The 115,343-nt window shown below is 38.5% G+C and carries 116 protein-coding genes, 3 pseudogenes, 1 riboswitch and 1 other annotated feature (1 of these 121 cut by a window edge); of the genes and pseudogenes, 90 read left to right on the top strand and 29 right to left on the bottom strand.

The annotated features are described in order from the left end of the window. The first annotated feature begins 820 nt into the window (after positions 1-820). The 4 genes from QSJ37_RS12055 to QSJ37_RS12070 all read left to right on the top strand — a co-directional run bounded on the left by QSJ37_RS12055 (position 821) and on the right by QSJ37_RS12070 (position 9,214). Positions 821-1,267: a helix-turn-helix domain-containing protein gene (locus tag QSJ37_RS12055; RefSeq protein WP_285755358.1), complete on the top strand. Its 447-nt coding sequence runs from the start codon at positions 821-823 to the stop codon at positions 1,265-1,267. 59 nt (positions 1,268-1,326) lie between these two features. Continuing rightward, the gene (locus tag QSJ37_RS12060; RefSeq protein WP_285755360.1) at positions 1,327-2,307 is read left to right on the top strand and encodes a hypothetical protein; all 981 of its coding nucleotides are present in this window, start codon (positions 1,327-1,329) and stop codon (positions 2,305-2,307) included. Positions 2,308-2,950: 643 nt separating this feature from the next. Next, positions 2,951-6,013: a site-specific DNA-methyltransferase gene (locus tag QSJ37_RS12065; protein ID WP_285755361.1), complete on the top strand. Its 3,063-nt coding sequence runs from the start codon at positions 2,951-2,953 to the stop codon at positions 6,011-6,013. Positions 6,014-6,025: 12 nt separating this feature from the next. Then, positions 6,026-9,214 carry a DEAD/DEAH box helicase family protein gene (locus tag QSJ37_RS12070; RefSeq protein ID WP_285755362.1) on the top strand — a complete coding sequence of 1,063 codons (3,189 nt, stop codon included), beginning with the start codon at positions 6,026-6,028 and terminating at the stop codon, positions 9,212-9,214. 752 nt (positions 9,215-9,966) lie between these two features. Here the strand turns inward: QSJ37_RS12070 and QSJ37_RS12075 are convergent. Together QSJ37_RS12075 and QSJ37_RS12080 are read right to left on the bottom strand one after the other, a co-directional pair. Then, the gene (locus QSJ37_RS12075; protein ID WP_285755363.1) at positions 9,967-10,242 is read right to left on the bottom strand and encodes a hypothetical protein; all 276 of its coding nucleotides are present in this window, start codon (positions 10,240-10,242) and stop codon (positions 9,967-9,969) included. Continuing rightward, a complete protein-coding gene (locus QSJ37_RS12080; protein WP_285755364.1) occupies positions 10,235-11,215 on the bottom strand; it encodes a ParM/StbA family protein in 981 nt (326 codons plus the stop codon). The genes QSJ37_RS12075 and QSJ37_RS12080 overlap by 8 nt, the downstream gene beginning before the upstream one ends. 312 nt (positions 11,216-11,527) lie before the next feature. On the opposite strand from QSJ37_RS12080, the gene QSJ37_RS12085 reads away from it, so the two are divergent. From QSJ37_RS12085 to QSJ37_RS12115, 7 genes are all read left to right on the top strand, one after another. Further along, positions 11,528-13,222, top strand: a complete 1,695-nt coding sequence (locus tag QSJ37_RS12085; protein ID WP_285755365.1) for a hypothetical protein — start codon at positions 11,528-11,530, stop codon at positions 13,220-13,222. Positions 13,223-14,069: 847 nt separating this feature from the next. Further along, positions 14,070-14,366, top strand: coding sequence for a hypothetical protein (locus QSJ37_RS12090; RefSeq protein ID WP_285755366.1), 297 nt, complete (start codon positions 14,070-14,072; stop codon positions 14,364-14,366). Positions 14,367-14,384: 18 nt separating this feature from the next. Further along, positions 14,385-14,780 carry a four helix bundle protein gene (locus QSJ37_RS12095; RefSeq protein ID WP_285755368.1) on the top strand — a complete coding sequence of 132 codons (396 nt, stop codon included), beginning with the start codon at positions 14,385-14,387 and terminating at the stop codon, positions 14,778-14,780. 691 nt (positions 14,781-15,471) lie between these two features. After that, positions 15,472-15,990, top strand: a complete 519-nt coding sequence (locus QSJ37_RS12100) for a hypothetical protein (protein ID WP_285755369.1) — start codon at positions 15,472-15,474, stop codon at positions 15,988-15,990. 336 nt (positions 15,991-16,326) lie between these two features. Then, positions 16,327-16,767: a hypothetical protein gene (locus QSJ37_RS12105; RefSeq protein WP_285755370.1), complete on the top strand. Its 441-nt coding sequence runs from the start codon at positions 16,327-16,329 to the stop codon at positions 16,765-16,767. 390 nt (positions 16,768-17,157) lie between these two features. Then, entirely contained in the window at positions 17,158-17,430 is a 273-nt protein-coding gene (locus QSJ37_RS12110) for a hypothetical protein (protein WP_285755371.1), read from the top strand. Between the two features lie 324 nt (positions 17,431-17,754). After that, positions 17,755-18,612, top strand: coding sequence for a tyrosine-type recombinase/integrase (locus QSJ37_RS12115; protein WP_285755372.1), 858 nt, complete (start codon positions 17,755-17,757; stop codon positions 18,610-18,612). A 273-nt stretch (positions 18,613-18,885) separates the two neighbouring features. On the opposite strand, the gene QSJ37_RS12120 is transcribed toward QSJ37_RS12115, so the two are convergent. Beyond that, positions 18,886-19,137 carry a CPCC family cysteine-rich protein gene (locus tag QSJ37_RS12120; protein WP_285755374.1) on the bottom strand — a complete coding sequence of 84 codons (252 nt, stop codon included), beginning with the start codon at positions 19,135-19,137 and terminating at the stop codon, positions 18,886-18,888. Positions 19,138-19,375: 238 nt separating this feature from the next. Here QSJ37_RS12120 and QSJ37_RS12125 point away from each other — a divergent pair, with 238 nt between their 5' ends. From QSJ37_RS12125 to QSJ37_RS12150, 6 genes are all read left to right on the top strand, one after another. Then, positions 19,376-20,203, top strand: a complete 828-nt coding sequence (locus QSJ37_RS12125; RefSeq protein WP_285755375.1) for a hypothetical protein — start codon at positions 19,376-19,378, stop codon at positions 20,201-20,203. Between the two features lie 142 nt (positions 20,204-20,345). Continuing rightward, positions 20,346-21,191, top strand: coding sequence for an Nmad3 family putative nucleotide modification protein (locus QSJ37_RS12130; RefSeq protein ID WP_285755376.1), 846 nt, complete (start codon positions 20,346-20,348; stop codon positions 21,189-21,191). Between the two features lie 204 nt (positions 21,192-21,395). Continuing rightward, positions 21,396-21,581, top strand: a complete 186-nt coding sequence (locus QSJ37_RS12135) for a hypothetical protein (protein ID WP_285755377.1) — start codon at positions 21,396-21,398, stop codon at positions 21,579-21,581. Positions 21,582-21,793: 212 nt separating this feature from the next. After that, positions 21,794-22,069, top strand: a complete 276-nt coding sequence (locus QSJ37_RS12140; protein WP_285755378.1) for a hypothetical protein — start codon at positions 21,794-21,796, stop codon at positions 22,067-22,069. Next, positions 22,056-22,214 carry a hypothetical protein gene (locus QSJ37_RS12145; protein ID WP_285755379.1) on the top strand — a complete coding sequence of 53 codons (159 nt, stop codon included), beginning with the start codon at positions 22,056-22,058 and terminating at the stop codon, positions 22,212-22,214. The genes QSJ37_RS12140 and QSJ37_RS12145 overlap by 14 nt, the downstream gene beginning before the upstream one ends. Positions 22,215-22,526: 312 nt before the next feature. Next, complete coding sequence (locus QSJ37_RS12150) at positions 22,527-22,712, top strand: hypothetical protein (protein ID WP_285755380.1); 186 nt, start codon at positions 22,527-22,529, stop codon at positions 22,710-22,712. 292 nt (positions 22,713-23,004) lie between these two features. On the opposite strand, the gene QSJ37_RS12155 is transcribed toward QSJ37_RS12150, so the two are convergent. After that, positions 23,005-23,502 (bottom strand): DUF4365 domain-containing protein, encoded by a 498-nt coding sequence (locus QSJ37_RS12155; RefSeq protein WP_285755382.1) that lies wholly within the window; start codon positions 23,500-23,502, stop codon positions 23,005-23,007. 156 nt (positions 23,503-23,658) lie between these two features. Between QSJ37_RS12155 and QSJ37_RS12160 the strand changes: the two genes are divergently transcribed. The 8 genes and pseudogenes from QSJ37_RS12160 to QSJ37_RS12195 all read left to right on the top strand — a co-directional run bounded on the left by QSJ37_RS12160 (position 23,659) and on the right by QSJ37_RS12195 (position 31,117). Then, entirely contained in the window at positions 23,659-24,258 is a 600-nt protein-coding gene (locus QSJ37_RS12160; protein ID WP_285755384.1) for a hypothetical protein, read from the top strand. Positions 24,259-24,261: 3 nt separating this feature from the next. Further along, positions 24,262-24,978, top strand: a complete 717-nt coding sequence (locus QSJ37_RS12165; RefSeq protein ID WP_285755386.1) for a hypothetical protein — start codon at positions 24,262-24,264, stop codon at positions 24,976-24,978. Positions 24,979-25,421: 443 nt separating this feature from the next. Then, the gene (locus tag QSJ37_RS12170; RefSeq protein WP_285755387.1) at positions 25,422-26,402 is read left to right on the top strand and encodes a GGDEF domain-containing protein; all 981 of its coding nucleotides are present in this window, start codon (positions 25,422-25,424) and stop codon (positions 26,400-26,402) included. 337 nt (positions 26,403-26,739) lie between these two features. Further along, on the top strand, positions 26,740-27,321 hold the full coding sequence (locus QSJ37_RS12175) for a nucleotidyltransferase family protein (RefSeq protein ID WP_285755388.1): 582 nt from the start codon (positions 26,740-26,742) through the stop codon (positions 27,319-27,321). Positions 27,322-27,474: 153 nt separating this feature from the next. Continuing rightward, positions 27,475-28,028, top strand: a pseudogene (locus tag QSJ37_RS12180) (GNAT family N-acetyltransferase). A 359-nt stretch (positions 28,029-28,387) separates the two neighbouring features. After that, positions 28,388-30,358, top strand: a complete 1,971-nt coding sequence (locus tag QSJ37_RS12185) for an AAA family ATPase (RefSeq protein WP_285755389.1) — start codon at positions 28,388-28,390, stop codon at positions 30,356-30,358. Positions 30,359-30,424: 66 nt separating this feature from the next. Further along, a complete protein-coding gene (locus QSJ37_RS12190; protein WP_190304852.1) occupies positions 30,425-30,667 on the top strand; it encodes a hypothetical protein in 243 nt (80 codons plus the stop codon). Positions 30,668-30,676: 9 nt separating this feature from the next. Then, the gene (locus QSJ37_RS12195) at positions 30,677-31,117 is read left to right on the top strand and encodes a hypothetical protein (RefSeq protein WP_205424475.1); all 441 of its coding nucleotides are present in this window, start codon (positions 30,677-30,679) and stop codon (positions 31,115-31,117) included. Positions 31,118-31,486: 369 nt separating this feature from the next. On the opposite strand, the gene QSJ37_RS12200 is transcribed toward QSJ37_RS12195, so the two are convergent. Continuing rightward, entirely contained in the window at positions 31,487-31,846 is a 360-nt protein-coding gene (locus QSJ37_RS12200; RefSeq protein WP_285755391.1) for a DUF5680 domain-containing protein, read from the bottom strand. A gap of 258 nt (positions 31,847-32,104) precedes the next feature. Here QSJ37_RS12200 and QSJ37_RS12205 point away from each other — a divergent pair, with 258 nt between their 5' ends. The 6 genes and pseudogenes from QSJ37_RS12205 to QSJ37_RS12230 all read left to right on the top strand — a co-directional run. Beyond that, positions 32,105-32,371: a hypothetical protein gene (locus QSJ37_RS12205; RefSeq protein WP_285755392.1), complete on the top strand. Its 267-nt coding sequence runs from the start codon at positions 32,105-32,107 to the stop codon at positions 32,369-32,371. Then, the gene (locus QSJ37_RS12210; protein ID WP_285756117.1) at positions 32,337-32,585 is read left to right on the top strand and encodes a GNAT family N-acetyltransferase; all 249 of its coding nucleotides are present in this window, start codon (positions 32,337-32,339) and stop codon (positions 32,583-32,585) included. Before QSJ37_RS12205 ends, QSJ37_RS12210 begins: the two co-directional genes overlap by 35 nt. A 90-nt stretch (positions 32,586-32,675) precedes the next feature. Beyond that, positions 32,676-32,936 (top strand): hypothetical protein, encoded by a 261-nt coding sequence (locus tag QSJ37_RS12215; protein ID WP_285755393.1) that lies wholly within the window; start codon positions 32,676-32,678, stop codon positions 32,934-32,936. A 116-nt stretch (positions 32,937-33,052) separates the two neighbouring features. Further along, a complete protein-coding gene (locus tag QSJ37_RS12220; protein ID WP_223812580.1) occupies positions 33,053-33,385 on the top strand; it encodes a DUF6572 domain-containing protein in 333 nt (110 codons plus the stop codon). A gap of 212 nt (positions 33,386-33,597) precedes the next feature. Beyond that, the gene (gene tsaA, locus QSJ37_RS12225; protein ID WP_285756118.1) at positions 33,598-34,059 is read left to right on the top strand and encodes a tRNA (N6-threonylcarbamoyladenosine(37)-N6)-methyltransferase TrmO; all 462 of its coding nucleotides are present in this window, start codon (positions 33,598-33,600) and stop codon (positions 34,057-34,059) included. 393 nt (positions 34,060-34,452) lie between these two features. Next, positions 34,453-34,551: pseudogene (locus QSJ37_RS12230) on the top strand (sporulation initiation factor Spo0A C-terminal domain-containing protein); the annotation flags it as partial. Positions 34,552-35,167: 616 nt separating this feature from the next. Here QSJ37_RS12230 and QSJ37_RS12235 read toward each other — a convergent pair. Beyond that, positions 35,168-36,886, bottom strand: coding sequence for a GMC family oxidoreductase (locus tag QSJ37_RS12235; protein WP_285755395.1), 1,719 nt, complete (start codon positions 36,884-36,886; stop codon positions 35,168-35,170). Positions 36,887-37,423: 537 nt separating this feature from the next. On the opposite strand from QSJ37_RS12235, the gene QSJ37_RS12240 reads away from it, so the two are divergent. The 10 genes and pseudogenes from QSJ37_RS12240 (at position 37,424) to QSJ37_RS12285 (ending at position 45,761) form a co-directional block, all read left to right on the top strand. Beyond that, a complete protein-coding gene (locus tag QSJ37_RS12240; protein ID WP_033024993.1) occupies positions 37,424-37,834 on the top strand; it encodes an RrF2 family transcriptional regulator in 411 nt (136 codons plus the stop codon). A 115-nt stretch (positions 37,835-37,949) separates the two neighbouring features. Continuing rightward, positions 37,950-39,062 (top strand): tRNA 2-thiouridine(34) synthase MnmA, encoded by a 1,113-nt coding sequence (mnmA, locus tag QSJ37_RS12245; RefSeq protein WP_285755396.1) that lies wholly within the window; start codon positions 37,950-37,952, stop codon positions 39,060-39,062. Positions 39,063-39,293: 231 nt separating this feature from the next. Then, the gene (locus tag QSJ37_RS12250; protein WP_069304104.1) at positions 39,294-40,238 is read left to right on the top strand and encodes an LLM class oxidoreductase; all 945 of its coding nucleotides are present in this window, start codon (positions 39,294-39,296) and stop codon (positions 40,236-40,238) included. 62 nt (positions 40,239-40,300) lie between these two features. Continuing rightward, positions 40,301-40,945 carry an SDR family oxidoreductase gene (locus QSJ37_RS12255; protein ID WP_069304105.1) on the top strand — a complete coding sequence of 215 codons (645 nt, stop codon included), beginning with the start codon at positions 40,301-40,303 and terminating at the stop codon, positions 40,943-40,945. A gap of 33 nt (positions 40,946-40,978) precedes the next feature. Beyond that, a complete protein-coding gene (locus tag QSJ37_RS12260) occupies positions 40,979-41,827 on the top strand; it encodes a sugar phosphate isomerase/epimerase family protein (RefSeq protein ID WP_285755397.1) in 849 nt (282 codons plus the stop codon). Between the two features lie 559 nt (positions 41,828-42,386). Further along, positions 42,387-43,622 (top strand): MFS transporter, encoded by a 1,236-nt coding sequence (locus QSJ37_RS12265; protein ID WP_285755398.1) that lies wholly within the window; start codon positions 42,387-42,389, stop codon positions 43,620-43,622. Positions 43,623-43,815: 193 nt separating this feature from the next. After that, the gene (locus QSJ37_RS12270; protein WP_285755399.1) at positions 43,816-44,460 is read left to right on the top strand and encodes an FMN-binding negative transcriptional regulator; all 645 of its coding nucleotides are present in this window, start codon (positions 43,816-43,818) and stop codon (positions 44,458-44,460) included. A gap of 42 nt (positions 44,461-44,502) precedes the next feature. Then, positions 44,503-44,703 (top strand): annotated as a pseudogene (locus tag QSJ37_RS12275) (antibiotic biosynthesis monooxygenase family protein); the annotation flags it as partial. Positions 44,704-45,078: 375 nt separating this feature from the next. Beyond that, positions 45,079-45,288 (top strand): hypothetical protein, encoded by a 210-nt coding sequence (locus tag QSJ37_RS12280; protein ID WP_285755401.1) that lies wholly within the window; start codon positions 45,079-45,081, stop codon positions 45,286-45,288. After that, positions 45,285-45,761 (top strand): hypothetical protein, encoded by a 477-nt coding sequence (locus QSJ37_RS12285; protein WP_285755403.1) that lies wholly within the window; start codon positions 45,285-45,287, stop codon positions 45,759-45,761. The genes QSJ37_RS12280 and QSJ37_RS12285 overlap by 4 nt, the downstream gene beginning before the upstream one ends. A 46-nt stretch (positions 45,762-45,807) precedes the next feature. On the opposite strand, the gene QSJ37_RS12290 is transcribed toward QSJ37_RS12285, so the two are convergent. Together QSJ37_RS12290 and QSJ37_RS12295 are read right to left on the bottom strand one after the other, a co-directional pair. After that, the gene (locus QSJ37_RS12290; RefSeq protein WP_285755405.1) at positions 45,808-46,491 is read right to left on the bottom strand and encodes a cell wall hydrolase; all 684 of its coding nucleotides are present in this window, start codon (positions 46,489-46,491) and stop codon (positions 45,808-45,810) included. A 427-nt stretch (positions 46,492-46,918) separates the two neighbouring features. Then, entirely contained in the window at positions 46,919-47,566 is a 648-nt protein-coding gene (locus QSJ37_RS12295; RefSeq protein ID WP_285755406.1) for a cupin domain-containing protein, read from the bottom strand. 510 nt (positions 47,567-48,076) lie between these two features. Between QSJ37_RS12295 and QSJ37_RS12300 the strand changes: the two genes are divergently transcribed. The 4 genes from QSJ37_RS12300 (at position 48,077) to QSJ37_RS12315 (ending at position 50,839) form a co-directional block, all read left to right on the top strand. Beyond that, positions 48,077-48,211, top strand: a complete 135-nt coding sequence (locus tag QSJ37_RS12300) for a hypothetical protein (protein WP_285755407.1) — start codon at positions 48,077-48,079, stop codon at positions 48,209-48,211. 115 nt (positions 48,212-48,326) lie between these two features. Beyond that, a complete protein-coding gene (locus tag QSJ37_RS12305; protein ID WP_015864897.1) occupies positions 48,327-48,491 on the top strand; it encodes a hypothetical protein in 165 nt (54 codons plus the stop codon). Positions 48,492-48,916: 425 nt separating this feature from the next. Continuing rightward, positions 48,917-50,245, top strand: coding sequence for a processed acidic surface protein (locus QSJ37_RS12310; RefSeq protein ID WP_285755409.1), 1,329 nt, complete (start codon positions 48,917-48,919; stop codon positions 50,243-50,245). Next, the gene (locus QSJ37_RS12315) at positions 50,246-50,839 is read left to right on the top strand and encodes a class D sortase (RefSeq protein ID WP_285755411.1); all 594 of its coding nucleotides are present in this window, start codon (positions 50,246-50,248) and stop codon (positions 50,837-50,839) included. A gap of 118 nt (positions 50,840-50,957) precedes the next feature. Here QSJ37_RS12315 and QSJ37_RS12320 read toward each other — a convergent pair whose 3' ends face one another. Then, positions 50,958-51,911, bottom strand: coding sequence for a cation diffusion facilitator family transporter (locus QSJ37_RS12320; protein ID WP_285755412.1), 954 nt, complete (start codon positions 51,909-51,911; stop codon positions 50,958-50,960). Positions 51,912-52,108: 197 nt separating this feature from the next. Between QSJ37_RS12320 and glgB the strand changes: the two genes are divergently transcribed. The 5 genes from glgB to QSJ37_RS12345 are packed head-to-tail and all read left to right on the top strand — an operon-like array spanning position 52,109 to position 60,020. Beyond that, positions 52,109-54,040 (top strand): 1,4-alpha-glucan branching enzyme, encoded by a 1,932-nt coding sequence (gene glgB, locus QSJ37_RS12325; RefSeq protein ID WP_285755413.1) that lies wholly within the window; start codon positions 52,109-52,111, stop codon positions 54,038-54,040. Further along, positions 53,991-55,142, top strand: a complete 1,152-nt coding sequence (locus QSJ37_RS12330) for a glucose-1-phosphate adenylyltransferase (RefSeq protein ID WP_285755415.1) — start codon at positions 53,991-53,993, stop codon at positions 55,140-55,142. Before glgB ends, QSJ37_RS12330 begins: the two co-directional genes overlap by 50 nt. A 6-nt stretch (positions 55,143-55,148) precedes the next feature. Continuing rightward, positions 55,149-56,180: a glucose-1-phosphate adenylyltransferase subunit GlgD gene (gene glgD, locus QSJ37_RS12335; protein WP_285755416.1), complete on the top strand. Its 1,032-nt coding sequence runs from the start codon at positions 55,149-55,151 to the stop codon at positions 56,178-56,180. After that, the gene (gene glgA / locus QSJ37_RS12340; RefSeq protein WP_285755417.1) at positions 56,177-57,631 is read left to right on the top strand and encodes a glycogen synthase GlgA; all 1,455 of its coding nucleotides are present in this window, start codon (positions 56,177-56,179) and stop codon (positions 57,629-57,631) included. The genes glgD and glgA overlap by 4 nt, the downstream gene beginning before the upstream one ends. Beyond that, positions 57,618-60,020: a glycogen/starch/alpha-glucan phosphorylase gene (locus QSJ37_RS12345; protein WP_285755418.1), complete on the top strand. Its 2,403-nt coding sequence runs from the start codon at positions 57,618-57,620 to the stop codon at positions 60,018-60,020. The genes glgA and QSJ37_RS12345 overlap by 14 nt, the downstream gene beginning before the upstream one ends. A gap of 26 nt (positions 60,021-60,046) precedes the next feature. Here QSJ37_RS12345 and QSJ37_RS12350 read toward each other — a convergent pair whose 3' ends face one another. From QSJ37_RS12350 to QSJ37_RS12360, 3 genes are all read right to left on the bottom strand, one after another. Next, positions 60,047-60,841, bottom strand: a complete 795-nt coding sequence (locus tag QSJ37_RS12350) for a TIGR00266 family protein (protein ID WP_285755419.1) — start codon at positions 60,839-60,841, stop codon at positions 60,047-60,049. An 84-nt stretch (positions 60,842-60,925) separates the two neighbouring features. Further along, entirely contained in the window at positions 60,926-61,690 is a 765-nt protein-coding gene (locus QSJ37_RS12355; protein WP_285755420.1) for a yteA family sporulation protein, read from the bottom strand. Positions 61,691-61,775: 85 nt separating this feature from the next. Then, positions 61,776-62,714 (bottom strand): 1,4-dihydroxy-2-naphthoate polyprenyltransferase, encoded by a 939-nt coding sequence (locus QSJ37_RS12360; protein ID WP_285755421.1) that lies wholly within the window; start codon positions 62,712-62,714, stop codon positions 61,776-61,778. Positions 62,715-62,885: 171 nt separating this feature from the next. On the opposite strand from QSJ37_RS12360, the gene QSJ37_RS12365 reads away from it, so the two are divergent. From QSJ37_RS12365 to QSJ37_RS12385, 5 genes are all read left to right on the top strand, one after another. After that, positions 62,886-64,268, top strand: coding sequence for an isochorismate synthase (locus QSJ37_RS12365; RefSeq protein WP_285755422.1), 1,383 nt, complete (start codon positions 62,886-62,888; stop codon positions 64,266-64,268). Beyond that, complete coding sequence (gene menD / locus QSJ37_RS12370) at positions 64,261-66,015, top strand: 2-succinyl-5-enolpyruvyl-6-hydroxy-3-cyclohexene-1-carboxylic-acid synthase (protein WP_285755423.1); 1,755 nt, start codon at positions 64,261-64,263, stop codon at positions 66,013-66,015. The genes QSJ37_RS12365 and menD overlap by 8 nt, the downstream gene beginning before the upstream one ends. Continuing rightward, positions 66,012-66,824, top strand: coding sequence for a 2-succinyl-6-hydroxy-2,4-cyclohexadiene-1-carboxylate synthase (menH, locus tag QSJ37_RS12375; RefSeq protein WP_285755424.1), 813 nt, complete (start codon positions 66,012-66,014; stop codon positions 66,822-66,824). The genes menD and menH overlap by 4 nt, the downstream gene beginning before the upstream one ends. Beyond that, positions 66,824-67,642 (top strand): 1,4-dihydroxy-2-naphthoyl-CoA synthase, encoded by an 819-nt coding sequence (gene menB / locus QSJ37_RS12380; RefSeq protein WP_015864889.1) that lies wholly within the window; start codon positions 66,824-66,826, stop codon positions 67,640-67,642. The genes menH and menB overlap by 1 nt, the downstream gene beginning before the upstream one ends. Positions 67,643-67,726: 84 nt before the next feature. Further along, positions 67,727-69,205, top strand: a complete 1,479-nt coding sequence (locus QSJ37_RS12385; protein WP_285755425.1) for an o-succinylbenzoate--CoA ligase — start codon at positions 67,727-67,729, stop codon at positions 69,203-69,205. Between the two features lie 14 nt (positions 69,206-69,219). Here the strand turns inward: QSJ37_RS12385 and QSJ37_RS12390 are convergent, their stop codons facing one another. Beyond that, positions 69,220-69,420, bottom strand: a complete 201-nt coding sequence (locus tag QSJ37_RS12390) for a hypothetical protein (protein ID WP_285755427.1) — start codon at positions 69,418-69,420, stop codon at positions 69,220-69,222. A gap of 73 nt (positions 69,421-69,493) precedes the next feature. After that, positions 69,494-69,655, bottom strand: coding sequence for a DUF1540 domain-containing protein (locus QSJ37_RS12395; RefSeq protein ID WP_285755428.1), 162 nt, complete (start codon positions 69,653-69,655; stop codon positions 69,494-69,496). Between the two features lie 170 nt (positions 69,656-69,825). Here QSJ37_RS12395 and QSJ37_RS12400 point away from each other — a divergent pair, with 170 nt between their 5' ends. The 4 genes from QSJ37_RS12400 (at position 69,826) to QSJ37_RS12415 (ending at position 74,894) form a co-directional block, all read left to right on the top strand. After that, on the top strand, positions 69,826-70,116 hold the full coding sequence (locus QSJ37_RS12400; protein WP_062755071.1) for a DUF2325 domain-containing protein: 291 nt from the start codon (positions 69,826-69,828) through the stop codon (positions 70,114-70,116). A gap of 15 nt (positions 70,117-70,131) precedes the next feature. Continuing rightward, positions 70,132-70,680, top strand: coding sequence for a hypothetical protein (locus QSJ37_RS12405; RefSeq protein WP_285755429.1), 549 nt, complete (start codon positions 70,132-70,134; stop codon positions 70,678-70,680). A gap of 76 nt (positions 70,681-70,756) precedes the next feature. Continuing rightward, positions 70,757-72,829: a hypothetical protein gene (locus QSJ37_RS12410; protein WP_285755430.1), complete on the top strand. Its 2,073-nt coding sequence runs from the start codon at positions 70,757-70,759 to the stop codon at positions 72,827-72,829. A gap of 100 nt (positions 72,830-72,929) precedes the next feature. Continuing rightward, positions 72,930-74,894, top strand: coding sequence for a beta-propeller fold lactonase family protein (locus tag QSJ37_RS12415; RefSeq protein WP_285755431.1), 1,965 nt, complete (start codon positions 72,930-72,932; stop codon positions 74,892-74,894). Between the two features lie 190 nt (positions 74,895-75,084). Here the strand turns inward: QSJ37_RS12415 and QSJ37_RS12420 are convergent, their stop codons facing one another. Both QSJ37_RS12420 and yidD read right to left on the bottom strand, forming a co-directional pair. Then, a complete protein-coding gene (locus QSJ37_RS12420; protein ID WP_285755432.1) occupies positions 75,085-76,029 on the bottom strand; it encodes a metal ABC transporter solute-binding protein, Zn/Mn family in 945 nt (314 codons plus the stop codon). Positions 76,030-76,370: 341 nt separating this feature from the next. Next, the gene (gene yidD, locus QSJ37_RS12425) at positions 76,371-76,607 is read right to left on the bottom strand and encodes a membrane protein insertion efficiency factor YidD (protein WP_285755433.1); all 237 of its coding nucleotides are present in this window, start codon (positions 76,605-76,607) and stop codon (positions 76,371-76,373) included. Between the two features lie 158 nt (positions 76,608-76,765). Here yidD and QSJ37_RS12430 point away from each other — a divergent pair, with 158 nt between their 5' ends. Then, the gene (locus tag QSJ37_RS12430) at positions 76,766-77,239 is read left to right on the top strand and encodes an S-ribosylhomocysteine lyase (RefSeq protein ID WP_062755068.1); all 474 of its coding nucleotides are present in this window, start codon (positions 76,766-76,768) and stop codon (positions 77,237-77,239) included. Between the two features lie 33 nt (positions 77,240-77,272). Here the strand turns inward: QSJ37_RS12430 and ytzI are convergent, their stop codons facing one another. Further along, on the bottom strand, positions 77,273-77,410 hold the full coding sequence (ytzI, locus tag QSJ37_RS12435; RefSeq protein ID WP_285755434.1) for a YtzI protein: 138 nt from the start codon (positions 77,408-77,410) through the stop codon (positions 77,273-77,275). A 209-nt stretch (positions 77,411-77,619) separates the two neighbouring features. Between ytzI and QSJ37_RS12440 the strand changes: the two genes are divergently transcribed. The 4 genes from QSJ37_RS12440 (at position 77,620) to ytkD (ending at position 79,521) form a co-directional block, all read left to right on the top strand. Beyond that, entirely contained in the window at positions 77,620-78,060 is a 441-nt protein-coding gene (locus tag QSJ37_RS12440) for a Dps family protein (protein WP_285755435.1), read from the top strand. A 111-nt stretch (positions 78,061-78,171) separates the two neighbouring features. After that, positions 78,172-78,567, top strand: a complete 396-nt coding sequence (locus QSJ37_RS12445; RefSeq protein ID WP_285755436.1) for a phage holin family protein — start codon at positions 78,172-78,174, stop codon at positions 78,565-78,567. Between the two features lie 70 nt (positions 78,568-78,637). Then, a complete protein-coding gene (locus tag QSJ37_RS12450; RefSeq protein WP_062755062.1) occupies positions 78,638-78,973 on the top strand; it encodes a hypothetical protein in 336 nt (111 codons plus the stop codon). An 86-nt stretch (positions 78,974-79,059) separates the two neighbouring features. Further along, the gene (ytkD, locus tag QSJ37_RS12455) at positions 79,060-79,521 is read left to right on the top strand and encodes an RNA deprotection pyrophosphohydrolase (RefSeq protein WP_285755437.1); all 462 of its coding nucleotides are present in this window, start codon (positions 79,060-79,062) and stop codon (positions 79,519-79,521) included. Positions 79,522-79,535: 14 nt separating this feature from the next. On the opposite strand, the gene QSJ37_RS12460 is transcribed toward ytkD, so the two are convergent. Genes QSJ37_RS12460 through QSJ37_RS12470 form a run of 3 tightly spaced genes read right to left on the bottom strand, consistent with a single transcriptional unit; the run spans position 79,536 to position 82,118 of the window. Continuing rightward, positions 79,536-80,345, bottom strand: a complete 810-nt coding sequence (locus QSJ37_RS12460; RefSeq protein ID WP_081188753.1) for an ABC transporter permease — start codon at positions 80,343-80,345, stop codon at positions 79,536-79,538. Beyond that, positions 80,329-81,102 (bottom strand): ABC transporter ATP-binding protein, encoded by a 774-nt coding sequence (locus QSJ37_RS12465; RefSeq protein ID WP_285755438.1) that lies wholly within the window; start codon positions 81,100-81,102, stop codon positions 80,329-80,331. The genes QSJ37_RS12460 and QSJ37_RS12465 overlap by 17 nt, the downstream gene beginning before the upstream one ends. Positions 81,103-81,119: 17 nt before the next feature. Next, positions 81,120-82,118 carry an ABC transporter substrate-binding protein gene (locus QSJ37_RS12470; RefSeq protein ID WP_015864874.1) on the bottom strand — a complete coding sequence of 333 codons (999 nt, stop codon included), beginning with the start codon at positions 82,116-82,118 and terminating at the stop codon, positions 81,120-81,122. A gap of 104 nt (positions 82,119-82,222) precedes the next feature. Here QSJ37_RS12470 and QSJ37_RS12475 point away from each other — a divergent pair, with 104 nt between their 5' ends. After that, complete coding sequence (locus tag QSJ37_RS12475; protein WP_062755103.1) at positions 82,223-83,011, top strand: alpha/beta hydrolase family protein; 789 nt, start codon at positions 82,223-82,225, stop codon at positions 83,009-83,011. A gap of 29 nt (positions 83,012-83,040) precedes the next feature. After that, positions 83,041-83,283: a DUF2584 domain-containing protein gene (locus tag QSJ37_RS12480; RefSeq protein ID WP_062755058.1), complete on the top strand. Its 243-nt coding sequence runs from the start codon at positions 83,041-83,043 to the stop codon at positions 83,281-83,283. A 30-nt stretch (positions 83,284-83,313) separates the two neighbouring features. Here QSJ37_RS12480 and pckA read toward each other — a convergent pair whose 3' ends face one another. After that, entirely contained in the window at positions 83,314-84,900 is a 1,587-nt protein-coding gene (gene pckA, locus QSJ37_RS12485) for a phosphoenolpyruvate carboxykinase (ATP) (RefSeq protein WP_285755439.1), read from the bottom strand. Positions 84,901-85,085: 185 nt separating this feature from the next. Continuing rightward, positions 85,086-85,200: riboswitch (SAM riboswitch) on the top strand. 180 nt (positions 85,201-85,380) lie between these two features. On the opposite strand from pckA, the gene metK reads away from it, so the two are divergent. Beyond that, on the top strand, positions 85,381-86,592 hold the full coding sequence (gene metK / locus QSJ37_RS12490) for a methionine adenosyltransferase (protein ID WP_285755441.1): 1,212 nt from the start codon (positions 85,381-85,383) through the stop codon (positions 86,590-86,592). A gap of 533 nt (positions 86,593-87,125) precedes the next feature. Here metK and QSJ37_RS12495 read toward each other — a convergent pair. Beyond that, on the bottom strand, positions 87,126-87,644 hold the full coding sequence (locus QSJ37_RS12495; RefSeq protein ID WP_285755442.1) for a gamma carbonic anhydrase: 519 nt from the start codon (positions 87,642-87,644) through the stop codon (positions 87,126-87,128). Positions 87,645-87,734: 90 nt separating this feature from the next. Between QSJ37_RS12495 and QSJ37_RS12500 the strand changes: the two genes are divergently transcribed. Together QSJ37_RS12500 and QSJ37_RS12505 are read left to right on the top strand one after the other, a co-directional pair. Continuing rightward, positions 87,735-88,526: an alpha/beta hydrolase gene (locus QSJ37_RS12500; RefSeq protein WP_062755050.1), complete on the top strand. Its 792-nt coding sequence runs from the start codon at positions 87,735-87,737 to the stop codon at positions 88,524-88,526. 29 nt (positions 88,527-88,555) lie between these two features. After that, positions 88,556-89,656, top strand: a complete 1,101-nt coding sequence (locus QSJ37_RS12505) for a tetraprenyl-beta-curcumene synthase family protein (protein ID WP_285755443.1) — start codon at positions 88,556-88,558, stop codon at positions 89,654-89,656. Positions 89,657-89,669: 13 nt separating this feature from the next. On the opposite strand, the gene mnmM is transcribed toward QSJ37_RS12505, so the two are convergent. Continuing rightward, positions 89,670-90,242 (bottom strand): tRNA 5-(aminomethyl)-2-thiouridylate-methyltransferase MnmM, encoded by a 573-nt coding sequence (mnmM, locus tag QSJ37_RS12510; protein ID WP_089098031.1) that lies wholly within the window; start codon positions 90,240-90,242, stop codon positions 89,670-89,672. After that, entirely contained in the window at positions 90,239-91,201 is a 963-nt protein-coding gene (gene mnmL, locus QSJ37_RS12515) for a tRNA modification radical SAM protein MnmL/YtqA (RefSeq protein WP_285755444.1), read from the bottom strand. Before mnmL ends, mnmM begins: the two co-directional genes overlap by 4 nt. Positions 91,202-91,362: 161 nt before the next feature. Here mnmL and QSJ37_RS12520 point away from each other — a divergent pair, with 161 nt between their 5' ends. From QSJ37_RS12520 to QSJ37_RS12560, 9 genes are all read left to right on the top strand, one after another. Further along, complete coding sequence (locus tag QSJ37_RS12520) at positions 91,363-91,626, top strand: YtzC family protein (protein ID WP_062755042.1); 264 nt, start codon at positions 91,363-91,365, stop codon at positions 91,624-91,626. A 14-nt stretch (positions 91,627-91,640) separates the two neighbouring features. Beyond that, positions 91,641-91,808 carry a hypothetical protein gene (locus QSJ37_RS12525; protein WP_062755040.1) on the top strand — a complete coding sequence of 56 codons (168 nt, stop codon included), beginning with the start codon at positions 91,641-91,643 and terminating at the stop codon, positions 91,806-91,808. Positions 91,809-91,908: 100 nt separating this feature from the next. Further along, entirely contained in the window at positions 91,909-93,102 is a 1,194-nt protein-coding gene (locus tag QSJ37_RS12530) for an MDR family MFS transporter (protein WP_285755445.1), read from the top strand. 107 nt (positions 93,103-93,209) lie between these two features. After that, positions 93,210-93,794 carry a DUF2087 domain-containing protein gene (locus QSJ37_RS12535; protein WP_285755446.1) on the top strand — a complete coding sequence of 195 codons (585 nt, stop codon included), beginning with the start codon at positions 93,210-93,212 and terminating at the stop codon, positions 93,792-93,794. Between the two features lie 92 nt (positions 93,795-93,886). After that, positions 93,887-94,119: a binding site (T-box leader), on the top strand. A gap of 72 nt (positions 94,120-94,191) precedes the next feature. Next, a complete protein-coding gene (leuS, locus tag QSJ37_RS12540) occupies positions 94,192-96,609 on the top strand; it encodes a leucine--tRNA ligase (RefSeq protein ID WP_285755447.1) in 2,418 nt (805 codons plus the stop codon). Positions 96,610-96,662: 53 nt separating this feature from the next. Then, on the top strand, positions 96,663-96,977 hold the full coding sequence (locus QSJ37_RS12545) for a rhodanese-like domain-containing protein (RefSeq protein WP_285755448.1): 315 nt from the start codon (positions 96,663-96,665) through the stop codon (positions 96,975-96,977). Between the two features lie 368 nt (positions 96,978-97,345). Then, positions 97,346-98,620 (top strand): helix-turn-helix domain-containing protein, encoded by a 1,275-nt coding sequence (locus QSJ37_RS12550; protein WP_285755449.1) that lies wholly within the window; start codon positions 97,346-97,348, stop codon positions 98,618-98,620. 8 nt (positions 98,621-98,628) lie between these two features. Beyond that, positions 98,629-98,760 carry a hypothetical protein gene (locus QSJ37_RS12555; protein WP_285755450.1) on the top strand — a complete coding sequence of 44 codons (132 nt, stop codon included), beginning with the start codon at positions 98,629-98,631 and terminating at the stop codon, positions 98,758-98,760. 199 nt (positions 98,761-98,959) lie between these two features. After that, positions 98,960-99,139 (top strand): sporulation protein Cse60, encoded by a 180-nt coding sequence (locus tag QSJ37_RS12560; RefSeq protein WP_017434907.1) that lies wholly within the window; start codon positions 98,960-98,962, stop codon positions 99,137-99,139. 9 nt (positions 99,140-99,148) lie between these two features. Here the strand turns inward: QSJ37_RS12560 and QSJ37_RS12565 are convergent, their stop codons facing one another. Then, positions 99,149-100,423 carry a BaiN/RdsA family NAD(P)/FAD-dependent oxidoreductase gene (locus QSJ37_RS12565; protein ID WP_285756119.1) on the bottom strand — a complete coding sequence of 425 codons (1,275 nt, stop codon included), beginning with the start codon at positions 100,421-100,423 and terminating at the stop codon, positions 99,149-99,151. Between the two features lie 124 nt (positions 100,424-100,547). Here QSJ37_RS12565 and QSJ37_RS12570 point away from each other — a divergent pair, with 124 nt between their 5' ends. Continuing rightward, positions 100,548-102,176 carry a putative polysaccharide biosynthesis protein gene (locus QSJ37_RS12570; RefSeq protein WP_285755451.1) on the top strand — a complete coding sequence of 543 codons (1,629 nt, stop codon included), beginning with the start codon at positions 100,548-100,550 and terminating at the stop codon, positions 102,174-102,176. Positions 102,177-102,196: 20 nt separating this feature from the next. On the opposite strand, the gene QSJ37_RS12575 is transcribed toward QSJ37_RS12570, so the two are convergent. Further along, positions 102,197-102,409, bottom strand: a complete 213-nt coding sequence (locus tag QSJ37_RS12575; protein ID WP_015864854.1) for a hypothetical protein — start codon at positions 102,407-102,409, stop codon at positions 102,197-102,199. A 111-nt stretch (positions 102,410-102,520) separates the two neighbouring features. Here QSJ37_RS12575 and QSJ37_RS12580 point away from each other — a divergent pair, with 111 nt between their 5' ends. Beyond that, positions 102,521-103,243, top strand: coding sequence for a pseudouridine synthase (locus tag QSJ37_RS12580; protein ID WP_062755030.1), 723 nt, complete (start codon positions 102,521-102,523; stop codon positions 103,241-103,243). Positions 103,244-103,423: 180 nt separating this feature from the next. Here QSJ37_RS12580 and QSJ37_RS12585 read toward each other — a convergent pair whose 3' ends face one another. Then, positions 103,424-103,645: a DeoR family transcriptional regulator gene (locus QSJ37_RS12585; protein WP_015864852.1), complete on the bottom strand. Its 222-nt coding sequence runs from the start codon at positions 103,643-103,645 to the stop codon at positions 103,424-103,426. 263 nt (positions 103,646-103,908) lie between these two features. Between QSJ37_RS12585 and pepV the strand changes: the two genes are divergently transcribed. The 6 genes from pepV to QSJ37_RS12615 all read left to right on the top strand — a co-directional run bounded on the left by pepV (position 103,909) and on the right by QSJ37_RS12615 (position 111,476). Further along, a complete protein-coding gene (pepV, locus tag QSJ37_RS12590) occupies positions 103,909-105,321 on the top strand; it encodes a dipeptidase PepV (RefSeq protein WP_285755452.1) in 1,413 nt (470 codons plus the stop codon). An 83-nt stretch (positions 105,322-105,404) separates the two neighbouring features. Beyond that, positions 105,405-106,583 carry an MFS transporter gene (locus tag QSJ37_RS12595; RefSeq protein WP_285755453.1) on the top strand — a complete coding sequence of 393 codons (1,179 nt, stop codon included), beginning with the start codon at positions 105,405-105,407 and terminating at the stop codon, positions 106,581-106,583. A gap of 16 nt (positions 106,584-106,599) precedes the next feature. Beyond that, positions 106,600-107,154: an RNA 2',3'-cyclic phosphodiesterase gene (thpR, locus tag QSJ37_RS12600; RefSeq protein WP_081188743.1), complete on the top strand. Its 555-nt coding sequence runs from the start codon at positions 106,600-106,602 to the stop codon at positions 107,152-107,154. A gap of 35 nt (positions 107,155-107,189) precedes the next feature. Continuing rightward, the gene (locus QSJ37_RS12605) at positions 107,190-108,143 is read left to right on the top strand and encodes a nuclease-related domain-containing protein (protein WP_285756120.1); all 954 of its coding nucleotides are present in this window, start codon (positions 107,190-107,192) and stop codon (positions 108,141-108,143) included. A 155-nt stretch (positions 108,144-108,298) separates the two neighbouring features. After that, a complete protein-coding gene (gene pulA / locus QSJ37_RS12610; protein ID WP_285755454.1) occupies positions 108,299-110,443 on the top strand; it encodes a type I pullulanase in 2,145 nt (714 codons plus the stop codon). Positions 110,444-110,690: 247 nt separating this feature from the next. Beyond that, complete coding sequence (locus tag QSJ37_RS12615; protein ID WP_285755455.1) at positions 110,691-111,476, top strand: phosphotransferase family protein; 786 nt, start codon at positions 110,691-110,693, stop codon at positions 111,474-111,476. Here QSJ37_RS12615 and QSJ37_RS12620 read toward each other — a convergent pair. Beyond that, entirely contained in the window at positions 111,447-111,716 is a 270-nt protein-coding gene (locus QSJ37_RS12620) for a YtzH-like family protein (protein ID WP_285756121.1), read from the bottom strand. The two genes, QSJ37_RS12615 and QSJ37_RS12620, sit on opposite strands and share 30 nt — an antisense overlap. Before the next feature lie 210 nt (positions 111,717-111,926). Between QSJ37_RS12620 and trmB the strand changes: the two genes are divergently transcribed. Beyond that, positions 111,927-112,589 (top strand): tRNA (guanosine(46)-N7)-methyltransferase TrmB, encoded by a 663-nt coding sequence (gene trmB, locus QSJ37_RS12625; protein WP_285755456.1) that lies wholly within the window; start codon positions 111,927-111,929, stop codon positions 112,587-112,589. A 77-nt stretch (positions 112,590-112,666) separates the two neighbouring features. Next, on the top strand, positions 112,667-113,512 hold the full coding sequence (locus QSJ37_RS12630) for a YtnP family quorum-quenching lactonase (protein WP_285755457.1): 846 nt from the start codon (positions 112,667-112,669) through the stop codon (positions 113,510-113,512). 44 nt (positions 113,513-113,556) lie between these two features. Here QSJ37_RS12630 and QSJ37_RS12635 read toward each other — a convergent pair whose 3' ends face one another. Then, positions 113,557-113,853, bottom strand: a complete 297-nt coding sequence (locus QSJ37_RS12635) for a PepSY domain-containing protein (protein WP_285755458.1) — start codon at positions 113,851-113,853, stop codon at positions 113,557-113,559. A 130-nt stretch (positions 113,854-113,983) separates the two neighbouring features. Between QSJ37_RS12635 and QSJ37_RS12640 the strand changes: the two genes are divergently transcribed. Both QSJ37_RS12640 and QSJ37_RS12645 read left to right on the top strand, forming a co-directional pair. After that, positions 113,984-115,060 (top strand): M42 family metallopeptidase, encoded by a 1,077-nt coding sequence (locus QSJ37_RS12640; protein ID WP_097354877.1) that lies wholly within the window; start codon positions 113,984-113,986, stop codon positions 115,058-115,060. Between the two features lie 61 nt (positions 115,061-115,121). Then, positions 115,122-115,343: the 5' end (the start) of a DUF84 family protein gene (locus QSJ37_RS12645; RefSeq protein WP_285755459.1), read on the top strand. The gene runs 297 nt beyond the window's last position; only the first 222 of its 519 coding nucleotides appear in the window; its start codon is at positions 115,122-115,124; the stop codon falls past the right edge of the window.

Here is a 115,343-nt window from a genome sequence, read left to right on the forward strand (position 1 = left end):
AAAATGTGGAGAGGATTATGAGCACTATACGAAATACTCACATTATACGTTCTGTATTTCGCTGCATTTTCATTATCAGTGTTTTTTAAGACTACAATATAAGTTCGGTAAGATGGCAACCAATTCTTTCAAAAAATCAATCGTTTCCTCATGATTAATCGTCTCAGAATGCTTTTTAGGCAGTTCTTAGCCAATCGCAATCTCCTTTTTTTACGACCTTAACAAAGGATACCGATTAAGTAAATCCTGAAAATCTATTGAATAAGGGATTTTTATAGAAGATGAGAGCAGGAAAGGTTATTAACCATACCTTATAAAGAAAAGATTGAAAAGTTTATAAAGCGGGGAAAAGGAAATAGGATTTAGGGGATAAGGTGCAATGATTCATACATATTGAATAATTTTTATTAATCCTTTCAGCATTTCATCATAACTGTTTATGAACATTTCATAATTCTTCATACCCCTTTAAAATTTCAATCCTTCATAACTTTTTCGTAATTCTTCATAATTTATCCATCATTTTTACTAACTCATTCATAACAATTCATCTATTTATTCACTGACACGCTCCCTTTCAACTTCACACAGCACACGAATAATTTCCCATCATACGTTTCCAAATAAAACAAGTTGTTTTTAGTGTACAAAAATATTCTTAATCAAGTGTTGTAGCCCGCCTATTACTGAATATTTCAGATTAAAAAATCTATAATATAAAGTCCTTATCCTAAAACAAGGATTTCTATTACAGAAAAATTTAAACAGGTTGCTCTAATTCTTCAGAATTAGACAGATGAAAAAGGAGGAGAAATTCATTATGAGAAAAAGTGACCGGGCAGTATCTAACAATTTTGGGTCGACCTTGCGTTACTGGCGCGAAAAAAGGGGCTACTCTTTACAACAGCTTTATGAAAAAACAGGAGTTAGCACTGGCTATCTTCATCGACTTGAGAAGGGAGAACGTAAAGCCCCATCCATCCCGATTGCTTCTAAAATTGCTAATGCTCTTGAAATTCCGCTTTCTTTGTTGTTGGACATTTCAACAACAGAAACTCCTGTACAAGAAGCTCCTACGATATCAGAGTTAATCTTGTACAATGATTTTAAGATTGAAAAACATAACTTGATTAGTAAAGATGCGAAAGAAGCTCTTGTGCAGATAATTGAGTTCATCATTGAAGCGTCTTGGGATGAGGATAATAAAATTAAGGAGTTGTTTGACCTATCAGAATTGATAGATGACTTTAAAGAGGTAAGCAAGTAATTAAGGGGAGGGGGCCTATTTAGGGTCTCCTTTTCTTATCACAAGGGAGGGCTATAGGAATGAGCTTAAATGGAAGCGAAAAGGAATTCTTATTTACCTTATTCTTGAAGCAAAATAAGCAAATTCTCGAAAAAGAACTTCAGCTTAATATAGAAGATATAGCATTGGAGAAACCTTTTAATAGAATGAAAATCGATATGTATGGAATAGATTATAATTCGGGGGTGGAAATATTTGTTGAAAATCTTTTATACAAATCTAACGATTCACATCAGAGTAAAATATTAAAGATGGTGGAAATGATTGACCAAGGAATTATCGTATACCAGGCTCTGGACTTCCAGCAAAAGCATATCGTTGAGCTTCACGAGGCGGTAAAGAGCTCCAGCAAGCCGATAAATCTTTATTTGTCAAGAATAAATGCCGATATATTAATACCGCTTGAAATGCTAAATAGAATGCACAAACTAAAGGTTTATGAGAATCTAAACTTGTTGGCAATAGAGAATCCTATCCAGTTCTTAGAGAAGGAAAGTATTGTACAGCCTATAAAGGGTGATAAGGTTTTTGTAAGAAAAAAGGGATTTGATTTTAGCAAAAGGGAAGATAGGAATGCATATCTTTTAAAAAGTCTTAGAGAAAAAATTCCGTATTTTCTTCCTTTCCATCGTGAAAAAGCAAATTTAGATACTATTCGTGTACTGTCCTTCGGAGCTGGTCGGAGTGATTGCAACTATTTTGTTTCCATCAGTGATAGGAGAAACATGGCTTTTGTAGAACTGCGTTTTTCAGAAAACAACAGCCCAATATACAATGCGATTAAGAAAAAAGAGGACATTGTAAGGGGAAAAATTGGAAAAGATGTGGCGTTCAGGGATAACTCGATAGCGTTAGAGTTCAAACATCATGGAGATGTGGAGGAAACAGTTAATCGGCTGGCAGATATATTTGAGAAAATGATTTTAGCGTTCGCAAATTACATTTATTACTTTGATGAAGATAAGAGAGAAATGTGGAAGTACCATAAAGAAGGGATATAAAATTAATAGCAATGTAAAAGTTACAAAGGCGTTGGACTATCCAATGCCTTTGTTTTTGCTTTGTCTTCGCAAAAACTGCCAATATCATTATTAAAATATTAAATGACAATGAAAAAAGTTTATTTTGTATAATTAAAGTAAAGACAAAGGAGGATTTATATGAAAGAAAAAATTATGTTGTTAAAAATACATAATGCTCTTAAAAAAAGAAAAAATTTATATGAAGCTGTTCGTGGGAATTGAAAATATGGATAAAAGACGATTTGATTACATTCATATGTGGTTAGGATTAATCAAGGCAAAGTAGTGTGTGTTCCTGTCTTTCAAATGGAACATTGTAGCAGAAGACCCTGAAAAAAGGGGGAAATACTTTGAAGACAGTGAAGCTCCAGAAGAAATGTTATCAAAATTGCAACGTGTCGAAGAGCGATTGCTAAAAAAGTTTGAACTTGGAAGTTCGGTTGCTTATATTTCTCTTTCTGAATTGAATAATACTCTATAGTCAACTATACTCTTATTTTATTTTTATTAAGAGATGAAATAAATCGGAAAAAAGAGCTTAAACTCATCGTGTATCAGCATACAAGAAAGAATATTTATTTATGATAAAATGAGAAGCTGTATGGTTAAAGGAGGAAATACAGTGTACGAAAGTTACGAAAAACTTAAGTCTATATTAAAAGAAATGTTTCAACTCGACCAATCCGAATTGGATTTTGGTATATACAGAATTATGAATTACAAAAGACAAGAAATTGAGAAATTTTTAAATGAGGACCTATTACCTCAAGTAAGAAAAGAACTGGAGAAATATGTTTCTGTAGAACGAAAAGGTATAGAAAAAGAATTAAAAGAACTGATAAAAAGGTTAGAAGAAGACGGTGTGCCATTGGAAAGTAGCACCAAATATTTAACTCTAAAATCTAAGCTTGATAATGGATTAAATATTGCTTCAGCAGAAAATGAAGTCTATTCTCATCTCGCAAATTTCTTTAGACGCTATTACAATAACGGGGATTTTATTTCTTTAAGACGTTATAAAAAAGATGTGTACGCCCTTCCTTACGAGGGAGAAGAAGTTAAGTTACATTGGGCAAATGCTGACCAATATTACATAAAAACAGCTGAATATTTTAGAGATTATAGTTTTACCACTCCTGATGGAAAAAAAGTTCATTTTAAGTTGGTAGAAGCTGAAACAGAAAGAGACAATAATAAGGTTCAGAAAGGCAAAGAAAGACGTTTTGTTCTTTATAAAGATGAGCCATTAGTTGAAGAAAACGGGGAGCTTATTATCAAATTTGAATATGTAATACATGAGAAAAAACAAAAAGAATTAATTGATGAAGCTATAGAATTTATTTCTAAAAAAATTAATACTGACGCATTCTTATCTAAATATCAAACTTTGTTTGTACTGCAGCCAACTGAAAAAAACCCAAAAAGAACGTTACTCGAAAAATATCTGAATGACTATACCTCCAGAAATACTTTTGATTATTTTATACACAAAGATTTGGGAGGATTTTTAAGAAGAGAGTTAGATTTTTATATTAAGAATGAAGTGATGTTCTTAGATGATTTAGACACAGAAAATGAAGTGAAAATTGAACAGTATATCACAAAGATTAAGGTTATTAAGAAAATAGGAGACAAAATTATTACTTTTCTTGAACAGATTGAAAATTTTCAAAAAAAACTGTGGTTAAAAAAGAAGTTTGTAACAGAGACGAATTATTGTATTACGTTAGATAGAATTCCAGAAGAGCTTTATCCCGAAATTATTAGCAATAAAGAACAAATTAATGAATGGAAAAGACTTTTTGCTATTGATGAATTAGAAGGATATAAAGAACCTTTAACAGTCGACTTCTTAAAACAAAATCCTTATCTTGTTTTGGATACAAGATTTTTCAATGAAAAATTCAAGGAATATATTATAGATTCTATTGAAAATTTAGATAACGAAATAGATGGATTATTAGTTCAAGCTGATAATTTCCAAGCGTTGAATTTATTACAAACTAAGTATAGTGGACAGATAAAATGTATCTATATTGACCCGCCTTATAATACTGGTTCAGATGGGTTTTTGTATAAAGATAATTACAAACACTCAAGTTGGATGTCTTTTATTGCGGATAGGGTTAAGTTAAGTAGGAATTTTCTTGGTGAAGAATCGTTATTCTTTTCAAGCATCGGAGACCAAGATGATGAAAATAGAGAGAGTATTCGTCTAACCTATATACTCGATGAAATATTCGGTAGCAATAACTATATTGAAAATATTGTTTGGAAGAAAAAGTATGGTGGAGGAGCTAAGACCAAATATTTTGTAGGATTACATGAGTATATCTTGTGCTATGCAAAAAATAAAAGAGAAATTAAGAATATACAAACACCACCAGATACAGAATCACTAAAGTACTACAAATATAAAGACGAGAAATATGAAAAAAGAGGACCATATAGATTGCAACCCCTGGCTACAAATAGTATGGATGAAAGGCCAAATCTAAGATATCCGATTATGTTTAATGGGGAAGAAATTTGGCCAGAAAAACAATGGCAATGGTCAAAAGAGAGAACTGAGTTGGCGTTAAGGAACAATGAAATTGTTATTAACAAAAAAGCCGATGGAAATTATACTGTTAACTTTAAGCAATATTTAAAAGATGAAAATGGAGAAATAAGGAAAAGCAAGCCTTTTTCAATTATTGACGGGGTTTACACTCAACATGGGACAATTGAAATTAAAAACATGTTTGGAGATGGTCAAACATTTTCTTTTCCTAAACCAAGTAAATTAATTGAGGGTTTAATTAGCATATTTGATACGGATATAACTGTTTTAGATTATTTTGCAGGTTCAGGTACTACTGCTCACGCAGTTATAAATCTCAATAGGCAGGATGGAAAGAAGAGAAAATATATTTTAATTGAAATGGGGGACTATTTCGACTCAGTTTTAATACCGAGAATACAAAAAATAATATATTCCAAGGACTGGAAAGGTGGAAAGCCAGTTTCACGTGAAGGTTCAAGTCATATATTCAAATATATTCGGTTAGAATCGTATGAAGATACTTTGAACAATCTTGTAATCCAGAGAAAAGATGAGCAAATTTCATTACTTGAGCAGTATCCTGAACTTAGAGAGCAATATATGCTTTCGTATATGCTCAATAATGAAACAGAGAATAGCATGTCCTTACTCAATATAGACCAGTTTAAAAATCCTTTTAACTATAAACTTAAAATCGCCAAAGGATTAGAAACAAAAGTGACAACAATTGATTTGGTTGAAACTTTTAATTATCTCTTAGGACTTGAAGTGGTAAGAAATACAAAAAAAGAACGTTATAATGCTGTCGAAGATAAGAATAGCAATGTTCCTGGGGCAGTCAAATTAAATTCTGCAGATGATGGAGAGTATATTTTTAAACAAATTGAAGGAAGAACATTGTCTGGAGAAAAAATTCTCTTGATTTGGAGAACTCTAACAGATGATATTGTAAAAGACAATGCAGTGTTAGATGCTTACTTTTTAAAGAAAAGACACCATATAAAAGATTTTGACTTCGACAAAATTTATGTAAATGGAGATAATAACCTTCAAAATCTGAAACTGGATAATGAAAAATGGAAGGTATTTCTTATTGAAGAAGAATTCAAAAAACTCATGTTTGATGTACAAGATGTGTAAGGAGGTGTAGTGATGGCAAAGACAGCAAAAAGAGGAAAAAAAGTTAAAACACCTCAATTGAAATTTAATAAACGCTTAGTTTTGAATCAATACTTTTTAAGGCTCTTCGGGGTAAATAATTTTGAAGAAATTGCAAAAGAAATGAAGAAACCCAAATATGAGGGATTTGCTGAAGATAATAATACAAACTTTTATCATTTCCTTATAAACGAATGGAAAGATAAGTGTAAAATTAGTGCGGATAAGCTTCTCCAATATGATAATAATATAGTCGCACACACACAGCGTATTTCCGAAAAAAGAGAGTTGGGGGTTACATGGAAGTATTTCCAGTACCTCTCTCTCCTCTTTACAGAGATTTACTTAGATAAATATACAAATGAACCTGAAGAGTTGCTTTCAGAACTCAATAATTATGTAGAACAGTTTAATGCGGATAAGGAAGATAGCGATAAGATAGATTTGTATCAACTAAATGATTTGAAGAAATTAGCTTTTTGGAACGCCACAGGTTCGGGAAAAACTCTTATCATGCACGTTAATATTCTTCAGTATCTTCACTACATGAGGTTGTCGGGAAGAGAGAAAGAAATTAATAGAATAATACTCTTAACACCAAACGAAGGACTTTCGAATCAACATCTTGAAGAATTTAAATTGTCTGGACTAAAAGCCGAATTATTTGATAAAAATGTAGGTGGATTACTAAGGTTAGCAGAGAGAACAATTGAGATTATTGATATTTATAAAATTGAAGAAGAAGAAGGAGAAAAAACCGTTGCTATTGATTCCTTTGAAGGAAACAACCTTGTCCTGGTCGATGAAGGTCACAGAGGTACGTCTGGTACAGATTGGATAAGAAAAAGGGATAGATTGTGCGAAAATGGTTTTTCGTTTGAGTACTCTGCTACTTTTGGTCAAGCTATGAGAGCCTCAGGGAAAAATGACTTAATACAAGAATATGCCAAGTGTATCCTATTTGATTATTCATATAGATACTTTCATATGGATGGGTACGGAAAAGACTATCATATATTAAATCTTAAAGATGATAGCAATGAAGATATACGTCAACTTTATCTTACGGCTTGTTTACTCACGTTTTATCAACAAAAAAGGTTATTTGAAGACCGTAAAAAAGAATTCTCTGCTTTCATGCTGGACAATCCACTACTTATTTTTGTTGGAGCAAGTGTCTTAAAAGGAAAGAAAAACACAGAGGCTTCTGACGTGGTGGATATCTTAAAATTCTTCTCTGATTTTGTCAAAAATGAAGCGAAAAGTGTGAAACGAATAGAAAGATTGCTTGGAGGAAATTCAGGATTACTCGATAATAAAGGTAGGGAAATATTTAGAAATACATTTAAATATTTACATAGTAAAGCTATTAGTTCTGCAGATATATATAGGGATGTATTAAAAACGGTATTTAATTCAAATACTCCTGAAGCAGAACTTCATGTAGAGAACTTAAAAGGTGTGACTGGGGAAATTGGCATCAGGGTAGGAGAAAATGATTATTTTGGGGTCATTAATGTTGGAAATGATAAAAAGCTCTTAAAACTTTGTGATGAAAATGGTTTAATAACTGGTGAAAGAGAATTTTCTGATTCATTGTTTAAAAAGATTAATGAAAGCGACTCAACTGTGAATGTACTTATAGGTTCAAAGAAGTTTGCTGAAGGTTGGAGTAGTTGGCGTGTTAGCACGATGGGACTAATGAATGTAGGACAATCAGAAGGCTCTGAAATTATTCAACTTTTTGGAAGAGGCGTTAGACTTAAAGGTTATCAGTTTAGTTTAAAACGTAGCAAATTCATTAAAAAGGAAAATCCAGAATTGAAAATCCCAAAGTATTTAGATATTCTTGAAACGCTTAATATTTTTGGTATAAGAGCCGATTATATGAAGCAGTTTGAAGAGTATCTAAAAGAGGAAGAAATTAATACTGAAACTGAATCCTTATATATTGAGCTTCCAGTTATACGGAATAAAAATGTGAATTTAGGGAAGCTAAAAACACTCAAGATTAAGAGTGGATTAGACTTCAAAAAACAAGGACCTAAACTAAAGCTATCTATAATAAACGGAGAAACAATTAATAATAAGATTGTGGTTGATTGGTATCCTAAAATCCAAGTTCAAACATCTTTCGCAAACTCTAATGACAGTAGTGTTTTGAATACAGAAAAATTAAGCAAAGAACACCTTGCGTTTATCAATATGGATGATGTTTTCTTTAAAATCCAGCAATATAAAAACTTGAAGGGTTGGTACAATCTTATTATCACCAAGGAGAGTTTGGAAGAACTGCTTTTAAATCCTAATTGGTACACATTATATATTCCAAAAGCAGAGCTTGAATTCAACGATTTTAAAAATTTTAAGAAATGGCAAGAGATTGCCATTGTGCTTCTTAAAAAGTATTGTGATTTCTTTTATAAGCACAAAAAAGCTGAGTGGGAATTTCCACATCTTCAATATGAAGAGCTTAAAGAAGACGATGCAAATTTTATAAAAGAAGATAAGTATGTATTTACTATCAACAAACCAGAAGAAAACGATTCGTTGATTAGCAAATTGACTCAATTAAAAGAAATGATTGAGTCGGGACAACTAAAGGATATAGAATTTAAGAATTTCTCGTATGGAAATTTTGAACCATTAGAATTTGAAAAACATCTGTACAATCCTTTAATTTATATTAAAAAGAATGCAACTGAGATAGAAGTTAGCCCAGTTAACTTAAATGAAGGGGAACGTAACTTTGTTTCTGATTTAAAAGGTTTTTATGAGGCGAATACCTCCTTCTTTAGCGATAAAGAACTTTATCTCTTAAGAAATAAAAGTAAAGCTGGAATTGGCTTTTTTGAAGCAAATAACTTCTATCCAGATTTTATTATGTGGCTCATTTATAGGGACAAGCAATATATTACATTTATTGACCCTAAAGGTATTAGAAATTTACGAGGTAAAACCGATGCAAAGATTCAGTTATCAAAGACCATTAAAGATATTCAAAACACCCTGAAAGAACAAGATAAAAATATCATTCTTAACTCATTTATCATTTCCGGTACTCCCTATAGTGAAATATCACATTGGGGAAGCAGAGAAGAGTTAGAAGCCCTTAATGTTTTATTTCAGAAAGAAGACGATGCTTATATTGAAAAGATATTTGCAAATATCTTAGACGAATAAGCGTTATGAGCTGCTGGTGAAAAGTACCAGCAGTTTTTCAATTTTAATATAAAATGTTAATTATAAAAAGAGAAGAATGAATGGGTAAATAAAATTTTTGTGGAATAAAATGTTATTTATCGAATCAATTAGGATTGTAATCATGGAAAAAGAAAAATAAATAAAGGTGAAGGGAAAAATTTTGAAAAAATGAGGCTAAGGGAGAAATTTGCAAATCTAATGATTAAAGCTGAAATAGCAAGAATAGAAAACGAATTGAAAGAATTGAAGAGATAAAAAATCAAATCTCAACATTATTGAAGGTTAGAGTTTAATGACGTTTTTCAGAGAAAAGACCTTACAAACCTTGATATATCAATGGCTTCAGCATCTTGCAACTTTCGGAAAACATAAACCTATATATATGGCATTAAAAATATATGGTTTAAAATTCCAACAAAAAATATGAAGACTTAAGGTAAATAACAAATTTCTTGATTTGTTATCAATCCGCAGGAAAAAACATCACAGAATTTTTTACAAAAAAATCAAAAGTTAGCTAAAAGATGTTTTTTCCTGCGTAGGGAACGATAATCAACGCATGGAACAGGATTTCCTTTTATTAATAAATATAAAGGATATATTTCAAAAGGACATAACATCAGAAAAAACGTATATACGCAATAAAATTTTTGCAAATACACATCATTAAAGGTGAAAAGAAATAATGAGAGCCAATTTTAAAGCATTGGCTCTTATAACGTTACATGCATTTAAAATAGCTGATTAATTAAATCTATATCTTCCGTAGAAAGTTTATTTTCATCTGAATTATGAAAAGGCATATTTTCAAACATATGGTTATTTTGAAGTATTTTTAAGAGGATTTTTTCAACAGTTTTTTCTAAATCCGTTGAATGTTGTTCTTTATACATATCAGCTTCCACGAGTTTACAAATATAACTGCTGATATTATCTTTTGTTTTCAAGTATTCATAAATATGAGAGCAGTTTTGCTTAAAACTGATGCTGATTTTTTTCTTAGACAAGTCCTTTTGCCTCCATTATCTTTTTGTAGCTAAGAACGTTTGCGAATTGGCCATCATTTTCAATGCTTGCTGAAGGATATTGCCTTAGTATAGCTTCTCTCAATAAAACAGAACCTCCACCGCAAAAGACTACATTCGTATTATTAAATGTGATTCCACGGCTTTTTGCGTAGTTGAATATTTCTGACACATGAGCAGAAATGAGGTTTTCAACGATTTCTCTGCTATCCTCCTGCTTAATGCCGTTTGCGTACAAATACCCATCTTTTAAAATTTGTTCAATGTCTTCATTGGAAACCAATATTCCAAATTTAGAAGTTAAGGTTTCCGCCATTTTAGAACGCAAAATATTGATGCCCAAGTTACCCATAATCATTGTATCCAGCTGTGGAACAAGGTCATTGAATAGACAATAACTAATGTTTAATGAACCAATATCTATTACCAAAGCTCTTTTTCCTCTAAAATCTGAAATCCTTGAATAGACAGGGCCTATTGCCTCAGGAAGAAGGAGAACAGATTGAATCCTGAAAATATACGGTTTATGGTTTACTCGCAGAGAGACCGCTTTTTGATTATTTAATATAAATTGTTCATATTTTCTTTTTAGAGTGTTGTTTTTATATATGCTGAGCGGTACATTAACAGCCAATCGGATGTTCGGTATTCCGAATTTTGCTGACTCAGATTTTTCAATGAATCTGGTGATTGCAAGGTAAATACATAATAAGTGTTCCATTGAATGTTTGCTGATATCATAGTTTGTTTTATCTTCTGCGACCATATCCCCGATAAGATATGCTTTTCCTTCGTATTCAATGAGATAACTGTTCGCTGCAATTTCCACTCCTAAATCCCGAACCTCCATCACTTTCGTTCTAAATCGTATTTTCTGTACAGTTTGATTGACTGCCGCAACGGCCTTCGTGCTATGTTTCCCAGTGTCGATAGCTATAGACAAATGGTTTGTCATTGGTTTTAATACCTCCTTTAAACTTAGTTTTTATATCATAAGCACTTGTGGGAGGAAAATTCCTATTTATCGTACTGACTATGTTTGATAAGGAGCGAAGAGGTCGCATAATGGGGTATTAACTGTTCAGTAAAGATTCATAACCATTTATCCATTGTTCATAAGAAATGAAAAAATGATACCGGAAGATTCTCGCGGATTTTTTCTTTAGAAGAACGATGCTCGAAAGTGGTCGAACCATGTATTTTATAGTCAACAAAAATTTATTATTCTTTTATATGTGGCAACATATAGAAAAGGAGGCAGCAATGATTGAACAACATTATTCAGCAAGATTATTTCAAAGAACTGCGGGAGCAAATACTCGATACAAATAAATGGGATAAGAAGCATTTCATCATTTTTAACCACGAAGCGGGAACAGGAAAAAGCCGTGAGGCGCGGCGCATCTTGGGGGAAATGACAAAAACGCATGACCACAGGGTCTTATATGTACAATTATTTGAACGAAATCAGGAATTGGATAATACGGTTCGTTCTATCAATGAACACGCAGGAAGAATAGTTGCGGAACGGTTTGCAAAAGATGATATAAAAAGCAGAAAAAAAAGGGAGCAGGCAATAGAAGCACAAATACTTTGCATCACACACCGCATGTACAAACAAATATGTTCAGGGACACACCGTGATTTATTAGAGGGAAGAGGCATTTTAATCATTGACGAGTATCCCGATTTACTTGAAAAAATCACAGTTTCTCGCGACGATATCATGCATTTGTGGGCAGATTATTGTGACTACAGGCATAAAGAAATAGAAGACTTAGCTTATATTCTAAGGGATAAACTAAACGAATATGAAAAAAAATACTATGCGATTCAACATAAAAAAATGATTCCTCTTTCCTTTGAATCAGAAAAATACGATAAGTACAAAAAAGCAATCCGTCAGCTTTTAAAGATGCGAATGGATAAAGAGAAAAAAGAATTATTGAGAAAGTTCCAGCAAATACTTGAAAATGGTGCACTGTTTTTTGAAAAAAAGTTTCATACTTACGATGCTTCATATGATTTTGTACTGTTAGATAATAACATCATTTTAGATGCAAATGCTAATTTTGATTACAGATATCGTTTATCTGACAAATTTATCTTGAAAAATCAAGAGAAAGTTCATGACTACGCTCATTCGGTATTTTATCAATACAACGTTAATACGAGCAAAAAGGGATTATCCAAGTATTTAAATTTCATGCAAACGGTCCTTGGTGAAATATCAATCGAAGGCAGGAAAGGCATTCTGTTTGTAACGGACAAAGACAACAAAAAAAATGTAGAAAAAAGCATTGAATACTATTTTGCTTCTTACGGGGATAATTTATCAGAAATAGAAGAACGCTTAAATTGCAAAATAGCAGTCGACTACTTCGGAAATCTGGTGGGTGTTAATACCTACAAGGACTTCGATACTGTTGTGATACTGAAAACCCCATTTTTTGACTATTTGACATATTCCCTTACCTATTTTTATTTTCAAAAAAAGCTTCCTTCTGAAAATATCGAGATATTTAAAGATGAAGAAGTAGAAAACATTCGAAAAAATGCAGTCGCGGGTGAGATATATCAAGCGATAAAAAGAATTAGCCGCGACAATTCCCATTCTGCAAAAATGTATGTTTTCTGCGACAATCAAGATATTGTTGACATTGTCCTTCAACAATTCAAAAACATCCAATATGTAAAGCGAGAAATATATGTAACGAAAAAGAAAGAAGAACAAGATAACTCAAAGAGAAAAGAAACGTTGTACGAGCAAAAAATAACGGAGTTGCGAGAACTACTTTTGGAGTATAAAGAAGCAGGCGTTCCAAGCGTGAGAAAAAAAGAACTGCGGGAAAAGTTAGGCATTAAAGACAAATCTAACTTTGCCAAGATTTTGAGGTCACAACATTCTTTTTTGCAAACCCATTATATCGTGAATAAAGGTCAGAAGCTTATTTTCAAATAAAGCAGAAAGGATGTCGAAAGGGACATCCTTTTCTATTTGTGGGAGTGGTAATTGACTGGGTGAAGCTAAAGTTCATAGGTAATTGTGGTGTATAAATCATATTATTGTATAAACTTTTACAGAAAATAGCTGCACCGTTCGGAAGAATTGAGTTTTAGAAGAAATCAAGCAAAATTTCCATTATTAAATTGCCACTATTAAAGTGATTGATGAATTTAATGCATTACTGCTTCCATTAAAAAATTAGAGTGGAGGCGATATTAGGTTATTTGCACACTATATAGTGCAGAAGACAGCTTAAGTGAAATGCACAAAGCAACGGCTTTGATTATAGTTCTCCCTCCTTTCAGAGGTAGAGATGTTTCTGTGTAAAAAGTCTCTTTCTGGAGTATAGTTTTTCCCATAATGCGCCTTGGGCGTGATTATAGTTCTCAGTTTTGTATTTAAAATGCAACTGGTTATTAGAAGGGAATTTTTTAATTTATCAATGCAACTTTATTTTTTGATTTTCTTCTCTACAAGAGCAGTTGTTTTTTATTAGGTATGTAGATTCTAATATAATTGTGTCTTCTTTCCATAGAAGATTTGAAATTATGAGGAAATGTCAAAAAAGTTGTATTAAATTATTAAGTTTCTCTATACAAATAATAGATTTAAATACAACTTTTTTGAGGAATTTTTGAATCATAAATCTATTCTTCTTCGAAGTCAATAATCGAACAGACAATACCACTTTATATGTTGCTTTATTGGACTAAAGCTAAAACAAGGTCGAACTGTTTTGCTGATTACAATACTGGACAAATTAGATAAGATTAGTCTGTAGGCAAGAAATGGAGGTGACAAATTGACAATTATACAACTCAAACAAGAAATCGAAAAAATGGAAAGAGAAATTTTCACTTACTCTTTATACAGAAATAAAGATGTCCAGAAACTGATGAATTTGAAAAGCAAATTAATGGACTTGAAGGAAATGTTCTTGCAGAGTTCTTTTATCAGCAGTAATGTGGAGGAACTTGAGGATATCCGCTTCCGATTGATGGAAGCCAGAATCCACCTTGAAATTAGTACAAAAGAAGCGCTGGGGGAAGATGCATTAGACGAAATAAAACAACTGGAAAATTTATGTGAAACCGTATAAAAATAGGGAGGTAAGACTGTGAAGAACGCTGTTAAAAAAGACGAAATCGTTATAAAGAACTTTAAACAATTAAAGGTCTGGGAACGAGCGGTTAATTTTGCTGTTTCTCTTTATGGGATTGCAAGAAAATTTCCGAAGTTTGAGGAGTATAATTTGAAATCCCAGTTGTTGAGAGCAGCCACTTCGGTATCGGCCAATTTAGCAGAAGGGAACGGAACCATCTTTCCAAAAAAAGAACTCAGTTTTTATGACAATGCAAAATGTTCACTGGATGAGGTTAGGGGTTGGCTGGAAATTGCAAAACGGCTCGGCTATATTGATGAACAAAAATTCGCCGAACTCGATAATGAGGCTATAGAAATCAGTAAAATCATAATCCGGCTGATGAGGAAAATTTTAAAAGAAAGCACATAAGTCTAAATCATAAAATCACTTTGCGCTCCTAAGGCTAATTAGCTTCTTTTACTATATAAAAAAGGGGGTTACAATGAATTGATAAGATGTACATCCTCTTTTGTGGAATACGGATAAAGACATAATATTAGTCCCGTATTGTCCTCAGAACTTCTTAGTGTGATAGTTGGCAAAAAATTTTAAAATAACTATTGACAAATTTTCTTAGACATATTAATTTAAAAATATGTTTTATATAATTTTCCTATAGTCGATATTTAAATATTTTTCGTTTAATGTGTTTTTGATATGTAGAGTTTTTATATAGATTAAGTAACCAGAGATAGGGCTGGGTTACTTAGTAGTGTGGTTTTATATAGGTCAATTCTATAGTCATGCTTTGTTTTGTATCGAAGGGATTATTGTACCCTTTGAGCAATTATTGACCTATATTTTCACACTATTAAGTAATCCAGCCCTTTTTGCATTGTTTTTGCACATTGAAAACAAGATATAGCAACATTAATTTCTTATCCTTTGTTTTACTCTATTGCTTAATTGATTTGGCGAGATGGGGATTAAAGTGTCTATCTCGCAGAACCTTATACATAGACTTTTCATAAGGAGGGAATAAAATGAGCCAATTCTCGATTTCAACAAAAATCTAATACTTTTAAAAATAATTTAAAACAGTATCAGAAAGGAGATAAGGATGTTTTATAAATTTGAAGTTGGAGAAGTTGTTCCATTGCCAGGTAAATTTCTTAAGAGAGAAGGAACTACGCTAAATTACACGCAAGACGGTTCCTTGTTTATGTTGATTAACTGGAAAAATATTTCATCAAAAGAGAAGAGGGAAATAAAAAATGGAGCTATCCAATTCCGCTATATACAGGAAAATGACTATATCTTGATGTTAATGAGAATAGGAACATTGCCGCCAATGGAGTTTCCATTCGACCCAACGATTTATACAAAAAACGGTATAAAATTTATAATCCGTTCCAACGCTTTAATTATTTATGCAATTGAATATACTAATCAAAAACTTGTAGTTGCAAGGCTGATAGGACTTAGCCAAGATTTTCTAAATCATTTTTGCAGTATATGGGAAGCAAACATTAAAAATGAACAGTTTACTACTAATTATAATAGATGGATAGACAAGCTGTTTTATAACTTTACGACTAATGAATTGTGGAACAAAGGGACTTTTATTGATTGGAAATAATTGTTGTTTAAAACTAAGCAAAAAGCCAAAAATATGAAACTTGAATCCGTAGCCATCGGTAATAATCATTGAAAAAGTTAGCATATTTAATATCTTGTTTCATTTCGTCTTTTCGCCCAATAGGTGAAAAGATGAAATGATAAATTTGACAAAAATAATCACAAATGGGGGTGGTGTCCTTTATAGAAAGAAGGGCATCTCCTCTTAAGTGAAACTAAACTTCTGTTATCAAGACGACTATTTGATAAAGAGCGTATTAGTAATATCGATACTAATGGTTTTGAGAACTCGGGATTCTTATAAAGTAGAAATAAATTATATCGAGGAGGATGTAAATTGATTATTAATCTAAGTGATTTCATGAAGAAATATGGTGCTGATTTTTACAATGGGGGATGGGTAAAGAAGTTAACGGAAATTGACGATACAAAGAGTAAAGGCTACAAATATGTGGGTGATTTTGTTTCAAAGGCATGTTTAAAAGGATTATATGAATTTGAGCCTGGTTATTATATTGTGTGTTCTGTTGAAGGCTCTCGTAAAAATCGAGTAAATCATGTATGGTTAGTGAAAATTGATAATGATGGAATCAAAGTAATTAACAAAAGTCCATTTATAGGCGAAGACTGGGCGTTGCAACTGCTTCCCCTTGCTAAAAAAGTATTAGAAGTAAAAGAGAGTACTACCGAAAACCCACTGTCGAGATTTAGCGATGAAGAATTAATAAAAGAAGTTTACCGAAGAAAATTAAATGAGCTGATATTGAATACTAAATAAACAAACTGGGGTGAAGAGAAGAATAAATTAGTTTTTCTCTTCATCCCAATACGATTTTCTAATTTTTAAGAGTTCTTATTGTAATTCTATGAAATCAGAGGTATTCTTTAGATAAGACTCCTTATAAGGAGAAAATCTCTAAGTAAGTGTAAAGTTATTTATTTGGAAAAGTATTTTTAAAATATGCCATGTAATAAGAAAGCCCAAGTTGATTTAAAAAAAGTTTTTTTATCGACTTTGGGCTTTCTTTTTTTATTGTTGACAAAAAAGTATGGGGAGGTGATTAGTGGCGGGTTCCATCAGATTAGAGGGAGGTAAGAGAACTCGAAAGAATAGATTGGTACAAATTTATCTATAGTAAATCAAGATGATAAAAAAGGAGGCATATGAATGAATGCTAAGTGTGGATGGAATAAATTTTTGAATAAAAGTATGGAAGATGATAGCACAAAGCTAAAAATATTAAAAAGTTATAGAACGAAATTATTTGTTCTAATCATTCTTACTATAGTTATTGACATTAGTGACTTTGTAACCAAGGATGCATCATTTTTGAGTGGGCTACTAACGGGAATAGTTTTAGTCTTTTGCACAGTTGCATTTAGTATTAGTTACAAACTAAGTAAAAGAATTGAAAACAGAATAAGAATGAATAAAAAGTGACCAATGGATGGGGGCTCTATGAATCCCCATTCCTTAGCAGCCATTAGAAAGGGTTCATTACCATATTTTGTGGTTAACATGAAAAACATTGATAAACGTCTGCAGTCACGCAAGGATTAGGCAAACGAAAAAACTGAAAATCATGGAAAATGGTGAAGAACCAAAATTATTAGATGTTTGCATTAAATGCAACATAATGAGATTTGTGTTGCACTTAGCTGGTTCTGAAGTTATGGTAAAATTCACCAGTGCTACAGAAATTCCGTACTATTTTAACAAAAACAATGCAACAGAACTCTGGAACTGGAAAGGATTGATAGGTTCTTGAGTGGTTATAGTGAGAAATTTATAGATTATCTTTCCAAAGAAGGAAAAAGTGAAAATACAATAAAAACATATCTACTAAATGTTCAGGAATATTTAAAATGGTTTCAAGAAACCTATGATTTGGAATGTAAAAAATTGTATCGTGAAAATGTGTTGGAATATAAATCCTATTTGCTGAACGTAAAAAAGCATAGAGGGAAAAACTTGAATGGCAAAACCGTTAATGGTAAGTTAAGTGCCTTGTATAGCTTTAATAAATTCTTGATAAGCGAAGGTATTCAGTCAGAAATTGTTCTTAACAAGTCTGATTTTGTAAAAGTGCAAATAGATTATGCTAATCCTTGCATAATTACAAAAAATGATGTGGAACGGTTTAGGCAAAAAATCCTTGAAGCTGGTGATAAAAGATTATATGCTTTAGTAACTATACTTGCCTATGCTGGCCTCCGAATTAGCGAGGCATTAAATATCAAGCTCTCAGATTATAGTTTAGAAGCCAAAGAGCTTGTTGTAAGAAGAGGTAAGGGAGATAAACAAAGAATTGTTTATCTGAACAGCAAAATTATCAATGCAATAAGAGGATATTTAAAGGTTAGACAATCTAATAGTGAATATCTCTTTGTTTCGAGGGAAAGTGATAAGGTGGACCGAACTGTAATAAACAAACATTTTAAGAAGTACAGTAACATTATAACGCCTCACATGTTACGCCACTTTTATGTTACCCATTGTTTGGAAATGGGTTATTCCGTTCATGAAGTAGCGAACCAGGCAGGGCATAGAGATATAAAAACGACATTAATCTATACAAATCCAAATAGAGAAGAAATGAAGCGAAAAGCAGAATTATTATAATATAAAGAAGTAGAAAAAACATCTAAATGAAATTGATTTTATTGCGGAAGAAACAAAAATTGCAAAAGAAAAAATTGAAGAATTAAAACGGCAATTGGAGCAATAAATCTGTAGTTAAAAAGGTATTCTTATAAAGACATTTTTTATTTAATACTTTTTATCTTGTGCCTGTTAAATTTCATTGTTGATTTTCAGACCAAAGAAAGAGACCGATTTAAAATCGGTCTTTTTTGTATGTCTTATTCAACTATCGCATCCTTAGTACAAAAAGGATTATTTCTCGGAGAGTGGTTTCCAATTAGGGTCACGTTCATCCTTATCTGTAGGGCTACGATTAACACGCCCCATTAAAAATTCCTTCTGATATTGCCTTAAAGACTGTACATTTGCACCGCCCTCGTAATCAGGGTCTTCAAATTGAATAGGGTCATCTTCCCAAAAACAGATTTCACAAATGCCCCAGCTACGTTCTTCGGATAAAGTTTTGTAACCACAACACGGGCAATAATATTTGTTTTCACCCATATACCTTACACCTACCATATAATCATCACTTAAACATTATAGCTTATTAAACATTCATACTCCCATTACTTGAATAAGAAAAAAGGCTCTACTCTTTATTAAAGTAAAGCAACCGTTCGTATTACTTCGGTCTTTTTTATTGTTTGTGCAAAGAATTCAAATGTAGAAATGATGTTTTTGTTTCATTTGGTATAATAAGTAAAAAATCGATTATTTAAAATGCTGAAGAGGTGAAACGATGCTTTCACTTGAGGAATATATTGCCCGAAGAAAAAGAGAAGACGGTATCAATGAGTTTGATAAGGAATCAAGAATGGAAAACTTGCAAACATGTGTGGGATATGTTTTTGAGTATTTTAATCGGTATTTGGATATTACAAAGGTGGAAGAGCAGACAGCTTTAAATAATGAAAGGCTCGAAAAATATAGAAAGCAGTTGCGGCTATATGAGCCAGAGATTCAAGAATGGTTGATTAACATTTATGCAGAGTACGATAAACAAATCAATCGTTCCATCATTAACTTCCTTAAAAAAGACGAGCTTTTTCTCCTCTATAACACAGACCAAGAGTTCAGAAGTGTGTCATACGAATGTTATGCTCATCTTGTAAAGCAATATCCTTTTTTGAAAAATCAAACGGAAATGTTATTCTTGTTTATCCAAAATTATCATCGAATTCAAAGTCAACCTTCAAAAGAGTTTAATACAATTTTTATTTCAAAAGAAATAAATGAATGGATTGAGGAGACATGGACAAAATACCAAGTCAATGTTTTGGCGTTTGCTTTTGATTGGGTTCATCGATTTTATGAAAATAAAGATATGTGGCCAGCTAAACACAGAAGAAAGAATAAAGATGGTTGGCGGGAATATGAGTATGATATAGAGAAGAAACACAATTTGTTTAACCTTGATTCTCTTTATCGGAGAGTATCCAATAAGACGTTTATCAAAGGAAAAAAGCAAGAACTTGAAATCCTTATGATGTACTTCTGGCTTCATGACATCGAAGGTGATGGCGAGAACTATTGGCAGGAATATTTAAGTAAAGCATTATTGCTTTAGTATAAATGCATAAATTTGTATAGGGTTTTCCGTCTAAAAAGGGTTTAATCCTGGATAGATGTTCCTTCTTAAATATTATATTGAAAAATAGGTCTAAGACTACTTTAATACATTGGTTAATACTTTAGAGGGAGAGAGGACCGTGGGAAGAAAAGTAATTTTAAGCAGAAAAGGTTTTGACGGGACAACGGGAGGAAAAGCAAGTCCAATAATAGATGGTAAATTGGTTTCGTTGCCGATTCCCAGAGCTGATTCAGGTGATTTTTACAAAAATTTGATATTCTCTCCAACTGAAAGTTATTTAAAAGTTATGAAGGATTTAGGGATAAAGCTATATTCAGAAGCCCATGTGGACCCTGATATAAGAAAGTCCATTATACCAAATCGCCCAGAGGGGTGGCGGGGATTGTTTGGACAAAGTGGACCGTCACAAGGAACATTACATAATCGGCAAGTTGGAAAAGGGGATATTTTCTTATTTTTTGGTTGGTTTAAAGAGGTAAGACGAATTAATGGTGTTTATCAATATTGCCCCGATGCTCCTGATATACATGCTATTTTTGGGTACTTAGAAGTAGATTGTGTATTTAACATACAAGCAGGAGCTTCTGTTCCTGACTGGATGAAATATCACCCACATATAAAGGAAAGAGAAGAGTACGGAACACAAAGAAATGCAATTTACATGGCAACGAAAAGTTTTTCAAAATCTCCTCAGAAACAAGGGTGGGGATGTTTTAGATATGATAAACGACTTGTTCTGACAAAAGAAGGAGCTAAAAAACGGTCTCTTTGGGAGCTCCCACCTTGTTTTCAGGGAGAGCATGAGAATTTTACTTGTGGTATAAAAAAGTGGGAAATTCTTCAGAATGGGAATGTAGAAATGCAAATAAATGGAAGAGGTGACCAAGAGCTTTATATCAGCGATAAACCTGAAGTGGTTGAGTGGGCGGAAAATTTAATCTCATCTTGTGCAGTATATGAATAGTGGCGAGAACAGGATAAGGATAAAGATTTAATCTTGTTTAGAGTAAAGAAAATCATTACAATTTATATATGTGAAAAGTAGATATCATAATGTTAGGAAAATAAATCGTAAATGAGTTTATTGTAATCATTACCGAATGAAGAGGTAAAAGGCTTTGAAGATGAGGAAGCGTTAGAAAGTTTTTTATCTGATGCTTATGAGTAAATGACTAAAGAAGAGACTAAGGACCTTGATTTGGATTACGATGACTTATCGCCGCAAGATATGGATGAGATTTTAATTGGAAGAGGAGAATGTTTAAAAGTATACATGCTTCATGATGTTTTAAGGGTTATCGAAGATTATGAAATGGATGAAGATGATAAAAAGGACAACATTTATTGGAAATAAGGATGGGAAACAACATGAAGACTTTTTGTGTTCATAACAAAAGTCCATATTGTATAGAGTCAACGCTCAGTCATAAGACTGGGCGTTTTTAATTGTGTTTATTTCCTAACTGTATTGAAAGGGGGATTAAGTAAAAAGTTGTTGGAAAAGCCCGTATTGAACTTATAGCTTTCTTTAGAAATGAAAATCTAATTCAAAAGGAGAGGTTATTTATGAATGAAAAACTTGCTGTATCCGTTGTTCGAGCAATTATTCGTGATATTTATGGGAGATATGGTATGGAGCAATATTTTAGGAGTACAGAACCGAGAATGTTAGTTAATATTTATGAGAAATGGATACATGTTGTTTCCATCGAACTTAAAAAAGCTGGAGTGATAAATGAAATTTATGAACCCTTAAACACAAAGGAAATGAACTTTATCGATATTGTCAATCGAGTAGATTATTACTTGATAGATGAGGAGAGGAAAGGTGGAAGGGAATAAGGAGAAAAATAAAAATGAAAGATGGATGAATAAATTTAGTGACAAAGAGTGGATTCAAGAAAGGCTGGTAGAAGTCATGGGGGACTTGTTGATGATTGGGATAGAGTTTATAGGAGCGTACTATATACAAGTGTTTATCATGTAAAGAGTGACCTATTCTTTTCAATATCTTACCTATCCACTGAATCATGAAAAGTGGTATTATATGGTCGCTTAATGAAATTAAAGGCTTTTTTCTTGTTCTTTCTATCCATTATTAAATACGGATAAACAAACCTTGTTGGTTTGGTTCATTCTCAAAGGGTTATTTACGGGGCCAACTACTCTTCCTGTTTTGACCGAGCTTTGGGGTAGTTTTCTATTATTTACTGAACAAATAAAAAGAAAGCCCAAAAAGGGCTTAATAACACATTTTAAAATTTATTAAGATGGTAATGGAGGCGAAAGGGTGTGGAAAATGAACGAGTTCGATGATGACTTTGAAGACGGAGTATATGCTGTTCCAAATAGTCAAAAAATAAAAGTACGAGCATTATGGAATTTTTGCAAAGAAAGAAACATTACCCCTTCTGAACTTAACGAAGAAGAGATGAAACAATTTTTAGAAACTAAAAAAACTATTAAGAAAGAAACCAATTCATAAAGTTGACTATCGAGCCTTTGCAGAATTTGCAAGGCTTTTTTTGTTTCTTGTTTCAGGCCGTTGGGTAGGTTTTTGATTCCGTAAGAACTGAAAAAACGGTTCGTGGCTTTATATGGACAATTTTTCGTTTACCTAACACTCTTACATTCTTTTTTTGTTTTGCTGTTGAGAATAGATAACACATTTTGATTGTCTTTTGATATGGAAAATGCCATGTCTCCCACCGGCATCGGTCTGTGATTGGATTATAAATAATCTTCTTTCTGAAAGAAAGTAACATATTAGGGGGGGCTCAGCCCCACTTTATATCTTTAATAGGGGGAGCAATTTCAATAAACTCTTTTATGGAATCCTCAAATCTAAAAATTTCAAGGATAGGATAGTTCTTTTGCGATATGTTAATACCGTATTCAGGTGAGCTTTTTTGTCCTGGTTTATCATAATTTCTATCTACAAATACTTCATTGGGCACTTCCCAAGCTCTTGCTGGTATCAGAAATATGTCTGGCATTTTCCCAACTTCAAAAATTAATAGAGTTAGATACAAATTTTTATTAGTTATATCGAACTTGCTCTTTGGTATAAAGACATAGCCTTTTCCTCTTAACGACTTTACTTGTATTTCACAAAACCGACCGTTTTTATCTTTAACGATAAAATCGACACCGTGGTCGTCTACTTCTGTCGTATAGACTTCTAATCCATACGAAGCAAACTCCATTTTTGCAAAATATTCAGCATATCTTCCTAATTGTAAAGAACTGAGCTTTGTCCAATCTGTATTTGGCATGACTACTCCTCCAAATTTATCTAAAATATTTGAAAGAATTTGTTAGCTTTTAAGGATATCCTCCATACTTATTTTATAATAACAAATAATAACATATAACAAATTTAAAATATTTTGAAATTTTAATTTTTGTGTTTATTAAAGGGGGAGAAATATATGATTTTTACCACAAATAGTGATATTTATAAGAATGCATATCCGAACTGGCAAAAATCTTTTAGAAATTTTGATGAACAATTTGCATTATATTCAGTACAGTTTAAAGAATCAGCTGACAAACTAATTAACTCAGTTGGAGAAAATCGTGGGCATGTTGTTGATAGCATAATTAATCCTGCACTATTCTTGTATAGACATTCAATTGAATTATGCTTGAAAGCAATCTTATACAAAATCTATCTTAATAGTGGTATGAGTATTGATATAATCAAAGAAAAACTTAATGGTCATAATTTAGAAAGTTTATGGACAAGAGTGAACAACGAAGTTAGGGCTAATTATAATTTTGTAAAAGGTCAAAAGGAAAAGAATGAACTGGAAAAAATTGGGCAGTTAATATTAGAATTACATAATACAGATGATAGTTCTATGACTTTTAGATATCCATTTAATAAGGATTTAGAAGATTATACATATGGAAACGGTAAAGAAAGTTTTGGAATTGATTTTATTCATATGCAGAATGAAATAGATTACATACATTCAAGGCTATATTATTGGATTTATGAGAGAGTTTCTTATAAAGAGGAGGAGTAAAAGTTGGAGAAAACTCTATTATATTTTTGGAAGCCCTTGATGGAGAAGTTCAAGAAAGAATTGTCGATGGTTGAAGATTATTTTAATAGAACAAAACCGATATTTGATAATATTGAAAAAGAAGCATATGATTATGCTCATTCATTATACAGTAGCTATCCTGTTGACGAATACACAGATTTGTTCTCTGTAGCAGAGTCGGCAAACGAAGAAGGAATGGAATTTTACGATACATTAAAAACTATGAAGTCTAACCACTTATTAATGACAATATCAATGCTTTATCAAATTTGGGAGCAACAGTTAATAAAATTTACTATCCAAGAAATGGAACACTATTTAGAATTTAATTATAGGGCTTTGTGTTTTGGTGAGGCTAAGAAAATATTTGAATTGCATGGAGTAAGATTTGATAATACAAAATCTTGGAAGAAAATTAAAGAACTGAGGTTATTAGTGAATACGATTAAACATGGAGATGGAGTCTCAGCTAAAAAGTTAAGAAAAATTAGACCAGACTTCTTTGAGTATGATGTAATTAAAGGAACAGATACATTACAATTTGCTGGGGCTGTTTTATTAGATTCTTATTCACTCCAGGTAAAAGAAAAAGATTTAAATGATTATTTAGAGGCTACAAAAAATTTTTGGAGTGAGATGCCAGAAAAAGCGTATTCAGATATTGAAACAATAATTTATGCGTTTGAGGAGAATAAATAAACTTTATTGGAATTAGAATCTAACTTCTTGCTTCTATTCTGTGTTATCCATCAAAAAAACTATTCTTTGAGTAAAAAAACTTATTTCCAGTAAAATAAAGTTATTCCTTAAGCATGGGTGAAAATCGAGTAATATGCCCGATTCCACTCGTGCTTTTTTGTTTTTGGAGGAAAAAGATTGAGGTAAAGCCTGATAAATCAAAGGATTAAAGGGAGAAAAAAGCAGGAGAATAGTGCAGGAAACATGTCTATTCAGGGAAGGTCTTTTTGATTACACAAGCAGGTTCGATTCAAAATTTTGATTTCAAATTTCTTATCTATTTTTAAGGGGAAAAAGGATATAAAATACATTAAAATACATCTAATTGTCATTAATAATTGTCTTTTGTATCATTTTTATATAATATTTGGAATGAAAGGGTAATATATGGAGAAGGTCAAAGCATGATGAGTATTCAATTCTTTATAGGATTAATGGCAGGTATTTGCATTTCACTGTTGTTTACCCTTTATTTACATAGGAGGTGGAATAATCAAAAGAAAGAACTTATAGAAAATCAAGAACGACTTGTTAAGGTAGTAGAAAATACTAAGGATATCCTTTATTACTATCAAGTTAAGCCAGAGCGGCAGTTTAAATATCTTAGTCCGTCCCTTAATGTTTTTTTTGGAGAGGATGCGGTTCAAAGAAACTATAAAGACCCGGACCGTGTATACAAAAGTATTCATCCAGATTATTATGATATACTACACAAAAAGATTATTGGGGAAATAGATTACAATCAACCCATTGTTCAACGTTGGCGAGATAAAGATGGGAACTATAGATGGTTTGAGGAATATACTACGCCTATCTATGAAAATGGTGAGTTGGTAGCCATTCAAGGGGTACTTAGAAATATCGATGAAAAAATAAAACTTCAGCAGGATTTGGAATATAGGATTCATCATGACTCTTTGACGCATATTTATAACCGAGAATTCTTTCAAAAACAAATGGACAAGTTTGACAAGCAGGTAGATACTTCTGTGGGAATTATTTTGTGCGATTTAGATGAACTAAAATATATGAATGATAACTTTGGACACAAAGAAGGAGACGCTTTAATAAAAGAGGCAGCTAAGGTTTTAAATAAGTTTTCTTCGGAAAAGACAATTGTGGCAAGAATAGGTGGAGATGAGTTTGCAATACTTGTGGCTGATACGAATAAGGAAGAAGTAGAAAAATTATTAGCAGATATTTCAAGAGAAATACATAAATATAATGAACAGAGCACAAACATAAAAATCAAGATGTCGGCAGGAATTGCTTTCAGCAACACTTCCATCGGAAATATGAATGAGTTGTTTGCTCAAGCGGATAAGAATATGTACAGGGAAAAGAAAGCAAAAAAAGAATCTTCCAAACATGCTTTGAATTGTTGACTACATCAATGATTTAGCAGAGTCTCTCGAGCCACTTCAAGAGGCTATTTAAGAGACGCTTAGTGAATTAAGATTATAAACTTCTTTGTGTAAGAAAATTTATTACAAATAATCCTTACGGAGATATAACTAAAATCGTATATAATAGATGGCGTAAAAAATTTATAAAACACTGTCCTGAGGCTATTTAAATAATTAAACTAACGGAAGCATTACTTCAACAAGCAGGAAGTAATGCTTTTTTGTTGAAGTAAAAGGTAGTTTAGTGGAAAAAAATCCTATATTTTGTGTTTTGTGTAATAGTAGGGATATACGTTCGATTGGAGGAAATTAACTGATGATTATCAAAAATGACAAAGATATCATTCAACTGATTAAAGAAGACGAGTGGATGATGGATATATTAAGAGCAGTAAAGTCGTTGAATTTACCTGATTGGTGGGTCTGTGCCGGATTTGTTCGTTCGAAAATATGGGATACGTTACATGGTTTTAAAGAAAGAACTCCTATTCCAGATATTGATGTTATCTATTTTGATGATACCAATACGGATGAATTAGAAGAAAAGAAGTTCGAAATGAGGTTAAGAAATATCCTTCCTAACATTCCTTGGTCAGTGAAAAATGAGGCAAGAATGCACGTTGTCAATAACATTCCTCCTTATTCATCTTCCGTAGATGCTATATCAAAGTTTCCAGAAACAGCAACATCTTTAGGTGTAAAATTAGATGAAAGGGATGACATCATCTTGGTTGCTCCTTGGGGAGTAGATGATGTGATTAACTTGGAAGTAAAACCGACACCCTATTTTAAAGAATCAAAAGAACTATCACAGATTTACGAAGAACGGATAACGAAAAAGAACTGGAAAGATATTTGGTATAAGGTTAAAGTTTTTCATATTGAAAATTCTTATTAAACTTCTCATAGAAGAACAGAATTTTTGCCTTAATCTGTGGTGCCGCGAAGCGATGCATGGTTGGCTAACGGGGGGCAGTTTAGTTTAAGAAAAAATGCAAAAAATGGAAATAATCGTATAATTACTGAAGTAATTCAAGGGGGAGAAATTTTGATGAGGTTGTATGAAACGAACCGTTTAATATTAAGGGAATTAGATGAAACATTTGCTTTGACAGTATTAAATTATTACCAAAGGAATAAATATTTCTTGAAGGAATGGGAGGCAGAAAGACCAGAGAATTTTTTTACATTAGAATATCAATCTGAAAGATTAAAGAAAGATATCGAACTAACCAAATCAGGAAGCATTCTTAAGTTATGGTTGTTTCATAAGGATGACAAAGATTTTTCTAAAACCATTGGTTGCATCAGCTTTAGTAATATTGTTAGAAGTATTTTACAATCATGTATTTTGGGGCATAGGTTGGATAAAGATGAGATAAATAAGGGATACATAACAGAAGCCCTACAAAAAGGTATCGAGATTATATTCAACGAATATCAACTTCATCGAATTGAAGCCCCAATTATGCCCAGAAATGAAGCTTCTATTCGAGTCGTAAAAAAATTAGGATTCGAAAATGAAGGAATAGCAAAAAACTTCTAAAAATGAACGGGAAGTGGGAAGACCACATGAGGTGGGTATTGTTGAATGACCAAATATAACTGGTTGACCTTTTATGTTAGGCTCCTCTGTTAAAGAATGCTGCTGATTCTCTTGTTTACCCCCATAGAAGAACGAATTAACTTCTATCATCTGTGGTGAAGTTCGCTTCATGGTCGGCTAACGGAGCGGGTTAGTGTGAAGTAAGTATAGGGGAAGGTAAAACAAATTGAGAGGGTATTGGTTTTATCCAATACCCTAATTTTATTAACTCAGCAGTGTTGCTATATAGTTAGTTGTTATTTAGAGAAATTTAAGAAGCATTATTAGCTAAACGAGAGACAACTTTTATATAAGGTAATTTTTGTTATATAATTGTTGTATGAATTTGTAAGCAATCTTTAAAGGATGGTAGATAATCGTGTATATAAATGAGATTAAAATACAAAATTATGGGCCAATTAGAAACTTAACTATCATTCCTGAATTCAGAGAAAACGGTTCGCCCAAGCCAGTCGTGATAGTTGGAAAGAATGGTTCGGGAAAAACCATATTATTAAGCCATTTAGTAGATAGTATGGTTGAATTAAAAAGAAAAAAATACACAGAACTTATGGAAGTAAAAGGGGATAACTATTACCGCTTGGGACAAAAAAGTTACATTAGCAATGGAGCTTTATATAGCTATGTCAGATTAAACTACATTAATAATGGAAAAAAATTCGTTTATAGTGACTTTATGACTAAAGACCCTGCTTCCTTTAGGCATCAGTATCAAGAGACTGATTTTCCATATATAAATTTTTCTGACCAAAAGCTATTAGAGAATGGATTTTATAGGGGGATATCTGGACAAGAAATACAAGGAGAATTAGAAGAAAATATTTTGTTATATTTTCCTGTTCATCGTTATTATGAACCATCCTGGTATAACAAGGAAAATGGTAGAATTGGTTTTAATATAAGAAATAAGATAATTGGAAGAAGTGACAAATCTTTAATTAAAGAGAATGTTATTAGAGAAATAGAGCAGTGGATATTAGATTTATTGTTGGATAAATATATTTACGAGAGTATTACAAACACCGTGAGAATTATTGATAATGACGGAACAATTAGATTGGGCACAGAAATTATGAGTATGAGGGGAAAAAACACTATCCTTAATGAATTACTCAATGAACTTTTAACGATTATATATCGAGTAAAATATAAAAATATTGAATATGCCAGGTTAGGTGTAGGGCAAAAGGAGGATAGGAGAATATCTATTTTGATAAAAGAAAAAGATGGTAATGAGGTGGAAGTTGCACCAACTTTTTCTCATTTATCATCTGGGGAAGCAATGTTAATTTCTTTATTTGGAACACTTCTAAAGGAATATGATGAATTAAGTAATAGTAGTGTAAATAGCTTAGAAGATGTTAAAGGCATCGTTTTAATAGATGAAATAGACTTGAACCTTCACATTGAATATGCAAAAGAAGTCTTGCCTCAATTGCTAAAAAAGTTCCCTAATGTTCAATTTATCTTTACTACCCATTCTCCTTTCCTTCTTTTGGGGATGCAAGAGGTTTATGATGATAACTGGCAATTAGTTAGTATGCCTGAAGGTGAGTCTATTTCTGTTGGTGATTTCAGTGAAATTCAACAGGCCTATAATATATTTGTGCAAGGATATGAAGAATTAAAAGAAAACTATAATAGAGTTCAAGAGGAATTCAAATCTGTAACAAAAACTTTAGTAATAACAGAGGGAAAAACAGACTGGAAACATCTGAAAAATGCTTATAACACATTTAGGGAAAAAGGCGAGTTCTTAGATTTAGATATAGACTTTTTAGAGTATGAAGACATTAATATGTCTGATTCGGAATTATATAGATTGTTAAATGAATTTGCTAAAGTACCTAATGTTAAAAAAATTATAGGAATTTTTGATAGAGATGAGGGTTACGGAAAAAAGCTTTCTAAACATACTTATAAAGAGTTTGGAAATAATGTCTTTGCGTTTAGTATCCCAATTCCAGACCATAGAAGGGGGCACCAAGGAATTTCTATAGAATTCTTGTATAAAGATGAAGATTTGCTAAGGACAGATGAGGAAGGTAGAAGAATATTTTTAACCTCTGAATTTAAAGAGAGGTCAGGAAGACATAAAAAATATCCGAATATTAGCGTAGCTAATGTAAATAAAATTGCTGGTAAAACTGAAGAAAATAATTCAAAAATTATAGATACAGATGTATTTGATGAGCATGATAGAAGTCTTGCGCTTTCAAAGAATAATTTTGCGAATTATGTATATTATAAGCACGAAAATTTCAGAGATATGGATTTATCTGGATTTAAAGAGGTATTTAATATAATTAGGCAAATTCAACAAATTTAAAAAAGGTTAATTCTTACTCTGTCTTAATCCGTTTTGTTTATGTTATAAATATTGGGAGGAAACATCTTGCCTTATAAATTCACTCCATCAGAACCAATTCAATATCATGAATTTAATTTCAAAAGGTTTATTGAATATTCTGTTCATAATTCGGTTTTGCAACAGCTTCCTTTTGTTCAAGAGTGGAAGATTCGTTGGCTACATATTTTATTCGAACAGGATAAGTATGTTAAAGAGTATATAAAAGAGCATCCTGGTACCAATCCATTGCTTGAAAGGGTTAAGGCTAATCCTAAGCAATTTAAATAGTGAAATGAAATGTTTGTTTATAAATTTAACTCATTAGATGGAGGTACTTTTTTATTCCATTTTGATATAGAAAAAATGAAGGGTTTCACTTTGGTTCATAATCTTAACAAAATTACATTAAGTCCCTCTGAATTTTTTCTGGACGATGAAACAATATATAATGCAGGGAAGGTTAATGACAACCGTTTGCCGTTTTTTGCTCGTATGTTTGCTGTTCCACATCCTTTTATTGTTTTTGATGGCAATAAGAGAATAATGGCAAAAATCAAAAACGGAGAAAAAAGTTTCACAGGTTATGAATTTCCACCTCAATTAGTCGCCAATTCTTTTTTCTCCGATTTAGAAGGTTGGTTTTATGCATTACTTGCAGAAATGAATACTTTTTTAATAATGATTGTAAAAAATGTACCATTTAAAGAAGTATTCTGTTGTTTTTCAACAATAAAATGAGATGAGGGAAATTCCCTCGTCTCATTTGTTTTTTGCATCTTCTAATGTTATGCTAAACGTAACCTTTCAGATTGCCTGGGTTTAGATAATTTTCAGACCTAATATAAACTTCTTTTAAGATAGTAGAGGGAGCCGTTAGAAGGTGAATAACTGCTACATCTTCTTGTTTATTACACTACCGTCAGCAGTCAACACATTATGTACACATAAAAACCAATCCCCTAAGGGCAGTTCTCCCTACAAACTTGATATCCTTCTTCAAGAAAACTGCCTGTTAAACAAGAAAATCAACCACATTCTTTAACAGAGATTTTAATTAAAAACAGGGGATTTTTTCGTTTAGTGAAACAGGAAAAACTGACCTTGTTTTTATTTAATAAATCCACCAGAGTAGTGAAGACTATATACAACTTCGTTGGCAAAGGATATCGTCTCTTTTCCTACGAACTTACCTAATTCTCCCTTATTGCTATCTCTATAAATATAATCTCCCTCAACAAATTCTTTAGGTCCACGAAACGGATTATCCGCACTAACATTTCTCATCGCTTTTCTTAAAAAAGAGTAAACTTCTTTTACAAATTCAATCTCAAATTCTTTATCCACACCGCCTGAATAACACATAGACCAAATCGGATTCCCCTGATAGTAGACAACTTCTTGGCCTGCAAAATAACTCATCCCAAAATATACATCACGATATAAAAAATGATATTCTTGGAACTCCAATTGACGTGAACATTCTAACAAAGGCGTTACAGACGCATTGTCTCCTTGTGTGTGATGCATAAGTTGCTTTTTTTGCTTTAATTAAAAAGTCCAAAAATTTCTCTTCTGTGTACATATTTCATCCCCCTTGGTAATTTAATAGGCCTTCTTAATTAATAGGCTCTGTTCTCGGTCAATATCAATTTTACATAAAAAATGATTTTTCTGAAAATATCTTCATATGATAAAATTGTTTTAAAAAGGAAAGTGGTGGTAAAAGTGAACCATATTCCAACTTTATGGAAAAGAGATGAATTTTCAATTTCGACTGAAAAAAGTTACTTGGATATGGATGTAATATTTAATTTCTTGAATAAGGAATCATATTGGGCAAATGGAATCCCCAGAGAAATTGTTACGGAATCAATTAAAAATACTCCTTTATGTTTTGGAATTTATAAAGGAGACCCAACCATTGGGCCAGCACAACTAAATTGGCTTTGGAAGAGTTATTTCAGACTTATCCACGTTTGCATATTTAGCTGATGTTTTTGTTCTAAAGCCTTTTCGTGGGTTAGGTTTATCAAAATGGTTAATGAGTATAATTAAAGAACATCCCCAACTTCAAACTGTCCGTAGATTTATGTTGGCAACAAAAGACGCACATTCTTTGTATGCACAATATGGCTTTGAGCAATTGGATAATCCATCCATTTTTATGCAGATTGTTCGTAAAAATATTTATCAGAATCGGGAGTAGCCACGATGCAGAGCTAAACAGCTCCATTTTTGTTTACTTGGCTAACATGACAAGATAGTTAAGACTAATGTTAAATAAAGGAAGGTAACTATGAACACTTTCGGAATTGGTGTGATGATGTTATTAGTAGGTATAGGCATTTTTTCTTTTGGAGTGTCATATTTTAAGGGAAGTTGGAATGAATACAAAAATTTACCATCAAACCAAAAGAAAGTAGTTATCTTTCTTGAAATATTAGACATATTCTCATTTTCACCTATCTTATCAACGTGGTTAATTTTTATCTCACTCCTACTTATTATTGGAGGTGCCGGATTAATTTTTTTATACCTAACGAGAGCTTTAGTTTAATAAAGGTGTTGAGTAACACAAAAAGTCGTTTAGTTTACAAAAATATTGTTTAAAAAAGTAAAAAACAATTAGAACGTTAGATGGTTACAGAAATAATACGTATTAGGGTGAATATAATGGGTGTGCAAAATACAAATGAAGTAGATATTATAGGTATTAATAAAGAGACAGGTATTTGTACTTTAACAATAATTGATAGTCTTGATTGGCGGAACGAAGAAGAACACTTATTGCTTCTACAAGAGAAGATAAATGTTTATTTAAGTTTCATCGAAAGTGGTGAGATTTATACTACATATACACCATCTAAGGGGAGAAAGTTTGAAATTAAAATTTGCTTTAAAGAGTCTATTCCTGATAGTTGTATACTATTTCTACAACAAGCATCTAAAATTATAGCTGATGCAGGTTTTTTCTTAACTTACTCAGTTGGGCTTGAAAATGAATAATTCAACCATATATGTTTTCATTCATTTTCTGGTGCCGCCACGTGGCATGAAGGTCTATTCTGAAAATGAATATTTTCATCCTTCTGATGGTCCAGCATAGATGTAGCATAGTTTTCTTCTATGGAAGACCCAATTACCTTTCATCATCTGTGGTGAAGCTCGATTCATGGGTGGCTACGGGCAGTTTAATAGTTAAACGAGGAGGGGATATGATGCAATATACCATTACACCAATCGCATTTGTTAAAAATAACCGCAAAGATGTTGAAGATGATAATTGGGGTAGTGTTATTTCAATAATTGAATTATCAGATGAAATCGATGATTCAGCTTTACAAGGTATCAGTGAGTTTTCGCATTTAGATACTATTTTTTATTTTGACCGAGTTACAGATGACAAAATTCAATATGGAGCAAGGCATCCAAGAAATAATAAAGAATATCCAAAGGTCGGAATTTTCGCTCAAAGAGGCAAAAATCGACCGAATAAATTAGGTTTAACAACCGTTGAATTGTTAGAACATAAAGGGCGAACATTGAAAGTAAGAGGATTAGATGCAATAGATGGTACTCCTATTATTGATATTAAACCGGTTATGAAGGAGTTCTTACCCAAAGGCGAAGTAAGGCAGCCTGCTTGGTCGGTATCATTAATGGAACGATACTGGGATTAATGTTATTGAATTAACAACATACTTTATTTAAATTGATAACAGAACAAGTTTTCAAATAAAAAACAATTTTTAAGCAAAACAATCTCTTAATCAATACCGAAGCCTTCGACAATATGCTGAAGGAAAGTGTTGGCAATACTTTATGCCAACACTTTTATTATTTTGGCTCTATTAAATGTAAATGTTGATTTTACTTATTAAACTCCCATGGAAGAACGAATGAACTTCCTCATCTGTGGTGCCATGAAACTTTATGTAAACATGTAATAAAAATAAACCAACAAATACTTCGTTTATAACCGATAAATTATGGTGAGGTGGCAAAGTTATATTGGTCAAAATCCGAATATTTTTCTAATTTTATGTTTTGATGTTGGTTTTATATAAGGGATGAGTCGCGGCAATCTTGAATCCATTTCTTCCTTGTTTGGCTACACCGTCAGCATGTCGAAAGCAAAACCGATGAACTCGGAATTAATTGCTCCAATGTAGAAAAAATCATGAATTTTAATAATGCAGAAAAAAGGCAAGAAAAAAGTATTGACCAAAAATGAGATAATTTATATAATATCTGCAAACAGCATGAAGGCTCGAGTCGTATTCGGTAATAATGGACCAGAAAATGAGAAAATGAAAGAACCCCTTGTCGCATATGGGTTTGCTTTAATTGAGAGGGATGCACGGTTTCATAATCGACTCAAAATCGTGTGGGGTAGCCCCCCGTGTGGGTTCGACTCCCACCATCGGCACCATATATTGATTTATCAAGGTTTCTCGTATCAAACGAGAAATTTTTTTTATGCCTACATTTTCAAAAAATATACGCAAATTTTGTTTACATATTAAGACAAGCCTGCAAAGTTTAGGGATGCCCAAGCAGAAGGCATATGAATGGAGGAACACTTGGAAGAAATATTGGAGAGTAGCTTTTAGCTCCATCTTGCATAAAGCCCTTGGTAACTCCTATTAGGAGAACCAAGGGCTGAAGAGTCTTTATCAACGGTACAGATCTTTACGTCAGACTTAATGGAACAGACGAGACGTATACCGAAGATACGTACGATGATGTGAGAGGAGAAGGGTTAGTCACCCTCTGCTGCTTGATTTATCAACTTAATTCTTCAAATTCTTCATCATCCACCACATATGGGGAAGGATCTTCTTTAATAAATCGCACCGCATTTAAACCAATCATCTGAGCAGGCATGGAAGTGTTACCATCTGGCAAAGTAGGGCAGATGGAAAGATCAGCAACTTTAAGGTTTTTGGTACCAAAAACATTCAGAAATCCATCAACAACTCCTTCTTGAATATTCCTCCCCATTCTACATTGCCCTCCAAAATGAGCAAGATTATGATAAGAGGCCTTGACATAATTAGCAAGCAGGTTTCGTTTTTCTGCCTCATTAGTTAAATGGAATATATTTTCAGGAGGGTATACAACCTTATAAATGCCGTCTGGATCTAGTTTGCGAGCTCTCTTTATAATATTGAAAATCTGAATATACTGATCCACCATAAAATCTAAGTCATCAGGATTTTCCAGCGGATTAAGGTCAACTGATGGATAAGCTTCAGGATCGCTATGTGCGACTGTAATCGTACCTCTGCTTTTAGGGTTAAGGTCAAAAATTCCAATGCTCATTATATTACTTGATTTTTTTGGATCAAAATCCCAATTATTAATAATGACATCTTGAATAGGGACAAACGATGGTGTTGGAAGTCCAAATAATTGAAGGCGGCGCCCTCCTCCGCCTTCCCCTTTAAAAGCACCGAGTGTAAATGGCTGATCAGGATCAGCGGACATTACCTTTAAAAGTCGTGTTGTTTCTACTTCTACACCCATTCCAACAGCATAATGGGTTTGGAAATTGTAACCAACATTTGGGCTCTTTACTAATGTTCGTATGCCTGCTCTACCCAAATCAGTTGGTCTTCCAATCCCCGAACGTTGTAGAATGACCGAGGAAAAATTACCCGCAGAAACAATGATTCCTTTTCTAGCAAAAGCTCTTTGTGATCTCCCATTTCTGACAAACTCAACGCCAACAGCAATGTGAAATTCTCTTTTTTGTTTAAATAGAATTTTATTGACGGTTGTTTTTGTTAAAATGACCAACTTTCTCCCATTAACCCCAAACTCATCTGGATCGAACTCGTCTCCTTGTGTGACAATATTTTTATTTAAATATCCAGTTGCAGTAGATGAACGGATAAACTTTCCATCTACCTCTTTGTTCAGAAATTGAGATTTGAAAAATGTACAATCTCTTATGCCTGTATTATAATCTTCGACAATTGGGATATCCAAAACATCTGATGTTGCTTTAGCTAAAATAGTTGTAAGTCCATTCTTAGGAATGATTTGTTGTCTAACGAAAATAGGACCTTTTGTTCCCCGTTCGTTTGGATCTTGTGTCTTTCCTGTATAGGTTTCATTTTTTTTGAATAAAGAACGGATATTGCTGTAACTCCATTGAGATCCGACGAGATCTGCCCACTCATCATAAAGGTTACTGCTTCCACGTACTGCATACATTGCATTATGTTCTGAGCTTCCCCCAATTGCTCTGCCGCTTGCTAATCTAAGCTGACTGCTAATAGTTGGCTGCGTTTTAGAAAGAATATTAAATGAAAATCTGTTATCAGTAGATAAAGCACTTGATGTTGCACGAGAAGGACTACTTAGCTCGTTCGTCAGATTCGTTCCTGCTTCAAGGACGAGCACAGAAGTACGTTTGTCATCCGTTAATTCTTTGGCAATTACCCCTCCGGCAGTTCCAGCACCAATCACGATATAATCAAAAGGTTTTTTGGTTGACATGGGATCATTCCTTTCAATATAGGATTTAGAATAACTAATTCCGATTCTTTCTGCGCTGAAATGATCGGATCGGACTTTTCACTTGTTCACTCATAGAAAAGCTCAGTGCACATCGCACATTCCATTTCTTTGACATATAAACTTTGGCGTAATAAATTTAAAATATATTTCCAGTTGTGAACTCTGTAAAAAATAATAAGGACACAAGAATTATAGCCCCTATCTTCATATTTACGATTAAGTATCAAAATTGGTGCAATAAATATATGCTATCTCCCATGGGAGAACGGAAATTCTTCTTTAATCTGTGGTGCCGCGAAGCGATGGGCTAATGGGACAGTTTAGTTGAAAAAGGGGAGAATTGTACAAGGAGACAGAATATTACAAGTAAAAAGCTTTCGGGGGAAGTGTGAAGATGAAAATTGAAGATATATATAATGATTTACCAAAACTCGAAACTGAAGGACTTTAGAAATTATTTGCAATTGACAATATCAACTGTAATCATTATTATTACAGTTAGGAGGAAGGTTCATTATGAATAGCGATTTTTCGATTGCCGTTCACTGCGTCACTTACCTGGCCCAAAAGCAAAGCCAACGAGTGACCAGTGAAGACATTGCCCAAAGTGTTTCTGTCCACCCAGCAAGATTAAGGAAAATTTTGAGCATATTAAGGAAAGAAAATATTATTACTTCTAAAGAAGGGGCAAAAGGCGGATTCTCTTTAAACGATTCACCAGAACATATTACGTTAGACAAAATATTTAAAATCACTAGTGAGGAAACGCTTGTACCGAAATGCCCTGATTCCAATGAGAATTGTCCAATAGGCAGAAACCTATCAAATATACTCATTCGCGTTTTTCACAATGCGGAAGAACACTTTTTAAATTATTTAAAAGGTGTAACGATCAAGGATATCATTGATGAAATCAATAGTAGTTAGGTTTTCATGCCTGAAACAAAAGTACGACTAATGCTTTTATGTTAGTTGTGCTCCATAAATTTTTTTTAAACATAACTGTAACAAAAAATATTTCAGTTTAAGAAGGTGAATAAGGTTGAAGAAAAAACGGGTTGTCGTTGGAATGTCGGGTGGGGTTGATTCCTCTGTGGCAGCCTACCTTTTAAAACAAGAGGGGTATGACGTAATCGGTGTATTTATGAAAAATTGGGATGACACCAATGACGATGGTGTATGTACAGCAACGGAAGATTACGAAGATGTTAAGAGAGTTGCCAATCAACTCGGGATTCCTTATTACAGTGTGAACTTCGAAAAAGAATATTGGGATCGAGTATTTACGTACTTTATAGATGAGTTGAAACGGGGGCGAACACCAAATCCAGATGTTTTATGCAATACAGAAATTAAGTTTAAAGCGTTTGTTGACTACGCTCTTTCACTAGATGCTGATTATATTGCGACAGGCCATTACGCAAGAATCAACAGAGAAAATGGCCAAATCGCCTTATTGCGTGGAAAAGATCCCAATAAAGATCAAACGTATTTTCTTAGCCAATTAACAGCAGAGCATTTGTCAAAAGTCCTGTTTCCTATTGGAGAATTAACGAAAGATGAAGTACGAAAAATCGCTCAAGAATTGAACCTTGTTAACGCCAATAAAAAAGATAGTACAGGAATCTGTTTTATTGGAGAAAGAAATTTCAAAAACTTTTTAAAGAATTATTTGCCGGCACAGCCCGGAGAAATTCGCTCTCTAGATGGAGAAGTGCTAGGTACTCATGATGGGTTGATGTACTATACGATTGGCCAACGAAAAGGACTTGGAATCGGTGGAAAAGGAACAGGTGAACCTTGGTATGTCGTTGATAAAGATTTAGAAAACAACGTTTTACTCGTCGCTCAAGGTAAAAATCATCCTGCTCTGTTTTCTACCGGTCTTATTGCATCCAACATTAGCTTTATTAATGGGGATGTTCGTCCACATACATTTGCATGTACAGCTAAATTCAGATACCGTCAAGAAGATCAGAAAGTAACCGTTCATATTCGTCCGAATGGAACGGCATTTGTGGAATTCGAAAAACCAGTTAAAGCCGTTACTCCAGGACAAGTAGCGGTATTTTATGACAATGATGTTTGTCTTGGCAGTGCGATTATTGATGAAGTGATAAAAATGGATGCTTCAACTGCCACTGTGGCATCTTAAAACAATATAGATAGCTACATTATTTGACTATGGAATGCCCCCCTATATACACGCTATTTTGTCAGGAATAATAAGTGTTGTGATAAGGAATAAAATCAAGGGGATTTTTATGGCTATCAAAAGAGTGAATGCAAAACATCATACTGAATCATCTTTAAGATATTTTATGTTTTGATGGAACGTTTTTCTAGATACAACGAAATTAAAAAATAATTGGAAGGTAGATGTGAAATGGAAAAATTTAAAAATCACAAAGGGTATTCACGCATGTATCAAGAAAACAAGCTAACTTTAGGATTGTTCTTTCCGATTGAATCGTATATGGGCGATGTCCCTGAGATGAATATAGAAAAACAAATGAAGTTAGCCAAGCGAGCAGAAGAACTCAATTTCGCTTCATTATTTGTGAGAGATGTACCGTTGCGCGATCCTAATTTCGGGGATGTCGGGCAAATATATGACCCGTTTACGTATTTAGGGTATGTTGCTGCCAACACAGAAAAGATTGCCTTGGGAACGGGAAGTATTATTTTAACGTTGCGCCATCCTCTTCATGTCGCAAAAGCGGCGGCTTCTGTAGACAGATTATCTGGTGAAAGACTTATTCTCGGTGTCGCAACAGGTGACCGTCCAATCGAGTTTCCAGCTTTTTCTGTGAATCCAGAAGATCGGAGCGAATTATTCCGAGAAGCGGTTGGTGTCATGAAAAAAGCATGGAAAGAGCATTTTCCTGTCATTGACTCTTTACGAGTGCATATGACAAATGGAGATCTTTTGCCAAAACCGAAATTGTCAGACATACCAGTAATGGTGACAGGTCACAGTGGACAGTCTCCTGAATGGATTGCTGAACATAGTGATGGCTGGATTTACTATCCACGTGCACTCAAATTTCAAAGAGCATTAATCGAGAATTGGCGTTCGTTAACAGAGGAATTTAAGCCATTTACCCAATCGCTTTATGTTGATTTGGCGGAAGACCCATATCATGTACCAATACCGATTCATCTTGGATTCCGTACGGGTCGCGTTTTCCTTATCGAATTTCTTGAAGCTTTGCGAGATGCAGGTGTGAACCATGTCATCATCAACTTAAAATATGGCCAACGTCCAGTAGAAGAAGTAATCGAAGAATTAGGTGAATTTGTGCTTCCACACTTTCCGGCTTTATCATGATGAGGACAATCCATTTGGTTGATAACCTTTAAAGACGTAAATATAAGAAAGGGAGGATGCGTATGAAAGTTTTGGTCATTGGCGCCAACGGAAAAGTAGGCCAACAAGTGGTGAGCATGCTTCATGAGCATGAACGGCACACCGTTCGTGCAATGGTTCGAAAACAAGAGCAATTGGAGGCTTTTCAGAAAAAAGGAATTGAAGCGGTGCTCGCTGATCTTGAAGGCACTGTCGATGAAATTGCCGAAGCAGCCAAAGGCTGTGACGCGATTGTATTTTCCGCCGGTTCAGGTGGACACACAGGAGCGGATAAGACATTGCTTGTCGATTTAGACGGTGCCGTAAAAGCGATGGAAGCTGCAGAAAAAGTCGGAATTAAACGCTTTGTCATGGTGAGCTCATTCCAGGCCCACAACCGTGAGAACTGGCCGGAAAACCTCAAACCTTATTATGTCGCCAAACATTATGCTGACCGTATGTTAATGAATAGTGGTTTAAATTATACGATTATTCGTCCTGGATATCTTCTTAATGAAAAAGGCACAGGGTTGGTTGCTGTAGCAGAAAACTTAAATGTCGGGAGCATTCCACGCGAAGATGTAGCAAGAACAATCGTTCAATCTCTTGATGAACCAAATACGTATAAAAAAGCATTCGATTTAATGTCGGGGGATACAGAGATTGCTGAAGCATTGAAATCACTGTAATGAAGCATTCATCCGAAGGGAGAATTTAGAAACATGGCTTACAAATTTTATGCAATGGATTTTGCTTTTTATAACTCCATGGGCATTTATAGCTTTGAAGCTAGGTGTGAAATGCTAAAAGAGATCGGGTATGATGCGACCCATTTATCCGTCTGGCACGGTGAACGGTGGAGAGATGTAGAGAAGCTCAAAAACGTTAAGGAGAAATATGGGCTGGATGTCGCTGGCGTGTACGTTGTGTTAGACCTTTCATTAGGTGAGGACCACCCAAGAAATACAGGTATTTTAAAAATGCTGGAGATCATGGAAGGATGCTCTACGGTCGAACTGGCGATTCAATCTGTCGGACATCATATACGCCCTTCAGACCCTAAAGGGGACGACATCGCAGTGAAGTGGCTGGAAAAAGCACTGAAGATTGCGGAACGAAGAAACATTAATATCTTACTTTACACACACTTATCATTCTGGGTTGAGCGCCATGAAGATGCAGTAAGACTTTGCAAGCGTCTCAATCATCCTAATCTCGGCATTGTATTTTGCGGCTACCATTGGTACGCAGTCGATGGAACAAATCTATCAGCTACGCTTAAAGCGGTATCTCCTTACTTGAAACAGGTGAACATTTCTGGTAGCCGCCGAGATCCGCACGGTTTTGGGGGAGTAGCAACAATTGAGCCTTTGGACGTCGGGGAGTTAGATAATTTTGCGTTGCTTGGACAGCTTAAAAAGATAGGCTATAATAGGATGATTGGTTACCAAGGTTGGGGTGAAGGAGGCGACGCTTACAGTAAGCTAAGCCGTTCACTCAAAGCGTTCCGCGATATGGAGCGTAGACTTGAGGCACACCCACATTGGGCGGATTTAAGATTAACTCCATAATCATTCCTTCATCCGCTCCTTTGATTGACTCGTTTAAAGGATACAGGTTGACTAAATAATAATACCTGTCAAATAGACATGTATAAAAGAGTGAACCTTATGCGGCAAGTGTTCGGCATTCCACCGGACTCTTGCCGTATTTGTTTATATTCGTTTTTCGTTATAGTTGGATAAAGATGAGATACATAACAGAAGCCCTGCAAAAAGGTATCGGGATTATATTTTCAACGAATATCAGCTTCATCGAATTGAAAATCCGATCATGCTTCTAATGATAAATTTTTATTTTATTAAAAGGTTGCTTACATAGTGTAATTAGACTATAATCTAATTAGATTATTATCTAATTAGATTATAGCCTGTATTACAGTTAAGCAGGTTTGTTAATTCTATAAACCACAAGAATTCATAAAGAAGAGAGTTGATCATGAGCCGTTTTATGTATCGGAAAATTAATAAAATGAATCTCCCCCGAACTTTTGATTTTTATTTTTTTTTTGCAAATCTAATTAGATATATATCTAATTAGATGTTTATAAAAAAGCAATGGGGTGATTTTGTGGCTAATGCAATAAATATATTTTACCAAGAAAAAAATTACTTAAGGCTGTTTTTGGCGGGAATCGTTAATGGGATTGGGGACCGTTTTAGTCAAGTTGCCCTTTTGTCCCTGCTGTTGGAGTTAACCGGTTCGGGACTTGCCGTTGGCATCGCTTTAGCCATTCGGGTTGTTCCATTTTTATTATTCGGCCCTTTTGGAGGGTTCTTAGCTGATCGATTTTCAAGAAAGAAAATACTTATTATCACTGACTTATCAAGAATTGCTTTTGCTATCTCCTTTGTATTGGTAAATGACAAGTCTGATATTTGGATTGTTTATCTGAGCACATTTGTTTTAGCTGCAGGGGAAGCAATCTATGCACCTGCAAGAAAGTCATTCATTCCTTTACTCGTTAAGAAAGAAAACATTATAAAGATTAATAGCTTAGAACAGGTCATGCTTGGAATAGTTTTAATAGGAGGTTCATTTTCTGGCGGTATTGTCACCTTTTTCTTTGGACCAGATATGACATTTTGGTTTAATGGCCTTTCATTTTTAATAGCTGCTATGATCATCTTTTCTATTCCATTCACAAATAAAAATCGCCATATACAGAAAAATGATAAGAAAAATCATGAATCTAACATCTTCCATTCGATAAAAACCATTAAAAAATTAATGATTGCATCTAGTGCCCTTTATATTGCATTTCTATTTGAGTTCATCGTACCTCTTTTTAATGGGATTGATAACGTACTCATTAGCATCTATGCCGTTCAGGAATTTGATCTAGGCGATATAGGTGTCGGTCTTTTTTATGGAGCCCTCGGGATTGGTTTAATGCTAAGTTTTATAGTAGCTCAACGCATTCACCAGCATCTGTTGTTAATTGGTTTGACGGCTCTAATATTAGAAGGTTTGTTTCACATTATCTTAAGTCGAGTTCATTTAGCATTCATTGCTTTTATTATATATATTTCCATCTCTTTTGTATCAGGCATTTGCAATACATGCTTCGATTCCATTGTTATGAAGGAGACGCCTAGTGACAAACAAGGCTTAGTATTTGGTTTATTGACCACCATTTCAAATACATTCATTGGAATATCTATGTTCGGGGCTGGCATCATTTTAGAAGTAGTCAATAATAGAACACTTGGTTTGATTGGGGGAATGGGTTTTGTGTTAACTGGACTATTTCTTTTTGTGGTATATTCATCAAAAGAAAAGGAATTGTCGACTTTACGTGAATAGTTTGATAAGTTTTAGGATATACGATCAAAAAATAACAGAAACATAGGTATTTATGTGAAATTTTAATAGAAACAAAATCGCTTCATGATTAGCGAACGAGCAGGATAGTTGAAGGGGTTACAATTTAATCTTTCTTGTATTTTTATCCATTAATATATATAATTATACAAAAAAATGCTTGGGGGAATCAGAAATGTACATACCAAAAGCTTTTGAAGTTAATGATAAAACAAAATTAGTAAATTTTATTAGAGACAATAGTTTCGGAATTTTATTTTCTCAGGAAGAAAGTGGACCGTTAGCAACACATTTGCCTTTTTTAATTGATGAAAAAACGGGGGATAACGGTGTGTTGATTGGTCATATGGCAAAACGGAATCCTCACTGGAACAAATTAAATGGTAAAGAAGTTCTTGTAGTCTTTCCAGGTCCCCACGCTTATATATCGGCTTCCTGGTATAACGAACCTAACACTGTACCTACTTGGAATTACGTAGCAGTCCACGTATATGGAACAGTTAGAATCATAGAGAAAAAAGAAGAAATGGTTGAACGGATGGAAAAGACGGTTAATTTTTATGAATCATCTATGCCTAACCCCTGGAATGCTAAATTTGATGATGAATTCATAGATGGCTTAATGAACGGGATAGTTGTATTTGAAATCTCAATAAATAAGATTGAAGGGAAATGGAAGTTAAGCCAGAATCACTCAATAGAAAGGCAACAAAACCTTATTAATGGTTTGAAAGCAAGCAACAAATATAATTCAGCAGAAATTGCAAAAATGATGGAACAGAATATTAAACAAAAAGACTCTTTTTGCAAGAATTGTTGATTTTATTATCTGATAAATATTAAACATTTCCGGAGGATATTTATGAATGGAAATTCAAAAACACCACAACCACCTTATTATGCAGTTATTTTCACTTCAGAACGTACTGAAGGTGATAACGGTTACGGTCAAATGGCAGAAAAAATGGTAGAGTTAGCTTCCCAGCAACCAGATTTTCTGGAGGCAGAAAGTGTTCGGGATGAATCTGGACTAGGAATTACTGTTTCTTATTGGAATTCATTGTTTTAACGCAGGAGACCCCCACTTCAAGAAATGAAATGAGCAAGTGGGGGAGGAATGCGTCTTCCTCCTTTCTTTTGAGTAAAGCATATCACTAAATTATTAGATCATAAACTGTAACTCCATCTAAGGTGACAGTAAAATTTCCTGGTTCGAAAATACCATTTTTAGACCATCTCTACTTCCAATTTTTACAAAACAACTCCTTGACATTATGATTATATCCGAGTTTTTCAATATGTAAATTATTAGGAGGAGAAAGTATTCCAATTTAACGTGACTTTTATTGTAATATTAATATAATACCTAAAATTGGTAAATAAGCCTCAGGAAAAATTTTTTGAACAATTTACAATTATTTATAAGGGAGGTAATAACATGAAAATGAACACCATTATTTTAAAAATTGTTATACCAGCCTTTCTGACAGCCCTTGGTTTCTTAGCAGTAGATTATATTTTTGAAATCTTTGGAGACGTTGAAGAAAGAACTGTATTCCTGCGATTTATTATCTATCTAGCCATAACACATCTTATGATGTATGGAATCGTAAGAAGGAATATTAAAAAACAGGAGGAGAGGTTTTGAAAAAGGCTGCGAATGTCATAATATCGTTCGCATTATTTTTTGTTTTGCTGTCCTTTTTTAATACTGAACAAGCTAGTGCTGCTAAGTGGAATTCTCGTACTCCTTATGTCGGTCAAGTAAAGACCGTAACAGTCAAAATTCACAAATCTAAACTAAAAAGGCAGTATCAACAAGCAAAAATCACCAATAAAACTGTTGAAGCTGTAAATGAATTTATTTCAGGCTATCTAGGTTATAAAGCAAAAAGTTCTCTTCAAGGTGGGTTGATTGGAATAGGAACATATACCTTATCAAAACTAATAGGGCTAGGTTCTAAAGAACAAATGAAAGAAACAAAAGCAATTTTAGAAAAAATGAAAAAGAATCAGGCCAACTATATCATTGTTAAACAAAAATATCGTTACTCTTATTATAGTGGGGCTGGTACAGGCTGGTATCCGGCTGGAAAAGCAGATATAAGTTATTCGAAATAATACCTCCCGAAAATAAAAAAGAGAGAGCATTAAGCTCTCTCCTGTATTATTTCTTAAACACATAATTGCCAATTACTTTTGTTGTTTCTTTAGATTCTAACCAGCTACTACGAGTTACTTTAGGATTATAGAAATATAGGCTTCCACTATTTCTTGAACGACTAATACTTAAAGCTCTTTCTACAGCTTGTCTACTTTCTGCATCAGCAGGTTTATTAATTTCTCCATTTGATACAACAGAGAATTGACCAGGTTGATAAATTACATCTTTAATTGTGTCCGGGAATTGTTTGCTATTAACTCTATTCAAAACAACAAGTGCAACTTCAACTTTTCCGACCAATGGTTCACCTTGTGCTTCTGCACGAACTAGTCTTGCTAATAGATCTTTTTCATATGCTGACATATTAGCTGTTTTATGTGTTACTGTTGGTTTATGAACTACTGGAGGTTGGGCAACAGACTTACGAACTACTGGTTTTTGAACTGAAGATCTATAATTTACTCTTTTTCTATCAATATTAACAATTTGGCCTGGGTAAATTAAATCAATGTCTTCAATTTGGGGATTATTTTGTGCTAAAGTAGAAAGAGGAACATCAAATTTATCTGCGATCTCAGACATAGTATCGCCTTTTTTAACTACATATTTTGTAGCAGCTAAAGTTGTTGGGGCATGTGCCGATAAGAAGAATGCACTTAAAAATGCTAATGTGAGGGGTTTTTTCATGGTAAAACACCTCTCCTGATTTTTTTATTCGTACGATATGTCAATAACGATTTAAAATTGGTTCTTACGCAATCTTGGTGATAGGAAGGGGCTAATTGAGAAAATTAGTGTGCAAATTAGAATTTTTTAGCTCCTCATTCTCAGTTATCTCGACTTTTCACCAAAAGAACATAAGAACCATTTTATCACCGTTGATTACAATCTGTGGTGAAGCTCGCTACATGGTTGGTTAGCGGGTGCGTTAGTTGAATAAAATAAGTACAAAAAAGCTACCTTATCATCACAAGGTGGCTTTTCATTTGGTCGAAAATCAACAACGATAACAGAGCCAAAATTTGCAATTTTATACGCTAAAACAATAAAAATGCTGGTGTTGACAAAAAAAAGACATGGATTTTCCATGCCAATAGTTGTACTTGTTTATCTGTTAGCCCCAATATTGCTGATACTGAGGGACGTAAGGGGGATGTTGGGATTGCTGAATACATTGCAGCTGTTGATAATGTTGATTTAAATATTGATGAGGGATATTTTCTTTTGCTCTGTTGCAGTTTTTGTATGGACCTATATATGTTGTGGGTTTAACTGGCGCAATTGCTTGTTTCCATTGATTTTCATCGAGACAATAGGTATGCGACATGATATTTGCAGGAGTAAATTTTAAAATGTCAGAACCTAAAATCACTTCTGGAGTTGGTGCATCAAAAATTGCCAAAAGATGAGTGTTATCAACTTCAGCTACTTCATAATGCCACCAGCCTCGCGGAACGTTTACCACTTGTCCGGGTGTAATAGAATAACTGAGAATTTGTTTTGTAAATGGGTTCAGCATCGATACCGTAGCAGCACCAGAAATACAATCGACTAGCTCGGATGCATTTTGGTGATAGTGCGGTTCTACGACATTATTAGCACTTAGGAAAATATCAAGCAGAGACACATTTTCCAGTGTATTCAACTGTTGAATACCTAATATGTTAATATAGTTTTTGTTATCTTTTTTGAACAAGGGACTTTTATTTACGTCAAAAGTGTATTGAGTTGATGGAGATGTGTAATCCAGATATGAAACCATAAATTTTCTTCACCTCTTTTATTAGGTATAAAAATAAACTTTATAGGCATGTTATGCACTTACAATTAGTTCGGTGTACGAATTAATTAGTACGCAGTTCGCCAAGATAGTAAAATTAAAAATCGTGTGGGTTCGACTCCCACCATCGACACTGGAAATTAGGAAAAGGATTTAGGGACAAGGGATTCCACTTATGTGGAATTCCTTGTTTTTTTATTTGCCGAATACGACTTCAGAGTAGAGATCTTTCACTATGTCGTAAATAAAGGAAAAATGAATCGCCACATCCAATTTTCTTGCTAGGTGATTATTTGGGGCCAGATCGTCCAGTTTCATCGAAGTTTCGGTATAGCGCCCGAGGTGGGAGAGCTTCATGTATCGTATGCATTTGAAAGGACGATTTTTGCCGGATGGGATGGAAAAATAACCTTTTGCCTTTATCATGAAGACAACAGCTAGCATAACGAATACAATTTAATAAAAAAGATGAATGTAAAGGAGGCGGGGAGAATGAAAGTGTCTTTGGATATTGACAGCGATTACGATGAGACAATCGTGACCATTCATTGTAAGGAAGTAGATGACACGATTAAAGATATCAAAAACTTAGCAAATCAAATGAATGAAGATTTAAAGAAAATATAAATAAATATCCCCTTCAGTCAGGATCGGATTTTCACAGCTCGGTCTTTTGTTTGCTGATGCGGATAAAAAAACATTATATAATAAAAGTGAAATAGGAGAGGAGTTGAAATGAACAATGGCAAACAAGCAAATGACTGCAGATGAAATTTTGGAAGCGATCCAAAAAATGAGCAATGAAGAACGTTGGAAATTGCTTGATAAGATGTACGACCTGTATTATTCCAAAGAGCATTTGATAATAAAAGCAAAACGTAAATATTTAGAAGAGGACGACTATTGACGAGCAAGCCTAAGCTAATTGCCTGGGCTTTTCTTTTTTTGTTCATTCGCGTTGTTCATTATACATTCAATACATCTAATATAATCTAGTCCCCCACATACGTTTCTTCTGTTTTTTGATATAGGCGCCACGTTGCGCATATGGACATCCTTCTTCTTTACGAAGCTGCTTGACCTTCACCATCCATAAATCCCGTTCGGCTTGGCTATATCTTCTTCAGTCTATTCGTTGCATCACTGATGATGTTTTAATCTCTTCTTTCCCAGTTTATCTGGCTGGAGCTGAATAGTTACTGTATTCATAAGAGTTTATCATAATTTTGAAATTTATTACATTAATGTTATATATTTTGCAATATTAAATCATTTTGCTTTCATTTATACTAAACTCGTATATTTATATTATTTTACTATGGGGGTTATTTTATGAAAAAATTGATTCCTTTTGCTGTTGCGGCATCCCTTGCCATCGCAACATTGCCTGCTTCTGCTTTTGCGATTGAATCCAATGATCCTGAGCTCCAAAGCTATCTAAACGAGATCGGTATGACCCAGGAAGAGCTGAAAGAATATTTAGACTACGATGGCTACACATTAGAAGATTTTCAAGATGTCGATGAGCTTCGCAGCGAGCTTGGCGATGTATTGACAGAAGAAAATTTACAACAATTGCTTGAAGATTATGGCTTAACGAAAGAGGAATTAAAACAACTTCTTATCGATAACGGTGAACTAGAACCAAACGAAGAAATTACGGAAGTGTTTAAGTTTTATAACGACTTAGAGGAATACGTCGAGTTTGAACGATTATATTTAACACCGATTAACGAAGAAACGCTTGCCGATTTCTTGCAAGAACATGATATGACGAAAGAACAATTACTCGCGCTTCTTAACAGCCATCATGAATCGTTAGAAGATTACAGTTCCATTGGCGAATTGGCTGATGTGGTGGATTATTATCAAAACTTAACTCCGCTTACGGAAGAAACATTGAACGAACTTTTAGACGAGCTTGGACTTACTCGACAACAATTGGAAAAGTTGCTTGCGGAAAATAACGATTCGTTAGACAACTATACGACAGTGGAAGAACTAGCAGAAGCCATTGTCGATTATATGCTTCCTGACTTAGATGAACTTGGCCTAACGGACGCTGAACTCGAAAAATTGTATAATCATTTCGAATCACTGAATATGGAAGATCCGCAATTCGCGAGTAAAATGGAAGAACTTAGCAAACGGATGGAAGCTATTAGTTCGTACGACTTTGAAAGTGTAAAAGAATTGTCTCCGGCACAAATAGCGGAATTTGCGGATGTGATGAATGACATGCTTGACGCTTTCCAATTAGACGTGAAATTTTATTTGACGAAAAACGGGGAGAAAAAGCCATTAAGCCTATCCACGCTGCTAACGATGGAATCAACGAACGGCTATGACCTCTTTATCGAAATTTATAACAAACAAGGGGAACTGCTTGCCGACTTTATATTGACAGCCGACATGTTTAACTCTGATTTATTTGATGACGTAGGCGAAGATTTAGAGAAAACGGGAAAAGTTGTGGAGATAGAGAAAAAGATTGAGAAAATTGAAGAAAAAGTAAAACAAAAACCGGTAAAAAGAACGGTAAAAGGAGCAAAACTTCCAAAAACGGCTTCTCCGTATGTATCGAATATGCTTATGGGAGTTGGATTCATCGCTATAGGAGCGTTCCTATTCCGGATAAGAAAAATATTAGGAGCGAAATAAATGAAAATGCAGCGAATCGTTCGCTTTCTTGGCATTAGCTTGATGGCGGCTGGCTTCGTTCTCGTCTTGCTCAACGGCTACAAATATGAGAAAGGAATCAATGCCGAAAAACCGGCGCCAAAGGAAACAGCAACGAAAGCGTCCTCTACACCGTCAAAGACTGCTGCAGCGATTTACCTGCGCCAACCGAAAGTAGGAGAAAACATTGGCGAGCTCATCATTCCGAAGCTGAACGCCAGTCTTCCAATTTATCATGGCACCAATGAAGAGGAATTAGAAAAAGGAGTCGGGCATTACGCTGGAAGCGTCCTGCCGGGGGAGCCGGACAACTGTGTGCTTGCAGGACATCGTGACACCGTCTTTCGCAAACTGGGCGAGGTAGGAAAAGGAGATTTGCTGATTGTTAAAACGGTTGCTGGAGAGTTTACCTACAAAGTCCGTAAAGTGCGAATTGTAGACGCCGATGACAGAACCGTGATTGTGCCAAAGCCAAAAGCCACATTAACCGTATCCACGTGCTATCCATTCGGCTACATCGGCGCAGCACCGAAGCGGTATATCCTTGTCGCTAACTTAGTGGAGGCAAGGAATTGATGTCTTATCCCTTTATCTCTATCAAATGTGAGTCGAAAATCCTTTTACATGAAAAAACCCCACAGAGTTTCTGTGGGGTTTTTTAGTTGGTATCATTTGCCTCGAAGGTTTATTTGACTTACATTTTTGTTTTCGTTTTCTGAAGCAAAAATTCTTTTCCATAGCTGCCGTGGTCATGAATCATCGCATGCTCAACCTGGATGGTCGTATGTTTGATTCCGTATTTTTTGTTTAGCATCTCGTTAATGGCCAAGATGACACAAAACGGCTGGATATGCTCGCTGATAAATACGTGTGCGGTTAATGAATAGTGGTCGGTGGAAACGGCCCATAAGTGCATGTCGTGTACATCTTCGACTCCTTCGACTTGGCGGATGTCCTCTCTAATCTGGTCGAGATGAAACTGATCAGGCACCGCTTCCATTAAGATGAGATACGATTCACGAATAATTTTTGCCCCGCCTGTGAAGATGATGGCAGCAATAATAATGCTGATAAGCGGGTCGAAAAAATAAAAACCAGTAAAATAAATGAGTATTGCTGAAATAATGACACCTATGGAGCTAAGAAGATCTCCGATAAAATGCCATAAGGCGCTTTTAATATTTAAGTTTTCTTCTTCTTTTGTACTTCGGCTAAGGACAATGGTCAATATGAGATTCACAATGAAACCAATCGAGGAAATAGTCAGCATTAAGCGAAAATCGATTGGTTCGGGAGAAATGAATCGTTTAATCCCTTCCCAAAAAATGCCAATAGAAATAATGGCCAACGTAAGACCGTTTAAAAAGGACGTAATAATTTCAAATCGCAAATAGCCGAACGTAAATCGATGATTTGGCGGACGAGTGGCAAGGTAAAGAGCGATCATGCTAAGCCCAAGCGCCAATACGTCAGATGCCATATGGGCAGAGTCGGAAAGCAAAGCCAAGGAATTGGATAATATCCCCCCAACAATTTCCAAAATCGTAAAAAACAATGTTAAACCGAGAGTGATCCAAAGCGTTTTTTTGGATTGATTTTGCGTTTTTACATGAGGAAGATGGTGATAATCGTATTGGATTGGTGACATGGCACACCTCTACTTTATAATAATTATTAGTTTATATATATTATAATATAATCAGCTAAAATTGTGCAAAAAAATTTTTTCGGCTCAGTTTGTTGGAAAATGTCAAAAAATATAAATTTTTTTCTCAAGGAATTTATACACCGTTGTGGAATATAAGTATCAACGACAAGAAACTTTAGGAAAGGACGCGATGCAGATTGATCTCCGTCAGTCCCACTGATTTAGAAATTTATTTATTTCATGAGGGCAGCTTATATAAAAGTTATGAATTGTTTGGCGCACATGTGATAAAGAAAAACGGCATGGTTGGAACTCGATTTTGTGTGTGGGCTCCGCATGCGCGGGAAGTGCGGTTAGTCGGAAGTTTTAATGAATGGAACGGAACTAATTTTAACCTGATGAAAGTAAGTGATCAAGGCGTATGGATGATTTTTATTCCCGAAAACTTAGAAGGGCATTTATATAAATATGAGATTAAAACTAGCGATGGGAATATCCTGCTCAAATCGGATCCATATGCGTTTTACTCCGAATTGCGCCCCCATACTGCCTCCATTGTCTACAACATAAAAGGATATCAATGGAATGACCAAGCATGGCGACGAAAGAAGCGGCAAAAACGAATTTATGATCAGCCTTTATTTATTTATGAGCTCCACTTTGGTTCATGGAAAAAGAAGGAGGATGGCAGTTTTTATACATATCAAGAAATGGCGGATGAGCTAATCCCTTATGTTCTTGAACATGGCTTTACTCATATTGAATTGCTTCCGCTTGTCGAGCATCCGCTCGACCGCTCTTGGGGATACCAAGGAACAGGTTATTATTCAGCAACAAGCCGTTATGGGACACCGCATGATTTGATGCATTTTATTGACCGCTGTCACCAAGCGGGAATCGGTGTGATTATCGATTGGGTCCCTGGCCATTTTTGCAAAGATGCCCATGGGCTATATATGTTTGACGGCGCTCCCACCTATGAATATGCCAATATGCAAGACAGGGAAAATTACGTGTGGGGAACGGCGAATTTTGATCTTGGCAGACCGGAAGTTCGCAGTTTTTTAATTTCCAACGCGTTATTTTGGATGGAATATTTCCATGTGGATGGATTTCGAGTGGACGCAGTAGCAAATATGCTATATTGGCCAAATAGTGATGTACTGCATAAGAATCCGTATGCTGTGCAGTTTCTGCAAAAATTAAATGAAACCGTATTTGCGTATGACCCAAGCATTTTAATGATTGCCGAAGATTCGACAGACTGGCCGCGCGTCACTGCCCCAACGTACGACGGAGGGTTGGGATTTAACTATAAATGGAACATGGGATGGATGAACGATATTTTAACTTATATGGAAACTGCCCCAGAGCAGCGAAAATATGTGCACAATAAAGTAACCTTTTCCCTTTTGTACGCGTATTCAGAAAATTTCATTTTACCTTTTTCCCACGACGAAGTCGTGCATGGAAAGAAATCATTATTAAATAAAATGCCGGGGACATATGAGGAAAAGTTTGCGCAACTAAGGTTGCTGTATGGATATTTGTTGACACATCCCGGTAAGAAGTTATTGTTTATGGGCGGTGAATTTGCTCAATTTGATGAATGGAAAGATTTAGAACAGCTCGATTGGGCGCTTTTTAATTTTGATCTGCATCGGAATATGAATATTTATGTGAAACAATTATTGAAATGTTATAAGCGCCATAAACCTCTTTATGAGCTAGATCATTCTCCAGATGGGTTTGAGTGGATTGATGTTCATAATGCTGAACAACGCATTTTCTCATTTGTTCGCAGGGGAAAAAAAGAGAACGATTTACTTGTTATTGTTTGCAACTTCACCAATAAAGTGTACCACGATTATAAAGTTGGCGTGCCGCTGTTTGCTACATATCGAGAAATAATCAATAGCGATGCAGTCGAGTTCGGGGGATGGGGGAATATCAATGCGAAGCCGATTGCAGCGGTCAAAGAGCCGTTTCATGGAAAACCGTATCACATTCGGATGACGATTCCACCGTTTGGCATTTCTATTTTAAGACCAGTAAAAAAACGAGGGGAGAGAAACATTAATGGTAAAGAAAAAGTGCATCGCCATGTTATTGGCAGGAGGGCAAGGTAGCCGGCTATGCTCATTGACGAAAAACATTGCAAAACCAGCGGTTCCATTTGGCGGAAAATATCGAATTATCGATTTTACATTGAGCAACTGCACAAATTCCGGCATCGATACGGTCGGGGTATTAACGCAATATCAGCCGCTTCTATTACACTCTTATATCGGTATTGGCAGCGCTTGGGATTTAGACAGGAAAAATGGCGGTGTCACTGTTCTCCCTCCATATTCGGTGTCGTCTGGTGTGAAATGGTACGAAGGAACGGCAAACGCCGTTTATCAAAATATCAATTACATTGAACAATATGATCCGGATTACGTGCTAGTGTTATCGGGCGACCATATTTATAAAATGGATTATCGAAAAATGTTGGATTATCATATTGCGAAACAAGCGGATGTAACCATTTCTGTTATTGAAGTGCCTTGGTCGGAGGCAAGCCGATTCGGCATTATGAATACCAATGAACAAATGGAAATTATTGAATTTGAAGAAAAACCGGCGAATCCGAAAAACAACCTTGCTTCGATGGGCATTTATATGTTTAACTGGCCGCTTTTAAAAGAATATTTGCAAATAGACAACGCAAATCCACATTCCAGCCACGACTTTGGAAAAGATGTGATTCCGTTATTGCTTCGGGAGAAGAAGCGGCTTGTTGCCTATCCATTTAAAGGCTATTGGAAAGATGTTGGAACGGTACAAAGTTTATGGGAGGCCAATATGGATTTATTGGACGAAGAAAATGAATTAAATTTATTTGACCATTCATGGCGGATTTATTCTGTCAATCCGAATCAGCCGCCACAATACATTTCCGATGAGGCCGTCGTCATTAATTCGCTTGTGAACGAGGGATGCATGGTGGAAGGGAATGTCGAGCATTCCGTATTATTTCAAGGGGTTCATGTCGGGAAAGGAGCAATCGTGAAAGATTGCGTCATTATGCCGGATGCGGTGATTGGTGAGGGGGTATATATCGAAAGAGCGATCGTGCCGCCGGACGTAGAGATTCCGCCACATTCAGTTATTTGCTCCGATGATATTCTTCTTGTTACAAAGGAATGGTTAACAGAACGGAAAATGGAAGATATTCGGAAAGGATGAGCAACAGTGAATAATAAATGGATGCTGGGAGTTATTGACGCAACAACGTATATCGAGCCGCTTCAACCGTTAACATTGCACCGCTCTGTTGCAGCCGTGCCGTTTGCGGGGAGATATCGATTAATCGATTTTGTATTGTCGAGTATGGTTAATTCGGGAATTGAGAGTGTGGCGATTTTTCCAAAATATCAATACCGCTCATTAATGGATCATTTAGGATCAGGTAAAAATTGGGATTTAAACCGAAAACGGGACGGATTGTTTTTCTTCCCATCTCCAGATTTATCGATTCCAATGCATCACGTTGGCGCATTTGCCCATTTTGAACAACATATAGACTATTTTTTGCGCAGCAGACAAAAATATGCCGTTATTTGCAATAGTTATACGATTTGTAATATCGATTATGAAGCGGTGTTAGAGCGTCATATTGCAAACGAATGTGATATTACCGAAGTTCGTTATCAAGGGCGTTCGCTTGAAATGTTTGTGTTAGAAACATCATTGTTGCTCGATTTAATCACTAATCACCGGAATACCGGCTATTACAGTATTGTAGATGTTGTTCGCGACCATCGCCATTCCTTAAAAATTTGTGACTATGAACATGACGGATACGCAGCTGTTATTGATTCGATTGAAAATTATTTTCGGCATAGTATGGAGTTGCTAAATAGAGATGTTTGGCAGCAGTTGTTTATCCAGTCACGTCCGATTTATACGAAAGTGAAAGATGAACCGCCAACGAAATATACAGAAAAAGCAGTCGTGAAAAATTCGATGATTGCCAATGGCTGCATTATCGAAGGCCATGTGGAAAACAGCATCATTTTTCGTTCCGTGAAAATTGGAAAAGGAGCGGTCATAAAAAATAGCATTATTATGCAAAAAAGCCAAATTGGCGAAAATTGTGAACTAGATTGTGTCATTGTTGACAAAGATGCGAAAGTAGAAAATAACGTTTTTTTGCGTGGAACGGAACGGGTTCCATTTGTGATTCGTAAAGGAACAGTACAAGGAGAGTTGATCAGCTCGTGAATGTATTATTTGTCGTGTCGGAATGCGTACCGTTTGTTAAGTCGGGAGGATTAGCGGACGTTGCCGGAGCGTTGCCGAAACAATTGCGAAAATTAGGGACAGACGTTCGGGTAATCATGCCAAAATATGAAACAATCCCGGAAAACTATAAAAAAGAAATGAAAAAAATTGCCGAGCTTGTGGTAAGAGTTGGATGGAGACGGCAATATTGCGGAATTGAAATGATGGAGTACGAAGGAGTTATTTATTATTTTGTGGACAATGAATACTACTTTAAACGCCATCAGTTATACGGACATTATGATGATGGAGAACGGTTTTCGTATTTTTGCCGCGCTGTTTTAGACGCGTTTCCTGTGATTCCGTTTCGTCCAGATATTATTCATTGCCACGATTGGCATACCGGTATGATTCCATTTTTATTGCGCGAAGAATATCGAAAAAATTCATTTTATGAACGAATCCGCACCGTGTTTACGATTCATAATTTACAGTTTCAAGGAATTTTTCCACGTGAAATTTTAGGAGATTTATTGAATTTAAGTGACCGTTATTTTACGATTGAGTATTTAGAGTTTTATGGGAATGTGAGCTTTATGAAGGGAGCGCTTGTTTCTGCCGATATTATTACAACGGTCAGTCCGACATACAAAGAAGAAATTCAGACGGAATATTACGGAGAGCGGCTCGATGGTCTATTACGGGCGCGCCAGCGTGATTTAATAGGAATTTTAAACGGTATCGACGATGAAATGTATAATCCGAAAAAGGATCCATTTATTGCGGTGCCATACGATATACAGACTATTGCCAGAAAACAAATAAATAAATGCGCGCTTCAACAATATTTTGGTTTATCGATAAGGGAAGACGTCCCGGTCATTGCGATGGTAACACGTTTGACAGAGCAAAAAGGGATGGATTTAGTCAAGTGCGTTTTCCATGAAATTATTGCCGAAGATGTTCAATTCATTTTGCTAGGGACGGGTGACAAAAAGTTTGAGCAATTTTTCTATGATATGGCGGTAACGTATCCAGATAAAGCAAAAGTGTATATCGGCTTTAACGAAGAGTTAGCACATAAAATTTACGCGGGAGCTGATCTATTTTTAATGCCATCTAAATTTGAACCGTGCGGTCTCAGCCAAATGATTGCGCTTCGATACGGAACGATTCCGATTGTGCGGGAAACGGGAGGATTAAACGATACGGTACAATCGTATAATGAGTTTACGGGAGAAGGGAATGGGTTTAGTTTTACGAACTTCAATGCCCACGATATGTTATATACCATTCGCCGCGCGCTTACGTTTTATAAGGAAAAGCAAATATGGGAAAAGCTAATGAAAGAAGCAATGAGCCGTGATTATAGCTGGGGGCAATCAGCGTTTAAGTATAACCAAGTATATGCGGATTTAATGGCTGGGAGTGAACATCATGTTCTCGAATAAAGAAGAATTCAAAAAAACATTTTTAAAACGGCTTGAGATGCTGTGCGGCAAACGGTTTGAAGAATCAACGCTGCGTGATCAATATAATACATTAGGAAACATGGTTCGTGAATATATTAGCCAAAACTGGATTCAGACGAATGAGCGAAATCGTGCGCGAAAGCAGAAGCAAGTATATTATTTGTCGATTGAATTTTTGTTAGGACGCCTCCTTGGCAGCAATTTGCTTAACCTTGGCATTCGCAATGTCGTGGAAGAAGGGCTGAACGATTTAGGAATTCGCTTGGATGACATGGAAGAAGTCGAGGCGGATGCGGGGCTAGGCAATGGCGGTCTTGGCCGCCTTGCTGCTTGTTTTTTAGATTCGCTTGCTTCTCTTGATTTGCCTGGTCACGGTTGTGGAATTCGTTATAAACATGGGCTCTTTGATCAAAAAATTGTTGATGGATATCAAGTCGAGCTGCCAGAACAATGGTTGCGCCACGGAAATGTATGGGAAATTAGAAAAGAAGAATTAGCGGTTGAAGTGAATTTTTGGGGAAAAGTAGAAATATCCAACCAAAACGGCCGTCTGACATTCCGCCATATTGACAGTGAAAAGGTAATGGCGGTTCCATATGATATGCCAGTCATCGGTTATGATACGAAAACAGTGAATACGCTGCGGCTTTGGAGCGCAGAACCAGCAAAAACCTTTCCGCCTCATAAAAGCGTGATGCAATACAAACGGGAAACAGAGGCGATTTCGGAATTTTTATATCCTGATGATACCCATGACGAAGGGAAAATTTTGCGATTAAAACAACAATATTTTCTTGTTGCTGCAAGCGTTGGCAGCATTGTTCGCGCCCATCGCCGCCAGCATGGGCACTTGTATGAGCTGCATAAGTATGTGGCGATTCATGTGAATGATACTCATCCGGTTTTGGCGATTCCGGAACTGATGAGAATTTTACTAGATGAAGAAGGAATGAGCTGGGAAGATGCCTGGCATATTACGACAAATACGATTTCTTATACGAACCATACGACATTATCAGAGGCGTTGGAGAAATGGCCGATTCGTATTTTTCAGCCGCTGTTGCCGCGCATTTACATGATTGTGGAGGAGATTAATGAGCGATTTTGCCGCGAACTTTGGAATCATTATCCCGGCGATTGGAAGCGAATTGAAGAGATGGCGATCATCGCCCACGGGCTTGTTAAAATGGCGCATTTGGCGATTGTCGGCAGCCATAGCGTCAACGGTGTTGCCAAACTGCATACAGAGATCTTAAAAAAACGGGAAATGAGGCTGTTTTACGAATTCGAACCGCAAAAATTTAATAACAAGACAAACGGAGTGACCCATCGCCGCTGGCTACTAAAGGCAAATCCTGAGCTTTCTGCGTTAATTACTGATACCATTGGTGACCGATGGATGAAAGAGCCGCAGGCGTTGATCGAGTTGAAGCCGTATGCTTCCGATCCCGCGTTTCAGCAGGCGCTTGCGAAAGTCAAACAGCAGCGCAAAGCAAAATTAGCGAAGCGCATTGATGAAAAGACGGGGATCGTCGTGAATGAATCATCAATTTTTGATGTGCAAGTGAAGCGTCTTCATGCATATAAGCGGCAGTTGTTAAATGTTCTTCACATCATGTATTTGTATAACCGGCTGAAGGAAGATGCGAGCTTTTCCATTTACCCGCGCACTTTTATTTTCGGCGCCAAAGCTTCCCCTGGATACTATTATGCAAAACGGATTATTAAGCTCATTCATTCTGTCGCTGAAAAAGTGAACAATGATAAAAAGACAAACGAACAATTAAAAGTGATTTTTCTAGAAAATTATCGTGTTTCACTAGCGGAAGAAATTTTTCCAGCGGCGGATGTAAGCGAGCAAATTTCAACGGCAAGTAAAGAAGCATCTGGCACCGGCAATATGAAATTTATGATGAATGGAGCGATTACGCTTGGAACGCTAGATGGAGCTAATATTGAAATATTGAAGGCGGTCGGGGAAGAAAATATATTCATCTTTGGGCTTACTGCGGAAGAAGTGTTAAACTACTATCAAAATGGCGGATACCGCGCGCACGAATATTATCATCACGATAAACGGATTAAGCAGGTCGTCGATCAGTTAGTCAACGGATTTTTTCCAGATGTCCATGACCATTTTGAGCCGATTTATGATTCGCTTTTAACACAAAACGATGAATATTTTGTGCTTCGTGATTTTGCATCATATGTGGAAACACAGGAAAAAGTGGAAGAGGCGTATAAGCAGCGTGAACGATGGCTGAAAATGAGCGCGATTAACATTGCTCATTCTGGTTATTTTTCCAGTGACCGGACGGTTCAGGAGTACGCGAATGAAATATGGGATATTCATCCGTTGAATAAATAAAAGAGAGAGGTTTTTTGGCCTCTCTCTTAATCGTCTCCATCGAGCCAATCGCCAATGCTGCCGAGAATGCTTCCTTCTCCGACAGAGCGGCCTCCCGAGCTTGGAGCAGAGGCAATAATTCGATCAGCAAGCCGGCTGAATGGAAGCGACTGCACCCAAACGGTTCCCGGGCCGGTTAATGTTGCAAAAAACAACCCTTCGCCGCTAAAAAAGGCGGTTTTAATTTTGCCTACATATTCGATGTCATAATCGACTTCTTTTGTCATTGCAACTAAACAGCCGGTATCGATGCGCAATTTCTCACCAGGCTGCAGCTGGCGCTTGTAAATGGTTCCGCCTGCATGTAAAAAGGCAAGGCCGTCTCCTTCGAGTTTTTGCATAATAAATCCTTCTCCACCGAAAAAACCAGTACCAAGTTTACGTTGAAAATCGATGCCGACGGAAACGCCTTTCGCCGCACAAAGGAAGGAATCTTTTTGGCAAATCACTTTGCCGCCGAGTTCGCTCAAATCCATCGGAATAATTTTCCCTGGATATGGAGCGGCAAACGAGACGCGGCGTTTTTCTGCGCTGTTGTTTGTAAACACGGTCATAAATAAGCTTTCGCCTGTCAACAGTCGTTTTCCCGCTCCAACTAATTTGTTGAAAAACCCTTTTCCAGAATCAGTGCCATCTCCAAAGATCGTCTCCATCGTAATCCCATCTTCCATCATCATCATGCCGCCAGCTTCCGCGATGACGCTCTCTTGGGGATCTAATTCAATTTCAACAAATTGCATATCGTCTCCATATAGCTTGTAGTCGATTTCATGGGCATTCATTGTCTTCACCTCAATATCATTGTTTCTTTGGTACATATTCTCTATACGAGTTTAGATCCCTTTTTGTTTCAAAAAAAAAGACCATCATTGTCGATGGTCTTCTTTTTCTGTATAAGGGGCTTTTTCATATGCTGGCAAATCGCCAATATTGGACATAATTCCTTCATCATCCAAAATATTTTCCAACTGTTCGTGTTCTCTTGTTGGATATACTTTCACATTTTTTCCGTATAAATCTACCGCTGCAAAATTTTCTAAATCCTCAACATAACCGACATTTTCTTCTGATTCCGCATATACTTCCCCATAATAGTCGACATTTTTCCCTAAATCGGAAGGAGTATCGGATGTGCCATAACGGGCTACTTCTTGCCACGCATCTTCCGCGTCATATGCTACTGATTCGTCGCGGTCATCGAAATCAAATTTTCCAAATGGAGGCATCAACACTCCTTCTTCGAGCGGCCGCTTTTGAGAAACCGTTTGATCGGAGCTATGTTCCTTACAAAACGTTGTTGTCGGCAATGCTTCGAGCCGTTCGTACGGAATTGGCTTTCCGCAAACTTCGCATGTGCCGTACGTGCCGTTTCGAATGGCCTCCAGCGCATGTTCAATTTCTTTTAATTCTCGTTCTGTATGTTCGTTTAGCGCCAAATCTTTTTCGCGTTCGTATAGCTCCGTTGCTTCATCCGCCGGATGGTTGTCAAAGCTAGAAAGCTCGCCGACCGCGTCATGGGCATGGCTTCGTTCTTTGCCAAAATGGTCATTATGACGTAAACGTTCTTCAATATCTTGTTTTGCCTTAAGAAGCTGCATCTGGAAGGCAGATAACTGTTTGTGTGTTAACATATTTCATAACTCCTTCCTAAAAATAAACCGTTTATCTTGTAGTATGAACGAAAAATAAAAAAAAACACGGTTCATTCAGACCGTGTTACAACCAATAGCTAATAAGCAGACCAATTGCCAATAGAAAACCAAACTGTGTATTCGTTTGTGCTGTTGCTTTCATCGCTGGCATCATTTCAATCGGCTTTGTTTTGCCGATAAATCCTTTCGTCGCTGTAATCGCTTTTGGCATGCTAAAAAAGACGAGCAACGTCCAGACGGAAACAAGGTGGAAAATGACTAAGCCAATCATCCAAATAAACGATATGGCAAACATGCCGGCAAGAATGCGAATCGCATTGTTGCGTCCGACTAAAATTGCTAATGTTTTTCGCCCGTTCTCTTTGTCTCCATCGAGGTCGCGAATGTTGTTTGCCAGCAAAATCGCTCCGACTAAAATGGCAATCGGAACAGAAATCAAAATCGCTGTCTTTGTTACTTCTCCAGTTTGAATGAAAAAGGAAATTAAAATGATAACTAGTCCCATAAAAAATCCGGCTGCAAGCTCCCCAAACGGGGTATACGCAATTGGTACAGGCCCGCCTGTATAGAAATATCCAGCCGCCATACAAATGGAACCGATCAGTGCAAGCCACCAGCTGCTATTCACGCAAATATAGACACCGATTAGCATTGCGATGGCGAAAAGGAAAATAGCTAAATATAAAACCGCTTTTGGATGGATTCCTTCGCGGACAATTGCCCCGCCAATCCCTACGGATTCCGGTGAGTCAAGCCCGCGTTTAAAGTCATAATATTCGTTAAACATATTTGTTGCGGCTTGAATGAACAAAGAAGCTACAAGCATTGCGATAAATAGCGAAATGCGAATATTTGTTTCGTGAAATGCTAGTGCTGTGCCAATAGAAACAGGAACAAATGCGGCAGTCAATGTATGCGGACGCGTTAACCTCCACCAAACACGCCAATCGCGGCGGCGATTGACCGGCGGAAAACGACGATCTGTTTGCAATGAAGATTGCATAATCATACCCCTCATATTCGGATAAAATATAAAGTAATGCTTTACAAACGTTCACAATAAGTGTAGGAAAACGGTTATAAGGTGTCAACCCCTTTAGAATAGATAAATTATTTCCTATTATATATAATGGAAAATAGAAAATAAGTAATAAAACAAGAAAGCGGGATTACAGTGGCGATTTTATACCAGCATAAAATTCAAGAACAATTGCATTTCATCGGAAAAAAAGCGAATCGTCCGTTTATTAGCTGGAGCGAGGAAATTGATCATGTAGATCCGGTTTATTTTTTTTCATTAGGACAAGCCTGTTCCTTTCGTCAGCGGTTTTATTGGTCTGATCGCACGAACGAAACTGTCTATGTAGGACTGGGCTGCACATATATCATTGAAACAGAAGAAAAAGAACAACGGTTTCGCACAGTAGAGACAGAGTGGAAGCGATGGATGGAACAAACAGCTTCTTATTCGAACGGAACAGATGCAGTTCCTATTATATTTGGAGGTTTTTCGTTTGATCCATTCAAGCCTAGAACAGAGAAATGGCGCGCTTTTCCTCATGCAAAAATGATAGTGCCGACAGTTCTTTTATCGATCAAAAATGGAAAAGCAACATTAACGGTGACGATGTGTTCCGGACAGAATGAAGAAATAATAAAAAAAATAGGAATGTTGATTCGGTTATTATATCAGGAACAAAAACAGCAAACATCTTCATTGCCGCCATTAATAACATATAAGGAAGTGCAAAAAGAAGAGTGGATTGATGCGGTCAAAAAAACAATCGAGAATATTCGCAAAGGAAAATTCGATAAAGTAGTGCTGGCGAGAGAAGCGCGTTTATCGTTTGCTGATGCGATCGATCCAAGCGTCGTTTTGCAGCAATTGCGTGAACAACAGCCATTTAGCTATATTTTTGCATTTGAACAAGAAGGGCAATGTTTTATTGGCGCTTCTCCGGAACAGCTTGTGAAGAAGGAAAAAGATACATGTTATTCTATTTGTTTAGCTGGGTCAATACGCCGCGGAAAAACACTTCAAGAAGATGAACAGCTCGGGAAATGGCTAATGAATGATGAGAAAAACCTTCGTGAACATCAATTTGTTGTTCAGATGATTAAAGAAGCGATAGAAGCGGTTTGCAAGCGTGTACAAATCCCATCTTCACCGCAACTGTTAAAATTACAGCATATTCAACATTTATATACGCCTGTGATCGGGGAAAAGTGCCGCGCCGCTTCTGTTTTATCGATCGTAGAACAAATGCATCCGACGCCGGCGCTCGGCGGAACACCGCGAGAAAAGGCGATCAAAGAAATTCGGGAAGCCGAACCATTAGACAGGGGATGGTATGCGGCACCAATCGGATGGATGGATGCAGAAGGAAATGGAGAATTTGCCGTAGCCATTCGTTCGGGGCTTTTACAGGGAAAAGAAGCGTCCATTTTTGCAGGTTGCGGTGTAGTCGGCGATTCTGCCCCGATGAGTGAATATGAAGAAACGAAAGTGAAATTTACCCCGATGTTATCGGCGCTGGGAGTGGAGCGAGATGAATGAAGCACTAACATTATATATAGCAGCTTTTGTGGATGAGTTAGCGAAAATCGGCGTGCAAGATGTGGTGATGAGCCCAGGATCGCGTTCGACACCGCTTGCCATTATGATGGCAGAACATCCGGCGATGCGCGTACATATAAACATTGATGAGCGCTCCGCCGCATTTTTTGCTCTCGGCATGGCGAAAGCAAAACGGCATCCTATCGCCCTTCTTTGTACGTCAGGAACGGCGGTTGCGAACTATTTTCCAGCGGTGGTGGAAGCTTATTATTCGCGTGTGCCTCTTATCGTCATTACGGCAGATCGCCCGCATGAATTACGGGATGTCGGGGCGCCGCAAGCAATTGACCAGCTGAACATATATGGAAGATATGCCAAATGGTTTGTAGAAATGGCGCTGCCAGAAAAGTCGACAGACATGCTCCGCTATGCGCGGACGATGGCAGCAAGAGCGGCAGGGGTAGCAATCAGCGCCCCGGCAGGCCCTGTTCATCTAAATTTTCCGTTGCGTGAGCCGCTTGTGCCGATCGTTCATGAAGAAACGTGGGAACAAATCGAAGCGAAAGAGCCGTCTTATACGACGGTCATTCCGGGGAAAATGACGATCGGCATGGAACAAATTCAGGAGTTATACAATGAACTTTCTTCGGCTGAAAAAGGGCTGATCGTTTGCGGACAAATCGATCAGCCAGCGTTTGCTGAGGCGGTCACGAAGTTAGCGGAAATGCTCGATTATCCTATTTTAGCGGATCCACTTTCTCAACTGCGCAGCGGAACACATGCAAAAGAGTATATTATTGACAGTTATGACGCGATATTAAAAGATGAAACGATTGCAGCTTCATTAGTTCCGGATGTCGTTATTCGTTTCGGCGCCATGCCGGTTTCTAAGCCACTATTTCTTTTGCTGAAACGATATCCATCCATTAAACAAATCGTTGTGGATGGAGAAGGCGGATGGCGGGAACCGACATTAATGGCATCGTACATGGTGTATTGCGATGAAGTTGAATTTTGCCGCCGACTTATCGATATTGGGGCGCCGAAGCAGAGCAAAAGTCAATGGTCAACGACGTGGAAAATGATCAACGATATCGCAAAATCTGTACTTCTTGAAGCAACGATGGAAGAGGAATTATTCGAAGGAAAAGTGTTTACGGAACTTTCGCAATTGCTTCCGGATGGTGCTACCTTATTTGTTGGCAATAGTATGCCGATTCGCGATACGGATACATTTTTCTTTACAAACGACAAGCAAATACGCATTTTGGCGAACCGTGGCGCAAATGGGATTGACGGCGTTGTGTCAAGCGCGCTAGGAGCCAGTGCTGTTACCGAACCGCTTGTGCTTGTCATTGGCGATCTTTCCTTTTATCATGATTTGAATGGGCTATTAGCCGCAAAAATGCATGGACTACACGCGACGATCATCGTTCTTAATAATAACGGCGGCGGAATTTTCTCGTTTTTGCCGCAAGCGAAAAATGAAAAACATTTTGAAATGTTGTTTGGCACGCCAACAGATTTGCAATTTGAGCATGCTGTCCGCATGTATGAAGGAAATTACCAGAAAATCAAGACATGGGATGAATTTCGCCATTATGTTACACAATCGTTGACAACAGATGGCTTTCACGTGATGGAAGTATGCACGTCAAGAGAAAATAATGTAAGAAAACATCGTCTTTTGTGGGAAAAGGTTTCCCAGGAAATAGCGGAATTTCTCGAAAAAGGGAGAATGGTATGAATATTTTCGTCAACGGGGTTTCCTATCATGTTGAACGATACGGAGATGGAGAACCGCTTTTACTGTTGCACGGATTTACTGGTAGTGTTGAAACGTGGAAACCTTTTCTCCCATATTGGCGTGATTATCAGCTCGTTCTTGTTGATATTATCGGGCACGGCCTTACCGATTCGCCAAATGATCCAGCTCGATATGAGATGGAAAAAGCAGCTGCTGATCTGGACGAAATATTGCGGTATTTTCATTTGCAAGATGCACATGTGTTAGGATATTCCATGGGCGGGCGTCTTGCGCTGGCGTTTGCAATTCTTTATCCTCATCGTGTTCGGACATTGATATTAGAAAGCAGTTCTCCGGGATTAAAAACGATGCAGGAAAGACGGGAACGAATGAAAAGAGATGAAGCGTTAGCGGAAGAAATAGAGCAATATGGCGTTACAGCATTTGTCGAAAAGTGGGAAAACATGCCGCTTTTCGCATCCCAAAAGCGCTTGCCTCTTAGCGTGCAGCAGCAAATTCGTAATCAACGGCTAAACAATAATGCTCTCGGATTAGCAAATAGTTTGCGCGGGATGGGGACTGGAAGACAGCCTTCCTTTTGGAATCGTTTATCCAAAGTAAACGTACCGACTTTGCTTTTGTGTGGAGAATGGGATCAAAAATTTTGTCGTATCGCTGAAGAGATGAAAGAATATCTTCCTAATTGTGAAATGATAAAAGTTCCCGAAGCAGGCCATGCAATTCATGTGGAACAACGAGAAATTTTTGCTAAAATAGTAAGTAGGTTTATAACAAGGAGGAGAGTATAATGGCTATCGAATGGGTAAAGGAACGCGAGTATGAGGATATTATATACGAAACGTACAATGGGATTGCGAAAATTACGATTAACCGTCCAGAAGTACATAACGCGTTCCGTCCAAAAACTGTCGAGGAATTAATCGATGCATTTTCTTATGCGCGCGATGACGCAAATATCGGTGTTATTATTTTAACAGGTGCAGGCGGAAAAGCGTTTTGTTCCGGTGGAGACCAAAAAGTGCGCGGCCACGGAGGATACGTCGGTGAAGATCAAATCCCGCGGCTAAATGTGTTAGATTTGCAACGATTAATTCGTATCATTCCAAAACCTGTTATTGCCATGGTGGCCGGTTATGCCATTGGCGGCGGTCATGTATTGCATGTTGTATGTGATTTAACGATTGCCGCAGATAACGCGATTTTTGGACAAACTGGTCCAAAAGTAGGAAGTTTCGATGGTGGATATGGTGCAGGCTATTTAGCGCGTATTGTTGGTCACAAAAAAGCGCGTGAAATTTGGTATTTATGCCGTCAATATACCGCGCAAGAAGCATTAGAAATGGGACTTGTCAATAAAGTGGTGCCATTAGAGCAATTGGAAGAAGAAACAGTAAAATGGGCGCAGGAAATTTTAGAGAAAAGCCCAACGGCGATTCGCTTCTTAAAAGCGGCATTTAACGCTGATTCTGACGGTTTAGCTGGTATTCAACAGCTTGCCGGTGATGCAACGTTGCTATTCTATACAACCGATGAGGCAAAAGAAGGACGAGATGCATTTAAAGAAAAACGCAAACCAAACTTTAAACAATTCCCACGTTTTCCGTAAGAAAAGCGGAAGGCAAGTTTTGCTAAAGCAGCTTGGTGAGTTCCATCAAGCTGTTTCTTTTATTGGGAAAAGGAGAGTGTCATCATGCAAACATCGATTCCAAATTGGCTTATGCAGCGGGCGTTTTTAACTCCTGAACGTATTGCGGTTTATGACGGGCAAGGAAAAAAAACGTTTATGGAGCTTCATGAGTCTGTGATGAAGCGGGCATGTCAACTTGCAAACACCGGGGTTCGTAAAGGAGATATTGTCGCTATTTTCATGAAAAACAGTGTGGCGATGATCGAATGCATTCATGCCCTTCATTATATTGGCGCGATTGCTTTGCTGCAAAATACACGTTTAACTTCGCATGAGCTTGCATGGCAATTAAAAGACAGCGGAGCGGTATACGTAATTGCCGATGATGAGTTGGCGGACCGTATAGAAGGAAACATTCGTGTTATTACCATGAGTGAATTGTCCGCATTGCCTGAGGAAAATGTTGAGTTTCAGCAATATTATCATTTCGATGACGTCGCTACGATTATGTATACATCAGGGACAACAGGAAAGCCAAAAGGAGTGCTGCAAACATACGGAAATCATTGGTGGAGCGCTATTGGTTCAGCGTTAAATTTAGGATTGCATGAAAATGACTGCTGGCTTGCGGCTGTGCCGTTTTTTCACATCAGCGGTTTGTCGATTATGATGAGAAGCGTTATATATGGCATGAGCATGTATGTGATGCACGCTTTCGATGCGAAAAAAGCAAATGATCTCATTATCGGCGGAAAAGTTACCATTATGTCTGTTGTCAGTGCAATGTTGCAAAAAATGATCGCTGACCTTGGCGAAAGACGATATCCTGAGACATTTCGCTGCATGCTGCTTGGCGGCGGGCCTGCTCCGAAACCGCTGTTAGAAGTGTGTAAAGCAAAAGAAATTCCTGTCTATCAAACGTATGGCATGACGGAAACCGCATCGCAAATCGTCACCCTTGCGCCGGAATATAGTTTAACCAAACTCGGTTCTGCTGGAAAACCATTGTTTCCAGCACAGCTTCGCATTGAAAAGGACGGTCAAGTTGCTCATCCGTATGAACCAGGAGAAATTGTTGTAAAAGGACCAAATGTCACGAAGGGATATTTGCATCGTCCGGATGCAACGGAGAAAGCGATTCGCGACGGCTGGTTTTATACGGGAGATATCGGATATATAGATGAAGACGGATTTCTTTATGTATTAGACCGTCGTTCTGACCTTATCATTTCCGGTGGAGAAAACGTTTATCCGGCTGAAATTGAAGCGGTGCTTCTTTCACATGAAGCGGTAGAGGAAGCAGGGGTAACAGGAATCGATGATGAAACATGGGGACAAGTGCCGTGCGCGTTTGTGAAGCGAAAAAGTGGTTATTCTGTCAACGCGGAACAGTTAAAACAGTTTTGCCAAGCGTATTTAGCGAAATATAAAATTCCAAAACAAATCTATTTTGTCGACGAACTGCCGCGCAACGCTTCACAGAAATTATTGCGTCGTCAGTTAAAGCAGCTCATTCCAAACAATGAAAACGGGGCTTTATAATTAAGCCCCGTTTTTTAAATCTCGTCGTCATCCATTAGGCCTAATTCTATAATGCGATAGGAGATTAGTTTCTCCACTTCTGGCGGCAAGTCATCCAATGAGCCAAATTCATATTGCCATAAATTTGTAAATGAGTCGACGCAGATCGGAAATGTCATTGGATTTGATCGTTTTACTTCTTCTTTCAATGCTTTAATTAGACTGTCCTTTTTCATCGCAGCACGTCGCCTCTCTTTGCTAAACTATGTAGGCGCTGCGCCTCTGGCGCTAAAACGCGCCAAAGGCTAATTACATTTCACTCGAAGGGACGAATGTTTTGCAATCAGTTTCAGTGGAATCAGCCGCCATTTTCCCCGTATGGCTTACAACGTAAATTGATTCCGCGCTGCAGCGGTTTCCTTCTGCCCAATAATGGCAGTTTTTCACTTCACAAAGCACATCTTTTGCCATATAAACTCCCTCCATTGTACAAAAATGAGCTACACGTTTAGTTTGGCTGTTTGAAAAAAAGTTATGAAGGAAACAATAAGTAATTTTTATTGAAAATATTTATCATTGACATAGAAAATCATTCTCAATTAGAATAAAAATAAGAAGAGACAAATGGAGGGGGAATGGCGATGACATCTTTATTAGTGGTAGGTGCAGATCATTTAGGAAATATTACAGATAAACTAATCGATTCAGGATTTCGAGAAATTATCCATCTTGATGGTCGAAAAGTGAATATGGTGAAACGCGACATTCCGGAACATGTGGATATTGTTTTCGTCATGACCGATTACGTTAATCATAATTTAGCAAAAACAATTAAGCAAAAAGCGAAAAGTAAAGAAAAGCCAATTTATTTTGTTAAGCGTTCCTGGAGCTCGATTCATTCTGTTATTCAAAAAATAGAAAAAACGAAATAACGGAGGTACATAACGATGAAAGCGATCATTCGCCATGAAGGAGACCGAACATGGCAGCAAGACGTGAAAAATGTGATACGCAGCGTGATGATTGAATATTATCATGCCGCTCCATCATTACGATCTCCCTTTTACATGTTAAAACTTATGGAAACATATCGACAGCTGCTTCATCCCCATTTATTTGAGTCACCAATTCATTATTACACCGTTTTAGCAAAAATCACCGATCATTTACTTCAATTTTTTACCTCTTCCGAAGAAGTGCAACGGTCTCCATTTCTTTTGTTTGAACAAGCAGTCTATCGGCATTGGAAAAGATATCAAAAAACGCATGTGGATATTGATTTTGCTTATAAAGATGCCGGAACGTACACGGTCCGAAAGCTGTTGTTGGAAGACAATCAACGTCTTGTTCAGCATTATACACAAATGGCTCCGGTTGCTTGTCGACAAACGTTTGGTTTTTTCCCAAAAAGGATCGAGTTTTGGTCTGTTCTTACGGGGAAACGGACGGTTGAAATGATCGATATTCAACAACCTTATATTGGTTACAAAAAATAGTTTACGTTTTCAATCATTTTGTATTAAAATAAGTGAGAATGAAAATCGTTATTTATGGTCGATAGGGGGGTTCAGCATGAAACGAAAACCATGGAAAGTTATGACAGCGGCAGCGCTTACGTCTTCGCTATTGTTGGCTTCTGCTTGTACTCCCAATGGGAAAGAAACGGAAACAAAACAAGAACAAGCAAAAGCAGATTTGCAAGTGCCTGTAACGGATTATACATTTGACACAGCGGGAAACATGTTTGCTTATTCCGAATTTGAACTGTCCGGCGAACCGTTGGCAGAAGCGCTCGGTTTAGATTTAGATGTATTAGATCCGCGAAAAATGGATAAACCGACGAAATTTGACTATACGGCTGGCATCGAATCATATGAATATTCGGAAGAAGCGATGTATGAAGTGACGGAAAAGTCGGGGCTTGGACTCCATTTAATTCACGGTCCTGTGACGGAGCAATTGGCGAAAAACGTACATAAATCCAACGATGAGGCATTAGCGGACCGATTTTATGAATTAGCCGACAGTGTCGGATATCCTCGTGAAGAGATTTTCCGCAATATGTTTCCAACGTTAATCGAGTATGCAAGCGGAGATCCTCACTATGCGCAAAAAGTGGATACGAGCGTATATGCGGAAAATGACGATGGCACGTATGTGCCTGTATACCAAGTTGATTTCCAATCGTTGCGCTGGGACCGCGATAAGATGGAAAAAGTATTAACTCCGTCCGCTTACGGCGGTGTCTTTTTAAAACAAGCGCTTTGGGCAGGAGACTTTTTAGGCGGCTTTCATACGGTAGATAAAGATGAAGAGGTAGAAGCGAAAACGCCAAACGATGACAAAGATAAAAACATCGCTCTCGGTGTTAGTTCCGCGGACGGAATGCAAGGAATGATTTTAACCGAGCAAATTTGGAACAAACTGAACTATATTCGGGATCATCTATTTTATAATGCTAATAACCAATCGTTGACCAAAGCGGAAGGAAGCCGATATAATCCGGCCAACGGGTTCGTCTACTTGCCGCATAAAATTCAAGTGGTTGAGGACGGCAATAAGCTTGCGCCAAACGTAAAACAATTGAAAGTGGAAGACCCGCGGAGCTTGCTTCAAGACCAATGGTTGATGCTTTGGCCGGCTTCGGAATTTTACGGGATGACCGACCAGCGTCCGGAAAACAAAAACCAAAATCCTGCCTTTTTAGCCGTGTTTGATGGTGCGCCGTACCCAAGCGCGCCGAAAGAAAACTTAGATGCGGATGCAGCGAACGATATTTCCTCTACCGACCCATACTCGGTGAACCGTGATGTGTTATTGCAAGTATTTAAAAACATCGATGCGATGCACTTTAATCCGAAAATTGGTGCTTTTGTCGAAGAGCATGACGGAAAACAGCAAGGAAAACGCGTCGATACGTTCCAAGCCGGCTATACGATGGAAGCGCTGCGCATTTTCGAGCGTGCGATCGACGGACTTCCGGTTGGCTATGCAAGCGGTGAAGATGCAAAAGGATTAGGAACGCCGGAAGGAAAACGGGCATTAGAATTAATAAAGAGCCAGGCCGATTTTATCGTGAAACATTTAATGAGAAAAGACGGCCTTGTGGCGAACGGATACGTAGTTGGCGAAGGAGCGGAGAAGTCCGAGCCGACATTACTTGCCCAGCTTGGTGCGATTCGCGGGTTAACGGCAGCGTTTTTAGCGACGAAGGATGAACAATACCGCGATGCAGCCCGTAAAATTTATGCGGCGATGGATGAGCATTTCTGGGATAAACAATTGCGCGTATATCGTACCGGAAAAGGGAAAATCGAATATACGCCATTTGTTGCCGGGGCGCTTTCAGGCGTATTTCGCGTTGCGCTAAATAACTTAAATAACACAGAAACAGATGAAACGGTGAAAGCGTTAGAGCGGGAAACGATTATTTCGCGCTACGTCGATTTTTATGACCGCATCATCGACGGTCCAAGCGTCGAAGAAGGCATGCAGGCTAGCGAATTTTGGGATACAGGTGATGTGTATAAAAAAGGAGATAAATCAGGAAATAGCGATCATGACTATGTGCCTCAGGTTCAGGAGGGACATGGAAAATATGGCATTGCTCCGATCTTGTTGAATGTAGAAGTAAAAGAAAAATAAGAAAAATATATGAAATTTAGCGGCAATCATTGAGATTTGCCGCTTTTCTTTATACAATGATAATGGTTATCATTCTAGGATTATAAAGCGGGGGAACATCATGAAAAAGTGGTTATGGCTATGTATGTTGTTTGCTTTGTTTATGATGGCAGGCTGTCAAACAAGTCCATCCTTTCATTCGGAAAAGAAAGTGATCCGGCATGAGCCAGTTCATAGCAATAATATTGCCATCAGCAAAAAGGGGGATACGTTATATATCGCCAACATCGATGTCAATTCTGTTACTATTTTCAACACGAAGACGAAAAAGAAGGAAGCGGAAATCCGAGTCGGCAAAGAGCCTAGACAGCTTGCACTAAGCCCGGATGAACAATGGTTATATGTCTCCTGCATGTATGATGATCGTGTTGATATTATTTCGCTAAAAGAGAGAAAAGTTGTTGGTCATCTTAAAACAGGAATCGAGCCATTTGGCTTAGTGACAAGCCAAGACGGTCAAACGCTCTATGTGGCGAATTATCGGTCCGGCACTTTATCGGTATTTGATTTAGCGAAAAAAGAAAAGAAAACAGAAATCAAAATCGGCGACCGACCGCGCGCACTCGCTTTAACTGCCGATGGAAAGAAATTATATGTGACGCAATATTTAGACGGCAAAATTAGCGTGGTCGACACGAAACAAAATCGCGTGCGGAAAGAAATTGCGCTCGCTCCGTCTCCGGATAAGGCAGACCGTAAAAAAAGCCAAGGCATTCCAAATACACTGGAACAAATTATCATCACTCCTGACGGAAAGAAAGCGTATATTCCTCATTTATTAACAAACATTGATACGCCCATTAACTTTGAGGAAACGGTATTTCCAGCAATTTCTGTGATTGATTTACAAAAAGATAGAGAGTTGCTGGACGAGCGTAAAGAGTTATTTGAAGAAATGAATGTATCGGATGTCCACAATCAAACGATGATTGTTTCCAATCCTTATGATATCGCCTTTCAGCCTGATGGAAGCAAAGCGTATGTAATCATGTCGGGAAGTGAAGATTTAGTCGTGTTCGATTTGCAACGTGGCGGGAACGCCGTGCAGATTTTGCGGCGCATTGAAGGGAATAATCCACGCGGGATTGTCATCTCCCCAGACGGCAAAACATTGTATGTGCATAACGCAATGAGCCATGATCTTACCATCATCAAAACGGGAGGAAAAAGCCCGTATGCAAAAGTAAAAGCGATAAAAGGCACGATCCGTTTAATTGCTAAGGATTCGTTGTCTCCGCTTGTGCGTGAAGGAAAAACGATCTTTTATAGCGCTAATAGTGATGAATTTGCGATAGATATTACCGGGAATAACTGGATGAGCTGCGCTTCTTGTCATAGCGACGGCGACATCAATAAACTTACTTTGTTGACGCCAAAAGGCCCGCGCAACATCCCAAGCAACATTTTAGCAACAAAAACGGGATTATTTATGTGGGATGGGTCACGCGATGATTTTACTGATTATATCCATACTGTGCAAGGCGAAATGGGCGGAATGATGAGCCTTGATCCCGGAAAGCCGCTGCCTAAAGATGTGCAGCATATGTATGACGCTATGCTTGCTTATTTAGAAGATCCGAACTCTTTTCCGGTTCCAAAAAGCCCGTACCGCAATCCGGATGGAAGCTTGACAGCGAAAGCGAAGGAAGGAGAAAAGCTTTTTAATGGCAAAGGGAATTGCCTCAGCTGTCACAGCGGTGAATATTTTACCGATAGCTCTAAAGCGGTCGATGCGAATGGGCATTTAACTACAGCAAATACGAATTATTTGCATGACATCGGTACGGCAAACCCGAACGATAAGCCGTCTAAAGGTGATGCAAGGGCGCATTTTACGAATCCGCGTACACCGAAGCAATGGGATACCCCAACGTTGCGCGGCGTATGGGCAACCGCTCCATACTTGCATGACGGCAGCGCAAAAACGATTGAAGAAGCGATTGAACGCCATCAAACAAAAGAGGTGGAAATGTTGACGCGCGGGGAAATTGCGGCGATTGCAGAGTACGTGCGTTCCTTACAATAAAAGGATAGTGCTCGAGAAAAGAGCGCTATCCTTTATTTTTTGGCGAATATAGCGCTGAACTTTAAAAGTACACGAATCCTGTAAATAAAATGAGAAGACCTAACGCAAACCGATCAATGGCTAAATCATCCATCGAAAAACGCCCCCAAAAAAAACCGTCTGTCTCAGAGAATGGGACAGACGGTAACTTTCATTGAAGCGCTTTTTGAAGCACACGAATATTTTCTTCCATAATGGAAAAGTAATCTTTATTTGCTTTTACATCTTCGGAAGTTAGTGATTCTAAGTTGTGCAGCCGGAGTGAGTCAGCTCCAATCTCGTTTTTTACAATTTCAGTAATTTTGGACGTTGTATTTTGCTCAAAAATGACATATTTGATGTGATGTTGTTTGGCTGTTTTAACGATTTTAGCTAATTCTTTCTGAGAAGGCTCATTCGTTGGCGAAAGCCCGGAAACGCTCAGCTGTTTAATGCCGTAGCGTTCTTTCCAGTATCCGTATGCAGCGTGTGCAACGAGAATTTCTTTTTTCGGAGCTTTCTTTACGACTGTTTGAAATTGTTGGTCAAGATGTTCTAATTTTGCTTTCAATGATTCAAAGTTTTTTGTAAATATTTCTTTCTTCTCTGGCTTTAGTTCGATGAGCAAATCGCGAATATGTTCAGCAATTGTAATAGAGCGTACTGGATCAAGCCATACGTGCGGGTCTTTATCGCCGTGATGCTCGTGTTCATGCTCGTGCGAATGCTCTTCATGTGCAGAGTCTAACAGTTTGATCCCTTCAGCAGCAGCGAGAAAATGCACCTGTTCATTCTTTAATGTTTCTTTTATTTTATCAGCAAAGCTTTCCGTCCCTTGTCCAATATAAATAAACGCATCCGCATCCGCCAACTGTTTCATCGTTTTTGTCGTTGGCTCAAAGGTATGTGCCTCGACGCCCGGAGGATAAATGCTTTTCACGTTAACATAGTCTCCCCCGATTTTTTTCGTAAAATCTTCAAGTGGATAAACGGTCGTATAAATCGTTAAAACGTCTTTTGCTTTTTCAGTCTGTTCGTGATTTTTTTCAGCATTGCAACCGTACAAAAAAGCAAAGACGACAAGTAAAAGGGATAAAATCAATGATTTTGCTTTCATGTTAAGCCCCTTCCTAGTAAATGTGTTTGACAAGCAAACTTCTTTGTTATTATATCGTAATAATTACGATTTAACAAAGCTAATCATACAAAAAAATGCCCAAAACGGCAACGGTTATTTTGGTTATTTTGGCGTCATTCAAAATTTTTAGAGGACGAAAGTCTTGCGATGAAACGAGGCGGAAGCAGACAGGAGATATCAAGGAATTCATGGATGGATCTAACATTGATGATAAGTGGTTAAAATAGTTTTCATTAGAACCGAACGAGAAAGGTTCAGGCATACTAATGCTGCCCGATGGCCTTCTCGTTCGAGTATATTTGCTGACAAAAAATCGCTGCTTACGATTTGCCGTTTTCCTGCTTCTCGGGAACGGGGTCGAATCCACCGGGATGAAACGGGTGGCACTTTAAAATTCGCTTTATTGCCAGCCATCCGCCTTTAATGGCGCCAAACCGTTTCACCGCTTCTAGACCATAGTGCGAGCAGGTTGGATAGAACCGGCATGTCGGCGGCTTTAACGGAGAAATGAAAATTTGGTAAAAACGGATGAAGGAAATCAATAATTTTTTCGCCATTTCCCATACACCCAATCAATAAATGATTTCGTTAATAATGTATCATAAATGTGAAACAAATACGTATATTGTGCCTCGCAACTAATGATGTAAAAAGGATGAAAAAAATCGGATTTCAGTGTATGATGAAAAGAGAAAATAAAGTAGGAGTGATTTGTATGCCTTCAGTAGAAAGCTTTGAATTGGACCACTGCGCTGTGAAAGCGCCGTATGTGAGACATTGCGGTGTTCATAAAGTCGGAAGCGATGGCGTTGTGAATAAATTCGATATTCGTTTTTGCCAGCCGAACAAACAGGCGATGAAGCCAGATGCGATTCATACGCTGGAACATTTATTAGCTTACACCATTCGTAAACATGCGGAAAAGTATGATCACTTTGATATTATTGATATTTCGCCGATGGGCTGCCAAACAGGATTTTATCTTGTTGTGAGCGGATCGCCGACAGTGGATGAAATCATTGATTTGCTTGAGGAAACGATGAAAGATGCGCTAAACGCGACTGAAGTCCCAGCAGCGACAGAGCGGCAATGCGGGCAAGCGAAGCTGCACGACCTCGAAGGGGCAAAGCGGCTCATGCGTTTCTGGCTAGAGCATGATAAAGAGGAGTTAAAGAAAGTATTTGGATAAAGTGGAAAGGCTATCATTATATTGATGATAGCCTTATTCATTTTGCGAATGATCCTTTTCAGAAGGCGTGTCGATTGTGTGTTTGTACTTATATGCTTTTGATGTAGCAATAAGCACCAAAGCAAGAATGAATGCAGCAATGATCAGTGATGCCACTAAAGTCAAATACATCGCTAATTCACCTTTTTTCTTTCCATTGTAACACATTATCGTCGTATTGGTGAGATGACACTTTGCACGAATGGATAAATAACAGGCACAATTTTGGTGATTATTGGTAATGAATATGTGTTAGGTAATAGCAAATAATATAGTTTGATTATGAATATATCTCAAGGTTATCCAATTGTACACATTCATATTAGAGGAGGAATGAGGATATGTCCAAACAATTAACAGACATTGTAAACAAGCAAATTGCCAACTGGAGTGTCCTTTACATTAAGCTCCATAATTATCATTGGTATGTCAAAGGTCCGCAATTTTTTACGCTTCATGAGAAATTTGAACAATTGTACAATGAGGCAGCGTTACATATTGACGAGTTGGCGGAACGTCTTCTCGCGCTTGGCGGAGCGCCGGTCGCTACGATGAAAGAATGTCTTGAACAATCATCCGTAAAAGAAGCGACTGGGCAAGAAACAGCGGAACAAATGGTCGCAACCATTGTGAGCGATTTTGAAACAATGATCGGAGAATTAAAAGAAGGAATGCAAGTTGCCGAGGAAGTCGGAGATGAAACAACAGGCGATATGTTGCTTGGAATTCATCAAAGCTTAGAAAAACATGTATGGATGTTAAAATCGTTTCTTGGCCGATAAAATGAATCACTCCTTCGATGATGAAGGAGTGATTTTTTTGTAGGAGGTTGTCTATGCCTCTTTCCTCCTTTGAGCATATCATAATAATGCTTATTCAAAGGAGGAGAGAGGATGCAAAAGTATACGTCGATGTTTGGCATTTCGTTAGTTGGGTCGTTCGTTTCATTTCTAATTGGAGGCATGGACTCATTGGTAATTATTTTACTTTGTTTTGTGATAGCAGACTATGTAACAGGACTGATCGCTAGCGCTATTGAAGGAAGATTGTCAAGTCAAGTCGGATTTCGTGGCATTGTCCGTAAGCTGCTTATTTTTGTTTTAGTGGCTGTTTCCCATTTATTAGAGATTGCGATCGGCTGGAACAATCATTTTATTCGTGATGCGATTATCTTTTTTTATATCGCAAATGAATTCATCTCCATTGTTGAAAATGCAGGAAGAGCAGGTGTTCCGATTCCATCCTTTTTAAGGAAAGCGATCGAACTTTTTAAAGATGAGATGAACTAATTTTTAGCATAATTTTTTTCCATTCACCCACACTAAACATAAAGAAAGTGATCATAAGGAGATGACAAGTGTGGCGGAACAGCAAAAAAAAACCTATTATGTGTCGATCGCGACGGGAGAAATTTCGCAAGTAAAAACCGCTTCCCCTTGGGATTTTCAAATTGAAGCTACAGATGACGAAATTATTCAATTGCGTGAGTACTTTGATCAAAACTATTCTACAGATTGGCAAGCGTTTTGGCGCGCTCACGTTCCATATGTTCAATATCATTATGATCGTCAAAACGATGCTTATGATGAAACGTTAACGAAAATTTATCAACTCATTTATAAGCTTGGCAACGAAGAAGCAAAGGAACATATTCGTTCGCTTGGCATTCTCTCAGAGGAGACAAAAGATAAATGAGCTGCCAACCATGTTGGCGGCTTTTTTTGTTATGTCATTTGTCAGTATAATAAATAGAGAGAAAAATGGAATGAGGGTATGGAATCATGTATATGTTTTTGGATTACTATGGGAATCGTGTGTGGTTATCGTTTGCTGATCATCCATTTTCCCCATCCCCCGGCCATGTGTGGATGGTTTGCCGCTATCAAGGGCAATGGTTGTTGACGAATCATTCACAGCGAGGATTAGAGTTCCCAGGCGGGAAAGTGGAAAAGGGAGAAACGCCAGAACAAGCTGCGGTTCGTGAAGTGAAAGAAGAAACGGGGGGAATTGTCGGTTCGTTAACGTATATTGGCCAATATAAAGTAGAACCGTCCATCATAAAAAATATATACTTTGCGGAAATTGCAGCGATTATTAAGCAGCCTTCTTATTTAGAAACAAACGGTCCGGTGCTGTTTCCGGAGTTGCCGGAACATATTCGGTCGGACGATCGGTTCAGCTTTATTATGAAAGACGATGTGCTGCGCTTAGTGTTAGAAGAAATAAAGAGACGTTCTTTGTAACGCGGTGAACGTCTCTAGCGATGTTTCATTAATTTTTTTTCAATGATGCTGACAGCTTGATACATAACGGTCGATAAAAGCGCAATGACAAGCAGGCTCATTAAGACAAGCGTAAAGTTAAAAACTTGGAACCCGTAAATAATCATATAGCCAAGCCCTTGTTTCGAGACAAGAAATTCGCCGGTAATGACTCCGACCCACGATAAACCGACATTGACTTTTAACGTAGAAATAATGGTAGGAAACGATGACGGCAATACCGCTTCTTTGAAGCATTGGTAGCGGGTAGCGCCGAATGTTTTTAGCACTTTGAGATAGTTGGCATCCACTTCTTGAAAGGCAGAATAAACGACGATCGTCGTGATGATGACAGAGATAATGACTCCCATTGCGATAATCGAAGTAAATCCCGGACCGAGCGCGACGATGAGAATGGGAGCGAGCGCTACTTTTGGCATGGCATTAAATACGACTAAATATGGATCGAGCGTTTTCGATAGGCGCGGAAACCACCATAGGAGAGCGCCCAAGCATGCGCCTGCCAACGTGCCGATAATAAATCCTAATACGGTTTCAAACAACGTGACGAGCGTATGGGTAATAAGAGAGTGATCCGCAATCTTTTGAGCAAATAAGTTCCAAATCGCTGACGGAGAGCTGAACAAAAGCGGGTCGACCCAGTTATATCTGCTTGCCGCCTCCCATAGCAGGAAAAAGGAGACAAAGATAATGAACTGAAAAAAGCGGATGAGCCGCTTTTCTTTTTTCAATGTGGCGATGTACTGCTGATGAAGAGAACGAACGTGTTCATTTGTTTGTTTCAAGTTGATCAAGCTCCTTCCAAATGGATTGGAATAGCGAGGAAAATTGCGGGTGCTGACGTGCCGCAAATGGAGATAAACGGCGCAATTCATCGGGAACAATAAAGATGCGCGCGATTCGCCCTGGTTTTGCGGAAAACAGAAAAATACGGTCGCTCATCGCAATCGCTTCACTGATATCATGCGTAACAAGAAGCGCAGTTTTTCCGTAATCCTTTAGTGTTTGCCACACTAACTCTTCCAGTTTTAATTTCGTTTGGTGATCGAGAGCGGAAAACGGTTCATCCAAAAGTAACATTTTTGGGTCTGTCGCAAGAGTTCTTACGAGTGCGACGCGCTGACGCATACCGCCTGAGAGCTGATTTGGATAATGTGTTTCGACCCCTTTTAAACCGATGTAGGCAAGCAAATCCAGCGCCCGTTTTTTTGTTTCTTCCGTCAATGTTCCCATGATTTTTAAGCCAAGCAAAATGTTTTCCTCAATCGTTTTCCAAGGAAATAAATAGTCTTGCTGCAACATGTATCCAGCTGTTGGATGAGCGCGGTCCAATTCTTTTCCTTCGACGAAAACCGCTCCTTCTGTCGGCTGGATTAATGCGGCGATAATCGAAAGCAACGTTGTTTTGCCACAGCCGCTAGGGCCGAGAAAGGAGACAAATTCCCCTTTCTCTACTGTAAACGATATATTTTCAAGGGCGATAACGGCTGTTTTTTCCGTAAAATATGTGTGGGAAACGCGGTCAACGGTTAAAAAACTCATATTTTCACCCGCTTTCGTTATTTGGACATCACTTTTTCCGCGAATGAATTATCGACAAGTGTTTCATGATCGATGCGTTTTGGCAATTCACCCGCTTCGTCCATAATGTTTTGCAAATTATTCCATTCTTCTTTGTCAAGAACCGGATTTGTCGCATATGTCCCTTGGCTTTTATAACGATCGACGACTTTTTCGATAATTTGAATATCCGTATCTTTAAAGTAAGGCTGAATTGCTTTTGCCACTTCTGCTGCGCTATGTGTTTCCACCCATTGCTCGGCTTTATAAAGTGCGCGTGTGAATTTTTCGATCGTATCTTTGTTGTTTTTAATAAAGCTTTGTTTTGCCATAAAAGTCGTATACGGGACGTGGCCGGATTCCGTGCCAAATGATGCGACAATATACCCTTTGCCTTCCTGTTCGAAAATGCTTGCTGTTGGTTCAAATAGTTGGACGAAATCACCTGTACCGCTGGCAAATGCGTTCGCGATATTAGCAAAATCGACGTTTTGAATTAGCTTTAAATCTTTATGTGGATCGATGCCATGCTTTTTCAAGACAAACTCTCCGACCATTTGCGGCATACCGCCTTTGCGCTGGCCAAGAAATGTGCTACCTTTAAGTTGGTCCCAAGTAAAGTTTTCAATTTTATTGCGGGAGACAAGAAAAGTTCCGTCCGTTTGCGTCAACTGCGCGAAGTTAATGACTGGATCATTTGTTCCTTGGCTGTAGACATAAATGGATGTTTCTGAACCGACGAGGGCGATATCGGCTCCTCCCGAAAGAAGAGTTGTCATCGTTTTATCGCCGCCCCATGTTGTGGTGAGTTCGACCTTTAATCCTTCGTTTTTAAAAAATCCTTTTGATAGGGCAACATATTGCGGGGCATAGAAAATTGAACGAGTTACTTCCGCAACACGTACCGTCTTTATTTCCTCCTTCGTTTGCTTGTTGCAAGCAGCTAGCGGAATAATAAGAAGGAAGAGAAAAAGCGATATCATAGCGATCTTTTTCATGCAGGGAACCTCCTTGGAAAGGTGAAATGAAACTTACTTCACCTTATCGTATGCGCAAGACAAAAATGTGTGAATGCCTAATGGAAAGGAAGAAATATATGGAGATGGACGGATATATCGTGGATCAATATAGATTTCCTTCCCCCAACCCGCATGTGGATGTATTTCTCGTCACGTATTTATGTCAAGGGCTGAAAATTAAAGGTTTTTTGGCCCAACCGAAAACACCTGGAATATACGATGGTTTTTTATACTTGCGCGGCGGAATTAAAAACGTCGGGCAAGTGCGCCTATCTCGCATTACACAGTTTGCTTCGTACGGATTTGTTGTCATGGCGCCATTTTATCGAGGAAATCAAGGGGGAGAAGGAAATGAAGATTTTGTGGGGGAAGATCGGTATGACGCCCTCGCAAGTTTCCGCCTTTTGCAGCAGCATCCCTGGGTGAATACAAAACGCATTCACGTATTTGGCTTTTCTCGCGGCGGAGCGATGGCGCTTCATACAGCGATTTTGGAGCCTGCGGTTTGTTCCGTCGTCGTCTGGGGCGGAGTATCTGATATTGCATTGACATATTGGGAGCGAGAAGATTTGCGGAGAATGATGAAACGGGTAATAGGCGGAACGCCAACGAAATATCCAGAGCGCTACCGGTGGCGAACCCCATTGTATGAGATCGAAAAGATTCAAGCCCCTGTGTTAATCATTCATGGGGAGAAAGATCGAAACGTTTCGATTGAACACGCGTATCGCCTTGAAAAAAGACTAAAAGAGGCAAATAAACAAGTGACGGCATGGTATTTTCCAAACTTTACTCATTACTTTCCACCGAAAGATAACCGCGAAACAGTTCGTCGGTTAACGGAATGGATGAAACGACAACCAAATGTATGATACGATAAAAAGAAAAGGGGTGTGTTTCAATGGGCATGCCGCTGGAATTTCAAACACTCATTGTGACAAAAGGCAAGGAAAAGAGAGTGAAAGACAATCTATTTATTCTAGAAAAGGAAGGGTATCGTATTTATCCAATCGATATTCCGCTTGAAGTGAGAAGAACGTTACAAAGCGAAGCGAGCGGCCAAGCAGTGGTAAAAAAGCTGGAACTTGCCAACAATCGGACGATTGTAACGTATGAGCTGATTTCGTTGCATTCGATAAATTAAAAAAGGAGGGAATGATTCCCTCCTTGGAAGTTATACGATTGGACCGCCCAGCGCTTCGATTTCCGGAGCGATATGTTTAAACTTTTGGAAGTTTTCCCGGAATTTTGCGGCAAGTTCTTTTGCTTTTTGTTCATATGCTTGCTTATCGGCCCATGTATTTTTTGGCTGCAGCACTTCATCTGGTACACCAGGAATATGAATCGGAATTTCTAAACCGAAAATAGGGTCCTTCACTGTTTCGACATTGTCGAGTTCTCCTTCGACAGCTGCTTGCACCATTGCACGGGTATAGGCAAGCTTCATGCGGCTGCCGACTCCGTATTCTCCACCTGTCCATCCTGTGTTAACGAGGAACACTCGGACATTATGTTCAACGATTTTTTTACCGAGCATTTCCGCATATTGCACAGCTGGAAGCGGTAAAAACGGAGCTCCAAAGCAAGTAGAGAATGTCGCTTGCGGAGAAGTGATGCCGCGTTCTGTACCCGCCAGCTTGCTCGTATAGCCGCTTAAGAAATGATACATCGCTTGTTCGCGCGTTAGCTTGCTAATCGGCGGCAATACTCCGAATGCGTCTGCCGTTAAGAAAATAATCGTCGACGGATGACCAGCGATGCTCGGATCAACGATATTGCTAATCGCTTGAATAGGGTAAGCAGCGCGGGTATTTTCCGTTAACGTAGCGTCATCATAATTAGGCAGTCTTGTATGCTCATCGATAATAACGTTTTCGAGCACCGCACCGAATCCGATCGCATCAAAAATTTGCGGTTCTTTTTCCCGTGATAAATTGATGCATTTTGCATAGCAACCGCCTTCGATATTAAAGATGCCGCGGTTGGACCAGCCGTGTTCGTCATCACCAATAAGACGGCGGTTTGGATCGGCGGAAAGCGTCGTTTTTCCCGTGCCGGATAGACCAAAGAATAATGCGACATCCCCTTCTTTACCGACGTTTGCCGAACAATGCATCGATAAAATTCCTTGTTCTGGGAGCAGGTAATTCATCACAGTGAAAATCGATTTTTTCATTTCGCCAGCATATTCTGTGCCACCGATTAGCACGATCCGCCGTTCAAAAGAAATAATGATAAATGTTTCCGATCTTGTTCCATCAACGGCAGGATCTGCTTTAAAGTTTGGTGCGCAAATAACGGTGAATTCCGCTTTGTGTGTTTGCAGTTCTTCCGCTGTTGGGCGAATAAATAGTTGATGTGCAAATAAATTTTGCCACGCAAATTCATTAATGACTTGGATAGGTAAGCGGTATTTGGGATCAGCGCCGGCAAATCCTTTAAAAACAAATATTTCATCTTTTTTCATTAAATAGTCAATTACCTTATTGTATAAGTTTTCGAAAACTTCTTCAGAAATCGGCTGGTTCGTCGTCCCCCAATCGATTTTTGATTTCGTCGAAGCTTCTTCTACAATGTATTTATCTTTTGGAGAGCGACCTGTATATTTTCCTGTCGTTACCGCAACTGCTCCGGTAGCTGTCAACCGACCTTCATTTCGTTGCAACACTTTTTCTACAAGCTGTGCTACCGATAAATTATGAAACACATTTGGCTGTTGTAATAATGTGGTAAGTTTACTTGTCATATTAGCGACTCCCATGTACAAAACCTTCCTTTTTATTGAAATGGTCTCCTTCAAATAGTATAACACATTTTTATTATTAGTCCATACTATTTGTGACAATTTCTTTTCTTTTATTTTTCTCATTTTTGTTCATAAAAAAATTGTCTAATTTTGTTGACTTTCTTTATTTAATTACGATATGATAACTCATTGAACGGATACTCTTATCCCGAGCCGGTGGAGGGACAGGCCCGATGAAACCCAGCAACCGTCACAACTGGAAATGTGTGAAATGGTGCTAACCTGTGGCAAGGCAACGTCCTTGAGCGATAAGAGTGAAAGGAGCAATATGATTGCAATGACCTTTCCTCAAAATTACAGGAAAGGTTTTTTTATATGTCTATGTGTCAAGATATATAAAAGCTATAATAAAAGGGAATGAGTACCGTATCATCTGCAGTTTGCAGGAATACAATATTTAGACGTTCGATTATGAAAAGAGGAGGAAACTGACGAATGTCAAAAAAAAGACGTTTATTTACTTCGGAATCTGTAACGGAAGGTCATCCTGACAAAATTTGTGACCAAATTTCCGATGCCATTTTAGATGCCATTTTAGAGAAGGACCCGAATGCTCGCGTCGCATGCGAAACGAGCGTTACAACAGGGCTTGTGCTCGTAAGTGGAGAAATTACGACATCAACATATGTAGATATCCCGAAAATCGTCCGCGATACGGTTCGCGAAATTGGCTATACTCGTGCGAAATATGGTTTTGATGCCGATACTTGTGCTGTATTGACATCGATTGACGAACAGTCTCCAGATATCGCAATGGGAGTCGATAAGGCGTTAGAAGCCCGCGAAGGTCAGATGACTGACGAGGAAATTGAAGCAATCGGTGCTGGAGACCAAGGGTTAATGTTTGGATTTGCTTGCAATGAAACGAAAGAATTAATGCCGCTTCCGATTTCGTTAGCGCATCGTTTGGCACGCCGTTTGTCAGAAGTGCGGAAAGAAGCCATTTTGCCATATTTGCGTCCAGATGGCAAAACACAAGTAACAGTAGAATACGATGAAAATGGAAAACCAGTGCGTATCGATACGATCGTTGTATCAGCGCAACATCATCCGGAAATTACACAAGAACAAATTGAGCGCGATATTAAAGAACATGTCATTAAGCCGGTTGTACCAGCAGAACTGATCGATGAAAACACAAAATATTTTATTAACCCGACAGGTCGTTTCGTCATCGGCGGACCTCAAGGCGACGCTGGCTTAACAGGACGGAAAATTATCGTTGACACATATGGCGGTTATGCTCGCCATGGCGGCGGTGCGTTTTCTGGTAAAGACCCTACAAAAGTAGACCGCTCTGCAGCCTATGCAGCGCGTTATGTAGCGAAAAACATTGTTGCTGCTGGACTTGCCGATAAATGTGAAGTGCAGTTGGCATATGCGATCGGCGTTGCAAGACCGGTTTCCATTTCCATTGATACGTTCGGAACCGGAAAAGTATCTGAAGATATTTTAATTGAAGTGGTGCGCAACAACTTTGATCTTCGCCCAGCTGGCATTATTAAAATGTTAGATTTGCGCCGCCCAATTTATAAACAAACAGCGGCTTATGGCCATTTCGGACGCACGGACATCGATCTTCCATGGGAGCGCACTGATAAAGCGGGAACATTGAAAGAGCAGGCTCTTGCGTTAGCGAAGCAATAACAAACAGAAAAGGGAGTTACGTTATGTAGCTCTCTTTTTTTGGCAAAATCAAGGGTGAACGCAACGAAAAAAGCATCTGCTTCGACTGCTCTGCAGAAAAGATTGGTAAAAATTTATTTCAATAAACAATTTATATATTGTATCGGAAAAGTAAAGCATTTTGCATGTGATGGAACATGATGTTCTTATTATGATACGCTTCAACGTTATTTAACACTCCAATATATACCCGAGCCAATGACGATGTCCGTCGGTATGAAAAAGTTGGAGCCGGTTCATTATATCAAAAAGAAAGTCGGTGAAAATTAACGAAATTTTTCACCTATATAAAAAAGACAGGCATTCCCAGCTTATCTAATCAAGCTGATAGGGTGATGCCTGTCTTCCTATTTGCCTCCCAACATCTTAAAAAATCGATTTTGGATGCTTTTTTATTTCATCAGTCAGCGGAGCGGTGAAATAAATATCATCTTGGTCATATCCCATAATAACAACAACGTAATGTTAATCGGTCTGCTCGGCGTTTCCTATTATCATTTATCTTGCTGCAGCGATTTATAATATTTCCCTTTCTCCACATACTCGCGGCGAATTCGCTCCATCTCGCGGACATCTTCGTCGGTTAATTCACGAATGACTTTAGCGGGACGGCCAAATGCGAGCGTGTGCGGCGGAATTTTTTTTCCTTGCGGGACAAGGCTTCCGGCACCGATAAACGCTCCTTCGCCAATTTCCGCACCATCGAGAATAATCGAGCCCATGCCGATTAAAGCGTTTTTCCGGATGATGGCGCTATGTAAAATGACTTGATGGCCGACGGTTACACCATCTTCAATGATAAGCGGATTGTTTGGACTTTGATGTAAAATTGAGTTATCTTGGATATTGACGCGATTGCCGATAATCGTTGGAGCGACATCTCCGCGAATAACAGTATTAAACCAAATGCTTGTTTCTTCCCCGATGACCACATCACCGGTAATGGTGACATAATCGGCAATGAAGGCAGATTCAGCGATCTTTGGAGACTTTCCTTTGTACGGATAAATCATACGCTTCTTTCCTTTCATTTTATAAAATGGTTCAGTATTATTTATTATTGTACAGATAGTGGCACGATTCGTAAACGGAGGAGATTGACGATGTGGAAATGGGAGGCAAATGAAGGAAAAGGAACGGTTGTGATTGTCCACGGAGCTGCGGAGCACCACGGGCGCTATCAATGGTTGATCGAGCAGTGGGTGAAAAGCGGTTATCATGTTGTAGCAGGAGATTTGCCTGGACAAGGGCGGACAACGAGAAGAAAACGTGGACATATCCAATCGTTTGATGAATATATTAATGAGGTGGCCGATTGGATCACGGAAGCCAAACAATTTCATGTACCGGTATTCCTTCTTGGACATAGCATGGGAGGGCTTGTTGTTATCCGTACATTGCAAGAAAAACGACCTTCTGTACAAGGGGTTATTTTATCTTCGCCATGTTTAGGACTTGTATCGTATCCATCGAAAGGGCTTGATATGTTATCAAGAGTATTAAATTATATCGCGCCATCCCTTTTGATCGATTCAGGATTGTCTGTCGAACTGGCAACAAGAAATAAAGAGGTACATGAGACGGATAAACATGATGAGCTTTATGTGACGAAAGTATCTGTCCGCTGGTATCGTGAATTAGTAAAGGCGATGGAATTGGCTTCTCGCCGTATTCAGAAATTCCCTGATATCCCATTGCTGCTCATGCAAGGCGGGGACGATAAAATTGTCGATAAAACAGCTGTAAAAGAATGGTTTGACCGTTTGCCGATATCGGAAAAAATGTATAAAGAATGGAACAAATTATATCATGAAATTTTTAATGAACCGGAGCGGGAAGATGTTTTCTTATACGCAAAATCGTTTTTAGATACACAATGCCGACTATATCGCTAGACAATGTAAACACATCTGAGGTGAGCCTGTTGAAAATCCCGACACATCCGATCACTCTTATGAAAAAAGTCTATCGCGACGTCTTTCCGGTAGTGCATCGCGAATTAGCCTATTGGAAACAAAGAGCACAAAATATTCCAGACCCGGAACTTCGAAAACAAGCGTTGGCAAGTATTGAAACAAAAACGTTTCACTGTGAAGGAGGCTCCATTTTATCGTTATTAGCAGGGAAGGAAATGGAAAGGTGTATTCGTTTTATTGTCGCTTATCAAACGATCAGCGACTATCTTGATAATTTATGTGATCGAAGCACTTCATTAGATCCGCTTGATTTTCGAGCTCTTCATGAATCGATGCCTGACGCGTTATCGATTGATGCCGACGTTTCGAATTATTACCGCCATCGTCAAGAACAAGATGACGGTGGCTATTTGCATGACCTTGTACGAACATGTCAAAGTGTTTTAAAGAAAGTGACACATTACGATAAAATTGTTCCGTTTTTGCATGAATTAGCTGGATATTATTGTGATTTACAAGTACATAAACATGTGCATGTAGAGGAGCGAGTACCGCGTCTTGAGAAATGGTTTAAACAATATAAAGATCAGCTTCCACCAATGGAATGGTATGAGTTTTCTGCTTGCTCCGGTTCTACGCTGGGCATTTTTTGCTTAGTTGCCTATGCGTTTACAGAAACATTTCATGAGGAAATGGCAAAACAAATACGCGACGGTTATTTTCCTTATATTCAAGGGCTGCATATTTTGCTTGATTATTTTATTGATCAAGAAGAAGATCGTTTAGGAGGAGATTTAAATTTTTGTTTTTATTATCCCGATCAGTCCGTTTTGTTAGAGCGGCTTTGCCATTTTATCGAAGAGGCGGACCGCCATGTGAATCAATTGCCGCATGGGGAGTTTCATCGTCTCATTCATCGAGGACTTCTTGGTTTATATTTATCGGATGAAAAAGTAAAGAAACAAAAAGAACTCCGCCGCCTTGCGAAAAAGCTTATTCGTTTAGGCGGAATCAATTCTTGGTTTTTCTACTGGAACGGGAGAGCGTATCGTCTGTGGAAAAACAAGCTTTTATCGTCTTCCAAACAAAAGAGGCTGTCTCTTTCCTAAAGGGACAGCCTTTTTATCGTTTTTCGATGGCAATAATAAAAGGAGGATTGTTTTTTTGATTGATGAATTCATATTTTAATACGTGAGCGCTCTTTTGATCCATTGACTTTACATAATGAAGAAGCGCATCCCGTTCGATGGCGCCTTCCGGATGGCCATGATAAACAACGAGAACGATGATCCCTTCTTTCGCCATAATTTGCATCAATTGCTCAATGGCGCGGATCGTTGAATCAGGTTTTGTTACGATTCGCTTATTACCGCCAGGCAGGTAGCCGAGATTAAACATTGCTCCGGTGATGCGGCCATGATAAATAGAGGGAATTTTTTCGATCAGTTGATCGTGGCTTGCTTGAAATAACGTTACTCGGTTTAACATATTGTGTTCTTGAAGGCGGGCCGATGTTTTCGCAATCGCCTCTTTTTGAATGTCAAACCCAAATACGTGTCCAGATTCTCCAACGCGCTGGGCTAAATAAAGCGTGTCATGCCCGTTTCCGACCGTGGCGTCGACGGCGATATCCCCTTCATTCACCGCAAGATCCATCAATGTTCGGGTAAAAGGAAGGATTTTGGCCAATTTCATTGTTTAATCCCTTCTTTTTTATAATACTTCCCTTGATAGCTATCACGGCGTTCGAGTTCCGCATCAATTGCATTTAATACTTCCCATTTATTTACACTCCACATTGGACCGATCATTAAGTCGATTGGACCGTCCCCTGTAATTCGGTGCACAATCATTTCTGGAGGTAAAATTTCTAACTGATCACAGACAAGGTTCACATATTCTTCAAATGACAAAAATTTGACTAGCCCTTTTTCATATTGCTTTACCATCGGTGTTCCTTTTAACAAATGAAGCAAGTGAATTTTAATTCCTTGAATGTCCATGCTTGCCACTGTTTTTGCTGTTTCCATCATCATATCATAATCTTCAAGCGGAAGCCCGTTAATAATATGAGCACAAACGCGAATGCCATGTTTGCGAAGTTTTTCAACTCCTTTTACAAAGCATTCAAAATCATGTGCACGGTTAATAAGCATGGCTGTCCGTTCATGAACGGTTTGCAAGCCCAGTTCGACCCATAAATAAGTGCGCTCGTTCAATTCGGCCAAATATTCGACCACATCATCAGGGAGACAATCCGGGCGAGTTGCAATGGACAATCCTACAACCCCGTCTAAGTTAAGGACGGTTTCGTATTTTTCCCGCAATACGTCTACGGGAGCGTGTGTATTCGTAAACGCTTGAAAATAAGCTAAATATTTTCCGTCTTTCCATTTTTTATGCATTTTTTCCTTAATGTTATTAAATTGGGTCACAAGGTCATCAGCACGATTGCCCGCGAAGTCGCCAGAACCTGCCGCGCTGCAAAACGTACATCCGCCATAAGCGACTGTTCCATCGCGATTCGGACAATCAAAACCGCCATCAAGAGCGACTTTAAATACTTTATAGCCAAACGTTTGTCGTAAATGATAATTCCATGTATGGTAACGTTTATGATCGTTTGTATATGGAAATGGGTTGAACTGTTTCAAAACAAACAGCCGCCTCCTTATTTTTTAAATAACATCATTTCAGCATTGTAACATGATTGGCGGGAAAAATCGACTATTGCCAATCATTAACGTGATATTCGCAAAATGAAATGCGCAAATTAAAAGATGAGGCAAACGATTATACGCTTGGAGGGAATATAATGGCAACGCGGCAATCGGTCGATGAATTTTTGCAGCATTGTGAAGATGTCATTCGTTATGCAAAAGAGCAATATACAGAGGCGCAAAAGCAAGAGCATTATAATGACCTTGAATATACACAAGCACAGCAAATGTTAGAGAGCGCAATCAATGATTTGGCGCATTTAGCGCTTAGCTGTAATGCACAACAGCGCGAACAGCTGCATCGGATGCGTTTGCAGCTTCAACAATTGCAAAATGAAATGATTTTGTTTAATCATTAAGGAGGGCGCACGTCGTGAAAAAACGTTCCAAACAAAACAATCCTGAGCAAAAGACGAGAAACGGCATCAACAATCATGATATCGAATTAGGAAAAGATGTTGATCCGGTGAAACAAGCGAAAAAAGCGTATGAACAAACAGGCGGGCAGCCGCAAAAATCGAAACAGCACGTCGAAGAGTGAAAAAGCTTGTCGACAAAGTCGACAAGCTTTTTTTATTGCCTTTTTTCATCCATCTACATACAATTTACTTTGTTACTCGAATATCGAAGGAGGATTACATATGCCCCGTGCGCTTTGGATATTAATGATCGGTATGGCCATCAACGTGACAGGGGCTTCTTTTTTATGGCCGATGAATACGATTTACGTTCATGAGCAGCTTGGCAAATCACTCTCTGTCGCTGGAATGGTGCTCATGCTCAATTCCGGGGCAAGCGTGGTTGGAAACTTAGCCGGAGGGCTATTGTTTGATAAAATTGGCGGTTTTAAGTCGATGATGATCGGAATTGTCGCGACGATGTCCGCGCTTGTTGGTCTTGTTTTCTTTCATGGCTGGCCGCATTACGCCATCTTTTTAACGATCATCGGGATGGGAAGCGGGATTGTATTTCCAGTAGCGGCTGCGTATGCGGGAGCAATTTGGCCCGAGGGCGGAAGACGGGCGTTTAACGGGCTTTATGTCGCGCAAAATATTGGCGTGGCGGTTGGTTCGGCGCTTGGCGGCGTAGTCGCGTCGTATTCGTTTACGCTTATTTTCCTTGCCAATTTATTGCTATACGCTGTCTTTTGCTTGCTTATCGTGTTTGGATTGCGTCATGTCCGCGTTGCCAAAGCAGCAAAATCAAAGGAGGCGGAAGCGGTGAAAGGAGAGGCGCGCGCCAATTGGTACGCGCTAGTGACGCTTTGTATCGGTTATTTTTTATGCTGGATCAGCTATGTGCAATGGCCGACGACGATTGCTGCTTATACGCAGACACTTCATATTCCGCTGCGGCAATATAGTCTCCTTTGGACAATCAACGGCGCGCTGATTGTATTGGCGCAGCCGCTCTTGTCTGTCGTGATCCAGCGATGGATGCCTTATATCAAGAAGCAAATGCTGGTCGGATTTGCGATTTTTGTCGTTTCGTTTGCTTTATTGCTAGAAGCAGATTCATTCGTGGAATTTGCCGTTGCGATGGTCGTCTTGACGATGGCGGAGATGATCGTCTGGCCGGCGATTCCAACGGTGGCAAGCGAGCTCGCTCCTGCAGGGAAAGAAGGGTTTTACCAAGGATTTGTCAACAGCACGGCTACCGCAGGGCGGATGGTCGGTCCGGTGCTTGGCGGGTTGATCGCTGATTACGCTGGCATGAAACCACTGTTTTCCGTACTTGTTTTCTTTTCCGCACTTTCGCTTGTCACGACGTTCTTCTATGACCGGAACTTGCCAAAGAAGCAAAGCAAAGGGAAACAAACGCTTACAGTAGGGTAGACATGTTCTCTGCTTCATTTTTTATCTGAAAAAATATGGAGGTTGACAATCCTCATCTAATTAGATATAAATCTAATTAGATGAGGATCAAATATAGAGGTGTAGTCATGCAGCTTCATCGTTTAGTGACATTTTTTAAGACGATTGGTGATCCGACCCGTCTTCGCATTATAAAACTGCTTTCGCAAGGACCGCTGCACGGTCAAGCAATCGCGGGGAAACTTGGATTGACCCCGGCGACGATCACCCATCATCTAAAAAAACTTCGCGATATAAACGTTGTTTATGAACGGCGCGATGGAAACATCATTTATTTTTATTTACAGCCATCTGTAGTAAAGCATTATGCGCATGCATTGCTTGATTTGGCTGAACAAAACGAGGGGAAAAAGGAAATGAAAGAGAAAGCCGCAGAACGTCAAAAGGTCATCGAAAACTTTTTTACCAGTGATGGCCGTTTAAAAAATATTCCAGCGCAAAGAAAGAAGAAATTGATTGTGCTTGAGCATATGCTAAAAGGGCTTCAGCCGGGAAAACAGTATACAGAAAAAGAAATCAATGAGTACATTAAAAAATTCCATGAGGATTACGCAACCATTCGCCGCGAATTTATCATGAATAACTATATGTACCGTGAAAACGGCATATATGAGCTGAATCCGCGGGAAATGTGGCATAGAATAGATGAATAACACAAGCGACGCGCGGATATTGACAATCTCTATTTTCCCCACTTGCAATAAAACGACAAATTTTTTAAAATATTATACACGAACAATATTGGTAAATAACGGTGAAAAGGAGTAGTAGTGAACAAAACGGACTGCAGAGAGTTGACGGCTGGTGCGAGTCAACCGAAGTTTGTTCACGAACTCGCCTTGGAGTTGCGAACATGAGCGGCTGTGTGGTTGCCTCGTAATGTTCGCCGTGAATCTGCGTTAACGATATTGAGTGAGCATGCGCCGATGCATGCTAAGAAGGGTGGTACCGCGGGAATTTTCACCTCTCGTCCCTTTTGGGATGGGGGGTTTTTTCATACGTATTTTCGTTAACAATGATGGATATGAAAAAAGAATAGGAGGAAAGACAATGAGCTTTAATCATCGGGAAATCGAAAAAAAATGGCAAGAATACTGGGAAAAAAATAAAACGTTTAAAACGGTCGATGACGATGACAAACCGAAATTTTATGTGCTAGATATGTTCCCGTATCCTTCTGGAGCTGGGCTTCACGTCGGACACCCGGAAGGCTACACAGCGACGGATATTTTAGCACGAATGAAGCGAATGCAAGGATATAACGTGCTTCATCCGATGGGATGGGACGCTTTCGGATTGCCTGCTGAGCAATACGCTCTTGATACTGGAAATGACCCTGCGGAATTTACGGAGAAAAACATTAATACATTCCGCCGCCAAATTAAATCGTTAGGATTTTCGTACGACTGGGACCGAGAAATTAATACGACCGATCCGAATTACTATAAATGGACACAATGGATTTTCTTAAAGATGTATGAAAAAGGATTAGCTTATATGGATGAAGTTCCGGTCAACTGGTGTCCGGCGCTAGGAACGGTACTGGCAAATGAAGAAGTAATTGACGGAAAAAGCGAACGCGGCGGCCATCCAGTCATCCGCAAACCGATGAAACAGTGGCTGCTTCGCATTACAGAGTATGCGGATCGCCTTTTGGAAGACTTAGAAGAGCTAGATTGGCCGGAAAGCGTTAAAGAAATGCAGCGAAACTGGATTGGGCGCTCAGAAGGGGCAGAAATTCGTTTTGAAGTTGATGGCCATGATGAAACGTTCACTGTCTTTACAACTCGCCCAGATACGCTGTTTGGCGCAACATATACCGTGTTGGCACCTGAACATCCTCTTGTCGAAAAAATTACAACTCCGGAACAAAAAGCGGCAGTGGAAGCATATTTAGATGCGATTAAAAGCAAAAGCGACCTCGAGCGCACCGATTTGGCGAAAGAAAAAACAGGAGTATTCACCGGCGCATACGCGATTCATCCGGTCACTGGCGAGAAACTGCCGATTTGGATTGCCGATTATGTGCTGATGAGCTACGGTACGGGCGCGATTATGGCCGTGCCAGCACACGATGAACGCGACTATGAATTTGCGAAAAAATTTAATTTGCCAATCAAAGAAGTAGTCGCTGGCGGTGATATTGCGAAAGAACCGTATACGGGCGACGGAGAACATATTAACTCTGATTTCTTAAACGGCCTCAACAAAGAAGAAGCGATCCAAAAAATGATTGAATGGCTAGAAGCCAATGGAAAAGGACAAAAGAAAGTCACATACCGCCTCCGCGACTGGCTGTTCAGCCGTCAGCGCTACTGGGGCGAACCGATCCCGATCATCCACTGGGAAGACGGTACCATGACGCCGGTGCCGGAAGAAGAACTTCCGTTAAAGCTTCCAAAAACGGATCAAATTAAACCGTCGGGTACAGGAGAATCGCCGCTTGCGAACATCGAAGAATGGGTGAATGTCGTCGATCCGAAAACAGGAAAAAAAGGACGCCGTGAAACGAATACGATGCCGCAATGGGCAGGAAGCTGCTGGTATTATTTGCGCTATATTGACCCGCATAACGATAAACAGCTTGCCGATCCGGAAAAATTGAAAAAATGGCTTCCGGTTGACGTGTATATCGGTGGGGCGGAGCATGCTGTACTCCACTTATTGTATGCGCGCTTCTGGCATAAATTTTTATACGATATTGGCGTTGTACCGACAAAAGAGCCGTTTAGAAAACTATTTAACCAAGGAATGATTCTTGGGGAAAACAATGAAAAAATGAGTAAATCAAGAGGAAATGTCGTCAACCCGGACGATATTATCGAAAGCCATGGCGCCGATACGCTCCGCTTATACGAAATGTTCATGGGGCCACTTGAAGCGTCCATCGCATGGTCAACAAAAGGGTTAGACGGGGCGCGCCGTTTCTTAGACCGTGTTTGGCGCTTGTTTGTCGGTGAAAATGGCGAGTTGAATCCGAAAATCGTTGACAATCCAGAAACAGATACACTAGAGCGAGTGTATCATCAAACGGTGAAAAAAGTAACGGAAGATTATGAATCGCTTCGTTTTAATACAGCGATTTCGCAATTGATGGTGTTCATTAATGAAGCATATAAAGCGCCGGTATTGCCAAAAGAGTATATGGAAGGATTTGTGAAACTATTATCACCGGTTTGCCCGCATATCGGGGAAGAACTATGGCAAAAACTCGGCCATAATGATACGATCGCATACGAACCATGGCCAACATATGATGAGTCAAAATTAGTCGAAGAGGAAGTCGAAATTGTTGTTCAAGTAAATGGAAAAGTAAGAGCAAAACTGCGTGTACCTGCAGATCTATCAAAAGAAGAGCTTGAACAGATGGCTATGCAAGACGAGAAAATTCAAGAACATATTGCAGGAAAAACAGTGCGTAAAGTGATTACTGTACCAGGAAAATTAGTCAATATCGTGGCAAACTAATAAAAAATGCCCCTCTTTTTACGAGGGGCAAATGATTGAAGGGAGATTCGAGGATGGAAGAAATTAAAGAAATTACCGCGGCGGAAGTAAAAGAAAGGCTTGATCGCGGCGAAAAGCTGAACATTGTCGACGTGCGCGAGGATGAGGAAGTCGCGCTTGGCATGATCCCTGGCGCCAAACATATCAAAATGGGGGAAATTCCAAGCCGGCTCAATGAATTCAATAAAGAGGAAGAGTATATTTTCGTCTGCCGCTCGGGCCGGCGCAGCGAAAATGTTTGCTATTATTTGCAGGAATTAGGCTACCGCGTTTGCAATATGGTCGGCGGGATGCTTGAATGGGAAGGAGATACGGTGCCGAAAAAATAGCCTATTGTTTTAGGTGGTTGACATCAGAAAATCATCCTAGTACTTTTTTAACGTTCGGTTGTTTCTTGACGAAAAATGACCGAGCGTTTTTTTTTCAAGATGGTGACATTTTTGCAACTCGTTTTTCGTCAACACGGCGATATTTTCCCAAATGAAATATGGAAACATAGAATTATTGCACTTGTAACCCGTTGATTTTCTCAATAAACGAAAGAGCATTATTTAGTATAATAAAAGACATAAAAGCGATGCCGTCTTTTTTTCTATCCCTTTAGCACTATTAGCTACTTCCTAATCTGATAAAAATATTGTATAATTTTCATTAAATTTAAACTATTCAGACGAATAGATAAAGGGGTAGATATTTATTGAAGATTGGCGATCGCTTAAAACTCACCCGTCTCAAAAAAGAAATGACTCAAGAGGAAGTGGCGGAAGGAATTATTTCCGTATCGTATTTGTCGAAAATTGAAAACAACCAGGTAACGCCGAGTGAAGAAGTGTTGCACTTGCTTTATCAGCGGCTTGAGATTGACAACTTATTTAACGAACGGATGAATGAACTGATGAAGCAAATGATGTTATGGTATAAGGCAATAACGGATAAAAATGAATGGAAAGCAGTGGAAATGTATGAAAACATAAAGAAAATGATAGAGTATTTTAACGATGCGGAAGCAAATACCTATTTTCTGCTAATGGAGATGCGCTATTATTTGTTCATGAAAAATATTTCCGCCGCCGAAGCTGCGATGATGCAGATTCGTGAATTGTACAATACATTTGACCATGAAATGAAATACTACTATTACAAATTTGTCGGGCTTTTATATTATTGCATAGAAAAATATGAAGAAGCGCTCGAATATTATAAAAAGGCAGAGGAGCTGTTTCGGCTTCAATCGTTTCCAAAGTGGGAAGAAGCGGATCTGTATTATTTGCTATCGCTTGCATACAGTCGGTTATGGAAAATGTTAAGCTGCATCAACTATGTGCAGCGCGCGCTAGCCATTTACCAAGCAGATTATAACTTAAAGCGAAGCGCGGAATGTCATGTGCTGCTAGGAATTTGCTATCGAAGGTATGGCGAGGTGGACAAAGCGCTCGAATATTACTCCCTTGCGCAAAAGGCGGCGCAAATGGTCAACGATATTGAACTGCTGGGCATTATTGAGCATAATTTAGGATATTTAAAATCGATGATGAAGGAGTATCGGGAAGCAATTCAACACTATGAAAATAGTTTAGTATATAAAAGACAAGCTATGCTTGCCGATCGTTTTATCACCTTGTTCTCCCTCATCAAAGAATACTATAGTTCGCAAAATTATCGCAAGGCACTGGCAATTGTGGAAGAAAGCTTACAGCTTTTGAGACAGCATTCCGACTATACTTCATCTGAATATTACTTTCATTTTACTGCCTATCAATATTTATTGTCGAATAACGTTTCTGAGCGAGACTTTGAAATGTTTATGAAAAATGAGGTTCTCCCTTATTTTCAAAAACATAAAAAATATGAAGACGTGGCACAATATGCTGAATATTTAGCGGACTACTACGAACGGTGTCGCAAGTACAAGCTAGCAAGCAAATACTATAAAATAAGCTATGAGTTTTTAAAAAAAATTATTCATATATAGGAGGGATTATGTTGAAAAAAGTGATTGTTAGTGTATTGTCGGTGGTGGTATTAGGGGCGCTTGTTCTTATTGGCCATGACCAAGATCCGAAAGAAGTTGCTAAAGATCAGTTTCCACCGCCAACTGTGATTGTAGAATAATAATAAAAATCAGCTGGCACAAATGTCACCAGCTGATTTTTATTTTAGATAAGTATTATTTCTCATAAGGAAATGGGGCTTGTTTGAAGAAAATAAGAAAAATATCTTTTATTTGTTGCTTTATAAAAATAAAGGAATTCACACAATAGCCGGTGAAAATGATGAAATGGAAGAAAAAAGCCGGGAGAGGAGAAGCAAAATGTACAAAGTCAAAGTATTCGATAAAGAGCATGAAAAAGATTTGGAAGCGGCGGTAAACGATTTTTTATCGCGATTAAAAGATGGACAGTTAATCGACGTCAAATACAGCGTGGCGGCGATGGAGTCGGAAGGAGAGCAAATTTACTGCTTTTCGGCAATGATTATTTACCGGACCTAACGTTGCCTGTTAAGTCCGGTGGGAAATGGCGTATGTGGCGGCATTGACGCCGGCGAGCCGGCCGGTCACCAGCGCTGCGGTGATGTTATAGCCGCCTGTATAGCCGTGAATATCTAAAATTTCCCCGCAAAAATAAAGACCTTCCATGCATTTGGAAGCCATCGTTTTCGGCTGGATTTCTTTCACTGAAACGCCTCCGCCAGTGACGAACGCTTTTTCTAGCGGCAATGTGCCGTGAACGTGAAACGTAAATTGTTTACAATGTTGAATGAACGTTCGAATTTTTTCGTGCGAAAGCATTCCGGCCGGTGTTTGCGGATCGATATGGCTTTGTTCGAGCAAAAATAATATATATCGCTCCGGTAGCAAGCCTTTCAACACGTTTTTGATCGCTTTTTTCGGCTCTTCCTTGCATAGATGGGCAATGTGCTGAAACAGTTCTTCCTTATTTTGGTCAGGAAGCGCATCAATGCTCATCATCACCGCATCTTCGCCATACTTTTTCAGCGCTTTAACGACAAATTGGCTGCAGCGAAGGGCGGCGGGGCCGGAAATGCCGAAATGGGTAAAAAGCATGTCCATTCGATGGGTAATGATCGGTTTTCCGTTTGGTTTCAGAACGCTTAAAGCGATATCGCGTAACGACAAGCCTTGCAGTGTCCGCTCTTGAATAAACGGTTCGTTTGATGTAATCGGAACCTCGGTTGGAAATAGTTCGGTGATCGTATGTCCTGCCTTTTCCGCCCAAGCATAGCCATCGCCGGTAGAGCCTGTTTGCGGAACCGATTTGCCGCCAACGGCGACAACAACTGCTTTTGCGCCGATAAATTCGCCTGTTTTTAGCGTTACGCCTATCGTTTTTCCATGCTCGTATTCGACGTCGGCAACCGGTGTGTTAAGCCGAACGTCTACATGCAGCCGTTTTAATTCGTTTACTAACGCTTGTACAACAGATTGCGCGTTATCGGTCACCGGAAACATGCGGCCATGATCCTCTTCTTTTAACTGTACGCCTAACCGTTCGAAAAAGCGGATAATATCTTCATTATTAAATTCAGAAAAAGCGCTGTATAAAAACCGTCCATTTCCTGGAATATGTTTAATAATCTCTTCGACAGGGAGACGGTTTGTTACGTTGCATCGCCCGCCGCCGGAAATGGCAAGCTTCCGCCCAAGCTTGTTCCCTTTTTCAATAAGAAGCACTTTTGCGCCCTGTTCCGCAGCGCCAATTGCCGCCATTAATCCCGATGGCCCTCCCCCAATAACAACAACTTCATATGTCATCTTCTTCACTATCCTTTCCTTCTGGATTATAATGGAGCGGGGGAAATTTTCTCGACCTGATCAAAAATATGATAAAATAACATAGTTATTATTTTCAATGTGATCAAATTAGGGAAGGGATCGTATGTCTACCTCAAAATTATTGCGCGGGACGTTTATTCTGACAGCTGGTGTTATGATTTCCCGGATTCTCGGTTTAATTTATGTCATTCCTTTTTATCATCTTGTAGGAGAAGAAGGCGGTGCGCTTTACGGATATGGATATGTGCCGTACCAAATTTTTCTCAGCCTTGCTACAGCAGGACTGCCACTGGCGGTTTCCAAGTTTGTGTCCAAATATAACGCTTTAGAAGAGTATCGTGTCGGTTATGTGTTATTTCGATCGGGATTACGATTAATGATCGTTACCGGCATCGTTTCTTGTGTTGTTTTATATACCATTGCCCCATGGATTGCTCCGTTTGTGATTGATGAACGTGCGAACGTCAATTCTATTGATGACGTCGTAACTGTTATTCGCGCGGTAAGTTTTGCGCTTATTATCGTTCCTGTCATGAGCTTAATCCGCGGTTTTTTCCAAGGCCATGAATCGATGGGGCCGACAGCGCTATCACAAGTAGTTGAACAAATCGTCCGCATCGCCTTTTTGTTAATCGGTTGTTACGTTGTGTTGCGCGTATTTGAAGGTTCTCTCGTTACGGCAGTCAGTGTGGCAACGTTTGCTGCATTTGTCGGCGCAATCGGCGGGCTTGCCATTCTTATTTGGTATTGGTGGAAACGAAAGAAGTATCTGGATGATTTATTAGAGAGAGATCGTGGACAAGTCACGCTTTCTCTGAAAGAGATGTACAAAGAATTATTTCTGTATGCAGCGCCGTTCGTTTTTGTTGGGCTGGCGATGCCGCTTTACCAGTTAATTGATCAGTTTACCTTTAACCATGCGATGGCGAACATAGGGCTTGGGAAAATTTCTGAGCATGCTTATTCTATTTTTAATATATGGGCGCAGAAACTTGTCATTATTCCGGTAACGCTCGCGACATCATTTAGTTTGACGCTGATTCCAACGATTACAAAGGCGTATGTAGAAAAAGACCGGAGATCGTTGCGAAAATATTTAAACCAAACGTTTCAAGTCGTCATGTTTTTAACATTGCCTGCCGTTGTCGGCATGGCACTTCTTGCAGAACCAGTTTATGCCGCGTTTTATAGCTATGATCCGCTTGGAGAGCAAGTGTTGCGCTGGTATGCGCCAACCGCCATTTTGTTCGCATTGTTTTCCGTGACAGCGGCGATGCTGCAAGGCATTAATCAACAACGTTTTTCGGTCGTCAGCTTAACGATGGGACTTTTTGTGAAACTGTTACTCAATACGTTTCTTATCACAAAATTGGCGACGATTGGTGCGATACTTGCGACGATGTCTGGTTATTTTGTTTCGGTTGTATTTAATTTATGGATTATTAAAAAATACACCAACTACCAATATCAGTTTGTCATGCGCCGCACGATTTTTATTGGAATATTAACGGCGCTTATGTCAGGATTTGTTGCGATTGTGCAGCTGCTTTTGAAATCAATGCTGCATTATCATGGCGGAAGAGTGGAATCGATCGTGATTGTTGCGATTAGTGCGCTTATCGGCGCTGGGGTGTATTTCTTTTTCAGCGAACGGTCTGGGTTGCTTGTCTCGCTGTTTGGAAATCGATTTGCGTTTTTGCAGCGCAGAAAGGAAAAGAAGGCGGTCTCTTAGCCGCCTTCTTTTCTAAAAGATTAAAATTGTTCAAAAGGAAGCCCAAGTCGGCGCTCGACGCGTTGCAAACGGCGGTTAAGGCGATTGAGACGATCTTCATGACGCTGTAACGTCCGTTCGATCCGATTCAGTTGCTGTTGAATGTTTCCGAAACCTCCTGGGAAGCCTGGGCCAAAAGGTTGAGTAGGTTGTTGACGATAATCATCTGTCACTGGAAGATAATAATAATTCATTATGGGCAAATCTCCTTTCTTCTTTTTTCTTTCATAGTGTATGGAAATAGGAAGAATGCGGACTAGACAAACGCCTAATTGAAGCAAATTTTTTAAAAGGTGGTGAAAACATTGGGATTGCGTATTGATAAAATGCTCGCCAACATGGGGTATGGGACAAGAAAAGAAGTAAAAAAATTGCTGAAATCAGGAGTCGTCAAAATTGACGGGGTTGTGGTCAAAGATCCGAAAACACAAGTCAACCCGACGGAGCAGGTCGTGACAGTGCGGGGAAAAGAAGTGGAGTATAAAGAATTTATTTATTTAATGATGAACAAACCGCCGGGAGTCGTTTCGGCGACGGAAGATGTGGTGGAAGAAACGGTTGTTGACCTGCTAGAAGAGGAAGATCGCGTGTTTTCGCCATTCCCAGTTGGGCGTCTGGATAAAGATACAGAGGGGCTTTTATTGTTGACGAATGATGGGCAATTAGCTCATCAGCTGCTTTCCCCGAAAAAGCATGTGCCGAAAACGTATTTTGCCGTTATTGAGGGGGAAGTGACAGAGGAAGATGTGGCGGCATTCCGCCACGGGGTGGTGTTGGATGATGGTTACGAAACAAAGCCAGCGGAACTGGTGGTTTTAAAATCGGGACTTCGTTCGGATGTGGAGGTAACGATCACAGAAGGAAAGTTTCACCAAGTGAAGCGAATGTTCCGGGCGATAGGTAAACGGGTCATTTACTTAAAACGGATTCAAATGGGGCCTCTTGTGCTTGATCCGTCGCTAGATCTTGGTGAATATCGAGAATTGACGGATGAGGAAGTGGAGATGTTAAAACAATTTCGCCCATGAACCTTCCTCCCTTCACTCCGTTTAGAGGAGGAGAGACTTCTCTAGGATTAAAGCTGAAAAAAAAGGAACCGCACTTAGGTTCCTTTTATATGCAAACTAATACGTATTCTTTTTTGGCATGTTGAGGCTTATTCTTATCTCGCTATAACCTCTCACCTTTCTCTCTCTTCTTCGCACCCATTAAGAAGATATTCGTACCTTCTTATTGGTTGTCGTCCATTTGCCTTTGCTAGGGCTGCGAACTAGGTCGTTATACGCTAACACGTTTAAATCACGCTGAATCGTTCTTGGGGTGGTGCCAAACTCATCAACAAGCTCTTGTGTCGTTACGGTTCCTTTCTCACTAATGTACATGTATACGGATTTAATTCGTGTTAGCATACGATGTGTTGAAGGTTTCAAAAAACCACTCCCTATCATTGCATAATTCGCATGGCACAACATCGCTGCTTCTGAGATGAGAGATTATATCTTGCTGTGATTTACTATCATTTTACACGAAAATAGATGAAAAATGCTACCTATTTACCGACATTAACAAAATATTTCAATATTTTTTAATAAGATATTAATATTATCGTAAAAAAAGAAAACTTTGACTTCATTTCTTCGTTTATGTTACGGTTGCAGCAAGAAAAAAATGAAAAAAGAAAGGAAGAATGGCGATGAATATCGATTGGATGGAAGAGGTATTGAAGCGAAAAGAGGCGCTTATTCAAGATACGCAGGCGCTATTGCGCATTCCGAGCGTTCTCGATGAAGAGAATGCAACAGAAGAAGCCCCACTTGGACAAGGAGTATACGAGGCGTTGCAGTTTTTATTGCAGAGGGGCCAAGAAGAAGGGTTTGCGGTAAAAAACGTCGATGGTCTCGCGGGACATCTTGAAATCGGACAAGGAGAGGAACTCATCGGCGTATTATGCCATGTGGATGTTGTACCACCGGGAGATGGCTGGTCAAGCGACCCGTTTGCTGCAGAAATCCGTGATGGGAAATTATATGCTCGCGGCGCGATTGACGATAAAGGACCGACAATGGCAGCATTTTATGCTATGAAAATTGTGAAAGAACTCGGGTTGCCATTGCAAAAACGAGTGCGTATGATTGTTGGAACAGATGAAGAAAGCAAGTGGCGTTGTGTCGAACATTATTTTAAGCATGAGGAAATGCCGACAATGGGATTTGCTCCGGATGCGGATTTTCCGATTATTTACGCGGAAAAAGGAATTGTCGATATGGATTTGCGCAAGCCATCAATAGGAACACAGGAAGAAAGTGAAATTCGGCTGCAGTCGTTCCAGGCAGGACGACGTTATAATATGGTTCCTGACTTTGCTAAAGCGGTATTGCTCGTTCGTGCAGACCGGCAACAAGAAATCGAACAGCAGTATCGCCAGTTTCTTCATGAGACAAGCATGAATGGAAATGCTGTTGTGGAAGGCAATACCGTTACTCTTCAATTAGAAGGAATTTCCGCTCATGCGATGGAACCAGAAAACGGGAAAAATGCAGGTTTATGGCTGGCGAAGTGGCTATCAGATGTTGCGTTGGATACGCAGGCGCAATCGTTTATCCGTTTTGTGACGGACTATTTCTTTGCCGATTCTCGCGGAAAAGCGTTAGGCATTGCTTACAACGATGAGATTACCGGCGATTTAACAGTCAATGTTGGAATATTATCATATGATGCGCAAGCTGGAGGAAAGCTTGGCATTAACATACGCTATCCGGTCACCAATGATATAGAACAAACGAAGCAAAAACTACAGAACATCGCAGCGCAGCATGGTTTTGCGTTGGAACATTTTAGCGATTCAAAACCGCACTATGTTGATCCAAATCATGTACTTATAAAGACGCTTCAACGCGTGTACGAAGAACAAACAGGAGAGCATGCTTCCCTGCTTTCCATTGGCGGCGGTACATATGCCCGTTCGCTGAAAGCGGGAGTAGCGTTTGGACCGCTATTTCCGGGACGGCCGGATGTGGCGCATCAAAAGGATGAATATATCATGATCGATGATTTATTGAAAGCAACGGCGATTTACGCTCAGGCAATTTATGAATTAGCAAAATGAAAAAATTCTAAACATATGTTACGATAAAGAAAAACCGCTCTTTTTAGGGCGGTGCTTTTTCATGAAAGGATGCGGAATCAAGTATGGAGGCAGCGTTAAAACGAGGGGAATCGACTGGTAAGTCCACATTTTCGTTATTTTATTTCTTTATATTTTTTGCATTCGGAGCATTATTTCCGCTTTTATCCGTATATTTACAAGAAGTGGTCGGTCTTTCGGGAACAGAAATTGGAGTCATTATGTCCATAAGTCCAGTCACAATGATTTTTGTACAGCCGATTTGGGGAATGATTACCGATTATACACGTAAACCGGTTTTCGTGCTGACAATCGCACTATTAGCTACTTCATTCATTGGACTAATGTATTCATTTGTGCATGAATATCATTGGCTTATTGTCATGGCTGTTTTACTGGCGTCCGCCCAAAGTGCGATCGTTCCGATTTCCGACAGCATTACTCTTCATTATGCGCAAAAGAATGGCGAAAAGTATGGATCTATTCGTTTATGGGGATCGATCGGTTTTGCTGTTGCCGTACTGATTGGCGGGTGGCTATCAGACCGCATTGCGCTTGTTGTCATTTTTTATTTGTTTTCGTTTATGCTAATACTGTCCGGCTTGCTCGCCAGCCGGCTTCCAAAAGAAAGCCAAACGATGAAAGCGGAAGCGCTGCGCGGTATAGCGCAGCTGTTTCGAATTCCTCATTTTGTATTATTGTTGCTCGCTACTTTCTTTATTTTTGGTCCTATTCTAGCGAATAACTTTTATTTTGGGATATTCATTAAACAGCTTGGTGGTACGTTGACGGGAATAGGCTTGGCGTTTTTATTGGCGGCAGGAAGTGAAGCCCCATTTATGAAAATGACAGATGGGCTTATTCATCGGTTTGGGATGGTTCCGCTTTTAATGTTTGCTACTGTTGTATCATGTTTACGTTGGCTGTTTTATTTTTTCGAGCCGCCGCTCTTTTTCGTATATATGACAACGCTTGTTCAAGGTCTTTCCGTCGGCTTATCTATTCCCGCGGCGCTTCAATATGTACGTGATGTTGCGCCAAAACAAGTAAGGGCGACAGCAGTATCCCTTTATTCCGCTGTAGGCAATGGGTTAGGCGTTTGGTTTTGTACATTTATCGGTGGATATATGCTTGAACGTTATCATATTGGGGCTATATATTTATTTTTCAGCGTTTGCACGTTTGTCGGCATGCTTTCATTAGTGTGCATTCATTTGCTAAATAAGAAAAAAGCTTCGGCATAAGAAAAGGTGGAGAACGATGAAAAAAACGCATTATTTTATCGCTATCCCTATCGCTAGTGAAGTAAAAAAACAGATTTCACAATGGAGAGATGGAATCGTTTCCCATTTTCCATTTCGTTCATGGGTGCATGAAGAAGATTACCATATTACATTAGCATTTTTAGGATACGTTCCACCTGCAAAATTGGATGCGATATGCAAAACAATGACGCAGGTGGCAAAGCGCCACGCTCCATTCTTATTATCGTTATCAGAAATACATACATTTGGAAATCGAACAGCGCCGCGGATTTTATGGCAAGGAGTGGAAAAAGAAGAAAAACTATTTGCCCTGCAACGCGATGTGTATACCGCCTGTATCGATATCGGATTTTCTCTAGACAAACGGCCGTTTACCCCGCATATTACGATTGCTCGCAAATGGCAAGGAAATGAAGAGTTTCGCTTAGATGCGCTTAAGCAGAAATCAAGAGTAACGGCGACCTTTTCCGTTCATGAAATAGTGTTATATCAAACCCATTTAGAGCGAACACCAAAATATGAAGCGCGCGCTTTGTTCCCGCTTTTCTAAAAGTAAACTTCTTATTTGAAGGAAGTGTTGTGAGTGTGGGCCAATTAATAAAGCTTCAAGACTATATTTCCAAGTATGAAACGGATGTGTACCGCTACACAAGTGAATTTATTCGTCTAAAGAAAAAACAATGGGAGCAGACGAAAGAACAATGGGAAAACAATAGAAGAAATAATGATGCTCCTCAACCGGATGAAACGTGGGAATGGCTAGTAGAAAAACCGTCATTGTTGGAGCGGATGAAAAAATGGTTTCGACGCTCTTCCATATCAGAAGAAGCGACAGAGGTACAAGTAAATCATTGGAACGAAGAAGAGAGCTTGTCGACTATGATTGCGGAAGCAAAAAATATAGATGAATTAAAAATTTTATTTTTGGAAAATATGTTCGAATTGCAATTAAAATGGGCAAGCTCTACGATATGGTATGAATCGAAGGTAAATAAAAAGTTTTACTATGAAGAAAGGTTGAAATATTTTTTACAGCGTTTTCCCGACACATATTTATGTTTATACAAACCCGTATTTTTGGTCAAAAGCGCTCCGGTCGAATTAGATGTCATTTTATTAAGTCCGACCACAACATGGTGTATTACGTTTGCCGAAGGGGAAAAAGATAATATTATCATAGCGTCTTCAGACCGTTTTTGGACGGAAATAACGAAGCGGGAAGAAAAGAAAAAAATCAATCCGGTTATCGCTTTGCAACGAATGGAAAAAATAGTGGCAGATATATATAAACAGTACCATATTGATTTTCCTATCAAAAAAGCAGTGGTGAATCGTTATGGCTATATCGATGATCACCGTACTTTTAGCAATGTGCAGTTTATTGACAAACGAAATTATGAACGTTGGTTTTCGTCTTTGCGGGAATTAACGATTCCGTTGAAGCATGTGCAATTAAAAGCGGCATCTTTTTTGTTGCGCCATTGCTATAGTCACTATGATATACGAACAAATTGGAATACGGATGAAGAAAAGGTGTAAAGCTAATTACACCTTTTTTATTGGCATTTACGTTACGGAATAACGCAAAAGTCCTGCGATACAGCCAGCTGCTGCATAAGCTTCATTTGCACCGTATTTCCTATGTTTCGCATATGATATAGCACACTAGTATACACAAAAGGGGGTGAATGGATTTGCACGATATACATCGAGAGTTTGAAGCATATTTAGATGCAATGAATTTGGCGACGATTTTAGTGCCAAAATCGTATCGCGATGGAAAAATACAAATATTTACGTTAGAAACGCCGCATAAAGAGCGCGATCCTTTGCAAATAGAGCGCCAAATAGATTTAGGATCAAGCATGAAATATGAGTGCATCATCGATATCCCGATAGAAATAGGAAAACGTTATCTTATTTATGATCATCAAGGTGGAGTCACTGATTTGCAAATCGGAGCGGTTGTTCGAACCGTGCCATTTGATGACAAATTTTTTTATGACGGCGATTTAGGAGTTGCGTATACGCAGGAGCAAACAACCTTCAAAGTTTGGGCGCCTACGGCAACGGAGGCAAAAGTAAAGCTGATTGACCCAAAAACAAAAAAAGCCGACTATATACCGTTAGAACGATTGGAAAAAGGAGTATGGACGGCGACTGTATTCGGTGATATGGAAGGGATCTATTACACATATGTCGTATGTGTGAACGCTGTTTGGCGTGAAGCCGTGGACCCGTATGCGGTTGCTGTTTCGGTTAACGGGGAGTATGGGGTTATTATCGATTTAGCGAAGACACGCATCGAAAAACCATCCGTCCCTCCGCTTTCATCCCCAACTGACGCGATTATTTATGAAATGCATATCCGTGATTTTACGATTCATCCGGAAAGCGGTATTATGCATAAAGGGAAATATTTAGGGTTGACCGAACTGGAAACAAAGGGGCCAAATAATACGACAACAGGGCTTTCTTATTTAAAAGAGTTGGGCGTCACTCATGTAGAATTGCTCCCATTTAATGATTTTGCCGGAGTGGATGAGTGCAATCCATTGCAGCAGTATAATTGGGGATACAATCCGCTTCATCATAACGCTCCGGAAGGGAGTTATGCGACCGACCCGAATGATCCGTATGCTCGTATCCGCGAATTAAAGCGGGCGATTCATACGCTGCAAGCACAGGGCATTCGTGTCATTATGGATGTTGTCTACAATCATGTTTATATGCGCGAGCAGTCTTCATTCGAGAAAATCGTTCCTGGATATTATTTCCGCTATGATGCATACGGCAATCCGGCTAATGGCACCGGAGTTGGAAACGATATTGCTTCCGAACGAAAAATGGTGCGAAAATGGATTATAGACTCGGTGCGATTTTGGGTGGAAGAATATCATGTCGATGGATTTCGCTTTGACTTAATGGGAATTTTAGATATCGAAACGATGAAAGCGGTTCGTGAAATGCTTGATACACTTGACCCGTCCATTCTTGTACTCGGAGAAGGATGGAATTTGCCGACACCGCTCCCGTCCGAACAAAAAGCAACGATGCAAAACGCAGAAAAATTGCCGCGTATTGCCTATTTTAACGATTATTTTCGTGACAGTGTCAAAGGAAGTACATTCCATCTGTATGATCGAGGGTTCGCACTTGGCGATTTCAATGATCGGGAAAAGGTGAAAGTAGCGATTAGCGGAAGCGTTCGCAAGAAACACGGACTATTTCTTCATCCAACCCAAACGATTAATTATGTCGAGTCCCATGATAACCATACGTTATGGGATAAAATGGAGATCGCTAACGGTCATGAAGATGAACAAACAAGAAAAAAGCGGCAAAAATTAGCGACAGCGATCGTGCTGCTTTCGCAAGGAATTCCGTTTTTGCATAGTGGCCAGGAATTTTATCGGACAAAGCAAGGAGTAGAAAATAGCTATAATGCTCCTGATTCGATTAATCAAATCGACTGGAAACGAAAGAGCGAGCATGAAGACGATGTCCGCTATGTTCAAGGGCTTATTCAGCTCCGAAAGTCCCATCGCGCTTTCCGATTTACTACCGAAGCAGAAATAAACAATCACCTTTTTTTCCTTGAGACACCAGCATTCATCATCGCATACCATCTTCGCGATGTACAGCAATATGGACCTTGGTGTGACATTATTGTTATTCACCATAATCAAGTAGAAAAACAGTCTGTTTTTCTGCCTGATGAAGAAGAATGGCATGTCATTTGTGACGGGATTCACAGTGGAACGGTTCCACTGTTTTCCGTGCGTAAACAAATAAACTTGACTGGAATTGGAACATGGGTGCTTGTGAAACAAACATAAACATATTTTTCCTATTTTTTACAAAATGCACAAAACATTTGCAAGATGTGGTGATATTTCAGTATAATACAAGTAAAATAAACGAGCAAGAACGGAAACTTGGATGTCTTTTTGTTTGCGGAAAATAAAAATGTGAATTGACGAAAAAAAGCTCTTCCATATAAAATCTAGTAAGACAGCTATTGTCTGAAAATACGAAATCAGGTGATGCTGTCTCTTATTTTTTTAAGTCGAAGGTGAACTTGCTTTGGAACAGTTACTAGGAAAGGAGTGGGACATCACTCCTGCTGGCGGCACAACTGGAGATGCGTATTTTGCGGAATATGAGGGGAGAAAGTTGTTTTTAAAACGGAATTCTTCGCCATTTCTTGCGGTTTTATCAGCGGAAGGCATCGTCCCAAAACTGATTTGGACGAAGCGGATGGAAAATGGCGATGTGTTTACCGCTCAACAGTGGTTGAACGCAAGGGAATTGAAGCCACAAGATATGGGAAGTGAACAAGTGGCGAACTTATTGCGGAAAATTCATCGTTCCAAAGATTTAGTAACGATGCTGAGAAGGTTAGGAAAAACGCCATTACTGCCAGAGATGATGATGGAAAAACTAAAAGAGCAATTCACTCCCCATTCATTTGAGGAGCCGTTAGTGGAACAGGCTGTCGATTGGCTCGAACAGCATATGTCTTCGCTTCAATGTGATGAGTATGTCGTCTGTCACTGTGATATTAACCATAACAACTGGCTGCTTGCTGAAGATGGAAAATTGTACTTAATTGATTGGGATGGTGCGATGATTGCCGATCCGGCCATTGATATCGGGATGTTGCTTTATTCCTATATTCCTGAAGAAAAATGGGAAGATTGGCTCGAACTTTACGGCCTTAAGTTAACCGATGATTTGCGTTTTCGCATGAAATGGTATACCATAGCGCAAACCCTTCACTCGCTTATATGGCAAAAAGAAAAAAATGCAAAAAAGGAAATGCAACAGTCGTTGCATTTCCTACGTAAGCTGATTGACCCACTCCGATAATTGCTGTTGATGGGATAAAATGTGAGAGTTTAAATCAGCGCTATACTTTCCGTTTTGTCCGTATGTGTAAATGTCCGGAAGTACTCTTTTTACTTGTGGATGCACTTGTTCATTTCCCATCAATGATTTTACGAGCCGTTCGATTTGTTCACATTCGGAAACGGTGCCGCAGCAGTCAGCTTGATGTTCCGATAAAATATCTTTTAATATGGTGATTTGATGCTCGTGATTTAGTGGCAACATTACCACCATCCTTTGAAAAAGTATGCTATACATTTATAATATGCGCCGATATAGGGGGTTTTATCATTCGTTTTTCGCAGTCGTACGCACGGCTGTGTTTTTTTATGGCGAAAAAGTTTTGTCCTAGGCATCGATAAATGAGCTTGCATATTTGTGCTTATTCATGATATCGTTGACAACGATGAACAAAGAAACAGAGGTGTCGGTATGCGTCTACGTAATAAACCATGGGCAAAAGAAAAAATTGCTGCATATCCACAATACGTTATTCCAAATCCAGAGGAACATAAGGGAAGATGGAATGAGTTATTTGGTAATGATCACCCGATTCATATCGAAATTGGTACAGGAAAAGGAAAATTTATTACAGAAATGGCGAAAGCAAATCCGAACATTAACTATATTGGTATTGAACTGTACCCAAGTGTACTTGTCTCTGCATTAGATAAACTCATTGAAAATGAATTGCCGAATTTGCGTTTATTAAATGTGAATGCGAAAGATTTAACAAATTTTTTTGCGGAGGGAGAAATCGAACGCATTTATTTAAACTTCTCCGACCCATGGCCGAAAAAACGGCATGAAAAGCGACGATTAACATATCGTGCGTTTCTCGAGTTGTATGAGAAAGTGTTAGTGGATGAAGGAGAAATTCATTTTAAAACCGATAATCAAGGCTTTTTTGAATATTCGCTTGTTAGTTTTTCACAATATGGATTAGTGCTGACATACGTAAGTTTGGATTTACACAATAGTGATTTTGAAGGGAATGTGATGACGGAATATGAAGAAAAGTTTTCAGCAAAAGGAAATCGCATTTACCGATGTGAAGTAAAATATCCGCCAAAACAACGCAAGGCTGGTCTTTGAAGAAAAGACAGCCCTTTATTTTTTTGTTTTCGAAATATTCGCATAAATGATACACTAAAATAGTGAGGTGATGGGAAATGGAACAATTGGAAATTGGGAAAATTAAAATGACATGGTTAAACGGAGGGGTAACACATTTAGATGGTGGAGCGATGTTCGGAGTTGTGCCGAAGCCGCTTTGGTCGAAAAAGTATCCGTCTAATGACAACAATCAAATTGAATTGCGTACCGATCCTATTCTCGTACAAGTGAATGGAAAAAATATCTTGATTGAATCAGGGATTGGCAATGGCAAATTATCGGATAAACAAAAGCGGAATTTCGGTGTAACGGAGGAATCAAAACTCGAACAGTCTCTCAACGAGTTGGGACTGTCGACGGACGATATTGACATCATTCTAATGACACATATGCATTTTGATCACGCTTGCGGCTTGACAAAATGGGAAGGAGATCGGCTTGTTTCTACTTTTCCGCGCGCGGAAATTATTACGTCACAGAGAGAATGGGACGAAATGAGACATCCAAACATTCGTTCACGTAATACATATTGGAAGGAAAATTGGGAACCGATCGCCGAGCAAGTCATCCCATTTGAAAAAGAGAAAGAAGTAGCAAACGGGATCAAAATGGTACATACCGGAGGACATAGTGACGGGCATTCGATTATTTTGATCGAATCGGATGGAGAAATGGCGATTCATATGGGTGATTTATTAGCGACACACGCCCATCAAAATGTATTATGGGTAATGGCATATGATGATTATCCAATGACATCGGTTTTTGAAAAACAAAAATGGATCCCATACGCGGTCGAAAAACAGGCGTGGTTTACGTTTTATCACGATGCGTATTATCGTGCGCTAAAGTGGGACGAGGACGGAAACATCATCGCCCATGTTGATCGAAACCGTCCGTGACTTTGATCCATGTTGAAAAGGATGTGAGGGGCACCCGTACGGCCTTAAAGCGGTTTTGTTTCGATGATGGTTCCCGTATAGGCGTCGATGACAAATTCGTATTGTTCATGATCACGGCAGACGCCGCCTTTGTACACCGTGTAGACGATATTGTTTTTTCTGTATGTTTCCGGATTTGTTTGAATCCATGAGCCGCTGATTGGCGCTTGTTGCAAAAAGGCTGCTTTGGCTAGTGAAAGTGCTTTTTCCGAAGAAATCATTCGCTGTTTTCGCTTCGCTTCAACGACGTATGCCGCGACAAATCCAACGGCCATACCAGCTATAAATTTTTTCCAGTTCATTAGTAGAGACCTCCGCAGTTTCTTGTCTACCGTTTAGTATATCCGATTTCATCAAAGAATGTAAGGAAAGTGGAAAAACGTTTACTTGTTCGTTACAATAAAAATGATTAGAAAAAAGGAGTTAAGAACGATGAATGTAGAAACGCTTCGACTGTTTCAAACATTGACCGAATTGCCGGGAGCACCAGGCAATGAACATGCGGTGCGGAATTTCATGCGCAAAGAGCTGGAAAAGTACGCGGATGAAGTCGTACAAGACCGGCTTGGCAGCATCTTTGGCGTCAAACGCGGCGATGAAAACGGTCCTACCGTGATGGTTGCAGGGCATATGGACGAAGTCGGCTTTATGGTCACCGCTATTACCAATAACGGCATGATTCGTTTTCAGCCGCTTGGCGGCTGGTGGAATCAAGTATTGTTAGCACAGCGCGTACAAATCATTACTGATCATGGTCCAGTTGTTGGAGTGATCAGCTCGATTCCGCCGCATTTGTTGAGCGAAGAACAACGAAACAAGCCGATGGAGATCAAAAACATGCTCATCGACGTCGGTGCTGATGACCGTGAAGACGCGAAAAAAATGGGGATTAAACCAGGACAACAAATTGTACCGATTTGCCCATTTACCCCAATGGCCAATCCGAAAAAAATTTTGGCAAAAGCGTGGGACAATCGTTATGGCTGTGGATTGGCGATTGAATTGTTGAAAGAGTTGAAGAATGAGAAACTGCCAAACGTGCTATATTCAGGTGCTACTGTCCAAGAAGAAGTCGGGTTGCGCGGGGCGCAAACCGCCGCAACCATGATTCAGCCTGATATCTTTTTCGCGTTAGACGCAAGCCCGGCGAACGATATGACCGGAGACGCGAAAGAATTTGGACATCTTGGAAAAGGGGCGCTTGTCCGCATTTATGACCGTTCGATGGTGACTCATCGCGGTATGCGCGAATTTGTATTAGATACGGCAGAAACGCACGGCATTCCATATCAATTTTTCGTTTCACCGGGTGGAGGAACGGATGCCGGAAGAGTGCATATCGCCAACAGCGGAGTGCCGTCTGCCGTGATCGGTATTTGTTCCCGTTATATTCATACACATGCGTCGATCATTCACGTCGATGATTATCAGGCAGCAAAGCAGTTGCTTATTGAACTTGTAAAGCGGTGTGATAAAGCAACAGTCGATGCAATTAAGAAAAACAGCTAATCAATATGAGAAGTCTTGTTTGACAAGACTTCTCTTTTTCCGTAAAAAGGAGTGGGAAGCATTGAAAATCATTGCCATTGGCACAACGAATCAAGCAAAGGTGGCGGCTGTCCGCAGCGTTTTTTCTTCGGAACATTATACCCTTGTACCGACGGATGTTCCATCGGATGTTTCCGCCCAGCCGCTTTCCGACCACGAAACGCGTCAAGGAGCGATAAATCGAGCTAAACACGCGCTACAAAAAGAGAACGCGGACATCGGCATCGGTTTGGAAGGCGGTGTG

It is taken from the genome of Parageobacillus sp. G301 (assembly GCF_030268025.1).
GTDB lineage: Bacteria > Bacillota > Bacilli > Bacillales > Anoxybacillaceae > Parageobacillus_B > Parageobacillus_B toebii.

What these genes read in the sequence shown, in the direction of transcription:
- ytkD (WP_285755437.1), top strand. Translation starts at nt 79,060, where the DNA reads ATGTATATGTTTTTGGATTACTATGGGAATCGTGTGTGGTTATCGTTT.
- QSJ37_RS12560 (WP_017434907.1), top strand. Translation starts at nt 98,960, where the DNA reads ATGTACAAAGTCAAAGTATTCGATAAAGAGCATGAAAAAGATTTGGAA.
- QSJ37_RS12120 (WP_285755374.1), bottom strand. Translation starts at nt 19,137, where the DNA reads ATGGGTGAAAACAAATATTATTGCCCGTGTTGTGGTTACAAAACTTTA.
- QSJ37_RS12125 (WP_285755375.1), top strand. Translation starts at nt 19,376, where the DNA reads ATGCTTTCACTTGAGGAATATATTGCCCGAAGAAAAAGAGAAGACGGT.
- QSJ37_RS12475 (WP_062755103.1), top strand. Translation starts at nt 82,223, where the DNA reads ATGGACGGATATATCGTGGATCAATATAGATTTCCTTCCCCCAACCCG.
- QSJ37_RS12470 (WP_015864874.1), bottom strand. Translation starts at nt 82,118, where the DNA reads ATGAAAAAGATCGCTATGATATCGCTTTTTCTCTTCCTTCTTATTATT.
- QSJ37_RS12220 (WP_223812580.1), top strand. Translation starts at nt 33,053, where the DNA reads ATGGGTGTGCAAAATACAAATGAAGTAGATATTATAGGTATTAATAAA.
- QSJ37_RS12360 (WP_285755421.1), bottom strand. Translation starts at nt 62,714, where the DNA reads ATGCAATCTTCATTGCAAACAGATCGTCGTTTTCCGCCGGTCAATCGC.
- QSJ37_RS12355 (WP_285755420.1), bottom strand. Translation starts at nt 61,690, where the DNA reads ATGTTAACACACAAACAGTTATCTGCCTTCCAGATGCAGCTTCTTAAG.
- QSJ37_RS12295 (WP_285755406.1), bottom strand. Translation starts at nt 47,566, where the DNA reads ATGGTTTCATATCTGGATTACACATCTCCATCAACTCAATACACTTTT.
- QSJ37_RS12140 (WP_285755378.1), top strand. Translation starts at nt 21,794, where the DNA reads ATGAATGAAAAACTTGCTGTATCCGTTGTTCGAGCAATTATTCGTGAT.
- QSJ37_RS12415 (WP_285755431.1), top strand. Translation starts at nt 72,930, where the DNA reads ATGAAAAAGTGGTTATGGCTATGTATGTTGTTTGCTTTGTTTATGATG.
- QSJ37_RS12535 (WP_285755446.1), top strand. Translation starts at nt 93,210, where the DNA reads ATGCAGCTTCATCGTTTAGTGACATTTTTTAAGACGATTGGTGATCCG.
- QSJ37_RS12520 (WP_062755042.1), top strand. Translation starts at nt 91,363, where the DNA reads ATGGCAACGCGGCAATCGGTCGATGAATTTTTGCAGCATTGTGAAGAT.
- mnmM (WP_089098031.1), bottom strand. Translation starts at nt 90,242, where the DNA reads ATGAAATTGGCCAAAATCCTTCCTTTTACCCGAACATTGATGGATCTT.
- QSJ37_RS12570 (WP_285755451.1), top strand. Translation starts at nt 100,548, where the DNA reads ATGTCTACCTCAAAATTATTGCGCGGGACGTTTATTCTGACAGCTGGT.
- QSJ37_RS12260 (WP_285755397.1), top strand. Translation starts at nt 40,979, where the DNA reads ATGGCTTACAAATTTTATGCAATGGATTTTGCTTTTTATAACTCCATG.
- QSJ37_RS12320 (WP_285755412.1), bottom strand. Translation starts at nt 51,911, where the DNA reads ATGTCACCAATCCAATACGATTATCACCATCTTCCTCATGTAAAAACG.
- QSJ37_RS12060 (WP_285755360.1), top strand. Translation starts at nt 1,327, where the DNA reads ATGAGCTTAAATGGAAGCGAAAAGGAATTCTTATTTACCTTATTCTTG.
- QSJ37_RS12400 (WP_062755071.1), top strand. Translation starts at nt 69,826, where the DNA reads ATGACATCTTTATTAGTGGTAGGTGCAGATCATTTAGGAAATATTACA.
- QSJ37_RS12070 (WP_285755362.1), top strand. Translation starts at nt 6,026, where the DNA reads ATGGCAAAGACAGCAAAAAGAGGAAAAAAAGTTAAAACACCTCAATTG.
- QSJ37_RS12575 (WP_015864854.1), bottom strand. Translation starts at nt 102,409, where the DNA reads ATGAATTATTATTATCTTCCAGTGACAGATGATTATCGTCAACAACCT.
- QSJ37_RS12235 (WP_285755395.1), bottom strand. Translation starts at nt 36,886, where the DNA reads ATGTCAACCAAAAAACCTTTTGATTATATCGTGATTGGTGCTGGAACT.
- QSJ37_RS12110 (WP_285755371.1), top strand. Translation starts at nt 17,158, where the DNA reads ATGAATGCTAAGTGTGGATGGAATAAATTTTTGAATAAAAGTATGGAA.
- QSJ37_RS12155 (WP_285755382.1), bottom strand. Translation starts at nt 23,502, where the DNA reads ATGCCAAATACAGATTGGACAAAGCTCAGTTCTTTACAATTAGGAAGA.
- QSJ37_RS12250 (WP_069304104.1), top strand. Translation starts at nt 39,294, where the DNA reads ATGGAAAAATTTAAAAATCACAAAGGGTATTCACGCATGTATCAAGAA.
- QSJ37_RS12345 (WP_285755418.1), top strand. Translation starts at nt 57,618, where the DNA reads ATGTTCTCGAATAAAGAAGAATTCAAAAAAACATTTTTAAAACGGCTT.
- QSJ37_RS12255 (WP_069304105.1), top strand. Translation starts at nt 40,301, where the DNA reads ATGAAAGTTTTGGTCATTGGCGCCAACGGAAAAGTAGGCCAACAAGTG.
- QSJ37_RS12565 (WP_285756119.1), bottom strand. Translation starts at nt 100,423, where the DNA reads ATGACATATGAAGTTGTTGTTATTGGGGGAGGGCCATCGGGATTAATG.
- QSJ37_RS12160 (WP_285755384.1), top strand. Translation starts at nt 23,659, where the DNA reads ATGATTTTTACCACAAATAGTGATATTTATAAGAATGCATATCCGAAC.
- QSJ37_RS12270 (WP_285755399.1), top strand. Translation starts at nt 43,816, where the DNA reads ATGTACATACCAAAAGCTTTTGAAGTTAATGATAAAACAAAATTAGTA.
- QSJ37_RS12195 (WP_205424475.1), top strand. Translation starts at nt 30,677, where the DNA reads ATGTTTGTTTATAAATTTAACTCATTAGATGGAGGTACTTTTTTATTC.
- QSJ37_RS12640 (WP_097354877.1), top strand. Translation starts at nt 113,984, where the DNA reads ATGAATGTAGAAACGCTTCGACTGTTTCAAACATTGACCGAATTGCCG.
- QSJ37_RS12055 (WP_285755358.1), top strand. Translation starts at nt 821, where the DNA reads ATGAGAAAAAGTGACCGGGCAGTATCTAACAATTTTGGGTCGACCTTG.
- QSJ37_RS12390 (WP_285755427.1), bottom strand. Translation starts at nt 69,420, where the DNA reads ATGAAAAAGGACAGTCTAATTAAAGCATTGAAAGAAGAAGTAAAACGA.
- pepV (WP_285755452.1), top strand. Translation starts at nt 103,909, where the DNA reads ATGAATATCGATTGGATGGAAGAGGTATTGAAGCGAAAAGAGGCGCTT.
- QSJ37_RS12420 (WP_285755432.1), bottom strand. Translation starts at nt 76,029, where the DNA reads ATGAAAGCAAAATCATTGATTTTATCCCTTTTACTTGTCGTCTTTGCT.
- QSJ37_RS12545 (WP_285755448.1), top strand. Translation starts at nt 96,663, where the DNA reads ATGGAAGAAATTAAAGAAATTACCGCGGCGGAAGTAAAAGAAAGGCTT.
- QSJ37_RS12595 (WP_285755453.1), top strand. Translation starts at nt 105,405, where the DNA reads ATGGAGGCAGCGTTAAAACGAGGGGAATCGACTGGTAAGTCCACATTT.
- QSJ37_RS12480 (WP_062755058.1), top strand. Translation starts at nt 83,041, where the DNA reads ATGGGCATGCCGCTGGAATTTCAAACACTCATTGTGACAAAAGGCAAG.
- pckA (WP_285755439.1), bottom strand. Translation starts at nt 84,900, where the DNA reads ATGGGAGTCGCTAATATGACAAGTAAACTTACCACATTATTACAACAG.
- QSJ37_RS12310 (WP_285755409.1), top strand. Translation starts at nt 48,917, where the DNA reads ATGAAAAAATTGATTCCTTTTGCTGTTGCGGCATCCCTTGCCATCGCA.
- menB (WP_015864889.1), top strand. Translation starts at nt 66,824, where the DNA reads ATGGCTATCGAATGGGTAAAGGAACGCGAGTATGAGGATATTATATAC.
- QSJ37_RS12630 (WP_285755457.1), top strand. Translation starts at nt 112,667, where the DNA reads ATGGAACAATTGGAAATTGGGAAAATTAAAATGACATGGTTAAACGGA.
- QSJ37_RS12280 (WP_285755401.1), top strand. Translation starts at nt 45,079, where the DNA reads ATGAAAATGAACACCATTATTTTAAAAATTGTTATACCAGCCTTTCTG.
- QSJ37_RS12495 (WP_285755442.1), bottom strand. Translation starts at nt 87,644, where the DNA reads ATGATTTATCCGTACAAAGGAAAGTCTCCAAAGATCGCTGAATCTGCC.
- QSJ37_RS12305 (WP_015864897.1), top strand. Translation starts at nt 48,327, where the DNA reads ATGGCAAACAAGCAAATGACTGCAGATGAAATTTTGGAAGCGATCCAA.
- ytzI (WP_285755434.1), bottom strand. Translation starts at nt 77,410, where the DNA reads ATGTATTTGACTTTAGTGGCATCACTGATCATTGCTGCATTCATTCTT.
- QSJ37_RS12135 (WP_285755377.1), top strand. Translation starts at nt 21,396, where the DNA reads ATGACTAAAGAAGAGACTAAGGACCTTGATTTGGATTACGATGACTTA.
- QSJ37_RS12240 (WP_033024993.1), top strand. Translation starts at nt 37,424, where the DNA reads ATGAATAGCGATTTTTCGATTGCCGTTCACTGCGTCACTTACCTGGCC.
- yidD (WP_285755433.1), bottom strand. Translation starts at nt 76,607, where the DNA reads ATGGCGAAAAAATTATTGATTTCCTTCATCCGTTTTTACCAAATTTTC.
- QSJ37_RS12330 (WP_285755415.1), top strand. Translation starts at nt 53,991, where the DNA reads ATGGTAAAGAAAAAGTGCATCGCCATGTTATTGGCAGGAGGGCAAGGT.
- QSJ37_RS12405 (WP_285755429.1), top strand. Translation starts at nt 70,132, where the DNA reads ATGAAAGCGATCATTCGCCATGAAGGAGACCGAACATGGCAGCAAGAC.
- QSJ37_RS12395 (WP_285755428.1), bottom strand. Translation starts at nt 69,655, where the DNA reads ATGGCAAAAGATGTGCTTTGTGAAGTGAAAAACTGCCATTATTGGGCA.
- QSJ37_RS12410 (WP_285755430.1), top strand. Translation starts at nt 70,757, where the DNA reads ATGAAACGAAAACCATGGAAAGTTATGACAGCGGCAGCGCTTACGTCT.
- QSJ37_RS12290 (WP_285755405.1), bottom strand. Translation starts at nt 46,491, where the DNA reads ATGAAAAAACCCCTCACATTAGCATTTTTAAGTGCATTCTTCTTATCG.
- QSJ37_RS12170 (WP_285755387.1), top strand. Translation starts at nt 25,422, where the DNA reads ATGATGAGTATTCAATTCTTTATAGGATTAATGGCAGGTATTTGCATT.
- QSJ37_RS12530 (WP_285755445.1), top strand. Translation starts at nt 91,909, where the DNA reads ATGCCCCGTGCGCTTTGGATATTAATGATCGGTATGGCCATCAACGTG.
- menH (WP_285755424.1), top strand. Translation starts at nt 66,012, where the DNA reads ATGAATATTTTCGTCAACGGGGTTTCCTATCATGTTGAACGATACGGA.
- QSJ37_RS12315 (WP_285755411.1), top strand. Translation starts at nt 50,246, where the DNA reads ATGAAAATGCAGCGAATCGTTCGCTTTCTTGGCATTAGCTTGATGGCG.
- trmB (WP_285755456.1), top strand. Translation starts at nt 111,927, where the DNA reads ATGCGTCTACGTAATAAACCATGGGCAAAAGAAAAAATTGCTGCATAT.
- QSJ37_RS12175 (WP_285755388.1), top strand. Translation starts at nt 26,740, where the DNA reads ATGATTATCAAAAATGACAAAGATATCATTCAACTGATTAAAGAAGAC.
- QSJ37_RS12080 (WP_285755364.1), bottom strand. Translation starts at nt 11,215, where the DNA reads ATGACAAACCATTTGTCTATAGCTATCGACACTGGGAAACATAGCACG.
- QSJ37_RS12445 (WP_285755436.1), top strand. Translation starts at nt 78,172, where the DNA reads ATGCAAAAGTATACGTCGATGTTTGGCATTTCGTTAGTTGGGTCGTTC.
- QSJ37_RS12500 (WP_062755050.1), top strand. Translation starts at nt 87,735, where the DNA reads ATGTGGAAATGGGAGGCAAATGAAGGAAAAGGAACGGTTGTGATTGTC.
- QSJ37_RS12215 (WP_285755393.1), top strand. Translation starts at nt 32,676, where the DNA reads ATGAACACTTTCGGAATTGGTGTGATGATGTTATTAGTAGGTATAGGC.
- QSJ37_RS12100 (WP_285755369.1), top strand. Translation starts at nt 15,472, where the DNA reads ATGTTTTATAAATTTGAAGTTGGAGAAGTTGTTCCATTGCCAGGTAAA.
- QSJ37_RS12150 (WP_285755380.1), top strand. Translation starts at nt 22,527, where the DNA reads ATGAACGAGTTCGATGATGACTTTGAAGACGGAGTATATGCTGTTCCA.
- thpR (WP_081188743.1), top strand. Translation starts at nt 106,600, where the DNA reads ATGAAAAAAACGCATTATTTTATCGCTATCCCTATCGCTAGTGAAGTA.
- leuS (WP_285755447.1), top strand. Translation starts at nt 94,192, where the DNA reads ATGAGCTTTAATCATCGGGAAATCGAAAAAAAATGGCAAGAATACTGG.
- QSJ37_RS12555 (WP_285755450.1), top strand. Translation starts at nt 98,629, where the DNA reads ATGTTGAAAAAAGTGATTGTTAGTGTATTGTCGGTGGTGGTATTAGGG.
- QSJ37_RS12385 (WP_285755425.1), top strand. Translation starts at nt 67,727, where the DNA reads ATGCAAACATCGATTCCAAATTGGCTTATGCAGCGGGCGTTTTTAACT.
- QSJ37_RS12465 (WP_285755438.1), bottom strand. Translation starts at nt 81,102, where the DNA reads ATGAGTTTTTTAACCGTTGACCGCGTTTCCCACACATATTTTACGGAA.
- metK (WP_285755441.1), top strand. Translation starts at nt 85,381, where the DNA reads ATGTCAAAAAAAAGACGTTTATTTACTTCGGAATCTGTAACGGAAGGT.
- QSJ37_RS12430 (WP_062755068.1), top strand. Translation starts at nt 76,766, where the DNA reads ATGCCTTCAGTAGAAAGCTTTGAATTGGACCACTGCGCTGTGAAAGCG.
- menD (WP_285755423.1), top strand. Translation starts at nt 64,261, where the DNA reads ATGAATGAAGCACTAACATTATATATAGCAGCTTTTGTGGATGAGTTA.
- QSJ37_RS12635 (WP_285755458.1), bottom strand. Translation starts at nt 113,853, where the DNA reads ATGAACTGGAAAAAATTTATAGCTGGTATGGCCGTTGGATTTGTCGCG.
- QSJ37_RS12300 (WP_285755407.1), top strand. Translation starts at nt 48,077, where the DNA reads ATGAAAGTGTCTTTGGATATTGACAGCGATTACGATGAGACAATCGTG.
- tsaA (WP_285756118.1), top strand. Translation starts at nt 33,598, where the DNA reads ATGCAATATACCATTACACCAATCGCATTTGTTAAAAATAACCGCAAA.
- QSJ37_RS12350 (WP_285755419.1), bottom strand. Translation starts at nt 60,841, where the DNA reads ATGAATGCCCATGAAATCGACTACAAGCTATATGGAGACGATATGCAA.
- QSJ37_RS12440 (WP_285755435.1), top strand. Translation starts at nt 77,620, where the DNA reads ATGTCCAAACAATTAACAGACATTGTAAACAAGCAAATTGCCAACTGG.